The following is a 115,343-nucleotide window of genomic DNA, read 5'->3' as shown; positions in this document are numbered from 1 at the left end:
GACGCAGCCGCAGCAGCAACCGGTGGCCGTGGGCCTGAGGCACCTCGAAGATGATCCTGCCGTCCGCGTCTATCGCGCACCCGGCGCGTGTCGTCGTCACGGCCGCCCCTTTCGTACGATGCGCAGCGCGCCGCTCGCCGCGACCAGAGCCGTGTCCCGGGCGGCGAAGCCCCGGGCGGCCAGATGTGTGCTCCGGCGTTCCCGCACGACCGGCCGTCCCGCCCGCCGCGCCGAGACCGCCTCGGTGATGAGCCGCTCGGCCTGCTCGACCACTGGCCCGGGAGCGAACCGCCGCGCGTTCTCCAGGGCCGCCCGGCTCATACGGCGGCGCAGCTCGTCGTCCCCGACCAGCTCCAGCAGGGCCGCGGCCATGGCGTCCCGGTCCCCGACCGGCACCAGCCGCCCGTCGACCCCGTCCGCGATGATCTCGGCGGGGCCGTGCGGACAGTCGGTGCTCACCACGGGCAGCCCGCAGCGCATCGCCTCGACGATGGTCATGCCGAAGGGCTCGAAGTTGGAGGCGGCCGCCCCGATCGAGCCCTTGACCCACTCCGCCTCCATGGGAGCCGCGGCGCCCATCAGGAAGACGTTGTTCCACAGTCCGAGGTCGTTGACGAGCTGCCGAAGCCGGTCGTGTTCTTCCCCCTTGCCGTAGATGCGCAGCTGCCAGTCCGGATGCTCGGCGGCGACCGCGGCGAAGGCCTCGACCAGAAGGTCGTACCGCTTCACCGGGACCAGTCGACCGGCCGCGACGACCACCTTCGCGGAACTGTCAGCCGCAGGCAGTACGGGATCCGGCACGCTGTTCGGAAGGGCCTCGACCCGTACGCCGGGCAGCCGCATCCGTCGCCGGTAGGCCCCCGCGTCCGCCTCGGTGACCGTGGTGAGCACGCCGAGCCCCCGGTAGGCCCGCCGCAGGGCGGTGCGCAGCCGGGGCGAGTGGTTGTCCAGGGTGAGGTGCTCCTGCCCGATCCGGGCGACATGGGGTGGCGCCTGACCCGCGAGATGCACGTTGAGCCCAGGCCGGGTGCCGATCACCGCGTCCGCGTCGATGACGGCGAGGGCCTCGGATATGCGCTGGTCGGTCAGCTCGCTGTACTGCCCGTACCGGTACTCGGAGCGCGGGAACACCCGCGCCGGTCTCAGATGTAATGGGTGCTCCTTCTCCTCTCTGAGATCGACCAGCGGCCGCAGCGAAACCCTCGGATCCAGCACGAAGTTGGGCAGCTCGCGGTGCCGCAGCACGGAGACGATCTCCACCTCGTGCCGTTCGGCCAGAGCCTGGGCCAGATTGAAGGTGGTGGTGATGGTGCCTCCGATCCCGTAGGCGTTGTGGAGCAGGAAAGAGATCTTCATGCTGGGCTAGACCACCCGGCATTGCCTGCGGTTGACCTTCGTTACCCTTTCGTGGTGTCCTCGCCGTCAGGACGTCATGCCGTGTACTGGAATGCGGGATAAGTGAGGTAGCCGCTGTCCCCGCCCTGGAAGTACGTGGCCTCGTCGGCGGGGGCGATCGGCAGATCGGTGCGCAGCCGCTCGACCAGGTCCGGGTTGGCGATGAACGCGCGGCCGAAACTGATGAGTTCGGCGCCGAGACCGAGCCAGTGGTCGGCCTCGGAGCGGCCGGCCCGCTTGGCGCCCAACGGCAGCACCGGGTTCATGACGAGGGCACCGGGCCAGGCCCGCCGCAGGTCCAGGAGGGTCTCCTCGGGGGCGGTGGCCTCCAGATGAACGTAGGCCAGTCCGAGACCGGACAGCTCGGTCAGCAGCGCGGTGTACAGCTCGACGACCTCGGTCTCCTCAACTCCCCAGAACGTGCCGCCCGGTGAGAGTCGGATCCCGGTGCGCTCGGCACCCACGGCGTCGACGGTCGCGGCCGCCGCCTCGACGGCGAACCGGATCCTGTTGGTCACCGAACCGCCGTAGCGGTCCGTGCGCAGATTGGCGTTCGAGGACAGGAACTGCGAGATCAAGTACCCGTTTGCGCCATGCAGTTCCACCCCGTCGAACCCGGCGTCGACGGCGCGGCGCGCGGCCCCGGCGTACGACTCGGCGTGCTCGGGCACTTCCTCCGTGCCCAGCGCCCGCGGAACCGGCGCGGGCTGTGGTCCCGTGGGCGTGAACACCCCGCCGGTGGCGGGGACGGCCGAGGGGCCGACGGGCCGCAGGCCGGTGGTGTCCGGGTGCGAGACCCGGCCGCCGTGCATGATCTGCGCGAAGATCCGGCCCCCGTTGGTGTGCACGGCCTCGGTCACCGGGCGCCAGGCGGCCACCTGCTCGTCGGTGTACAGCCCCGGCGTCCCCGGATTGGACTGCCCGATCAGGCTCGGCTGCACCCCTTCGGTGACGATCAGGCCCGCCGTGGCGCGCTGGGCGTAGTAGCGCGCCATGGACGGCGTCGCCAGACCGCCCTCGGCGGCCCGCACCCGTGTCATCGGGGCCATGACCACCCGGTTGGGCAGCCGCAGTCCGCCGAGCCGGAAGCCGGTGAAAAGGGTCGTCACGTCATCTCTCCTTCGTGATCCGTCGCACCCGTTTGCCGGGCACGCGGGTACGCTAAAACCTGACGTCGACGTGAGGGTCAAGTCCGCGAGGGAGAAACGCGTGCGCATCGGGGAACTGGCGGCACGGGCCGGGGTCAGCGTCCGGGCCCTGCGCTACTACGAGGAGCAGGGCCTGCTCACCAGCACGCGCAGCGCGAGCGGGCAGCGGCACTACACACAGTACGCGGCCGAGCGTGTGACCTTCCTCCAGCGAATGTACGCGGCCGGTCTGTCCAGCCGTACGATCGCCGAACTCCTGCCGTGCGTCGACTCGCCCAGCGCGGAGACGTCCGACGCCGCGCTGGAGCGGATGGCCGAGGAACGCGACCGGCTCTCCGACCACATCGAGGAGTTGATCCGGACCCGGGACGCCCTCGACGGGCTGATGGCCACGAACCGGGCTCACCGCGAGACCCTGCGAACGGCGTGACAGGCTGAGATCACCTGGAACCGGCCGGACCGAGGAGCCCCACGTGACGTACGACATCGCCGCCATCCGCTCCCACTTCCCGGCCCTGGCCGCCGGTATCGCCCACTTCGACGGCCCGGGCGGCACCCAGACCCCCGAGCCCGTCATCCGAGCCATCGCCGACGCCCTGGCGCAGCCCCTGTCGAACCGGGGACAGGTGACCGTGGGGGAGCGCAACGCCGAGGCCCTCGTCACCGGGGCCCGCCGGGCGATGGCCGACCTGCTCGGGGCGAGTCCCTCGGGGATCGTCTTCGGCCGCAGCGCCACCCAACTCACCTACGACGTCGCTCGCACCCTCGCCAAGACCTGGTCACCCGGCGACGAGGTGGTCGTCACCCGCCTCGACCACGACGCCAACATCCGCCCCTGGGTCCAGTCCGGTGCCACCGTACGGTGGGCCGAATTCGACCCGGAGACAGGTGAGTTGACGGTCGACGCCATCCGGGCCGTACTGTCCGAGCGAACCCGGCTCGTCGCCGTCACCGCGGCCTCCAACCTGATCGGTACGCGCCCCGACATTCCCGCGATCGCCCGGGCGGCGCACGAGGTCGGCGCGCTCGTCCACGTCGACGGCGTCCACCACACGGCCCACGCCCTGGTCGATCTCGAAGCGCTCGGCGCGGACTTCTTCGTCTGCTCCCCGTACAAGTTCCTCGGCCCGCACCACGGAGTCCTCGCCGCCCGCCCGGAGTTGCTGGAGACCCTGCACCCGGACAAGCTCCTGCCCTCCACCGACGCCGTCCCGGAGCGCTTCGAACTGGGCACGCTGCCCTACGAGTTCCTCGCCGGAACGACGGCTGCGGTCGACTTCCTCGCCGAGCGGCTGGACATAAAGGCCACCGGGACCCGGCGAGAGCGGCTGACCGCCGGGTTCGCCGCGCTCGAAGCCCACGAACGGGTCCTGCGCGCCCAGATCGACGAGGGGCTCGCCGCCCTCGACGGTGTCACCGTCCACTCCAGGGCCGCCGACCGCACCCCGACCGTCCTGCTGACCTTCGAGAACCACAACACGGCCGACGCGTACGGCTTCCTCGCGGAGCGTGGTGTCCAGGCTCCGGTCGGCTCCTTCTACGCCATCGAGGCCTCCCGCCACCTCGGCCTCGGCGACACCGGCGGCCTGCGCGTCGGCCTCGCCCCCTACAACGACTCACCGGACGTCGACCGGCTCCTGACGGGACTGACCGACTTCCTGAAGAGGTGAAGGAGAGACGCTCATGACCACCTTCCCCACCGCACCAGACGTACGGACCACCCCGGAAGGCCTGCTGTGGGAGCCCAGCGAGCGCTGGGTGCGCGGCCGCAAGGGAGACGTCACCGTCGTCGACAGCCGGCATCCCGTCCTCGTCTGGGAACCGGACTTCCCCGTCCCGCTGTACGCCTTCCCGCGCGCCGACGTCCGCGAGGACCTGCTCCGGCCCGCGAAGAACCCGGCCACCGGCACCCACACCGGATCGCGGATCTTCTACGACCTCGAGGTCGACGGCGAGCTCGTCGAGAACGCCGCCTGGACCTTTCCGGCCGCCGACCTGGCCGGCCACATCGCCTTCGCGTGGTTCCGGCGCTGGGGCACCGGCCTCGACCACTGGTACGAGGAGGAGGAAGAGATCTTCGTCCACCCCCGTGACCCGCACAAACGGGTCGACGCCATGCCCAGCAGCCGCCATGTCCGGGTCGAGATCGACGGGACGGTCGTCGCCGACACCCACCGTCCCGTCCTGCTCTTCGAGACAGGTCTGCCCACGCGGTACTACATCCCGCGCGAGGACATCCGTCCCGACCTGCTCGAAGCCACCGACCATCACACCGACTGCCCCTACAAGGGCACCGCCGAGTACTGGTCGACGGGCGGCCACGCGAACATCGTCTGGAGCTACCCGGACCCGCTCCCCGCCGTGGCCGCCGTCAAGGGGTTCCTCGCGTTCTTCAACGAAGCCGTCGACATCACCGTGGACGGTGAGCGCCTGGAGCGGCCGGTGACCCCCTTCACCGGGACGGTGGAGTGACCAGAGTTGCCCGCAGGAGGTCGTACAACCGCTGTACCTGCGCAGATCACCCCCAAACCGTCAGCGACACGTGACCTGACTCTCATGGCCACCGACGGGCTTTGCCGAGACCATGGGGGCGTCACCGGCAGGCCGAAGGGAACGGGAATGCTCCGCAAGGTACTGGTCGCCAACCGTGGTGAGATCGCGATTCGCGCGTTTCGCGCGGGCTACGAGGTCGGCGCGAGGACGGTCGCCGTCTTCCCGCACGAGGACCGCAACTCACTGCACCGACTCAAAGCCGACGAGGCCTACGAGATCGGCGAACCGGGCCATCCCGTGAGGGCCTATCTCTCCGTCGACGAGATCATCCGTGCCGCCCGCCTGGCCGGTGCCGACGCCGTCTACCCCGGCTACGGCTTCCTCTCCGAGAACCCCGAGCTCGCGCGCGCGTGCGAGGAAGCGGGCATCACCTTCGTCGGCCCCAGCGCCGACATCCTCGAACTGACCGGCAACAAGGCCCGCGCGGTCGCCGCCGCCCGCGCCGCCGGTGTACCGGTCCTGGGTTCCTCGGCACCCTCCACCGACGTGGACGAGCTCGTCAGGGCGGCCGAGGACGTCGGCTTCCCGGTGTTCGTGAAAGCCGTCGCCGGCGGTGGCGGACGCGGCATGCGCCGGGTCGAGGACCCCGCCCAGCTGCGCGAGTCCATCGAGGCGGCCGCGCGTGAGGCGGCCTCGGCCTTCGGCGACTCGACCGTCTTCCTGGAGAAGGCCGTCGTCGAGCCCCGCCACATCGAGGTGCAGATCCTCGCCGACGGGCACGGCAACGTCATCCACCTCTACGAGCGCGACTGCTCGGTGCAGCGCCGCCACCAGAAGGTCATCGAGCTCGCCCCCGCACCCAACCTCGACCCCGGCCTGCGCGACCGGATCTGCGCCGACGCCGTCCGTTTCGCCCGCGAGATCGGCTACCGCAACGCGGGCACCGTGGAGTTCCTCCTCGACCGCGAGGGCAACCACGTCTTCATCGAGATGAACCCGCGCATCCAGGTCGAGCACACGGTCACCGAGGAGGTCACCGACGTCGACCTCGTCCAGGCCCAGCTGCGCATCGCCGCCGGCGCCACCCTCGCCGACCTCGGACTGTCCCAGGAGACGGTGCAGCTGCACGGCGCGGCCCTCCAGTGCCGTATCACCACCGAGGACCCCGCCAACGGCTTCCGCCCCGACACCGGCCGCATCAGCGCCTACCGCTCGCCCGGCGGCTCCGGCATCCGCCTCGACGGCGGCACCACCCACGCCGGTACCGAGATCAGCGCCCACTTCGACTCGATGCTGGTCAAGCTCTCCTGCCGGGGCCGGGACTTCACCACCGCGGTCAACCGGGCCCGGCGTGCCGTGGCCGAGTTCCGCATCCGGGGCGTGGCCACCAACATCCCGTTCCTGCAGGCCGTCCTCGACGACCCGGACTTCCAGGCGGGCAACGTCACCACGTCGTTCATCGAGCAGCGCCCGCACCTGCTGACCTCCCGGCACTCGGCCGACCGCGGCACCAAGCTGCTCACCTACCTGGCCGACCGGACGGTGAACAAGCCGCACGGCGAGCGGCCCGACGTGATCGATCCGGTCACCAAGCTGCCCCGCGTGGATGCCGGGGCGGAGCCGCCGGCGGGCTCCAAGCAGCGGCTCACCGAGCTGGGCCCCGAGGGCTTCGCCGGCTGGCTGCGCGAGTCGCCGACCATCGGCGTCACCGACACCACCTTCCGCGACGCCCACCAGTCGCTGCTCGCGACCCGCGTGCGCACCAAGGACATGCTCGCCGTCGCCCCGGCCGTCGCCCGCACCCTGCCCGAACTGCTGTCCCTGGAGTGCTGGGGCGGTGCCACCTACGACGTCGCCCTGCGCTTCCTCGCCGAGGACCCCTGGGAGCGGCTGGCCGCCCTGCGCGAGGCCGTCCCCAACATCTGCCTCCAGATGCTGCTGCGCGGCCGCAACACCGTCGGCTACACCCCGTACCCGACCGAGGTGACGGACGCCTTCGTGCAGGAGGCGGCAGCCACCGGCATCGACATCTTCCGCATCTTCGACGCGCTCAACGACGTCAGTCAGATGCGCCCCGCCATCGAGGCGGTACGGGCCACGGGCACGTCGATCGCCGAGGTCGCCCTCTGCTACACCTCGGACCTGTCCGACCCGAACGAACGCCTGTACACCCTCGACTACTACCTGCGCCTCGCCGAGCAGATCGTCGACGCGGGCGCCCACGTCCTGGCCGTCAAGGACATGGCGGGCCTGCTGCGCGCCCCCGCCGCGGCGAAGCTGGTGTCGGCCCTGCGCCGCGAGTTCGACCTCCCGGTGCACATCCACACCCACGACACCGCGGGCGGCCAGCTCGCCACCTACCTGGCCGCGATCCAGGCGGGCGCGGACGCCGTGGACGGTGCCGTGGCCTCCATGGCCGGTACGACCTCGCAGCCCTCCCTGTCGGCGATCGTCGCCGCGACCGACCACTCCGACCGGCCCACCGGCCTCGACCTCAGGGCCGTCGGCGACCTGGAGCCGTACTGGGAGAGCGTCCGCAAGATCTACGCGCCCTTCGAAGCGGGCCTCGCCTCCCCGACCGGGCGGGTCTACGACCACGAGATCCCCGGCGGCCAGCTCTCCAACCTGCGCACCCAGGCCGTCGCGCTCGGCCTCGGCGACCGGTTCGAGGACATCGAGGCGATGTACGCGGCCGCCGACAAGATCCTCGGCCACCTGGTGAAGGTCACCCCGTCCTCCAAGGTGGTCGGCGACCTCGCCCTGCACCTGGTCGGCGCCGGGGTCACCCCGAAGGAGTTCGAGGAGACCCCGGACCGCTTCGACATCCCCGACTCGGTGATCGGCTTCCTGCGCGGCGAGCTCGGCACCCCGCCCGGCGGCTGGCCCGAGCCCTTCCGCACCAAGGCGTTGCAGGGCCGCGCCGACGCCAAGCCCGTCGAGGAGCTGAACGCCGAGGACCGCACAGGCCTGGAGAAGGACCGCCGCTCGACCCTCAACCGGCTCCTGTTCCCCGCCCCGACCCGCGAGTACGAGACACACCGGCAGTCCTACGGCGACACCAGCCTCCTGGACAGCAAGGACTTCTTCTACGGCCTCAGGCCGGGCAAGGAGTACGCCGTCGACCTGGAACCCGGCGTCCGGCTCCTCATCGCGCTGGAGGCGATCGGCGAGGCCGACGAGCGGGGCATGCGCACGGTGATGTCCACGCTCAACGGCCAGCTGCGGCCCATCCAGATCCGCGACCGCGCGGCCTCCTCCGACATCCCGACCACCGAGAAGGCCGACCGCTCCGACCCCGGCCATGTCGCCGCCCCGTTCGCCGGTGTGGTCACGCTGGCGGTCGCCGAGGGCGACGAGGTCGACGCCGGGGCGACCGTGGCCACCATCGAGGCCATGAAGATGGAGGCCGCGATCACCGCGTCGAAGGCGGGTCGCGTGTCCCGGCTCGCCATCAACAAGATCCAGCAGGTGGAGGGTGGCGACCTGCTGGTCGAGATCGCCTGAGCCGGAACGGTGACGCCCGTTTCCGGACGGGTCATTGCCATTGCGGTCACGTCGGACCCGTTCGAGTCTGGACCCATGTGCCGGGCGGCCGGGAGGACGGGCGATGGAGACCGACAGCAGCGCTCCGGACGCCGAACGGCGGCGCCTGGCGGAGGCCGACGCGGGTGCGGTGCCCTGGCGACGCTGGGGCCCGTACCTGAGCGAACGTCAGTGGGGCACCGTCCGCGAGGACTACAGCGACGACGGCGACGCCTGGTCGTACTTCACCCACGACCAGGCCCGCTCCCGCGCCTACCGCTGGGGCGAGGACGGCATCGCCGGTGTCAGCGACGACAAACAGCGGCTGTGCTTCGCGCTCGCCCTGTGGAACGGCCGCGATCCCCTCCTCAAGGAGCGGATGTTCGGCCTGACCAACGCGGAGGGCAATCACGGCGAGGACGTGAAGGAGTACTACTTCCACCTCGACAACACGCCCACCCACTCGTACATGAAGTACCTCTACAAGTACCCGCAGGCCGAGTTCCCCTACGGTGACCTCGTCACCACGAACCAGGCCCGCGGGCGCGAGGACCTCGAGTACGAGCTCCTCGACACCGGTGTCTTCGACGAGGACCGCTACTTCGACGTGTTCGTCGAGTACGCCAAGGCGGGCCCGGAAGACCTCCTGATCGAGATCACCGCCCACAACCGGGGGCCCGGCGAAGCGGTACTGCATGTGCTCCCGACTCTGTGGTTCCGGCACACCTGGTCCTGGGCAGGCGGTGTGGCGGTCCCGAACCTGTCTCTCACGCAGAGCGCGATTCGGGCCGATCATGAGGAGCTCGGCACCCGCCGGCTCTACTTCGACGGCGCCGAGGCCCTCTTCACCGAGAACGAGACCAACAACGAGCGGATCTTCGGCATCCCGAACAGCACGCCGTACGTGAAGGACGGCATCGACCGTTACGTCGTCCACGGCGTGCGAGGAGCCGTCAACCCCGCGCGCACCGGCACCAAGGCCGCCGTCCACCACGAGCTGACGATCCCCGCCAACGGCAGCGCCCGGATCCGCCTGCGCCTGACCGACACCGAACTCGCGGATCCCTGGGGCGAGTTCGAGGCCACCATGGAGGCGCGCCGGACCGAGGCCGACACCTTCTACGCCGGTATCACACCGCCCGCCACCGGAGAGGAAGAAAAGCGCCTCGTCCGCCAGGCCCTCGCCGGAATGCTCTGGAGCAAGCAGTACTACTACCTCGACGTGGAGCGCTGGCTCGCCGAACACGGCGTCGACCCGCTCTCCGCCGACCCGCGCATCCGCAACAGCGCCTGGTACCACATGGTCAACGACGAGATCATGTCGATGCCGGACACCTGGGAGTACCCGTGGTTCGCGGCCTGGGACCTCGCCTTCCACACCCTGGCCCTCTCCATGGTCGACATCGGCTTCGCCAAGGGCCAGTTGGAGCTGCTGCTGCGCCGCCTCTATCTGCACCCCAACGGCCAGATCCCGGCCTACGAATGGAACTTCGGGGACGTCAACCCGCCCGTGCACGCCTGGGCCGTCCTCTTCGTCTACGAACTGGAGAAGCACCGCACGGGCCACGGTGACCGCGCCTTCCTGGAGAACGCCTTCCTGAAGCTGATGAAGAACTTCACCTGGTGGCTCAACCGCAAGGACGCCGACGGCAACAACGTCTTCCAGGGCGGCTTCCTCGGTCTCGACAATATCGGCGTCTTCGACCGCAGCGCACCCCTGCCCACCGGCGGTCAGCTCGACCAGGCCGACGGCACCGCCTGGATGGCGCTGTACTGCCAGAACCTCCTCGACATCGCCATCGAACTCGCCGTCGACAACCCGGTCTACGTCGAGCAGGCACAGATGCTCTTCGAGCACTTCGCCTGGATCGCCGTCGCCATGAACCGCATCGGCAAGGACAACGCCAGCCTGTGGGACGAGGAGGACGGCTTCTTCTACGACGTCCTCCGGCTGCCCGACGGCACCGCGACCCGGTTGAAGGTGAGGTCCCTGGTCGGCCTGATACCGCTTGCGGCGACGAGCGTCATCGGCGGCCGTGCGAACCGCGCCTTCCCCGAACTCGTCGAAGGAGCAAGGAACTTCGTCAGGCGGCATCCGGCCGTGGAGGCCTTCGTCTCGCAGCACGCGAAGGCGGGCCCCACCACCGACGGCCGCTACCTCTTCGCGCTGTTCGGCGAGGACCGGCTGCGCCGCATCCTGGCCAGGATGCTCGACGAGGACGAGTTCCTCGGCCCGCACGGCATCCGGTCCCTGTCCCGGTACCACGCGAAGCACCCGTACACCTTCGACGTGCACGGCCGGACGTTCGGTGTCGGCTATCTGCCGGCCGAGTCCGACTCGGGCATGTTCGGCGGGAACTCCAACTGGCGCGGCCCGGTGTGGTTCCCGATGAACATCCTGCTGATCCGAGCCCTGCTGAACCTGCACGGCTACCACGGCCCCGACTTCACCGTGGAGTGCCCGACCGGCTCCGGGCGGCAGCTCAACCTGTACGAGGTGGCCCGCGAGATCTCCGACCGGCTCACCGCGACCTTCCTGCCCGACACCGACGGCCGGCGCCCGGTGCACGGCGCCCAGACCGTGTTCGCCAAGGACCCGCACTGGAAGAACCTGATCCTCTTCTACGAGTACTTCCACGGCGACAACGGCGCCGGTCTCGGGGCCTCCCACCAGACCGGCTGGACGGGCCTGGTGGCGGCCACCGCGACCCTGTTCCACTCGATCAGCGAGGAGGACTGGCACCGGGGCGGGCGGGAGTCGCTCCGGCCGCCGGGCGACCGGGAGGAGCCCCTGTCATGACGGTGATCTACGAGATCAACACCCTCGTCTGGCTTACCGAGTTGAGCGGCCGCTACGGCCGTCTCGTCACCCTCGGCGACGTGCCCGGCGAGGTCTGGGACTCCGTCGCGCTGCCCGGGGTCGACACCGTCTGGCTGATGGGCGTATGGGAGCGCAGTCCGGCCGGACTGGAGATCGCCCTGCGTGACGAGGGGCTCAGGGCCTCCTTCCGCGAGGCACTGCCCGACGTCACCGACGCGGACATCGCCGGATCGCCGTACTGCGTACGCGACTACGTCGTCGACGCCTCCCTCGGAGGACCCGAAGGGCTGGCCGCCGCCCGCACCCAACTCGCCGCACGGGGACTGCGGTTGATCCTCGACTACGTCCCCAACCACGTGGCTCCCGACCACCCCTGGCTCACGTCGGGCCCCGACCGTCTCGTACGGGGCACCGCCGACGACCTGGCCCGCGCCCCGGCCGACTTCATCGAGGCCGGGGGAGAGGTCTACGCCCGCGGCCGTGACCCCTACTTCCCGCCCTGGCCGGACGTGGTCCAGCTGAACGCCTTCAGCGACGCGCTGCGCAAGGCGACGGTGGACACCCTCGTGTCCATCGGCGACCAGGCCGACGGCGTGCGGTGCGACATGGCCATGCTGCTGATGAACGACATCTTCGGGAAGACCTGGGGAGACCGCGCGGGCACGGCCCCCGCCGAGGACTTCTGGCCGTACGTCATCCCGCGCGTGCGGGCCCGCCACCCCGATCTCCTCTTCGTCGCCGAGGCCTATTGGGACCTCGAAGGGGCCCTCCAGCAGCAGGGCTTCGACCACTGCTACGACAAACGGCTCTACGACCGGCTGCTGCACGAGAGCGCCGACTCCGTCCGCGCCCATCTGGGCGCCGACCTCGCCCACCAGCGCGGTCTCGTCCGCTTCCTGGAGAACCACGACGAGCCCCGGGCCGCCGCCACGCTGCCCGGCGACCGGGGCCGGGCGGCGGCCGTGGCCGTGGCGACCCTGCCGGGCGCGACCCTCTGGCACGAGGGCCAGTTCGAGGGCCGCCGGGTGCGGCCGCCCGTGTTCCTGAGGCGCAGGCCGCAGGAGCCGGTGGACGAGCCCCTGCGGGCCTTCTACGGCCGACTGCTGCCCGCCGCTGCCGCCGTACGCAGGGGAGACTGGCGGCCGCTGACACCGACGGTCTGGCCGGACAACGACACGCACCGCGACCTGCTGGCCTGGACCTGGACGCACGCCGACGCCCGCCACCTGGTCGTCGTGAACGACTCCGAACGCCCGGCCCAGGCGAGGTTGCCGCTGCCGTGGGACGACCTGCGGGGCCGCGTGTGCCGTGCGACCGACCTGCTCACCGGGGCGTTGTACGACCGTGACGGAGGCGAACTGTCCGACTGCGGTCTGTTCGTGTCCCTGGAGGGCTGGGGGTGCCACGTCCTCGAGTGGTGACGGCCAGGACGGGGGCGTACCGTCGAACGGAGACCATGAGCAGCGACCCGCAGGCGAGTTCTGCACCACGGACAACCCCACCGGACTCCGGCGGCGGCGGAAACGTCATGGCTTTGCTCGTCATCGCGTCCTGCCAGCTCATGGTGGTGCTCGACATCACCATCGTGAACATCGCGCTCCCGGACATCCAGCGCTCCCTCGACTTCTCGACCACCAGCCTGGCCTGGGTGGTCAACGCGTACACCCTCACCTTCGGCGGGCTGCTGCTGCTCGGCGGCAGGACAGGCGACATCCTCGGCAGACGCCGCGTGTTCGTCTTCGGAGTACTGCTGTTCGTGCTCGCCTCGCTCCTCGGTGGGCTCGCCCAGAACGAGGCCCAACTCCTCGCCGCACGCGCCCTCCAGGGCGTCGGCGGCGCCATCGCGTCCCCGACCGCCCTCTCCCTGGTCAGTACGACCTTCCGCGAAGGACCCGAGCGCAACCGGGCGTTCGGCGTCTTCGCCGCGGTCTCGGCGGGCGGCGGCGCGATCGGGCTGCTGGCCGGCGGGGTGCTCGTCGAGTGGCTGAACTGGCGGTGGGTGCTGTTCGTCAACGTCCCGATCGGGCTGCTCATCGCGCTCGCCACGCCCCGCTGGATCCGTGAGTCGGAGCGGCATCCCGGCAACTTCGACATCGCCGGTGCGCTGACCGCCACCGCGGGCATGGTGCTGCTGGTGTACGGCTTCATCCGGGCTGCCCAGGAAGGCTGGCGGGACGCGCTCACGCTGGCCTCGTTCGCCGGGGCGGTCGTCCTCCTCGTGGTGTTCGTGCTGATCGAGAAGCGTTCCCGGCAGCCGATCACCCCACTGCACATGTTCGCCGACCGCAACCGCGCGGGCACCTACGGCATCATGCTGTGCCTCGCGGCCGCGATCTTCGGCATGTTCTTCTTCCTGACCCTCTTCACACAGAACGTCCTGGACTTCAGCCCGCTGGCGACCGGGTTCGCGTTCCTGCCGGTCAGTGCGGTCATCGCGATCGGCGCCGGTCTCGCCTCGCGGTTCCTGCCCGTCTACGGGCCCAAGCCCTTCATGGTCGGTGGCGCGATCCTCGCGGCGGCCGGGCTGGCCTGGCTGACCCTGACCGACATCCACTCCACCTACGCGGGCAGTGTCCTCGGGCCGATGCTCGTCTTCAGCCTCGGCATGGGCATGGAGTTCGTGTCGCTGACCCTGATGGCGCTCTCCAACGTGCCCACCGAGGAGACCGGCGCGGCCTCCGGGCTCCTCAACGCCACCCAGCAGGTGGGCGGTTCGCTCGGGCTGTCCATCCTGGTCACGATGTTCGGCACGGCCAGCACCAACGAGGCGGAGAAGCAGGTCCCGCGCTTCCTCGCCCAGGCCACCCCTGCCGAGCGCCGTCTGTTCCAACGCACCGGTGAACTCCCGGGCACCTGGGGCGACGAGGTCCTCACCGCCGGTGTCTCTGCCGCCTTCGTGATGGCCGCCATCTTCACGGTGGTCGCCGCGCTCATCGCCGTCGTGGTCATCCAGGTCCGCCCCTCCGACCTGGAACGCCTCAAGGGCGGTCCGCCGGTGCCCTAGGGACGAGCCCGAGCCGCTGGGCGTGCAGCACCGTACTGACGCGGTCGTGCGTGCCGAGCTTGCGGTAGATGTTCGCGATGTGCTTGTGGACCGTACGCTCGGATATCCCGAGTCTGCGGCCGATCGACACGGCGGTCAGGGCGTCGCCGAGCAGGAGCAGCACAGTCGTCTCCCGGGGCGTGAGCGCCACGTCGGCAGCCTCCTCGGAAGGGGCGTCGAGCCGTCGCAGGAGCTGCCGCTGCTGCTCGACGGCGGCCAGCAGGGGTTGCAACTGCTCGGCCAGGCGCAGTTCGTCGTCGGTGAAGTCCCGCCCGGAGCGGTACACCATGCACCCGGTGACCGGGGTGGTCGACTGCGGCAGCGGAATGCCCAGCACATGGTCGACGTCCAGGAGGCCGTCGAGGAGCTGCGCGGTCGCGCTTCCCGACCAGGAACGTCCGGCCACCCGACGGGCCGTGACCGGCGCCCGGTCGGGTCTGCCCGCGTAGTGCCGGGCCAACGGGAATCCCGAGCGCAGCAGCGCGGTCTCCTCGTCCCCGAGCGCGACGAACTCCGCGGTGGCATCGGGGGACAGACCGAGTGTGCCCTCGCTCTCGTTCCAGTTGTCCAGCTTGTAGATCAGGGCGTCCCCACCGCACAGGACCGGCAGTTCGGCCGCCAGCAGGGGCCACAGTCGCTCAGGGTCGCGTTCGTGGAGCGCGGCCACGGCGACCGCCAGCACCCGCTCATACGCAGTTGTACCCATACCGGCGTAGTACCTCGCTGACCCACACTTCATCCGAGCAACATCGACGTTCTCGGATGTACTCCAGCACATTGAAGCTCCGGCGGGCCGCAGTGGGGGGAGGGCGGCCCGTCGGATACGTCTGTCTCCCCGCGGGGACGGCAGCGCCGGCCGCGACGCGTGCGGGCCGCCGGCACGGGGGACCGGCGGCCCGCACGAAGCCCTCGGTCTACTGCTCCGGCGCCTCCAGACCCGGGCCCGGCGCAGGCTCCGGGTTGAACACCGGGTGGTAGCTCTCGGGCGGCGCGAGGTAGGTGGCGGGCAGGCCGCCCGTGTCGATCACGATCTGGTCCACCGCGATCGCCGGATCGACCATGAAGATCCTCAGCACATGCTCCCCGGCCTCGGCGACCGTCACGGTGGCGGTCAGCCGCTCGACGCCGTCCTCCACCTGGCGGGCCCAGGCGTCCCCCCGGTTCCCTGTGGCGACGGCCTGCCCGGACAGGACGGTCACCGGCTGGTCGTCGAGTCCGACGGCCACCCGCCGCTGCCCGCGCTCGTCCAGCGAGGGCAGCCTGAAGACGGTGACGGGGAAGGTGCCGGTGCTGCCGAACCGCACCCGGTATCGCAACTCCGGTGCACGTAAGGCGAAGTCACCGGTGATCGGAGCCGCCGTGGAAGGAACGGCCTCGACGGCTCCCGTACGACGTCCGAGGCCCCGCACGGTCCGCCAGCGGCAGCCGCCTCGGCCCACCCGCCGGTCGGCGTGCGCCGCGTCGATCGACACGTATCCGTGGGCCTCGACGAAGCCACGGGCCCGTCGGCGGCCGTTGACCACCCGCAGCGGCACGTCGAAGCGCTGCGCCGGGCCGGTGAAGGTGACGGTGGCCTCCTGCGCACCCTCGGGCGCACGCTCCCAGTCGATCTCCACCCACACCCGCCGCTGCTCGGTGAGCGAGCCACCGGCCGTGCTCAGCTTCACCCACGGGTGACTTGCCTCGGCCGCCCAGTCCAGGGGCAGGAACCCGGTGTTGAAGACGTCGACGAAGCGCCGGTCGCGGGTGTACGAGGAGAACGACAGCGGCCGGCCGGCCCCGGTCTCGTTCCCCTCGGCAGCCACCCCGAGCCCGCTGGTCTCCTGCCGGGTCACCCTGGTGACGGTCGGGCGCCCCGGCGCCTTCGGGATCTGCGACGGGTACGGATTGACGAACCCGTCCCATTTCCCGCCCGCCACCTCGGTGTTGTACCGGCTGGTGAGAGCGGCCTCCGCCGTGTGCGCGGCGAGCGCGAGGTCCGCGAAGCGGTTCGTGCCGGCCCCACGGCCCTGCCGGGCGGCGAGCGCGTTGCGGTCCGCCCAGTAGTACTTGAGATTCATCAAGTACGCGCCGTGCACCGGATATTCGACCAGTTCGTAGAAGGCGTCCCGATAGGCGTCGGGCAGGTCGGCGCCCACCGCCCGGACCCGCGCGAGGAGCCGGTCGTACGCCGCCATCCGGCGCCCGGCCTCGTCGCCGTGGTGGACGACGGAGACAAGGCCCGCGGCGATGAACTCGGGGCGCAGCTCCCCGGCGAGCCGGTAGTACTCGGTGCGGATCGCGGCGATCTCCCTGGCGTGGCGTCGCCCGAACTGCCTCCCGGCCCACTCCGCCAGGAATCCCTCGACCTCGTCGGCCTCCCAGCGGTCCACGTCCCAGGCCATGTCCATCGCGAAGGACAGGCCGGTCTCGATCGACTTGACGTCACCGACGTTGAAGATCCACATGCGGTCGGTGCCGTGCTCGTAGACCCGCCGCAACTCCTGCCAGACCTTGGCCACTTGGGTCGTGTCCAGCCACAGGTAGCTCTTCGGGCGGCCCCAGTAGGAGAGGTGGTAGTAGATACCGTTTCCGCCCGACCGCGCCCGCTCCGCCTCGTTCGGCAGCTGGCGCATGTTGCCGTGGTTGTCGTCCGGCCAGATCAGCGTGACGTCGTCGGGGACCTGGACACCCGCGTTGTACAGGTCCAGGACCTCCTTGTACGGGATGAAGATCTGCGGCTCGGCAGCGGAGCCGACCTCTTCGGCGAGGATCCGGCGCTGGTCGGCGATGATGTCGTTCATCACCACGACCTTCTCCGGGATCGTGGTGGCGTACTTCGTCTCCAGCGCGCTGTCGTGCAGGCCGCGCATGCCGAGCGTCCAGCTGCTCTCGTACGCGGCGTTCTGTCTCGCCCGCGCCCTCCAGTAGTCGGAGATGACAGCGGGATTGACCGTGTAGTCGTAGACCGGCGCACTTCCGTCGGCGTTCGGGTGTTCGGCGATCCACGGCTCCCACTCGTGGACTCCGTTGCGCAGCAGGGCCTCGGGATGGCTGGAGCCGACCACGATGCCGTAGCGGTCGGCGAGTTCGGGGTTCTCCCGGTACTTGTTGAAGAAGTCGGAGTACGGATGCATCGCAGGCCACAGGTAGTTGGCCTTCAGGCGCAGCAGCAGCTCGAAGACGCGCTTGTACGTCTCGGGGCCGATGTTCTTGTCGGTCTCCTGCGTGCGGTGGGACCAAGTGGTCAGGTTCTGCTCGTCGTTGATGAAGACGCCCCGGTAGCGGACCGACGGCTCCCGGCGCTCGAAGCGGCCCGCGGGGACCGTCACGGTGTCCCGGCGCTCGACGGGGACGTCCGCCCACCAGTACCAGGGGGAGACGCCGATGCGTTCGGAGGTGTCGTAGATCCCGTAAACCGTGCCGCGCCGGTCGCTGCCCGCGATCACCAGGGCGCGGTCCACGCCGGGCAGCGGACGCTCGATCACCTGCGTCACGGACGCCTCCCAGCGGCCCTTCACCCGGGAGACGTCCAGGCGGCCCTGCGAGACGAGGCGGTCTATGGCGGGGCTCGCGCCGAGGGTGCCCACCAGGACGAGCAGGGGGGCGCTCCGCGGCAGCGTGCGGAGCAGGTCGGGTCTCGCCCCGGAGACCCGTTCGACGTCCGACTGGAGGTCGCCCGCGGCGCGGACGACGGCGGGGTCGTCCGCCGCGTCCACGAAGATGCCGACGGCCGTGCCGCCCGCCGCCAGCGGGAAGGCGGGGCGGTCCGAGGGAGCGGCGTGAGCGCTGGTCGGGATCAGGCCGGGGAGGAAGGGGGCCGCGCCGACGGCGGCCATTCCCCGGAGGAAGGACTTGCGGGTCCATTGCTGGTGCGGCACGAGACGCTCCCCCTGGTTGGCATGGTCAGGCCAGAAAGCGCTTTCTCCGGAACCCTAGGCGAGGTGTTCGCGGGGCGTCCAGAGGTGTGCGTGAAGGGAGTGCCGTGATGTGCTCTCGTGACGTGTCAGACGGGCCGTATCGCGCCGCGGATGATCGACTCGCCGGTCGGGTAGATCGACTCCTCGCGGATGGACGCACCCGGGCCCGGTGCGTGGATCATCATGCCGTTGCCGGTGCACAGGCCCACGTGGCTGAAGTCGTCGTGGAAGAAGACGAGGTCGCCGGGTTGCATGGCGTACAGGGACACCGCCGTGCCGGTGCTCGCCTGGCCGAGGGCGGTGCGGGGGAGGGAGACGCCGGCGACCTTCCAGGCGGCCTGGGTGAGGCCGGAGTTGTCGTACGATCCCGGGCCCGCGGCGCCCCAGACACAGGGCTTGCCGATCTGGGAGCGGGCGAAGGCGAGCACCTGGATGACCTTCGAGTCGTAACCGGGGTCGACGGTGGGGAGATCGGCGCTCGGTGCCGCGGCCGGCTGGGGTGCCTGCCAGTCCGGCTCGGGGGCGCGGGGGGCCGGGATGGCCGGGACGTTGCTCTGGAGGGTGTCGGCCGGCGGGGGCGCGATCGCCGCGAGGGGGGCGGTGAGGGGTGTGGAGTACTCGGGGTATGCCGTGGTGGGTTGCGCGGAGTACTCGGCGAAGCCTGTGGCCGTTTGTGCGGTGTACTCGGCGAAGCCTGTAGTGGTCTGTCCGCTGTACTCGGGGAACCCGGTGCTGGCTTGTGCGGCGTATTCAGGTATCCCGGTGCTGAGTTGGCCGCTGTAGTCCGGGAATCCCGCGGTGGTGTGTGCGGTGTACTCGGGCAGGCCCGTGCCGAGTTGCCCGGTGTGGTCGGGGATCCCCGTGCTGACCTGCGGGTTGTACTCGGGGTATCCCGCGCTGACCTGCGGGGTGTACTCCGGGAAGCCGGTGGCGAACTGTCCGGTGTACTCGGGGACTCCGGCGGTGAGCTGCGGGGTGTGGTCGGGGATCGCGGTGGCGGGTTGCGGGGTGTACTCCGGGAAGCCGATGGTGGGCTGGGCGGGGTGCTCGGGGGCCCCGGTCGCAGGCTGGGCGGTGTAGTCGGGGACCCCCGTGACGAGTTGCGGAGTGTACTCAGGGACCCCGGTGACGAGTTGGGCGCTGCCCAAGGCGGGCATTTCGCCGGTGCCGGTCAGGTTCTGCGAGGCCGGTTCCGGTGCCCACGAAGGTGACTGGGCCGGCGCGGCGGTGAGCGCGGCCGGTGTCGTCTCCGGTGCGCTCGGCAGGGCGCGCATGGGCGCGGCGGTCAGTTCCGGCATGGAGCGTTCGGCCGGCTTCGGTTCGCGTGCCGAGGGAGCGTCCGACGGGCGCTGGCGACGTGTCTCGGCAGGGCGGGCGGCAACGCGGTCGGCGGGCAGGGTCGCCTCGAGTATCGGGCCCGTCTTCGCGCGGGCCATGCCGTACCACTGCTTGGCGATGTCGTCGAGGGCGGGGTCGCCGCCGGTACCGCGCCCGCCGCCGGTCGCCGGAGCGGTACGGCCGCGGGTGCTCGACGCCCTTCCGGCCGCGCGCGTGGCGTTGTAGGTACCGGAGTCGTCCTCGGCCCGGTCGTAGAGATTGGTGACCCGTCGGCTCACCTCGTCGGGGCTCGGCCCCTCGTCCGCGGCGGCGTTCCCGGTCTGCGAGAGGAGGGCCGCGGAGGCGATGGCGGCCGTCGCGAGTGCGGAGTTGCGCTTGGCCGGGAGGCTGAACCCTCCATTGCGCGAAGTTCGATCCGGCGCCATGAAAGACGTGCCCCTTCCGTCGTGCTGCTCGCCGTCAACTTAGCCAACTTGTGAGGCTCCCGTGAAGGTTGAAGTGTGAAAAGTGTGAGATGTAACTGTGACCTTCGTCGCGTGGAGCCGGTACTGTCGGTGCGGATCAGCGTTTTCCCTGGTGAGCGAGCCACGCCTCGTAGTGATCGAGGACTGTCTCCTCGACCGGGCGGTAGACGAGGCCCAGTTCGTTCACGCTGCGGCTGTTGTCCACCTCGAACCGGATGCCGAGGTGTTTGCGGATGTAGTCCTGGGTCAGTCCGAAGGCCGGGCCGAGTATGCGCACAGGCCAGTGAGGGAGCGCGGTGCGCGGGATGCGCAGGCCGCGGGGATGGCGGGTGCGGATGATGCGGGACATCTCGTGGAACGACGTCATCGTCGGCGCGGCCAGGATGTAGCGGCCCTTCGCGTCGGGCTTCTCCGCCGCGGCGATGTGCGCGTCGGCCACGTCACGGACGTCGACCGTGGTGAAGCTGAAGTCCGGGGCGCCGTAGAAGAAGTAGCCCTTGAAGAGTTCCTCCAGGAGGAAGAGGCTGCCGGACTCGGAGGCGGGCGCGAGCGAAGGGCCCAGGATCAGGCCGGGGTTGACGGACACCATGCGCCAGCGGTCCTGTGCGGCCTCCGCGTCCCAGGCCGCGCGCTCGGCGACGGTCTTGGCGTAGTGGTACGGGTTGTTCTCCACCGTGCTGCTGGTGTTGAAGTACTTCTCCGACAGGATCTGCCCGTCCATGTCCCGCACGTCGGAGTAGTCGCCGAAGATCGCGCCGACCGTGGAGGTGAAGACCAGCCGCTCGACCGTCGGGGTCCGCTCGATGCCGGCCAGGACATTGCGGGTGCCGGTCAGGGCCGGGTCGACCATGTCCTTCCGGCCGTCCTTGATCTTCTCCGGCATGAAGAACGGCGAGGCGACATGGAAGACGACGCGGCAGCCCGCCATCGCGACGTCGAAGGAGCCCTCATTGAGGAGGTCGGCCTCGAACAGCGTGAGCCGGCCCGGGAACTCCGCCTCCATCTGCCGCAGCGGCCGCACCTTCGCCGCGTTCGCGAGACTGCGCACGGTGGCGTGCACCTCGTGATCCCGCTCCAGCAGCCGCCGTACCAGATGGCTGCCGACGAAACCGCTGCCGCCGGTCACCAGGACGCTGCCCGACTCCGCACCCATGCGTCGCTCCTCCACCCGGGGAGTGACATTGAAGCACCGGCGGATCTTCAGCGGGAGGTGATCGGACTCGGAGCGTCGCCCCTGGGCTCGGCTCCCCCTCGGCCCCCAGGACCAGCGGCAAAGACAGGGCGCCCGGGTTCGCCGGGCGCCCTGTCTCATGGGGGTCCTGTCACCAACGGGGGAGCCTGAGTTCGTAGTCGGGCTGGAACCGCCGCATGTATCCGGTGTCGTCGCGGCTGCGTACCCCGGAGTCGAGGTAGAGGCGGTGCAGCCGGTCCAGGGCTTCGTGGTCGAGCTCCACACCGAGGCCGGGGCCGGTCGGCACCTTGACCTCGCCGTCGCGGAACTCCAGGACACCGGGGAGGACGACGTCGTCCGCCGAGTTCCACGGGTAGTGCGTGTCGCAGGAGTGGTCGAGGTTCGGGATCGCCGCCGCCACATGGGTCATGGCGGCCAGGCTGATGCCCAGGTGCGAGTTGGAGTGCATGGACAGGGCGAGCCCGAACGCCTCGCAGACCGCGGCCAGTTCACGGGTTCGGCGCAGACCGCCCCAGTAGTGGTGGTCCGTCAGCAGCACCTGGATCGCGTTCTGTTCGATCGCGGGCCTCAGGTGCTCCCAGGCGATCACGCACATGTTGGTGCCCAGCGGCATCGGCGCGTCCTTCGCCACCGCCGCCATGCCCTCGATGCCCTTGGTCGGGTCCTCCAGGTACTCCAGGACACCGTCGAGTTCACGGGCCACGTACCTGGACGTCTCCACCGTCCAGGCCGTGTTGGGGTCGAGCCGCAGCGGCTGCCCGGGGAAGGCCTCCGCGAGCGCCTTGATCGCGGCGATCTCCTCGTCGGGCGGGAAGACACCGCCTTTCAGCTTGAACGACCTGAACCCGTACCGCTCCTGCATCAGCCGGGCCTGCTCCACGATGCCGGCCGGGTCCAGGGCCGCGCCCCAGTCGTCGCCGACGGCGGCGCGGCCGTCGAGGGCCGGGTGCTCGGCCCACTTGTAGAAGAGATACGCGGCGAACGGCACCGAGTCCCGGACCGTTCCGCCGAGCAGGTCGCTGACCGGGCGGCCGAGCAGCTTGCCCTGGGCGTCGAGACAGGCCACCTCCACCGCCGAGGTGGTCCAGCCGCGCTCGTGGGAGCTGGGCACGGTCGGGAGCAGGGCGGCATCGATCGCGGCGCCGACGGCGGTCGTGTCGAACACGTCCATGCCTGCGACGACCTTCGCGGCGGCCTCAAGTCGCTCCAGGCGGGCCACCCCGCCGGGGGACTCGCCGAGGCCCACCGTGCCGTCCTCCAGGACGAGTTGGAGGATGATGCGCAGGGCGAGGGGTTCGTGGACGCCGTTGGAGTTGAGCAGCGGCGGGTCGCGGAAGGCGATCGGGGTGACGATCAGCTCCTTGATCCGAGTCGGGTCGCTCATGTGCCGACCACCTCCAGGCCGTGGTCGATGAGCTTGGACAGGCGCGCGATGTGCTCCGGGGCCGGATCGACCAGGGGCGCCCGTACCCCACCGACGTCCAGTCCACGCAGGGCCACGCCCGCCTTGACGAGCGCCACGGCATACCCCGGCACCTCGTCGCGGAGCTGGACGAGGGGGCCGTAGAACTCGTCGAGGAGGGTGTCGAGAAGCGGTCGGTCGCCCGCGGCGAGGGCCCGATGGAAGGCGAGGGCGATCTCGGGCGCGAAGGCGAACACGGCGGAGGAGTACAGCGGGACGCCGATGCCCTGATAGGCGGGCGCGGTCATCTCCGCCGTCGGGAGGCCGTTGAAGAACTGGAAGTCCTCCGTGCCCGGCACGGCACGTACCGCGCGCACGATGCGGTGCATCCGCTCGATGTCGCCGAGGCCGTCCTTGAGGCCGACGACCCTGGGCAGTGCGGCGATCTCGGCGGCCGTCGCCTCGGTGAGGCGGGCGGTGCCGCGCTGGTAGAAGATCACCGGGAGCTCGCTCGCGGCCGTGACCTCCTCGACGTAGCGCACCAGACCCTGCTGCGGGGCCGTCACGAGGTACGGCGGGAGCAGCAGGATGCCGTCGGCGCCGGCCCGCGCCACGCGGGCGGCCTGGTCGCGGGCGACCGGGGTGGGGCCGCCGGCCGCGGCCAGGACGGGCACCCGGCCCGCGGTCGTCTCGACCGCGACCCGGGTGGCCCGCTCGATCTCGTCGGGCGTCAGCGCGTGGAACTCACCGGTGCCGCAGGCGACGAACACGCCGCCCGCACCGGCCGCGACGCCGCTGTCGATGTGCTGGGCGAGCCGTTCCTCGTCCAGCGAGCCGTCCGCGGCGAACGGCGTCACCGGGAAGAACAGCACTCCTTGGAACTTCATGTCTCCCTCAAACGTGGGGGGTCGGGGTCAGCCCTTCGTGGCACCGGCGGCGATGCCGGTGACCAGGGAGCGCTGGAGGAGCAGATAGACGATCAGGCTGGGTATCAGGGCGATGACCGCACCGGCCAGGACCACCCCGGAGCCGACCTCGGGGTCGGTGCGCAGGATGGACAGGGCGACGGTGACCGTGTAGTCGGTGGGGTCCTTGGAGGCGATCAGGGGCAGCAGGTACTGGTCCCAGATCATGATGAAGCCGAGCACCCCGGCCACGCCCAGCGCGGGCTTGCACAGCGGCAGGATGATCTGCCACAGCATCCGCAGTTCGCCGACGCCGTCGAGGCGGGCCGCCTCCTCGATCTCGGCGGGGATGTCCCGCATGAACTCGGTCAGCATCATCACCGAGAATCCCCAGGCGCCCAGCGGCAGGATGACGCCCCAGACCGTGCCCTTCAGGTCCAGGTGGACCACCGGCACGTCACCGAGGACCAGGGACAGGGGGATCGCGATGACCTCCTCGGGCAGCATCAGCGTCATCATGAACAGCATCATGATCAGCGCCTGGCCACGGAACCGGTGCCGCGCCAGCGCGTACGCGGCCAGCGTGCACACCACGAGCTGGAGCAGCAGTCCGCCGCCCGCGATGACCAGGGAGTTGCCGAGGTAGTCCCAGATGCCGCGCTCGCCCGCCACCCTGAAGTTCAGCAGCGTGCTGTCGTGCGGCAGGAACGACAGCGAGGATCCGCTGGGGTTGGTGGTGAAGGCGCCCGAGAAGATCGTCAGGAACGGCGCCGCGAAGACGGCGAGGGCGATCAGACAGAGCAGGATGCGCAGGGCCCAGGCGAGACCGGGCCGGTCGTTCCAGCCGAGGGCGGTGTCGAAGCGGGCCGGGGTGGTCCGCTGCGCCTTGGTGGTCCGTCCGGCCGGGGTGTCAGGTGCCGCCGGCCGGACGGGGTCGATGACGGGGGCGCTCATCGCGCTTCTCCCCTCTTGCGGAGGTTGTTGACCAGGACGGTGAGCAGCAGCGTCACGCAGAGCAGGACGACCGAGGCCGCCGAGGCGCCGCCGATGTCGTTGCGGGTGAAGCCCAGGGTGTAGGCGCGGGTCATCCAGACGTCGGTGGACCCGGCGGGGCCGCCGCCGGTGAGGACGTAGACCTCGGTGAACACGCGCAGTCCGCGGATCGTGGCGAGCGTGAGCACGATCATGAGCGCCGGGCGGATCGCGGGAAGCGTGACGTAACGCAGCCGCTGCCACAGCGAGACACCGTCCATCGCCGCCGCCTCGTACAGCGAGCGGTCCACGCCCGCGAGACCGGCGAGGAAGATCACCATGTTGTACGGCGCCCAGATCCAGATGCCCATCACCATCGTCGAGTACAGCGCGATGTCCGGGTTGTCGAGGAACTGGACGGTCCCGAGTCCGAAGAAGTGCAGCCCGCTGTTGAGCAGGCCGTCGGAGGTCGGGTAGTACATCAGCCGCCACAGCTCGCCGACCACCGCGGTGGCCGTGACGGCGGGCAGGAAGACCGCGGTACGGAGGAACTTCAGCGAGCGGGCCTGGCCCTCGAGGAGCAGCGCGAGGGCGAACCCGAGCAGGATCGCCCCGACCGACTGGCCTATGCCGAGGATCAGGGTGTGCCCGATGGCGTCCTGGAAGCGGTGGTCGGTCAGGACCCGGCTGTAGTTCTCGAGGCCGATCCACTTGTCGCCGAGGAAGGGCCTGACGTCGAAGAAGCTGAGCCAGATGCCCTTGGCCATCGGCCAGAACTTGAAGACGAGGGCGAGCAGCAGCCCCGGAGCCAGGAAGAGCCAGGGGACGACGGCCTTCTTGTCGAGGGCCCTCCTGCCGGTGCTTTTGCGCGCCGCGGGGGCGGGAACGGTAGCGGTCATTTCAGCAGGTCCTGGTCCTTGAGGTCACCGGCGAGGGTGTCGTTCAGCTCCTTGAGCTGCGAGCGGACGTCACCGCCGCAGTACGTGAAGATCGAGTTCAGCGCGTCGGCGGTGTCCTGCTTGATCGGGGCGAAGTCCGGCGCGTTCGGGAACTGCTCGGAGGCGTGCTCGTAGGCCTTCTGTACGACACTCCAGCGGGCGTCGTTCCTGACCTCGGCCGCGTCCAGCGTGGAGTTCACGGGGATGCGGACGACGGGCTGGTGGCCGTCGACGCTGGTCATGGCGATCTTCTGGCCCTCGGCCGAGACCAGGAACGAGGCCAGCGCCAGCTCCTGTCGGTCCTTGCCGGTCTTGGCGCCGAGGTAGACGTTCTCGCCGTCGGCCAGTACATCGCCGCCGGCCGGGCCGGCGGGGGCCGGGACGACCTCGTACTTGTCCTTGCCGGGCGTGGCGTCGAAGGTGGTGATGTTGTACGGGCCGGTCATGTACATCCCGGCGTTGCCGTCCTGGAAGTTGGTGGCCGTCGCCGTGACGGCGGTGATCGCGCCGGGCTGGACGACACCCTGCTTGCCGCAGAAGAGGTTGTCCTTCATCCAGGTCACGGCGTTGATCGCGGCGGCCGAGTCCATGGCGGGGGTGTACGTGCCCTTGCCGTCCGGCGCGATGATCTGCGCACCGCCCTGCCACAGGAAGCTCGCGCCCCACCAGGTGGCGTAGCCGTTCTGGGCGCTGGCCGGCGCGACGATGCCGTAGGTGTCGGCCTTGCCGTCGCCGTCCGGGTCCTCGGTGGCGAAGGCCTTGGCGACGGAGAGCATCTCCTGCCAGGTCTTCGGCGCTTTCAGCCCGAGCTTCTTCAGCCAGTCGGTCCTGATCATCAGGGTCTGGGCCTGACGGGAGTACGGGATGCCGTAGTGCTTCCCGTCGATGCCGACGGTGGAGGACCAGGACTTGTCGGTGATCTGTTCGCCGCCCGCGATCGAGGCGGGGTCGATCGGCTTGAGCAGGCCCTGGCTCTGGTAACTGCCCATCAGGGCCGTGTCGTTGATCATGACGTCCGGCAGGTCCTTGGTGGACGCCCGGCTCTGGAGCTGCTGGTCGAAGTTGATGACCGGCTGGTAGTCGATCTTGATGCCGGTCTTCTTGGTGAAGGCGGCGAAGACCCGGTCGTAGGTGGCGGCCGAGTCCGGATTGCTCCGGGTCCAGACCTCCAGCGTGTTCGGATCGCTGCTGCCCGCGCTGTCGGAGCCGGAGCCACAGGCGGCCGTTCCGAACATCAATCCCGCGACGGTGGCCGCCGCGGCCAGGCGGCGTCGTCGTCGGCGATCGCCCATGGACACACTCCGTTCATATCCGTGAACTCGCTTCACGAATCTAAATGATCGGCCAAGCTACGGATTGTTTCTTCCGTATGTCAAGACATGGCTGAGACTCTTCACAGAGGCTGTGCACAAGCCCTTCGGGCACGCTGGTGCGAAAGCAGCGGTGTGAGTGATCAGGGAGACACAGGTGTACGACGACAGCGACGGCCCGGCTGCGGCGGCGGCGCGGCTCACCGGCCGTACGGCGAGGGATGAGCGCCCGCTGTCCGGCGCGCTGGCCGAGGTGGTCCTCGACGACGGCCGGACGGTGATGGTCAAGCGCGCCGACGGTCTTGAGGAGGCCCGGGCGGAGGCGGCGGGCCTGCGCTGGCTGGCCGGGGCCGACGCTGTCCGGGTACCGATCGTGTACGGCCAGGACGGCCACTGGCTGGTCACCGACCAGATCGCCCGGGGGCGGCCCAGCCGGGAGGCGGCGCTCCACCTGGGCCGGGCGCTGGCCGGGATGCACCTCGCCGGGGCACCCGCCTTCGGCTCGGCGCCGCCCGGTGGCCCACGGGACGCCTACATCGGGCGAGCCCCGATGCGGAACGTCGAAGGCGCCGACTGGCCCGAGTGGTACGCCGAGCACCGGGTGCTTCCGTATCTGCGGACCGCGGTGGACGACGGCACGATCAGGATCCCGGAGGCAGAGGTGATCGAGCGGCTCTGCGCGCGGCTGCCCGACCTCGCGGGCCCCGCCGAGTCGCCCGCCCGGCTGCACGGCGACCTGTGGAACGGCAACGTGCTGTGGGGCGCCGACGGCCACGCCTGGCTGATCGACCCGGCCGCACACGGCGGCCACCGCGAGACCGACCTCGCGATGCTCCACCTCTTCGGCTGCCCGCACCTGGACGAGGTGCTGCGCGGCTACGAACAGGTGGCACCGCTCGCCGACGGCTGGTCCGACCGCATCGCGCTCCACCAGCTGTTCCCCCTGCTGGTGCACGCCGTGCTGTTCGGACGGGGATTCGCGGAACAGGCCCTCAGCACGGCGAAGGCGGCCCTGGAACGGTGAGTACACCGGTCCGGGCCGCCTGAGCGTGTGACATCGCGGGCGAGGAAAGCGAAGGAGCTGATTTCACGCCCCGAGAGGCAGTCGCTGAGAAGGAAGCTCCCTCATGGCCTCGCCACGAGCGGTACGGCCGCGGTGACCCGCGGGTGCCGCCCGGTGCGATGTCGACGGCGAGGAAAGCGAAGGGGCTGGAGCTTTGGAGGCCCGGTTTGCAGCCGGTGAGAAGGAAGCCCCTTCATGGCCTCGCCAAGACAAACGGTAACAGTCACTCGGGGATCAAGTCGCGCAGATTTTCCGGGGTGATGACCACCGAGTCCGGGTGCAGCCCCTCGGGCCGCTCCAGGCCGATGTAGGTCACGGGCACGTCCGGCACCGACTCGGCGTCCCAAGGAGCCACGTCCGTACCGCCGTTCGCCATCAGCTCGGTCAGATACCCGACCGTGAGCTGCTCGCGCTCCACGACGGCGCGCAGCAGCGTCGCCACCGACACCCGGTTGCCCTCGACGCGGTTGTACGCCGGATGCCCCTTCAGGTACAGGTGCAGCCACTTGGCGTGCCAACTCCCGTCCTCCGCACGCCGGAACGCCAGCGGCAGCGCCACCCGGCCCGGCCCGCGCAGCTCCGACTTCATCCGCACGGTGCGCGCCTCGAAGGGCCGCCCCTGCTGCTCGCCCTCGCGCAGCATGAACCCGAAGAACGACTCCTCGGCCTCCTCGAACCCCTCCCCGGAGTAGATGTTGACCTGCGGGACGATGTACGTGCCCCGCACCGCACCGAGCCGCAGATTGATGAACTCCGAAGCGCCGTCAGGGGCGTTGGTGATGTCACCCGAGTGCTCGCCCTCCACCTCGCGGAGATTGGTGTACGACAGCCACGACACCGTGTCGTACTTCGCGTCCAGCAGCAGCGCCGACAGGTCGTAGTCGGTGACCCGCTGCGCCTGCTTCCAGTACACGAAGAACCGCAGCAGCTCCCCGTCGACCGGCGAGACGGAGCCGCGGGGCAGCACACCGAGTCCGGCCGAGGTGGCCCGGCCGCTGAGCGGAAGCGCCACGTCGAGGACGTCGGGGCCCACCAACAGCCGCTCCGGGGACGGGAGTCGGCGGCCGATCTCCGCGTCGAGCGCGGCGATCAGACGCTCCCGGTCCGTCTCCGGTACGGCCGTACGCGCGTCGTCGGCGACGTGCGCGCGGCCCAGACGGTTGATGAACACCCGCTTCCGGCCCGTCTTCGCGGCCCGGTTGTGCAGGTACTCACGCACCGACAGCACGACCCGCCCGGAGACCTCCGGGGCGGTCTGCTCGACGGCGGCCACCACCGCGTCCCGCTCCTCCTGCGTGCGCGCGGTGCGCAGCAGCCGGTCCAGCGCGCGGAAGAGCCTGCCGGGCGCGGACTTGAGCAGCTCCGCAGCCCCGGTGACGTCGTCCGCACCGAGCAGTGCCTCGATGCGCGCGTCGAAGGTGTACGCCTTCTGCTCGCCCCGGGCGACGGCGAACACCTCGGCGGCACGCGGCCACTGGGGGTACTCGTGCGGGTGCAGACGCTCGCCGAGCCGCTTGAAGGCCTCGCGGTGCGCGAGGACGTCGGCGAGCTTGGCCGGGGCCGCCGCGACGACCGAGTCGAGCCCCGCGAGCAGGGCACGGCGGGCCGGCCGCGACAGCGCGCGGAACCGGGTCGGCTCCTGGAGGGACACATCTCCGCCCGACAACGCGCAGGCGAGCCGCAGCACATCGGTGACGGTGTCCAGCAGCAGACCCGAACCCGCCTTCAGCCGGGCCTCGTTGACGACGGCACGGTTCTCCCGCACCGGGATCTCGTCCGGCTGGGGCCCGTCGGCGCAGTGCTCGGCGAGCACCTTGAGGTCGGCCAGGTGCTCGTCGCCGAGCGGCGTGGTGCTGCCGGCCAGCGCCAGGTACAGGGCGGTGACCTCGTCGTCCAGGGCGCCGCCCAGGTGCAGGACCGTCAGCCGGTCGCCCACCGCGGCCGTCAGCTCGTCGTGCGCGGCGAGCATCTCGTCGTACGTGTGCTGGTAGTTGCCGTACGACGGCAGCGTGAGCAGGTTGATCACGCCGTTGCGCAGCTGGGTGAGGACGCCGGAGCGGGCCTTGCCGTCCTCCAGGGCCTCGCGCACGCAGCGCATCCAGAACTCGAAGGTGTCCGGGACGTTGGCCGGGAAGTCCTTGAAGTAGACGTTGTGCCGCACATGGTCGCCGGCCATCTCACGGACGGCGGCGAGCGTGGGCACCGCGGTGTCGACGACTGCGGCCTCCGACAGCCCCGACAGTCGCCTCAGCGCGTCCGCCGACAGCTTGAAGCCGACGGACATCAGCGCGGCGTCGAACTGCCGCGCCGCGACGGCGCCTTCCCCGACGGGACCCGCGGGGGAGGGGAGACGGAGGGTGTGCCGGATGACCAGGCGTTCCAGACGGTGGACCATTCCGGAATGGTCGCAGAGGTGTTCGACCCGGCGCATCGGAGTTTTCGGTGCCCCGGTCTTCCGCGGGTCCGGGTCAGGACTCCTGGCCCTGCTTCTTCTCCTTGATGCGCGCCGCCTCCTTGCGGACCTCCGCCTGCGTGGCGCGCTCCTTCTCGAGCCACTCGGGACCGTCTTCCCGCAGCGCCTCGATCTGCTCGGTGGTGAGGGCTTCGGTGACCCCGCCGCGCGCCAGGCCCGCGATGGAGACGCCCAGCCTGGCCGCGACGACCGGGCGGGGGTGCGGGCCGTTCTGGCGCAGGTCCTGGAGCCACTGCGGCGGATTGGCCTGAAGTTCGTTCAGTTCGGCGCGCGAGACCACGCCCTCCTGGAACTCCGAGGGGGTGGCGGGGAGGTACACACCCAGCTTCTTCGCCGCGGTCGCGGGCTTCATCGTCTGGGTGCTCTGGTGCGACTTCATGGAGTCCAGACTATCGGCCGCGCACGAGGCCTCCGACCACAGTGGGTAACCTTGCCGCGTGACAGACTCGCCAGAACCCCCCTCCTTCCGGCTCGCGTACGTCCCCGGGGTGACGCCCGCCAAGTGGGTGCGGATCTGGCACGAGCGGCTGCCGGACATCCCCTTGGAGCTCCTCCAGGTGAGCGCCGCGGAGGCCTCCGACGTGTTGCGCGACGGCGGTGCGGACGCCGGTCTCGTGCGGCTGCCGGTCGACCGTACGGTGTTCAGCGCGATCCCCCTCTACAGCGAGACGTCGGTCGTCGTGGTCCCCAAGGACCACGTGGTGACCGCGGCGGAGGAGGTGACCCTGGAGGACCTGGCCGACGAGGTCGTCCTCCACCCCCTCGACGACGTCATCGGCTGGGACCGGCCGCCCGGCGAACCGGCCTTCGAACGCCCCGCCACCACGGCGGACGCGATCGAGCTCGTGGCGGCGAACATCGGCGTCCTCGTCGTCCCCCAGTCCCTGGCCCGCCTGCACCACCGCCGTGACCTCACCTACCGCCCGGTCACCGACGCCCCGCAGTCCGACATCGCCCTGTCCTGGCGGGAGGACGCCACGACGGACATGGTGGAGGACTTCATCGGCATCGTCCGGGGGCGGACGGTCAACAGCTCACGGGGTCGCACCCAGCCGGAGCCGGAGCGCAAGCAACGGCCGGAGAAGGGCGCCGGCCGCAAGCCCGCGTCGGGTGCCGGGAAGGGCGCGGCGCGGGGGTCCTCCGGCGCGGCCAAGGGTTTTCGCGGCGGGTCCGGCGGCTCGAAGGGCGCGGGCGCCCGACGCGGCAAGCCGAAGCGCAGGGGCTAGTCGCCCCGGCGGTCCGCCTGGACCCGAAGACGCGGCTCGCTGCTTCAGTCGCTGCCGAACAGCCCGTCGGCCCCGAACGTCACCCCCGCGAACCGTTCCCCCATCAGCCGGTGCGTCGCCGCGTCCGGGTGCAGGTCGTCCGGCAGCGGCAGCTCCGCCGAGTCGCTCTCCCCGTACAGCTCGCGCCCGTCGAGGTGGTGCAGGTTCGGGTCCTCGGCAGCCCTCTGCTTCACGATCCGGGCCAGCTCCTCGCGGATCACCTGGAGGGTCAGCTTCCCGCTCGCGCGTTCCGCCGGGTCGCCCAGGGTCCTGAACCGCAGCCGGCCCTCGCCGAGCTCGCTGAAGTCCGGGAAGCAGGGCCCCGGTGTGTCCTCGTGCATCGGGCACAGGATGGGCGAGACGACCAGCAGCGGCGTGTCCGGGTGGCCCTCGCGGATCGTGTCGAGGAAGCCGTGAACCGCGGGACCGAAGGCGCGCAGCCGCATCACGTCGTGGTTGACGATGTTGATACCGATCTTGACGCTGATCAGGTCGGCGGGCGTGTCCCGTACGGCCCGCGCGGTGAACGGGTCGAGCAGCGCGCTCCCGGCCAGGCCCAGGTTGATCAGCTCCACCCCGCCCAGCGTCGCGGCGACCGCGGGCCAGGTGTTCCTGGGGCTCGCCGCGTCGGAGCCGTGGCTGATGGAGCTGCCGTGGTGCAGCCACACCCGGCGATCAGCGGTCGGCGCGGTCTCGACGGGGGCGTCGGTGCGCAGGGCGATCAGCTCGGTGGTCTCGTTGTGCGGCAGCCAGATCTCGACGTCCTTGACCTCGCCGGACAGCCCGTCGAAACGGACGGTGCCGTGCGGCCCGGGCCGCACCTCGGACGTCCCCTCGGCCATGTCAAGGGTGATGACGTTGCCGCCGAGCACACTGCCCTGCCCGGCCGGCCGGCCGTCGACGACCAGGTCGTACACGCCGTCGGGCCGGGGCGGCGCACCCACGTAGGTCCGCTTGGTCGGCAGCGCGTCCAGCTCCACCGCGGTGGCCCGGGTGCGGAAGACCAGCCGTACCCCGGCGGGCTGGGACTCGGCCATCGCCAGCTGCCCGTCGGTGTTCTGGGCGCGCGCCCGGGCGGGCAGCCGGTGCGGCAGTACCCCGTGCTCGGTGTGCTCCACATCGAGGGCGCCGCGCAGCAGGTCGGCGGTGACGGGTGTGGTGATCCAGTCGTGCATGTCCTCAGCCTGTCGAAGGAGGGGTGGGCCAGTTGCGCAGCAGCGAGTCGAGGGCGTCCAGAATCCGCGTCCAGGACTCCTCGGAGTCGGGGGAGCTGTGGCTGAACCCTCCTGCCCCCTCCAGACTCGCGTAGCCGTGGAAGGTGCTGCCCAGCAGCCGTACGGCATGGGTCTGGTCGGGTTCGGGCAGGTCGTAGCCGCGCAGAATTGCCCGCATCATCTGCGCGAGCCGTACGCCGGCGCTGGCCGCCGCGGTCTCGGGGTCGAGCCTCAGCCGGGCGGCGGCGGCACGGCCGGGGTGTGCGCGGGCGTAGTCGCGGTAGACGTTCGCGAAGGCGGTGAGGGCGTCCTTGCCGGCCCGTCCGGCCACCGCGTCGGCGGAGAGGTCGGCGAGCTCCCCCAGGGCGAACAGGGCGATCCGGGTCTTGAGGTCCTGGGAGTTCTTCACGTGCGAGTACAGGCTGGCGACCTTGACGCCGAACCGCCGGGCGAGCTCCGAGACGGTCACCTGCTCGAAGCCCACCTCGTCGGCCAGCTCCGTGCCCGCCCGGACCAGTCGCTCCGTGGTCAGCCCTACTCGTGCCATAGCAGTCCTCTCGTTTGCCCGAAACAATTATGCATTTGCCTAAAGCTTTTAGGCAAACTAGCGTGAGGCTATGGAACCGCTGACCGAGCAAGAGATCCGTGCCGCCTTCGTGAACTGCACCAAGGGCGAGGCGAAGCGGCTGTCCGTACCGCGTGATCTGGCCGAGCGTCCGTGGGACGACCTGGACTACCTCGGCTGGCGCGATCCGCAGGCGCCCGACCGCGCCTACCTGGTGGCGGTGCTGGACGGCCGCCCGACAGCCCTCGCGCTGCGCGGCTCCGCCGCCGGTTCCTGGCAGACCCGGCGCAGCATGTGCTCGTTGTGCCTGACCACCCACTCCGGCGGGGTCTCCCTGATGGTCGCGCGGAGGGCGGGCAAGGCGGGGCAGCAGGGCAACTCGGTCGGCGCCTACATGTGCGACGACCTCGCCTGCTCGCTGTATGTGCGGGGCAAGAAGGACGCGGGCGCCGGTGCGCGGCTGCACGAGACGCTCACCCTGGACGAGAAGATCCGGCGGACGGTGACGAACCTCGCCGCCTTCGTCGCCAAGGTGACGGGCGCCGTGTAAGGCACCCGCGCCCTCGGGGAGTTCACTCGGGAGGTCAGGAGACGTACGTGGCCTGCTGTGCCGTGTTCACCACCGTCTGGCCGTTCGCCCGGGTGAGCGACCCGGCCGCCACCCAGGAGTCCACCGTCGACTGCACCCGGGCGACGAGCGCGCTCTTCGTGGCGAAGGGGGCCCCGGCCCAGATCTCGTCGAGCAGTGAAGTGCCGTCGGATTCAACGGGGTTGGCCACGCCTGAGTCCAGTCCGCCGAAGACGACCTCGGGTTCCGAGCGCCGGAAGTAGGCGTGGGTCGGGTCTTCGGTCCCCTCGTGGAAGGGGGCGAACTCGGTGCCGTTCAGCGTGAAGTGCAGGGGTTTGCCGCTCACCGGGGTCAACGTGGGCAGGAGATCGCCGGACAGGGCCGCGTTGGCGTACAGCCCGAACGGCAGATAGCTGGTGGCGGAGTTGCGGGCGACCAGGTTGACCGGGCCGTGGAACAGGGTCTGCAGGGCCGGATCGTCCAGGGCCTTCTCGACGCGCAGCCGGAACGGCACGGTGACGCGGACGATGTCCCCCGCCTTCCAGGTCCGCGACACCGTGAAGTACGACCCGGCCACCGGAGTCCCGCTCACCGCAGCGCCGTTGACGGTCACCTGGAAACCCGCGGTGGCCCACGACGGCACCCGCAGCTTCAGCCCGAAGGCCGCGCTGCCGCCACCGAAGGTGAGCGTGGTGCCCTGCTCGCTGGGGTAGCCCGTGGTCTGAGTGACCGTCACTCCCTTCTCTGCCCAGGTGAGCCGGGAAGGGCTGTACAGGTTGACGTACAGCGCGCTGCCGTCTGCGGCCTTGAAGTACACCGAGTCCTGGTACTTGGTGGCGCTCTCCATGCCCGTGCCCTCGCAGCAGGTGGTGCCCTCCTTGGGCGTGTAGTCCCGTACATGACCGGGCGTCAGCCCGATGAAGTAGGTGACCAGCGGCTTCTCCGCGTCGGCCTTGTCCTGCTTGGAGCCGAGCACCTGGTTGTAGAGGGCCCGCTCGTAGTAGTCCATGTACTTCGGGGACTGCTCGTGGAAGAACAGCGTCCGGCTCAGCTTCAGCATGTTGTACGCGCAGCACGTCTCCGCCGTCGCGCCGCCGATCGTGCCCGCGATCACCCCGGAGGCCTTCCAGAACTCCCCGGTGCTGGTGCCGCCGATGCCGTACATCCGGGCCGGGACGACCATGCCCCAGAAGTTTCTCGCCGAGGTGAGGTAGCGCTGCTCGCCCGTCGCGTCGTACAGCCTCAGCAGGCCCGTGAAGATGGGGATGTGCTGGTTGGCGTGCAGCCCGTTCAGGGTGTCGGTGTTCGCGGCGCACGCGTCGATCAGCCTGTCCAGGTCGAACAGGCGGGCCAGCGCGAGGTGTTCGGCCCTTCCGGTGAGCGAGTGGAGGTCGACGATCGCCTCGACGATGCCGCCGAACTCGCCACTCGAGAAGATGCCCCACATCCGCTGCAGGGTCGCCTCCGGGAGCACGGACAGCCGGGAGTACATCCAGTCGCCCATGCCCGACGCCAGGTCGAGGGCCCGGTCGTCGTCCGTGGCGGTGTACGCGTCCAGCAGGCCCCGCAGGATCTTGTGCGCGGTGTAGTAGGGCGCCCACACCTTGGTGTAGTCGCTGCCGGTCATCGACTCCAGCTGGATGAACTGCGTCTCCGGGTACGCCGCCAGGAACCCGGGATGGCTCGGCCCGCCCCACGTCCGGCGCAGGGTCGCGGTCAGGCCGCGGCCCGAGGCGTCGGCGAAGGTGCCGCCGGTGGTCTCGAAGAAGTCGTACGACGCCAGGGTGCCGCGTCCGGCGGAGGTGGCGGAGGCCCGGTTGTTCTGCAGCATGGTGATCTCGGCGGCGGTCAGTGCCCGGGACCAGACGTTGAACTCGTCGAAGGCGCCCGCGAAGACGGGGTCGCCGGAGTAGTGGGAGCGGCCGAGCCAGTGGTGGGCCAGGGCGCCGAGTGCGGCCGGGTTCAGGCTCATCGAGGTGTTCGTCGCGACGGCCGTGCCGTTGACGTACAGCGTGCCGGTCGTGCCGGAGATCGTGACGGCCAGGTGGCTCCACTGGTTCAGCGGCAGAGCCGCGGTGCCGTTGAGCCCCTGCTCGCCGCCGGCCCCGTTGGCGGTGATGGCGAAGCGGGGCACACCCGAGCCGTTGCGGGCGGCCAGGTACAGGTACTTGGTGGTGTCGTTGCCGAAGTCGAAGACGCGGGCCCAGTTGTCGGCGTGGGTGGGCTTGACCCACGCCGACAGGGTGATCGCGGAGGCTCCGCCGAGGACGGCCGCCGGCAGGTCGACGTACTGGTAGGAGCCGCGCACGTTCTCCTGGGCGGTCCCGAACCTCCCGGTCACGGCGAGCATCTTCGGGTCGGTGCGCAGGGCCGAGCGGACCGCGGTCAGCGCGCTCACCATGGTCGCGATCCTGTCGGCGAAGACCTGCTCGCCGGTGCCGGCGTACGCCTGAGACAGCATGGTCAGGAAGTGCCCGGTGTAGTGGCCGCGGAGATTGCCGTTGGCCTCGCCGTCCAGCCCCTCCCAGCCGCCGGGCGCGACCGCACCGCCCGTGGACAGGCCGGCGTTGGCGCGAAACACCTGGAGCAGCCGGTTCACGTCGTAGCCGCGGGCGTGGTCGAGCATGAGCTCCCGCTTGTCGGCGAAGAGGCCCGGGCCGAGGGCGACATCATCGAGAGCGAAGGGCTGGGCGGTCCACACGGACGGTGCCTCCGAAGCTGCGGCGACGGCCCGGCCGGTCGCCGCGTGGGTGATGGCGGGGGTCGCGGCCGCGAGGGCGGCGGCCTGCAGAAGGGATCGTCTGGAGAGGGGCGGTGCCATGGGTGCTCCTCCATGAGTCGCTCGCGTCAGAGTGATCGGTATTTCGAACGGTGTGCGAGTGATCGACCAGACGATAGGGAGGAGGCGGGCACGGGTCAACGGGTCCGGAGCGGCCAATTCACCACGAGAGCGTCCCGCCTCAGCCGCACCGGGCGCCCCCACGGCGACGCCGTACGTCAATACGCCCCGCCGTCAGTGGAGCAGGGGCGTTCCGGTGTTCCCGGTGGCAGAATCGGGCGCGTGGACTGGGGGATCCTCGAGCGGGAGCCCGAGCTGGCGCGACTGGCCTCGGCCGCGCGGGAGGCGGCGGACGGGGCCGGATCCGTGGTGCTCGTGTTCGGAGAGGCCGGTATCGGCAAGTCGAGCCTGGTCAAGGCCCTTCCCGACCATCTGCCGGACGGCACCCGGATCCTCGTCGGCGAGTGCGACGACCTCGCCACCCGCAGGCCCCTCGGCCCCTTCCGCGACCTGATCGGCAGCGTCGGCGGCGAACTCGCCGGTGCCGTGACGGAGGGCGGCGACCGCCATCGCGTCCACGAGGCGCTGCTCGAAGAACTACGCGGAGCGGTACTCGTCGTCGAGGACGTCCACTGGGCCGACGAGGCCTCCCTGGACGCCCTGCGCTTCCTGGTCCGGCGGATGGAACGCCTGCCCGCCCTGATCGTCCTGACCTACCGCGACGACGAGCTGAGCCGTGAGCACCCCCTACGGCATCTGCTCGGCCAGGTGTCCCGGGCGCCCCGCGTGCACCGGCTGCCCCTGGCCCGCCTGTCCCTGGACGCCGTACGCACCCTCAGCGCCGGCCGCGTCGACCCCGCCCAGGTGTACGCCGTCACGAACGGCAACCCCTTCTTCGTCGCCGAGATCGTTGCCGCCGGTGGCACCGGGAGGGTCCCTCCGACCGTCGTCGACGCCGTGCTCGCCCGGCTGCGAGGCCTGCCCGGCGCCACCGTGGACGCGTTGGAGCAGTTGGCCGTCGTTCCCTCGGCCGTGGAACGCCCGCTGGTCGACGCGCTGCTCACGGACCGGGCGTCCGACCTGGCGGCGCCGCAGGAAAACGGCCCGCTCGCGACCGGGGTGTCCGCCCCGGTGGACCAGCACGGCCCGCTCACCGACGGGGTGTCCGTCCTGGCCGCCGCCGAGCAGCGCGGTCTGCTCACCGTCACCCCGGAACGGGTGGCGTTCCGGCACGAGCTGATCCGCCGGGCCGTGGCCGACTCCCTGCCCGCCGCCCGCCGCATCGGCCTCAACCGGGCCGTTCTCGCGGCTCTCGTCGCCCGGCCGGGATCCGACGCCGCCCGGATCGTCCACCATGCGGCCCAGGCCGGCGACCAGGACGCCGTCGCCCGCTACGGCCCCGACGCCGCGAAGGACGCCGCCGCCACGGGCGCCCACCGCGAGGCCGCCGCCCAGCTCCGGCTCGTACTGCGCGAACGGCACCGCTACGCCCCCGCCGAACTCGCCGACCTGCTCGAACGCTACGCCGTCGAGAGCTACACCATCGCCGACTCGGCCGCCGCCGTCGCAGCCCAGCGCGAGGCCGTCGCCCTGCGCCGCGCCCTCGGCGACACCCTCGCCCTCGGCGCCGACCTGCGCTGGCTGTCCCGCATCCACTGGTGGGCCGGCAACGCCGACCAGGCCCAGGAGGCCGCCCGAGAGGCGGTGGCGGTGCTTGAACACGCGGGCGACGACCGCCTGTTGGCACTCGCCGTCAGCAACACCGCCCAGCTGCGCATGCTGTCCGAGCGCTACGCCGAGGCCGTCGAACACGGCGAGCGCGCCATCGTCCTGGCCCGCAAGGCGAACGACCCGGCGATCCTCGCGCACGCCCTCAACAACGTGGGCACCGCCCGCTGGCGCTCCGGAGACCCCGACGGGCGGGCCGAGTTGGAGGAGAGCCTCGACGTCGCGCTCGCCGCGGGCGAGGTCGAGCACGCCTGCCGTTCCTACGCCAACATCATCTGGACCCTGCTCGACAACCTCCAGTACGACGAGGCCGACACGTTCCTGCCCCCGGCGATGGAACTCGCCGACCGCGCCGAGCATTTGGGATTCCTCAACTACCTCCACGTCGAACTCGCCATGCGCAGGCTCGCCGCCGCCGACTGGGACGACGCCGAGAAGCACGCCGAGTACGGCATGCACGACTTCATCCCGGCCCGTTGTCCCGCCCTGACCGTCCTGGCCCGGATCCGCATCCGCCGCGGCTGCCCCGGCGCCGACGATCTCCTCAGCGAGGCCTGGGAGATCGCCGTAGGGACGAAGGAACTGCAGCGCACCGGACCGGTGGCGCTGGCACGGGCGGAGTCGGCCTGGCTGCGCGGGGACGCGAAAGGGGTGATCGAGGCGGCTGCGCCCGTCCATGCCCAGGTGAGCCGGCTGCCGGGAGCCCCCCACCGGCCCGAACTCGGCTACTGGCTCACCAAGGCGGGTCATCTCGTCCCACCGGACGACTCCGACCATCCGTACGCCTTGCAGGCGCGCGGGCAGTGGCGCCGGGCCGCCGCGCTCTGGCAGGCCGCGGGCTGTCCCTACGAACATGCCGCCGCGCTCGCCGAGAGCCCGGATGCCGCCACCAAGCTGGAGGCACTGGCCGCCTTCGACACACTGGGCGCCGAACCGGCGGCCCACCTGCTGCGCGTCGAGCTACGACAGCTCGGCGTGCGCCACGTCCCGCGCGGCCCCCTCGCCGCGACCCGCGAGAACCCCGCAGGCCTCACCGACCGGCAGCTCCAGGTCATACGGCTGCTCGCCGAAGGGCTCACCAACGCGGAGATCGCCGCCCGGCTCGTCGTGTCGGTCCGCACGATCGACAACCACGTGCGGGCGGTGCTCGACAAACTCGACGCACCGGGCCGCCGCCAGGCCGCCGTGCGCGCGGCGGAGCTCGGGTTGCTGCCCGGCGGCTCCGAAACCTAGGTATCCCGGAGCGCCGAGCTGGGTGACGGTCACGGATATCCGCTGCGGTGTGACGCGAGTAGAACGGACGAATCTACCCGATTCGGAAACGGGGGACTTCATGTCCAGCACGCCCGCCCAGGCCGCACGTCGTGAGCTGACCGGATTCACCGGGGAGCTGATCGGCCCCGAGGACGCCGGCTACCAGGAGGCCCGTACCGTCTACAACGCGATGATCGACAAACGCCCCGCCCTCGTCGCCCGCTGTGCCGACGCGGACGCGGTGTCCCGCACGATCGCCTTCGCCCGCGCCCAGGGCCTTCCCCTCGCCGTGCGGGGCGGCGGGCACCATGGCGCCGGACTCGGCACCGTCGACGGGGGAGTGGTCGCCGACCTGTCACCCATGAAGGACATCCAGGTCGACCCCGAAGCGCGCACCGTGCGGGTCGGCGGCGGCTGTGTCTGGGGCGAGGTGGACCGCGCCACCAACGCGCACGGCCTGGCCACGCCCAGTGGCATCGTCTCCACGACCGGTGTCGGCGGCATCGCCACCGGCGGCGGGCTCGGTCACCTCACCCGCAGCTGCGGGCTGACCATCGACAACCTGCTGGAGGCCGACATGGTCCTCGCCGACGGCCGCCGGGTACGGGCGAGCGCCGACGAGAACAGCGACCTGTTCTGGGCGATCCGGGGCGGCGGCGGCAACTTCGGCGTCGTCACCTCGTTCGTCTTCCGGCTGCACGAGATCAGCACGGTGATCGCCGGACCGACCTTCTGGGCCGTCGAGGACAGTGCCGAGGTGCTCTCCGCCTACCGGGAGTTCATCCTGAACGCGCCCCGCGAGCTGGGCGGGTTCTTCTTGCACGGCACCGTCCCGCCTGCCCCGCCGTTCCCCGAGGAGATCCAGCTCCGCAAGACCGCGGGCGTGGTGTGGTGCTACGCCGGCGCCGACCCCGAGGCGGCCGCCCGCGAGATGGCCCCGCTCCTCGACGCCCTGCCCCAACCGCTGCTGCACGCCCCCATGCCCATGCAACACCCCGACATCCAGTCCGCGTTCGACGGGCTCTACCCGCCCGGCCACCAGTGGTACTGGCGTGCAGACTTCGTCGAGACCGTCCCGGACGAGGCGGTCCAGCTGCACGCCAAGTTCGGCGCCGAGGTGCCGACCGTCCAGTCGACCATGCACCTCTACCCGATCGACGGCGCTGCCCACGACGTGGGCCAGGACGAGACCCCCTGGGCCTACCGCCACGCCAACTGGGCCTCCGTCTTCGCCGGCGTCGACCCCGATCCGGCCAACGCCGAGCTGGTCAAGCGGTGGACCGTCGACTACTTCGACGCCCTGCACCCGCACTCGGCGGGCGGCGCCTACGTCAACATGATGATGGACGAGGGGCAGGAACGCGTCCGCGCCAGCTACCGCGGCAACTACGACCGCCTGGCTCGCATCAAGGCCGACCGGGACCCGGACAACGTGTTCCGCCTGAACCAGAACATCCAGCCGGCACCGAAGCCCTCGCACGGGGCGCGGCCGTAGGACGGTCGCTCGGCGGAGCCGGGGACGGGCGCCGTGCCGTCAGCTCCGGTTCCGCACCAGCCAGTCATGAGCCGCCCGTGCCGTGAACTCCTCCTGACCTCCCCGCAGGAGGAGCCCGGCGCGGGTGAACTCGGGGGCGTGGGCCTGCGCCGCGACGTACGGGATCGCGATGCAGCGCATCCCGGCCGCGTGCGCGGCGGCGGCGCCCGGGGCGGCGTCCTCCAGGACCACACAGTCGGCAGGGTCGGCACCCAGCCGGCGGGCCGCCTCCAGGAAGACGTCCGGCGCGGGCTTGCCGTGGGCGACCTCGTCGGCCGAGACGGTCGTACGGAGATACACGTCGAGGCCCGTCACGGCCAGGATCGCGGCGATGGCCTCCGGAGAGGACCCCGAGGCGACCGCCATCGGCACGCCCTCACCGGCCAGCAGCTCCACGAACTTCCGCATCTCGGGGTACGCGCGCGTGGCGGTGCCGGCCAGCTCCAGGTAGCGCCGGTTCTTGTCCGCGAGGAGTTCCGGCACGGACGCCCGCAGCCCGTACAGCGACTTCCACCGCGTGACCGTCTCCTGCGTGCTGATCCCGACGTACCGCTCGTGGTCGGTCCAGGTGAAGTCCGGGACGCCGTGCTCGGCGAGCGTCTGCCGACCCGCTTCGTAGTAGTTCGGCTCGCTGTCCACGAGCGTTCCGTCGAGATCGAAGATGACCGATATGCCGCTGAGCCTGCTCATGGCCCCCAGGATGTCAAAGATCAACTCCGGGCAGCGCGCCCGACCGACTCCACCAGCGGCAGCAGCCGGTACGCGACCCGCTCCCGCAGTGCCACCTCGGTGCGCGTCCGCACCACTCCCGGCAGGCTGATCACCTTCTGGATCACGTCCTCCAGATGCGCGTTGTCCCGCGCCACGACCCGCGTCAGCAGATCCCCGCCGCCCGCGATCGAGAACGCCTCGACGATCTCCGGCACGGCGGCCAGCGCGTCCCCCACATCGTCGAGCCGCCCCTGGGTCACCTCGATGTGCACGAACGCCAGCACCGGATGACCGAGCGCGGCGGGCGACAGCGAGGGCCCCGTACCGGTGATCACGCCGTCCCGCTCCAGCCGGTCGAGCCGCGCCTGCAAGGTGCCCCGCGCGATGCCGAGAATCCGCGCGTACTCCCGCACGCTCGTCCGTGGCCGCTCCAGCAGCAGTCGCAGGATGCGGGTGTCGAGCTCGTCCACGGCCATGGCGTACGGCCTCCTCGTCGATGGTCCGTTGGCCCGCCGGTGGACGCCCCAGGACCGCTTTCACTGTGCCGATGGCTCAGCATATTCGACCTCACTTGAGCCGACAGCGGCGAGGATGCTGCAATGAGCCCGTCGATGGCGCTGCGGACCCCGCGGCGCCTTTTCCATGCCGGTGTCCAGCCGGTGTCCAAGAGCTTCAGGGGGCGGTACGTGCTGAAGAGGGTGTTCATGGCGGCGGACCCGGGCCGGGCCCGGCTGCGCTTCGCCGCGCGGGCGGTGCTCGGCATCAGCCTCGCGGTCCTGGTGTGCGGTCTCGCGGGACACTCGCTCGCCGGTGCCGTCACCGGCGGCCTCGCCGCGCTGCTCGCCCTGTTCACCGTCACGGACGCCACCGTCCGGGGGCAGGCACTCACCACCGCCCTGCTGCCCGCGGTCGGCCTGCCCGTCCTCGCCGTCGCGGCCGGGCTCCACCACCACCCCGTCGCCCGCGACCTCGTCCTGCTCGCCGTGGTCGGCGCGGGCGTGTACGCCCGGCGCTGGGGCCCGCGCGGGCACAGCCTCGGCGTCTTCGCGTTCATGACCTTCTTCGTGGCGCAGTTCCTGCACGCGACCCCCGACCAGCTGCCCGAGCTCTACGCCGCCGTCCTGCTGTCCCTGCTCACCGCCGCCGCGGTCCGCTTCGGCCTGTGGTGCTACGAGCGCCGGCTTCCCCCGGCCCCCGTGCCCGCCCCGCCCGCCGGGACCGGCCTGGCCCGTGCGACCACCCGCCAGGCCGTCCAGGCCATGGCCGGCGCGGGTTTCGCCCTCGTCGTCGGCCAGCTGATCTCCGGGCAGCGCTGGTACTGGGCCGTCGGCGCCACCTGGTGGATCTTCGTGAACACCACCTCGCGCGGCGAGACCCTGGTGCGCGGCTTCCGCCGGGTCCTCGGCACGGTGATCGGCATCGGTCTCGGCCTGCTCGTCGCCGTACCGCTGCACGGGGCGCCCACGCCCACGGCCGTCCTGCTCGCCGTCTGCGTCTTCGGCATCTTCTACACGGCCGCCGTCTCGTACACGTGGATGATGCTCTGGGTCACGCTGCTCGCCGAGCTCCTCTACGGCCTTCTCGGCGTCCTGAACCCCGGACTGCTGGCCCTGCGGTTCGCGGAGACCGGCGTGGGCGCGGTCGGGGCCGTCCTCGCGGTGCTGTTCGTCCTGCCGATCACCACGCACACCGTCACCGACGCCTGGATCCAGCGCGCCCTGCGCTGCGTCCGCACCTGCACCGCCGAGGCCGCCGCCCGCCTCGCGGGAGTGCCGGGCGCGGACCCGGCCGTCCGCGTGGCCGAACTGGAGCAACTGCTCGGCAGGGTCCGCCTCTCGGTGGCCCCGCTGGTCCACCCCCTCAACCCGATGCCGGCCCGCAAGCGCCGCGCCTGCCGTGTCCTCGCCCTCCTCGACGACTGCGCCCGGGAGATCCGGGGCCTGGTCACCGTCGCGGCCGACCCCGAGGCCTCGCACGACGCCCGCCTGACCGCCGCGTGCCGACGGGTGGAGGCCGCTGTGGAGGCCCTCACCGACGGCAGGGACTTCCCGGTGGCAGACCGCCCCCTCGCCGAGGAACCCGCACTGGCCCATCTGCACGGACTGGAGAGGGCGCTCGCGGAGCTGGCCGCGCCCTTGCGCACGCCGACCGGCTCGCCGCTGGTGGGCGCCTGAACCCACCCCGCCAGGTCCGCGACCGGCCCGTGAATTTTTACCGGCTCTGGTCTAGACCGGTGCTGATCGACTGCTACCGTCGCCCCGAACGGCACAGACCGAGAGGGGACGACTGTGGCAGACGGCGGCGGGCGGGGACGGGCCTACATCGGGTCGTTCACGGCGGCGGGAGGCCCCGGCATCGTGACGGCGGCGGTGGCCCCGGGCACGGGTGCGTTGAAGGTGCTGAGCGGCCTGAACGGCGTACGCGATCCGTCGTATCTGGCTCTGTCGGCCCACGGGGACGTGCTGTACGCGGTCAGCGAGACGGCCGAGGGCGCGGTGGCCGCGTACCGGGTGAGCGGCGACCGGCCCGAGCCGGCCGGCCCGCCGGTGCCGGTCGACGGGAACGGGCCCACGCACCTCGCCGTGCACGCCGGACACGTCCTGACCGCCAACTACGGCTCCGGCAGCGTCACCACCGTGCCCCTGCGCGCCGACGGCTCCCTCGCGGGTGCCCCCTCCGGCGTGCTGCGCCACACCGGTTCGGGCCCGCACACGCCCCGCCAGCAGGGCCCGCACGCCCACCAGGTGCAGCCCGACCCGAGCGGGCGGTGGATCGTCAGCGTCGACCTCGGCACGGACTCCGTGCGGGTGTGCACCCTGACGGACGGCGCGCTCGACATACACCGCGAGGTCGCCCTGCGCCCCGGCTCGGGCCCCCGCCACCTGGCCTTCCATCCCGACGGGACCCGTGCCTACGTCCTCAACGAGCTCACCCCGACCCTCGTCACCTGCCGCTGGGACGCCGAGGAGGGCTCCCTGAAGCCCCTGAGCGAGATCCCGGTGCTGGCGGGCGCCCCGGAGGGCGACGCCTACCCGTCGGGCGTCGTCACGTCCTCCGACGGCCGTTTCGTGTGGACCGCCACCCGGGGCGAGGACGTCCTGTCCACGTTCGCCGTCGAGGGCGACGACCTGCGGCTGGTCGGCACGGTCATCTGCGGCGGCCGCTGGCCCAGGGCCCTCACGGAGTCCGGCGGCTTCCTGTACGTGGCCAACGAGCGCTCCGGCGAGGTGACCTGGTTCGCCGTGGACCCGGCGACCGGACTGCCCAGGTACGAGGGCTCGGTCGAGGTCCCGGCCGCGTCCTGCGTGGTCTTCGACTGATCCGCCGCCTGCCACACCGAAGGGCCCGCTCCGACGGATGGAGCGGGCCCTTTCGGTGACACGGTCGCAGGGGGCGCGCTCAGCGCACCGGTGCGCCCTGCGCCTGCTGCGGGGCGATGCCCAGCGCGGTCGTGTACTTGGCGAGGACGAGCTTGCCGATCGCCGGGTAGGGACCGAGCGGCTCGGCGGCGGAGCAGCCGGCCTCCCTGGCCGCCTCCTCGATCACGGCGGGATCGATCTCCGGCCCTATCAGGTACGGCGCGAGCGCCAGCTGCTGTGAACCGGAGGACCGCAGCTGATCGGCGATGGACGCGATCGAGCCGTCCTGGTCGAGCGCCGCCGCCATCACCGGCACGGCGAGACGCGCGGCGAGCAGCATGCCGGTGATCCCGGCCGCCTGCACGGCCTCCTCGCCGCCCACCGCGCCCAGGATGATGCCGTCCGCGGCTGTCGTCACGGCGAACAGGCGAGCGCGGTCGGCACGGGCCAGCCCGGCCTCCGACAGACGTACATGCAGCGCCTCGGCGAGCAGCGGGTGCGGGCCCAGCACATCGGTGAGGTCGGCCGCGATCCGGCTGTCCATCACCGCCTGGCGGATCCGGCGCAGCAGCGCGCTGTCCGGACCGGCGAGCAGTGGCACCACGACGGCGACGGGGCCGTCGGGCTCCTTGACGTCCATCCCGGCGGCCTTAGCCTGCTCGTAACGGGCGGTGCGCTCCTCGGCGGCATGGGTCAGGACGGCCTGAAGCGTGGGGAACTCCGAGTCGTCCCCGTCGAGGTACCCGATCCGCGCGTCGAGGCCGGGGAGCTCGGAGCGGGCGATGCTCACGACCTCCTCGGCGAGGCTGCGCGTGGCGGCCGCGGGCGTGCCCGGAACCGCGAGGACGAGCGCGGGCGCGCCCTCGGGAGCCGCCAAAGGCTCGGGTCGGCGGTGCCGCCCGGGCTGGCGAGGTCGCGGCATTCGTACTGGCAGGCCGGACGCGGGCCCAGTGGGGGAGCTCATGGCGACGCATGTTACTGGCTTCCGGGGCTCCCCTGTTCGGGGAGGGTGCAGGTGAGCGGTATCCGTCCGGTTTTGTCTGATGAGTTACGTCCGCTTCAGCCCCTCTTTGGGGTCACGACGTACAACATCGACTCGTCCCTCGGAAGAGTGAGCGAGCCTCGCGCCAGTTCTGTGGCGATCTGTACGGATCCCTCCAGCGGCCCGCCCGCCGCCGTGACCCGCCGGGCGTGCGGCAGTCGCCGCCTCAACTCCTCCTCCAGCGGTACGACGAGGGCGGCACCCATCCTGAACAAGCCACCGGTGAGGCTGACATGTGCCTCGCCCTCTCCGGGACAGACCGCGGCCGCCGAGTCCGCCATGTGCCGGGCCGCCTCGCGCAGGATCCTCTCGGCGACCGGGTCGCTCCCGGCGCAGGCCGCCACTTGGGGCGCGAAGGAGGCGAGCACGGCGGGCCGGTCCGTACGCGGGTACAACCTGCCGGGCAGTTCCCGCACCGGTCCGAACGACTCCTCGGCCAGGGCCAGCAGCGCCGCCGAGCCCCCGGATCGCCCGTCGTGGGCCCGCAGCGCGGCCTCCAGCCCGGCCCGCCCGATCCACGCGCCGCCCCCGCAGTCGCCCAGCAGATGACCCCAGCCGTCCGCCCGGCGCCAGGACTCGAGGTCGGTGCCGATCGCGATGAGACCGGTACCGGCCGCGACGACCGCACCCGGGCGCGGACCGAGAGCGCCGGTGTAGGCCGTCACCGCGTCCGCGACGAGCGCGACGGTCCGGACCCCGAACTCCCTTTCCAGCGCGCCGGGAAGTTCGGCCCGCAGCGCATCCCCCAGGGTCGCGAGACCGGCCGCCCCGACGACGGCGGTGTCCAGTCCGGTCACCCCCGCCTCGGGCAGCAACGCCCTGACCATGGGCGTCAGTTGCTCCATCAGGTGCCCCGGGTCGATCCCGCGCGCACCCGTCCGCACGGGCTCCCGGGACTCCCGCGGGGCCGTGTGCCCCCGGCCGGGCGCGCCGACGACGACCCGCAGGCCGGAGCCGCCGGAGTCGACGGCGAGGAACCCTTTCCCCGTACCGGTCCCGTGAAGTGACAAGCTCCCCGCCTTCCCGGTGACCGATGCGTGGTCTGCTCGACCGGCTCCAAGATCTCGACGAGGAGGAAGAATAGCGCCGGGAGCGGCGCCCGTGTGCGAGGGCTTCTGTGTGTGCCGGGCCCCGGTGCCTGCCAGTAGAGTGACACGCCGTGGCACCACGACCCTTGCACGAACTCGTTGAAGCAGGCTGGGCGAAGGCTCTCGAGCCCGCGGCCGAACGCATCGCCGCCATGGGGGACTTCCTCCGGGCCGAGATAGCGGCGGGCCGGACCTACCTGCCGGCCGGGGCGAATGTCCTGCGGGCCTTCCAGCAGCCCTTCGACGACGTCCGCGTTCTGATCGTCGGTCAGGACCCCTACCCGACGCCGGGGATGGCGATCGGGTTGAGTTTCGCGGTCTCGCCCGAGGTGCGTTCCCTGCCGGGCAGCCTGGAGAACATCTTCCGGGAGATGCACTCCGACCTGGGGCTGCCCCGGCCGTCCAACGGCGATCTGACCCCGTGGGCCGAGCAGGGAGTGCTGCTGCTCAACAGGGCGTTGACGACGGCCCCGCGCAAGCCGGGCGCGCACCGCGGCCAGGGCTGGGAGGAGGTCACCGAGCAGGCCATCCGGGCGCTTGCCGCTCGGGGGAAGCCGCTGGTCTCGGTCCTGTGGGGGCGTGACGCGCGCAATCTGCGGCCGCTCCTGGGGGATCTTCCGGCCATTGAGTCCGCTCATCCCTCGCCGATGTCGGCGGACCGCGGATTCTTCGGCTCGCGTCCGTTCAGCCGGGCCAACGATCTGCTGCTGCGGCAGGGTGCCCAGCCGGTGGACTGGCGACTGCCGTAGGCCCCCTCCACCGCGCGGTGGAGGGGGCGTCGCGGTCACCGCGATTCAGGTCACCGTGAATCCGTCGAACGTGGCGATGCCCCGTCCGTCGGTCCAGCCGTTGGCCGCGGTCATGAAGACCCCGATGTCCTGTGCGGCGGCCGCGCCTGACGGCGTGGCCGTGCCCACCGTCGTCCAGTTGACGCCGTCCGTGCTCGCCTCACCGGTGTATGAGGCGCCGGACCGGGTCAGCCGCAGCCGCACCGGCGCGGTGAAGGAGCCCGACAGTTCGATCGAGTCGAAACGGCCGTCTCCGTCCGCGTCCCAACTCAGCGCGCAGCCGTTGGACGGTGTGATCGCCAGGTTCACATAGCCCGCGGACCCCTGGGTGCCCAGGTCGTTGCGGACGATGAGGCCCGCTCGTGCCCAGCCCCCGGACGCGTCCTGGGACGTGACCGTGACCTGGGCCACCGTTCCGTCCTTGTACCCGCCCGCCCGGTACGCCGCCCCGAACTCGTTGGTGCCGCCCCACAGGTCGGCCCCCGCGCCCTCGATGGCGATCTCGTCGCCGGCCTGGCCGAACACCGCGTCGTTGTAGGAGACCGTGCGGTACGGGTCACCGACCCCGGCCGCGGCCATCAGCCGTACCGGCGCCACCACCTTTCCGCCACCCGCGTACACCGCCGCCGCGACGACCGTGCCGACCAGTTCCGTGGGCGCACCCGCCAACGAGACCTCGAAGCGGGCGACCAACGTTTCGCCGGATGCCACCGACGCCTTGCTCACCGGATCGAGCGGCTTCACCGCCATGCCCTCGGGGGCGGTGACGGAAAGGGTCACGCCGCGTGCCGCCGTGAAGCCGTTCCTGTTGGTGAAGGTGACCGTCACCGTCGCGGGCGTGCCCTCGGCCACCGCTCCCCGGTCGACACCCGCCGTGAGGGCCGCCTGGTAGGGAGTGCCGGCGAGCAGGTCGCGCACGCTGCGGGCCAGGGCGTAGGGGGAGCCGTGGGGATCGGTCGGGTACGTCTCGTGGGCGTGCGCCCAGCGGTCCTCCAGGGCGAACCAGTCGATCGTCGCCGGGTCCTTTCCCGTGGCGAGCGCGTTGAAATACGTCTGCCAGCGGGTGCGGTACAGGCCGCCGACCAGTCCGGACCACTCCCGGTTCGCGTAGTCGTGCAGGCCCTCCTCGCTGCTTTCGCGTCCGCCCCAGGTGGTGATGAGGGAGCGGACGTCGTACTCGAGGCGGTCCTTCTCGGCCCGGTCGGCGCCCCAGGAGCGCGCGTCGGCGAGCCACCGCCCGAGCAGATGCGGGCCGGAGGTCGCCAGCAGGTCGTCGAGGAGGTCCATCCAGCTCAGCCAGGTCTTGGTCAGCTTGCCGAACAGGGCCTTGTCCCCGGCATCGTGGGCGGCCTTGATCTGCGGCAGCAGGACCCGGCTGCGGTTGGACAGGACCTGCCGGGCCACGTCGACGACGTCGTACCGGTAGGCCGAGCTGTCCCTCAACTCCGCTCGTACCGCGAGGAGTTCGGTGAGCGCGGCGTCGAACGCCGTGGTGTCGTAGCGGTCCTTCTCCGGCCCCCAGGCGGCGGCCTTGTTCGCCGTCAGGCTCGGACGGGCGCCGAACAGGCCGTCGGGTGCCTCGCTCCAGGAGTCCGCGCGGGACATGTTGTACGCGGTGTCGCGGATCGTCTGCCAGGCCGCCGCCGCATGCCGGTCGGGGCCGCCGTAGCGGGAGAGCGCGTACGCGGCGAACCAGTCGTCCAGGTCCACGGTGCCGGGCGTCCAGGCCAGGTCGGTGAGGAGGGCGAGCGCGGGCGCGTTGTTGTCCGCCCCCTCGGGCATCGCCGCGATACCGGCGAGCGCACTGCCCTTCTTGTCACGCCACTTGGGGTACTGATCCACCCAGTCCGGGGCGTTGGCGCCGATCGGGGTGTGGCCGCCGAAGTTCCAGATGCTGCCGAAGGCGTACGGGGTGCCGCCCCAGTCGCTCTCCCGGTCCGTGACGGTGGTGTAGCGGTCCGACAGGCCGTCCACGATCAGCATCCGGCTCTTGTCGACGCCGTCGAGCAGTTCCTTGGCCGGGTTGTTCTGCCAGCCGAGGATCGCCCAGACGGCCCCCGGGTGGGCTTTCTGCAGGGCCACCTCGACGGCCTTGGCAGCCTCGCCCACCGGCACGTCACCGGCGTTGCCGCCCTCGTGCAGCAGGTCCATCTTGTACATCGTGCTCCCGCCGAACCGCTCCTTCTGGGCACGGTAGAAAGCGGCGGCCACGTCCTCGAAGGCCGTGGTGCGCGGGTCGAGCCAGTCGGGGCGTTTGAAGGCGCCCCAGGTGCCCTGCGCCACCACCGCCGCGTCGCCGCCGTGCCTGGCGGGGAAGTCGTCCGGGACGCTGCCGTAGTAGCCCGGCAGGACCGGCGTCATGCCCAGGTCACGTACCCGGTCGATGATCTTCTCGGCGAGCACGGCACGCTTCTCGATGAGCTGCCGGGAGACGGGCCCGCCGAAGCCCGACATGTTCTGCAGCAGCCACCAGGGCTGGCGGGCGGGGGCCGGGATCCAGGCGCGCATCTCGGCGTCGCTGTAGCCGAACTGACGGAACGTGTCGTAGTAGACGGCGTCGCCGCCCATGTAGACGAGGACCCGGTTGACCCCATGTACGGCCAGCACGTCCAGCTCGTACTGCCAGGCGTCCCAGTCGCGGTAGGCGCCGGTGTAGCCCTCGTTGGTGTCGTTGAAGGCGAAGCGGTGCGGCACGTTGGCCGTTCCCGTGATCTCCGCGGCGGGCGCGGGGAGGGTGCGCGGCAGGTTCAACTGCTCGCCGGTCCAGGAGACGGAGGCGTGCGCGGTCCGCCGCAGGTAGGTGTGGAGGCCCGCTAGCAGTACGGCGGGGCTGGTGCCCTCCACCGTGATCTGCCCTGCCCGGCCGGTGACCCGGAAGCGGTCGGTGCCGTCGGCGACGGCCCGCAGCGTGAGCTGCCGGTAGTGGTCGGGAAGCAGCCGCTTCACAGCGGCCGCGGCGGGCGCGGTGTCGAAGAGGGCTCCGCCCGCCGCGTACGCGCCCTGCGGGAAGGGCAGCAACGCGGCACCGCCCAGCACCACCGCGCCCGTGAGGATCCGTCTGCGGGTGACGCCTGGGAGGTCGATGTCGCCTCGGTTGTCGTGCATGAACGTCCTTCCGGCCGAGCTCAGTTGATCGTCGTGATCGTCATGGCGAAGATGTGCAGGGCGGCGGCGCCCGCCTGGATGCCGTCGCTGACCTTGGGCAGGACCACGGAACGCAGTTCCTTCCCAGCTGTCAGATCGACCCCGAAGGTGAACAGGCTGACGGGGTTGTCGTCACGGCCGGAGCTGATGTGGCGGTAGGGCAACACCACCGCGGCGGAGGAGTTCGCGCCGTACCAGTCGGGGACGTCGACCGAGAACGCCTGCTCGGTGCCGTCGGCGTAGACGACCTTGCCGTCACCCTTGCCGTCGCCCCAGGTGCTGGTGCCGAGGAAGGACAACCGGGAACCGGAGCCGGACAGCAGCACCGTCTGGCCGGAGGAGACGACGTTGTCCTGGCTGCCAGGCCGGGTGTCCGGCCAGGTGAAGGGCACCCCTCCGTAGGTGACCGTGGCACCCGGGGTCAGTCCCACCGACGCCAGCGCATCGGCGGACAGGCTGGAGTTCGAGCCGTCGATGTTCGCGGCGGTGAGGTCGTCGGCGGAGGAGATCCCTGCGTTGTCGAACGCCTTGGACAGCGAGCGGTACGGCAGCAGGACGGGGGTGGTGGCACGGGTGCAGTCGGAGCCGTGGCGGTGCACGTCGAAGAGGGCGTGCGCGGTGAACACGACCCGGCCCTCCGCGTCGTCGGCAAGCCGGGTCCGCCAGGTGCGGGTCACCGACCGTCCGGGGGCGAGGTCGCCCAGGCCGTCCTGTTCGGCGGAGTCGTCCACGGCGAGATAGAGCACGGTGCCGCGCAGCGCGATCGTGGTGGAGTTGGTGAGGGTGGCCGTCAGGGTCACGGTCTTGCCGGCCTCGGGTGCGGCCGGGGTCACGATGAGCGAGACGGGCGGCGAGAGGAAGTCCTCCTCGGGACGGTAGGCGATCACGACGCCTCCACGGTGAAGTGGTCGAACACGGCCTGGACCGTCGTGCCGGGGTAGTTGAGGTTCACGGCGCTCGCCACCACGCCCGCGTCCAGGGCGCCGCTCGCGGAGGGCACGGTCGCGCTCGCGATCTCGTTCCAGGAGAGGCCGTTGTTGATACTGGTGTACGCGGTGTAGGCGGTGCCGGAGCGGACCAGGCGCAGCAGGGCGGGGTGGGTGGAAACGCCGCCGCCTGCCCAGGTGTCGAGGTGGCCGTTGCCGTCGCTGTCGGTCATGAACTCCACGCCGTACGACTTCGACATGGTGAGCACGGCGTAGCCGCCCTTCTCCGGGGCGGTGAGGTCGTTGGCGACGGCGATCCCGTACTTGGCGGTGGGGTTGTCGCTGCCGGTGAGGCTGACCGTCTCGACCTGCACCACGCTCGACTCGGCGGCGGATCCGGGAAGGAGGATGCCCCCCTTCTCGTCGGTGCCGCCGGAGAAGTCGCGGCCGCCCGCCCAGATCACCAATTGGCTGCCGTACTGGCCGAACTTGACGTCGTCGGTGGTGGCGAACGTCCGGTACGGGTCCCGGACCTCATTGGGCTCGTAGGGCACCGTGAACGTCTTCACGGACCGCGCGCAGTCGCTGCTGTTGTCGTCGACGTCGAAGACCAGGTGCGCGGTGAACGACACGTCCCCGGCCACGTCGGCCGGCATCGCCGTCTCCCAGCGCCGGGTTGTCTTCGCGCCGCGCCCCAGGTCGCCGAGCGGGATGGTCTTCGCCGCCGTGGTGGCGCCGGGGTTGATCAGATGGAGCACGGCGTTGCGGAGCGGGAAGGGGCAGTCGTTGGTGAGGACCGCGGTGGCGGTGACCGTGTCACCACCGGCCGGCTCGGCCGGCTGCGTGGTGACGGTGAGGGTGGGGCCCAGGGTGTCGAACTGGGTACCGTTGCTGATTCCCATGCCGCTCACCGGGCCCAGTCGACGGTGAAGACATTGGCGATGTCGCTGGGCACGGAGGACGGGACGGTGATGTTGATCTTTCCGTCACGGCGGGTCCACCGCAGACTCCCGCTCGTGCCGAGCAGCCGGACCCGGGACATGGCGCTGATGGGGATGTCGCCGGGTACCGAGAGGGTGCCGCTGGGCTTGCCCAGCACGATGATGTTGAACTTGCCGGGTGAGACGGTGTAGCGGATGCCGAGCGGCGTGCCCTCCTCTTCCGCCCGCACCCAGGGCGTCGACCCGTAGATCGCGGGGCCGTTGACGTTCAGCCAGGCGCCGATGTCCTTCAGCCGCTCCTGCATGATCTCGGGGATCGTGCCGTCCGGCTTGGGGCCGATGTTGAGCAGCAGGTTGCCGTTCTTGCTGACCACGTCGGCGAGCAACTGGATCAGGAACTCGGAGGTCTTGTAGTCCTCGTCCGGCTCGTGCTTGTTGTAGCCCCAGGAGTAGCCGATGGTCATGCAGCACTCCCACTTCTGGGGGTCCATCGTGGGGTTGGTGCGCTGCTCGTACGTCGCGAAGTCGAAGTGGGTGTCGAACCGGTCGTTGATCACGACACCCTTGGGGTACTTACGGTTCTTGGCTTGGTTGTAGTAGTGGGCCATGGGTTCTTCGCTGCGCCACGGCGGGTTGCCGGTGGGCCGGAACCACTGTCCGTCGGCCCAGAGCAGCTCCGGGTCGTAGCGGTCGATGATCTCGTACAGCTGCTTGAGCTCGTAGTCGCCGACGTAGTCCTGGACCGGCTTGTAGCCGGTCATCGGGATCTCCTGGTCGGTGTAGAAGTTGCGCATCGGCCGGCCGATCGCCGGGTTGAAGAACTCGCCGAGCGAGTAGTACAGCCCGGGCCGCACGGTGCCACGTTTGCGGGCCGCGGTCATCAACTCGCCGACCAGGTCACGCTTCGGGCCGTACGCCACGGAGTGACGGTCCGTCACCTGACTTGGGTAGAGGGCGAATCCGTCGTGGTGCTTGCTGGTCAGCGCGAAGTACTCGGCGCCCGCCTGCTCGAACAGCTTCACCCAGGCGTCGGGGTCGTACTTCTCGGCCTTGAACTGGGGGATGAGGTCGTCGTAGCTGACGTTCTCGCCGTAGGTGTCGCGGTGGTACTTCCACTCGGCGGTGTCCTTGGTGCTCTGGTACCACAGGTACCACTCGGAGGCGCTTCTCGGTGTCGCGCCGCCGATCACCGAGTAGATGCCCCAGTGGACGAAGATGCCGAACTTGGCGTCCTTGTACCAGCGCGGCACCGGGTGGGTGTCGAGGGATGCCTTGGTGGCCTGGTAGTCGGGAATGCCCGGGGCCCCGGACGTGGCCCCTTGCGCGAGCGCCTGGGCGGTGCCGGGCGGGGCGAGCAGCACCGCGCCGCCGAGGGCGGCCGCGGTGGTCATGAAGTGTCTGCGGTCGACTGCCATGAATGTGCCTCTCAGGCGTGCGTGGAGAAGGAGTCGAAGAGTGCTGTCGTGATCTGGCCGGGGTAGTTGAGGTTGACCGCGCTCGCGACCAGACCGGCGTCGCCAGTACCGCTCGCGGAGGGAACGGTCGCGGTGGCGACCTGCTGCCAGGCGGTGCCGTCGGAGCTGGCGTACGCGGTGTAGGCGGTGCCGTCGCGGACGAGCTTCAGCCAGGCGGGGTGGTACGAACTGCCGCCCCCTGCCCAGGTGTCGAGCTTTCCGTCGCCGTCGCTGTCGGTCAGGAACTCCAGGCCGTACTGCGCGGACATGGTGAGCAGCGCGTAGCCGCCGGCCTCGGGCTTGGTGAGGTCATTGGCCACGGCGATGCCCGCCTTGGCGGACGGGCCGCTGCCGGTCTGACCGACGACCCGGGCGGTCACCGTGCCGGACGGCGGCGCCGCGTCGGCGAGGTAGACCGCCGCCTTCTCGTCCTTCCAGCCGGACAGGTCCTGGCCGCCCGCCCAGATGGCGAACTGGTCGCCGTTCTGCGCGTATTGGGCCTCTTCGGTGGTGGTGGCGGTCGTCTGATACGGCGCCCGGACCTCGGACGGAGCGGGGGTCACCGTCGCGTCCACGCTGTCGGAGTCGCGCCGGGTACGGCCGTCCTGGACGAAGGAGGTGCGTACGCCGATCTCGTGAGTGCCCCAGGTGGTGTCGGCCGCGGGGGTCACCGTCCAGGTGACGGTGGCGCTCTCGCCCGGAGCGAGGGAGCGGGTCCGCGTGCTGTCGGCCGGTTCGGCGGACCAGCCGTCGGGGAGATCGAGGCGGGTGCTGACCTGAGTCACCGCCCTGGGACCGGTGTTGGTGACGGTCGACGTGATCTCTGTGCCGTCGCCACCGGCTTGCAGGGTCGGCCGGTACGGCGTGAGCCGGACGCGAGCCGAGGGGCAGTCCCGGGCCACCCGCAGTCCGGCGAGGTCGACCGCGTCGGCAAAGGCCTTCATCCCGACGTCGTTGGGGTGCAGATGGTCACCGGAGTCGAAGGCGGCGCCGTAGCGGGTGGGGTCGTCCGGGTCCCGTACGGCCTTGTCGAAGTCGGCGTAGCCGTCGAAGACGCCGCCGTCGCGTACGAACGTGTTGACCTTCTGCCGGTCGGCCTCCTTGGCCTCGGTCCACCAGTCGCCCCAGCCGCGATACGGCACGACCGTCGCGCCGATCACGCGCAGCCCGCGTTCGTGGGCGCGGCGCACGATCTCCTTCATGCCGTCGATCACCTGATCACCGGTGGCGCCGCCCCAGCTGAGGTCGTTGACACCCTCGAACAGGATCACCGTCCGGGCGCCCGGCTGCGACAGCACATCGCGCTCCAGCCGGTCCAGCGCCGACGGGTTGCCGTCGACACCGGCCGTGATCCGGTTGCCGCTGATGCCCTCGTTCAGCACCCCGGCGGTGGTCGAGCAGGCCGACAGCCGGCCCGCCAGGTAGTCGGGCCAGCGCCGGTTGGCGTTCGAAGTCGAGGCCGCGCCGTCGGTGATGGAGTCGCCGAGCGCGACCACGGAGCCGGCCGCGTTTCCGCCCTGTACGTCGACGCCGGTGAGGAACGGGAAGGTGGAGTCGGTCTTGGTGAAGGCGTCCCCGTCGGCGTCCGAGGCGTGGTCGCCGCCTCCGTCGGGCGTCCAGTAGACGGTCTGGAGGCCCATCCAGTGCTGGCTGATGTGGGTGAGCCGGCCGGGGAAGTACAGACTGACGACCAGGTCGCTGCGGGCGGGCACGGTGAGCTGGACCTGATCGCTGGCCGCCTGCTCGCCGGCCGCGATCGTCACCCCGCTCTTCCCGCCGAACCGCAGCTTCTGCGGCTTCGCGACGGCCGAACCGCCATCACGAAGTCCGACCGTCGCGTGTCCGATCGTCACCGGCTCGGTGGTGAAGTCGTTGGTCAGGCGGATGCGCACGCTCGACCCACCCGCACTCACCCGTACCGGGATCCGGACCGTCACCTCGGAGGTGCCCGGGTCGTACGCGGCGTGCTGGGCGGTCGCCCACGTCCCCGTCCAACCCGGCTGTACGGTCTCGGCAGCGGCCGGCGCCACCGGAAGCAGGGCTGCCACGGTGGCAGTCAACGCCGTGGCCAGGACCGCGAATCTTCGGTGCCCCCGCAGGTGTTCAAGCCGTCTGGACACGGTCCCTCCTCAGGAACAGCCGCGGCCGAGGCCGAGCGACGTCAGGTCGATGGAGTCGGCGAATGCCTTCATGCCGGCGTCATTGGGATGCAGATGGTCACCGGAGTCGTAGGCCGCGCCCAGCCGCTGCGGATCCGCCGGATCCCGGACCGCCCGGTCGAAGTCGGCGTAGTCGTCGAAGACCTTGCCGGAGCCCCGGACGAACGCGTTGACCTGCTGTCGCCGCGCCTCCGTCTCCTCGCTCCAGCCGCCCCAGGTGAAGTCCTTGTACGGGGTGATCGTGGCGCCCACGACCCGCATCCCGCGCTGGTGCGCCCGGTCGGCGATCTCCGTCATCCCGGCGATGATCCGCTCGGCACTCGCCCCGCCGAGATCGTTGATCCCCTCGAAGAGGATCAGGGTCCTGGCGCCCGGCTGGGAGAGCACGTCCCGTTCGAGCCGGTCGAGCGCCGAGGGGTTGGTCTCGGTCCCGGCGGTGATCCGGTTGCTGGTGATGCCCGCGTTGAGCACTCCGGCGCCGGGCAGGCAGGCGTTGAGGCGGGCCGACAGCAGATCGGGCCAGCGCTGGTTCGTGTCGGCCGTCGAGTAGGACCCGTCGGTGATCGAGTCGCCGAGCGCCACCACCGCCCCGGTCCTCGGCGCGGTCACGTCGACGCCGCTGAGGAACGGCCAGCTTGTGGTGGTCCAGGTGTAGGCGTCGCCGGAGGTGTCGGCGGCGTGGTCGCCCGCCCCGTAGTCGGTCCAGTACACGGTCTGTTGCGCCCACCAGTGATCGGTGATGTGTGTGACCTGGCCGGGCAGATGGAGACTGACGACCAGGTCGGTCAGGGCCGGCACGGCGAGTCCGACCGGATCGCTCACAGCCTGGCCGCCCGCCGGGATGGTGACCCCGCGCTTCCCGCCGAACCGCAGGTCGTACGGGCGCGCCACGGCGGAGCCGCCGTCGCGCAGGCCCACCGTTGCGTGCCCGATCGTCACCGGGTCGGTGGCGTAGGCGTTGGTCAGCCGGATGCGCACGGACGAGCCGCCGACGCTGGTGTGCACCGGCATCCGTACCGTCACCTCGGACATCCCCGAGACCGTGTAGTGCTCACTGGCCGCCGTCGCCCAGGTCCCCGTCCAGCCGCGCCCGTCGCCTTGCTGACCGGCCTCGGCGGGTGCCACCGTCCCGGCCACGACGGCCGAGACCGCCAGGAGCAACGCCGCGAGCCTGCCGCGTATCCCATGCATCTGACGCCCCTTACTGTTCCGCTTGCTGTTCCGCGCCGGTGCGCGCAAGCGCCTGGTACGCCTTGGTGGCGCCCTCGGCCCTGAGGTTCACGAACGCTGGGGTGACGCCGAGCGGCGCCGCGTATCCCCTGAGCGTCACGGGGCCGCGGACGACCTTGCCGTTGGTGACGTCACGCCACGTTCCGGTGGGCAGGAAGACGTCCCGGGTGGTGCCTTCGTCGAGCTTCGGTGCGGCCAGCACGGCCGGGCCGAGCATCCACTCGTCGGCGACCGTGTAACTCGCCTCGTCCTTCGGGAAGTCGAAGAACAGCGGCCGCATGATCGGATCGCCGGTCTTCAGGGTGCTCTGCACCTGGTCCCAGATGTAGGGGGCGAGCTTCTCGTGTGTCTTGATCGCCTGCCGGTAGAGGTCGACCGTCTCGCGGTCGTAACCGACCCACTCGCCGGTCGTCGCGTCCCGTACGCCGGTGGGGGAGGTGGAGGCGTACATCAGGGGCATCAGGGAGGCCGCCTGTGCCCAGCGGGCCAGTACCTGCTTGGTGGGTGGCGGGTAGCTGAGCGAGCCGCCGATCATGTCGGTCTCCACGAACGGGTAACCGATCGTGGAGACCGCCAGGTTGGCCGAGACCGCGGCGCGCAGCCCCGCGAAGGTGGTCGGCTTGTCGGCCGTGCGGGTGGCGAAGCCCTTGGCCTGCGCGGCGTTCCACGCGACCCGCAACCCCGCCCCCTGCTGGTCGAACTGGTCGGCCAGCTCGGTGCCGTACTTCACGTAGTCGGCGCGGGTGGCCCCCGGGTAGGGGGCGCACCGGTCGTCGAAGAAGGCGGTGTCGAACTTGAAGCCCGCCACCCCCAACTCGCTTGTCTGGGCCCTGAGATCGTCGGTGTACCACTGCCGGGCGGCCGGGTTTGCCAGGTCGATCAGCCCGGTCTGGCGGCCGTTCCACCAGGTGAACAGGCACGGCTTGGACGGGTCGGACGGGTCCTTCAGCAGATAGCCGTTGTCGACGGCTTCGGAGAAGTTGGCGGCGGTCTCGGGCATGTACAGGCCCGTCCACATGCCGAGGTCGAAGCCGAGGCGGCCGAGTTTCCTGGACAGCGCGGGCAGATCGGGGAAGCGTTCGCCGAAGTCCGCGGCGATCACGCTCTCCTCGATCTGCACCGCGTGCCCGCCGAGCCCGGCGCCGGCCAGCGCACGGGCCCAGGCGAGGACGTTCTCCTGGGTCTGCTCACCGTAGAGCTGCGCCCAGGAGTTCCAGAGCGGGGTGGCGTACTGCTCGTAGGGGGTGTCGGAGCGTTCGGGCTTGCCGACCAGCGCGATGTGGTCCCGGTACACCTCGGCGGGGGTGTCCTCCACGAACACCGTGGAGGCGGCGGGTCGGTCTCCGGTGACGGTGAACTCGCCGAGCCCGTTGCCGCCGGAGTTGATCCGCACGTCCATCGGGTCGCTGGTGTCCGCCCACAGTCCGGTGGCGCTGGAGGTGTACCAGAAGGGGGAGACCACCTGGTACGACGCCGGGCTGAACCCGGTGTCCACCACCTGCCCGGAGTCCAGCGGCCACGGCTGGACCGTCTGGTCGCTGTTCTCGCCGTGCCCGTACCAGTGCCCGGCGCTGCTCAGGTCGTACGCCGTGCTGAGCGCGTCGGCCCGGGCGCCCGACAGGGTCCAGTTCACGTCGTACCGGTCGGAGCGCAGGGTGATCCGCAGATCTACGGTGACGCCCGGCAGGTCGGTGGCGGCGGTGACGCGCAAGGTGTTGCCGTCACGGGTGCTGCCGGTGACCTCCCGGACGATGTGCCAGTCGGCGCCGATCCGGAACCGGAACGCCGCGGGCGCGGTGGCCAGAACGGTCCGGCCCGCCCGTACGGTGGTGACGGTCAACCGCTCCGTGGCGACGCGCAGTTCGTAGGCGGGTGTCGTGACGGTGACCGGCCCGGAGCCGGCGGCAGCCGGCGCCGTACCGAGCAGCGGGGCGGCCAGGGTCAGCGCCGCCGCGCCGCAGCGGACGGTTCGTTTCACCGTAGGCGACATCAAGCACCGCCGCCGCATGTCAGCTTGGCGTCGGCCCAGTCGGCGTGGTCGAGGGCGTTGCCGTCCCCTGCGTCCGAGACGACGAGTTCGAGCCGCCGCGCGCCTGCCACGTCGACGTCGATGTTCTTCGTCGCGGTGTCCCGGTCGACGGTGCCGCTCTCGTAGACGGGCGTTCCGTCGGCGAGGACGGTGTAGGTGACGGTGGCCGGGCCGTCGGACCGGCCGTAGGTCTCCTGGTCGAGGCCGAGCGAGGCGTGGAAGGTGGTGCAGGTGCCGCCGAGCCACACCTGGACGCTGCTGGCGGCGTGGGTGCCGAGGCCCTGCTGGTAGACGGTGTCGTGAAGCGTGAGCGGCAGGCCGTCGCCCTCGGCGTTCTCACCGACGGACTGGTCGCGTTCGACCGGGCCCCAGCCGTTGCTGCTGGAGGCGAACGGCAGATCGCTGACGTAGTGTTCGCCGGCCGTGAGTGGCGGTGGCTGCGCCGCCATCACCTGTTCCCCGGTCACCGAACCGGGCTTGCCGCCCCGGGTGAAGTCGGCGGTGGCGCGGAGAATCGCGACGGTGGCGGTCTTCTGGTCGGCGGGTACGGTGACGGTCCACTGGGCCTTCGCCGAGGCACCCGGTTCGAGAGTGCCGAGTTCCACCGGGTCGCCCGGGGTCGCGGTCCAGCCCTCCGGCAGCTTCGGGCTCAGGGTGAGACCGTTGAGCGTCTTGCCGTTGCCCGGTACGGAGGCCGTCGCCGTGACCTGGTAGCTGTTGCCCGGCTCGACGGTGTCGGGGGCGTCGACGGTCACCCGCGCCGGGGTGGCCGGGTCGGCGTAGGTGGCGGCGTCGTAGGCCGGGGCGGCCACATCGGCGACCCGCAGCGAGGACGTGACATTCCCGAGCGTGGTGAGGCCGACCTTTCCGAGGCCGCCGCTCTTCGCGTCCTCGCTCCACGAGGCGATGGCGATGGTGTTCTTGCCGTCGCCACGCAGGATGCCGTTGGGGATGGGGAAGGTGTGCTGGGGGCCGGTGTCGTTGACGTAGTTGCCCATCAGCCAGCCGTTGACATAGATGAGGGCGCGGTAGTTGCGGTCGGGGTTGTCGGTGATCGTGACGCCGACGGAGACGTCCTGGCCCTTGGGCAGCTGGGGGTTGAAGGTGGTGCGGTACCAGGCGATACCGGGAGCGGTGTCACTCGTCGGCAGCGTGGCCGCGTCCCACGACCCGTCAGGGAATCCGGGCAGGGTCCAGCCCGAACGCTCCCCGTACAGACCGCCGTTGTTCATGTGCCCGCGCACCGGGTCGAGGGGCTTCTCGCCGCCCCGTGCACCTTGGATACGCCAGGTGATTTGCGCGTCGGACCCGGCCAAATACGCCGTGGTCAGGCCGCGCGGCTGCTTGTGGTCGTCGCTGTTCCAGGTGAAGTCCTCGTTGTGGCCCATGGTGCCGACCAGGACGGAGACCACGTTCTCCTTGCCCTTGTGCAGCAGGCCGTCGGCGATGGGGAAGGTCTTGCGGCCGGTCTGACTCGTCCCGGCGAACTTCCCGTTGATCCACACCGAGTACGCGCCCACCGCCGCCGAGCCGGTGTCCGGGTTGGTGGCGTAGGCGGTCAGGGACAGGGACTTCTCGGTGCCGGTGGCCTTGAAGCGGCCCCGGTACCAGACGTAGCCGTAGTGGTAGCCGTACTCGTCCTGGTAGAGCACCGGCAGAGTCCCGGGCTTGGTCGGGTTGTCGGTCGTCAGCTTGTCGGCGTAGGTCCAGGACGAGTCGTCGAAGCCGGGGGCGGCCTCAGGTGTTTCGGCGGACGTCTTCCAGCCGGTCAGCTCGGGGAGCTTGACGTCCTTGGGGCCGGGCACGGTGCCCAGCAGGCTGCCGGAGGAGGTCGGTTTCACGCTCAGGGGTGCGCCGTTCCAGGTGACGTTCCGTACGCCGGACGGGGCGAACACCTCCAGCGGGCCCGTCTTCTTCGCGTCGCCGGTGAGGGCGAGCGTCGTACCCAGGCCGGTGACGGACGCCGTGCGGACCAGTTCGGTGCCGCGTTCCAGGACCGGACCGGCTGCCGTGTCCTGCCGCCAGAAGCCGGCGGCCTGGTCGTCGGTGCCGATGAGCAGCAGCAGGTCGGGGCGGCCGGCGCTCTGGACGAGGACTCGGGTGAGTCCGGAGTGGGTGTAGTCCAGCTTCAGATCGCCGCGCTCGGCGTCCCAGGTCGCGTCCGCCTTGCCGTCCAGCACGGTGACCTTGGGCTTGGCGGAGTAACGGAGCATCGTCTGTCCGGGATCGCCCTCACCGCCGTACAGCACGGCTTGTGTACGGCCACCGGTCTTCGCGCTGGTCAGCAGCTCGCTGGTGGAGTAGACGAGCCGCTGGCCGCCACCGAGGTCGTGGCCGGCGACGAGGATCTTGCCGGTCTTGCCGTTGAGCCGTGCGGTGACCGGATAGGTGCCGTCCGGGGTCTTCCAGTCGAAGGTGGTGGTGGCGTCGGCGTCGGCCATCGGGTCGCTGTGCCGGAGGTAGAGGAACTGGGTCTTGGTGTCCGGGTTGGCACGCGCCTCGATGTGCACGGCGTCGTTGGACGAGGCGGGGGCGTCGGCCGGATCGGTGGCCGTGAGCGGGGCGGTGGTGGTGTAGAAGAGGCCCTGCCGCTTCATCTCGTCGTAGTCGGCGCCGGTCTGGCGCGGCTCGCTGATCGGTGCGCCGTAGTCGTACGAGGTGTAGACCTGGCGCGGGTCGGCGAGCCAGCCCCAGTTGGTGCCGCCGTAGGTCATGTACAGGTTCTCGATCGTCGTGCCCTGCATGACCTCGTGCTTGTTGACGATCTTCTGGTAGGCGGGGCCCATCTTCTCGGGGCACTTCTCGTAGCCGGTGTCGCCCCAGGTCTGGAACCAGCCGGTGCCCGCCTCGAAGATCGACAGCGGGGCGTCGTCCTGCTGCCGCTCGAGGGCGGGCAGCCACCACTCGCCCTTGCAGAAGGAGTTGTACTGGTCCAGCTCGCCGACGAAGTCCAGGCCCTCGCCACCCGCGTACTGCGGCATCGGCTCGTTGCCGACGAGGGGCACGGTGATGCCGTCGGCCCGTACCTGCTTGGAGAGATCGACGATGTAGTCGCGGCCTTCGGGGTCGTACAACTCGTTCTCGACCTGGTAGAGCAGCACCGGTCCGGTGCCGTTCGTGACCTGGTGGCGGGCGAGGATCTTGTCGATCTGCTTGAGCCACTCGCGGGCGGCGTCGAGGTACTCGGGGTCGCTGGAGCGGGCCTGTCCCTTCTGCGTCATCAGCCAGCCGGGGAACCCTCCGCCGTCCGTCTCGGCGTTGATGTACGGGCCGGGCCGGGCGATGACATAGAGCCCGGCCTCCTCGGCCATGTCGAGGAGCTTGTCGACGTCACGGATCCCGGTGAAGTCGTAACGGCCCTTCGCGGGGGAGTGGTAGCCCCAGTCGAAGTAGATCGAGACGGCGTTCATGCCGCTCGCCTTGATCTTCTGGAGCACGTCACGCCACAGGTCGGGGCTGGGGAGCCGCCAGTAGTGGAACTCCCCGGACCAGACGAAGAGCCGCTTGCCGTCGACCTTGACGGAGTACTTGTCGTAACTGACGGTGTGGGGCGTGGGCTTGGCTGCCGCGGCCTCAGCCGGGACCGTGGCGTGTGCGGGCACCGCGGCGGCGAGGACCGCGAGCAGTACGGAAGCCAGCGCCGCGGACAGCAGGGCTCTCAGCCGTCCGACTCGGGCGAGGTTCACGAGGAGCCTCCCGCGCAGGTCAGCTTGGCGTCGGCCCAGTCGGAATGGTCCGAGGAGACATCGCCGGCACCGTCGACCAACAGGTCCAGCCAACGGGCGTCGGTCACATCCACGTCGATGTCGGTGCCTCCGTCGGAGCCCCGCACGACCGGGGTTGTGATGAGAGAGCGGCCGTCGGCGATCACCTGGAAGGTGACGCTGCCGCCGTCGCCGACCTCGTCGTCCACCCCGGCGGTCGCGGTGAAGCGGGTGCAGCCACCGCCTAGATAGACCCGGACCTGGCTGTTCGCGTGCACGCCGAGGCCCTTGGCGTACGTGGTGCCGCCGATGCTCAGGGGACGACCGTCACCCGCCGCGTCCTCCCCGTTGGAGGAGTCCTTCTCCACCGGACCCCAGCCGTTGACCGCCTTGACCAGGGTCAGGTCGCTCACATAGGCGTCGGCGGACAGCGCGGGCGGCGGCACCTGTACGGCGCGCACACCGGTGACGGTCCCCGGACGGCCGGGTTGGGTGAGCTTGGCGGTCGCGGACAGGACCGCGTAGTGGACCGGGTCACCCAGCGGGGTGACCGCGTAGTCCGCGGTCACGGTGCCGCCGGGCCGGACCTGGTCGAAACGGGTCGGGTCGTCGGTGGTCGCGGTCCAGCCGTCCGGGACCTTCAGCGCCAGCGCGACGTTCGAGGCCGTCGGCGCGTCCTTCGGCACGCTGAGGGTGACGGGGACCTTGGTCGCGGTGCCGGTGGCCAGGAACGGGTCGGCGTCGATGGTGACCCGGGCGCCCGCGGTCGGCATCGCGTAGGTCTTGGCGTCGTACGAGGGCGCCGAAACCGTACCGACCTTGATCCCGCCCGCCGAAGCGCCGAGGTCGACGAGCTTGGCCGAGCCGGGGCCCGCGCCGGCCTTGGTGGACCACACGGCCAGGGCGATGGTGTTGTCGCCCTGCTCACGCAGGAGGCCCTTGGGGATGACGAACCGGGTCTGGGGTCCGGTGTCCGGCAGATAGCGGCCGATCAGCCAGCCGTTGACGAAGATCTCGGCGCGATAGCCGGTGCTGCCGCCCGTGGGTTCGGCGAGGTCCAGCGCGAGCGCGTTGTCCTGGCCCTGCGGCAGGTCGAGCCGGGCGGAGGTGCGGTACCACCGCACGCCGGGCTCGGTCTTGGCTGCCTGCCCGGAGAGAGTGGTGCTCTTCCAGCTGCCGTCGGGGAAGCCCGGCAGCGACCAGCCGGCCCGCTCCCCGTAGAGCCCGCCGTTGTTGTACGGGCCCCGGGCGGTGTCGACCGGGTCCTCGCCGCCGCGGTTGCCCTGGATCTTCCAGGTGAGGGTGGAGGCCCCGCCGATCACCTCGGCACTGAGCAGCCCGCGCGGCTCCTTGGAGTAGTCGTGGCCCCATTCCTCGTTGTGGCCCGCGTTCTCCACGAGGACGGAGAGGACGTTGTCCCCGCCGTCCGAGGCGGCCTTCAGCGTGCCCGCCGGGATGTCGAAGCTGTGCGCGCCGTCACCGGAGCCGCCGAGGTAGCGGCCGTTGAGCCAGACCGCGTACTGGCCCGTGTTGCCGGTCTTGGCGTCGAGTGCGAGCGCGGTCGCGGCACCGGTGGTCTTGAACCGGCCGCGGTACCAGACGTTGCCGTGGTGAAAGCCGTACTCGTCCATCGCGAGGACCGGCAGCGACCCGGCCAGCGCCGCGTTGTTGGCGGTGAGGTGGTCGGCGGTGGTCCAGGTGGCGTCGTAGAAGCCGGGAGCGGACTCCGGCGCCTCCTCCTTGTACTTCCACGTCGTCAGCTTGGGCAGTCCGACCGGGAGCGGCGCCTGGGTGACGGCGACATCGCGGCCGTTCCAGGTCACCTTCTTGGCGTCCGCGATGACCTCGATCTTCGCGGCCTTGGTGGAGTCGCCGGTCAGTTTCAGGGTGCCGTCCGCCTGCTCGGCCGTACGGACGAGGGACGGACCGCGTACGAGGACCGGGCCCGCGGCGGTGTCCTGCCGCCACCAGTGAGCGGTCTCCGCGGTGTCGGCGATCAGCAGTTCCATGCCGTTCACCAGCACCCGGGCCAGGCCCTTGTGCGTGTAGTTCAGGCGGAGGTCACCACGTTCGGCGTCCCAGGTGGTGGTGACATCGCCGTCGAGGACCTTGACCTCGGGGCGCTCGGCGTACCGGAGCACGGTCTCGCCGGCCTCGCCCGCACGCCCGTACAGCAGCGCCACCTCCCGGTCGCCGATCTTGGCGTGCGTCATGATCTCCGAGGTGGAGTAGACGAGCCGCTGGTTCTCGCCCAAGTCGTAACCGGCGACGAGGAGTTTGGCGTCCCGGCCGTCGACCGTGATCGCTCCCTGCTGCGGTACACGCGGGTAGTCGCCGTCGGCGCCCTTCAGCGACAGGGTGGTCTCGTCCTTGTCCTTCACACGGGTGTCGGCGTGCCGAACGGTGAAGAACTGCGTGCCGTCGTCGGGGTTGACGCGCCGGTCGATGCGCAGGGCGTCGTCGGTCGGGGTCGGGGCCTCGGCCTTGTCGGTGCGCGCCAGCGGGGTCACCGAGTTGACCATGTAGCCCAGGCGCTTGAACTCCTGGTACTTGTCCGTCAGTTGGCGGGACTCGTTGATCGGCGCCCCGTAGTCGTACGACGTGTAGACCGCGTTGGGGTCGGCGAGCCAGCCCCAGTTGGTGCCGCCGTACGTCATGTAGAAGGACTGGCCGCTCACGCCGGCGGCGATGTTCATCTTGCTGAACACCCGGGTGAAGTCGGTGCCGGTGAGCTTCGCGCAGTCCTGGTATCCGGTGCCGCCCCAGGGGTCGAAGGCACCGCCCTGTGCCTCCGGGATGATCAGCGGGGACTCGGGCTTCCACTCGTTGACGTACGAATAGTCGGGCAGGTTCTTCCAGGTGTCGGGGTCCTTGCAGTCGAAGCCCTGCGGGTAGGCGTCGAAGCCGTAGATGTCCGGTGCACCCTTGCCGCTCACCCAGTTCTGGTTGGCGCCACCGTCGTTGACGAAGGTGGGCACATCGATGCCGTCCTCCTTCGCCCAGTCGATGAGGGTCTGCATGTAGTCGGCGTCGTGGCGACCGCCCTGGTACTCGTTCTCGATCTGGTACAGGATCACCGACCCGGTGCCACGGGTGAGTTGGTGGCGGGCGATGATCGGGTTGATCCGGCTCATCCACTCCCGGGCCGCCTTCATGTACTCCGGCTCGGAGGTACGGTTCACGCCGGCCTGCGTGGACCGCCAGGCGGGCATGCCGCCGCCGGAGACCTCCGCGTTGATGTACGGGCCCGGTCGGGCGATCACATACAGGCCCGCGCGCTCGGCCTCGTCGAGCAGCCGCTCCACGTCACGGGTGCCGGTGAAGTCGTAGGAGCCCGGCTTGGAGGAGTGGTAACCCCAGTCGAAATAGAGCGAGACCGCGTTGAATCCGCCCGCCTTGATCTTCTGCAGGACGTCGCGCCACGCGTCGGGGCTGGGCAGCCGGAAGTAGTGGAACTCGGCGCCCCAGATGTACAGGGGCTTTCCGTCGACCAGTACGGAGTGCTGGTCGTAGGTGACGGTGTGCCGCGCCGGGGTCTGTTGCTCCGCCTGGGCCGGTGTCACGACACCCGCGCCGGACAGGGACATGGCAGTCAGCGCTCCGGCAAGCAGCAGAGATCTCCACCTGCCCCTCATGACGTCAGCCCCTTCACGACTGCCGCCCGGGCGGTCTCGATGTCGTTGACGTCCTTCGTCCGGCCGTCGAGGTTCCGGGTGGCGGTGGTGAGGGCCTCGGTCAGGGCGTCGCTGTCGGTGCCGCCGTCCTTCTTCCGCAGCTGGGCGATGAGTTCGTAGTCCTCGATGCCCTCCTTCAGCTGCTCCCAGCGGATGCTGGACATCGGGCCGTCCTTGCCCGGGTAGACCAGGTACTCGTCGCCCTGCGTGAAGATGTGCACCGGCTGCTTGAAGGGATCACTGGTCCAGCTGTTGTACGACCAGCGCAGGAAGCCGTCCAGATCCCGCTGGGCGGAGATCCAGGGCAGCATCCGCGACTCGACGGCGGGCGAGTAGGACAGCGTGTTCGGGTGGGCCGGCGAGCCGTACACGTAGAAGGTCGTGATCTTGCCGGCCTTGCGCCGCTCCTCCACCTTCTCCTTCGTCATCGCGTCGATGCCGCCCCAGTCGACCGACAGGTTGGACGCGACGCCTTCGGTGTTGATCGAACCGGCCACGGAGATGCGGTTGTCGAAGGCCGGCGCCACCTCGTGGACGAAGTTCTTGACGACGGTCATGGTGTCGATGGGCCGCTCGTCGAAGGACAGCCAGGTGTGGTCCAGCCAGCCCTTCGCCTTCACGTGCTTCTCGAAGGCGGGGAGGAAGGCTCCCCACGCCTGACGCCAGCGGTCGCCGCCCAGGTCGACGTTCTCGTAGACCGTCTTGCCGGTGGTGGTGTCGGTGTAGGTGAGGTGCTCCTGGTCCTGGAAGGCCAGCATGGAGAAGGCGCCGATGTCGGGCCCGAGTCCGGCACGTCTGGCGGTCTCGACGTACTTGTCCCAGCGGGTGAAGTCGAAGGAGAACGTCTTTCCGTTCCAGGCCCAGCCCACCATGCTGGTGTACGGCGTGGCGGTCTGCGACTCCCGGGTGCCGAGCGACCACTGGTGGTGCCAAGGGTTGTCGACGATGGTGGTGTTGATGACCTTCTGGCCGCGCGAGGCCAGGTCGCGGTCGTACTTGTCGATCAGCTTCCAGTGCTCGTCGGACCAGAGCTTGACGCCGTGGTTCTTGGCGATCGTCTCCGGCTGCGCCCACACGTCGAGGAAGAAGCTGTAGTCCTTCGGGTCGGGCACGCTCGCGTCCGCGACCTCGATGGTCAGCGGGTACGTGCTCTGGGTACGGCCGTCGGCGTTGACCTTCACCGTGCCGGTGTAGGTGCCGGGCTTGGCTCCCTTGGGGATGTGGAAGGTGAACCACAGTGGCTGCGCCGCGTACGCGGGTACGTCCACCGAGGACCCCTCCTCCAGCGGGTCGCCGACCACGTCCGGGTTACGGTCGCCGGACACCTCCTTGCCGGAACTGACCTGGTCGATGGTGGCGGACCAGTCGACCTCGCTCTTGGAACGCTGCACGGGCACGTACTTCACGAACCGGACCTGGGTGTCGGCGCCGGACAGCTTCGCGCCGCCGGGCCCGGTGAGGTCGCCGACCACGGCGTTGACGTCGTCCAGCTTCTTGCCGGAGGCGATCGCCAACTGCGCCGAGACCTGCTCGTTGCGCACGGCGGAGAGCTTCAGCTCCTTGGTGTCCTTGCCCTGGATGGGGGTCATCGGGTAGCGCGGGACCCGTTCTTCCGCGGAGCCGGCGAAGGAGCCGGTGGGGACCCAGGTGATGGTGTCCCTGGTGCCCATGGCGTCGGCGACCTTGACGGTCAGCCAGGTGGTGGTGGCCTTCGAGTTGAGGTCGGTGCTGGTGGTCGCCGTACCGGTGACGGCGATCGCGGTGGTGCTGGCGGCCACGACGACGCCGGCGACGAAGCCGGCGACGAGTGAGGACGTACGTGCCATGGGGCTGGGTTCCCTCTCTCACGGAGGTGCAGGGAGTGGTCCCCGGCGGACTCCCACGGGGGGGCGGGAGTCCTGCACGGGAAGCGGGGATGGTTCCCGGCAGGCCCAAGGGGGGAGGGGGGCCTGCCGGGCAACCGGGGGTGCCGGTGATACCGACGTGTCAGGAGGTGACGGTGAATCCGCTGAACACGGCTTCGATGTTCTGGCCGGGGTAGTTGACGTTGGCCGCGCTGGCGACCATCCCGGCGTCTTCGGTGCCGGCGGCCGACGGCACCTCGGCGGTGCCGACCTGCGACCAGGTCTGGCCGTCCTTGCTGGCGTACGCGGTGTAGGTGGTGCCGTCCCGGGTCAGCTTGAGATACGCCGGGTGGTAGGTGGCGCCGCCGCCCGCCCAGGTGTCGAGCTTTCCGTCGCCGTCGCTGTCGGTCATGAACTCCAGTCCGTAGCTCTGGGTCATGGCCAGTACCGCGTAGCCGCCCTTCTCGGGTGCGGTCAGGTCGTTGGCGAGGGCGATGCCCGCCTTGCCGACCGGTGAGGTGCTGTTCTGTGAGACCAGCTGGGCCTGCACGGTGGACTTCTCGCCGGCCACTTCGTCGCGGTAGATGACGCCCTTCTCGTCCTTCCAGCCGGACAGGTCCTGGCCGCCCGCCCAGATGGCGAACTGGTCACCGGCCTGGGCGTACTGGGGGTCCTCGGAGGTGGTGTCGGTCGTCAGGTACGGCGCTTGCACACTGCCCGGGGCTGCCTTCACCTGCGCCTGCACGGTGTCCGACACCTTCGTCGAGCCGTTGTAGGTGGCGGTGCCGGTGAGGTCGTGGCTGCCCCAGCGGGCGTCCGCGGCGGGGGTCACCGTCCACGTGGTGGTGAGTGCGGCGCCGTTCTTGAGGGAGCTCGCCGTGGTCGGGCCGGTCGCCTTGGCGCTCCAGCCGCCGGGCAGGTCGAGGGCCGCCTTGACGCTCGTGAGGGTCCCGGTGCTCCAGTTGGTCACGTCCGTGGTCACCTGGAACGGCTTGCCGGCGTCGGTGGCCGGGGCGTCCGGGGTGATCAGGACGGCGGCGGCCGGAGCGTCGTCGCGCTTGAGCGCCCTGATGGCCTTGTCGGCGCCCTTGGCCTTGAGGTTGACGAAGGCCGGGGTGACGCCGAGCGGCGCCGCATACCCCTTGAGGGTCTGGGGACCGCGGATCACCGTGCCCTGGTTGACGTCGTACCAGGTGCCCGGCGGCAGATGCACGGAGCGGGTGGCTCCGGTGCTCAGCTTCGGCGCCGCCAGCACGGCAGGGCCGAGCATCCACTCGTCGGCGACCGTGTAACTCGCCTCGTCCTTCGGGAAGTCGAAGAACAGCGGCCGCATGATCGGATCGCCGGTCTTCAGGGTGCTCTGCACCTGATCCCAGATGTAGGGAGCGAGCTTCTCGTGCGTCTTGATCGCCTGCCGGTAGAGGTCGACCGTCTCCTGGTCGTAGTCGACCTTCTGCCCGGTGGTGGTGTCGTTGGTGTCCACCGGCGAGGTCGAGACGTACATCAGCGGCATCAGCGAGGCGGATTGCGCCCACCGCACCAGTACGTCCTTCGTCGGTGCGGGCTGGCCGCCGGAGCCGCCGATCATGTCGGACTCGACGAACGGGTAGCCGATGGTGGAGATGGCCAGGTTCTGGGAGGCGGAGGCGCGCAGGGAGTCCCAGCCGGTGCCCTTGTCGACCTGGCGGGTGACGAAGCCGGCCTCGTGAGCCGTCTTGTTCCAGTGCACCCGGATCCCGGCGCCCTGGAGGTCGAACTCGTCGGCGAGTTGCGTGCCGAGCTTCTGGTAGTCCGTGACCTGCGAGCCCTCGCGAGGCGCGCACCTCTCGTCGAAGAAGCGCGTGTCGAACTTCAGCCCGTCGATGTCGTAGGTGTCCATGAGGGACTTGAGGTTGCCCTCGTACCAGGCCTTGGCCTCGGGGTTGGCGAGGTCGATGATCCCCGCCTCGCCGTTCCACCAGGTCACGTCGCACGGCTTGGTCTTGTCCTTGGCGTCCATGAGCAGATAGCCGTGGTCGACCGCGTACTGGTAGTTGGCGGAGTCCAGGTTGATCCACAGGGTGACCCAGACGCCGAAGTCGAACCCCATGTCGTGGATCTTCTTGGAGAGGCCCTTGGGATCGGGGAAGGTCTTGGGATCCCAGGTCAGATTGCCGTAGTTCGACTCCCACTTGTCGTCGAGCTGGATGGTGTGCCCGTCCAGGCCGTTGTCGTGGAGGTCGGTGGCATAGTCGAGCAGTTTCTCCTGGTCGACCTTGGTGTAGAACTGCGCCCAGGAGTTCCACAGCGGCTTGGCGTACTGCTCGTACGTGGCGTCGGACTTGGTGGGCTTGCCGACGATGCCGATGTAGTCGCGGTAGACCCCCAGCGGGGTCGACTCGACGAACACGGTGGCCTTGTAGGTGTCGGGCGACTCGACGACGAAGGTGCCGAGGCCGTCCTTGCCCTTGTTGAGCGCCACGTCCATGACGTTCCCGGTGTCGACGCGCAGACCGGTCGACTTGGAGGTGTACCAGAACGGGTCGATCATGTGGTACGACGCCGGGCCGAAGGTCGGGTGGTCGACCTCGCCGGCGTCCAGCGGCCAGGGCTGGTCGGTGCCGGGGCCGCCCTGCGGGGTCTCCGCCTCGCCGTGGCCGTACCAGTGGCCGGCCGACGCCAGGTCGTAGGTGAGACCCAGCTGCTTCGGTGCGCCGCCTCGGACGTCCCAGTCGAGCTGGTAGCGGTCGGCGCCGGGGGTGATCCGGGCCTCCACCGTGGCGCCGTCGAGCGTGCTGTCGGCGGTGACGGTCAGGACGCCGTTCTTCCACGTCCAGTCGGTGACGCCGGTCGCGTGCTGCCAGGTGCCGTCGGCCGTGGCGAAGCGCAGGGCGCCGGTGTCGCCGGAGGCGGTGGCGAGCACGGTCTTCCCGGCGCGGCGCGTGGTCAGGGCGAGTTCGTCGGTGGCCACGTCGAGGGTGTAGCCGGGGGTGTTGGCGGAGGCCGGCACGGAGACCGTGACGGCGTTCGCGGTGCGGGTCACCTTCGGACCGGCGGTGGCGGCGGCCGTGGCCGCGGCGGTGGAGCCGGTGAGGGGCGCCATCAGCATGGCGGCGGTCAGTGCGGCAGCGAGCAACAGGCCGCCGGGACTGCTCAATCGGGCGTGCACTCGTGTCCTCCTGTCGGACAGGACGGTGGCTCAGGAGCGGCGGTGCGTGGTGCCGGTGGCGTGCGGAGCGCACGGTCACGAAGAAGCGCGGTGCCCGCCAGGGCTGCGGTCTGCTTGATTCTGCGTGCAGATGCAAGATTCGAAGCGATTTCGCACATGCTCTTGCGGGAATCGCCACCTGTCAACATGCGGGGCACACGGCGTCCCGAGTGCCCCGAGGGCTGCCGTGGAGCGGCTGTTGTTCCTGGTGGCGGTCGGTCCCGGGACCCGCCGACCGGCCTCGGCGCGCCCGGAAACCGTTCGTAACGGACATGTAAATTCTGTGGCCCCCGAGATCCTCCCGGGGGGAGGCCCGGTCAGGCCAGGATCACGGAACGGGTCAGATGGCGCGGATTGTCCGGGTCCAGCCCGCGTGCCGAGGCGAGGGCGGAGGCCAGCCGGTGCACCACGACGAGATCTGCCAGCGGGTCCCGGCCGAGCGCCACCAACTGCCCGCCGGTGTCCGCGATTTCGTCGGCGAGACCGGACGGCAGGGCCGCCGGGTCGCCGAACCACCACGCCACGCGGCCGGGTGCGGTGACGCTGATCGGGCCGTGCCGGTACTCCATCACCGGGTAGGCCTCGGTCCAGGCGCCCGCCGCCTCACGCATCTTCAGCGCCGCCTCCTGGGCGATCCCGTAGGCCCAGCCCTGCCCCAGGAAGGTGAACTGCTCGGCCTCCAGCACCCCGGCCGGCAGCGGTTCGTCCAGCGCAGAGCGCCCCTGCTGCGGCAGATGCTCCAGGTCCTCGCCCAAGTGGGCCCGTAGAAGCACCAGTTCGGTGCTGGCGAACCGGGTCTGGACGACCGAGGTCTCGTCGGCGAAGTCGAGCACGACGACGGCGTCCGCCGGCCCCGTCACCGGTGACTGCGGCACCGCGGTCACCGCGGTCGTGCGGGTGTGCCCGCGCAGTCGGCCGAGCAGCTCCAGCACTTCGGTCGTGGTGCCGGACCGGGTCAGCGCGACCACCCGGTCGTAGGCCCGCCCGCCCGGCATCTCGGAGGCGGGGAAGGCGTCGGTCTCGCCATGGCCGCCCGACTCCCGCAGTGCCGCGTACGCCTGGGCGATGAACCAGGACGTCCCGCAGCCGACGACGGCCACCCGCTCGCCGGGCCGGGGCAGCGAGGCGGAGACGGGACCGTCGGGCCGCCGGGCCAGTGCCACGGCCTGCCTCCAGCAGTCGGGCTGGGTGGCGATCTCGATGTCGGTCTGACTCATCGGGGACTCCCCTCTCGGGCGCACGGCGTGACCGATACGTGATGCGACGGCCCTTGACACTGTGCGCGTTTCATTGAGCATCATGTCGTTCGATGATTGATAGCACCAGCAATCGAGCATAAACAAGCAAGCGGGCGCGCAATCAGGCGAGCACGCGCTTGACCAAGCACGCCATGCGTGCGGAGAGGTACTCCGTGAAACGGCACCTCGCGGGCCTCGCCGGGGGTACGGCCCTGGCACTGGCCCTCACCGGCTGCGGCAAGGGCAGCTCCTCGGACAGCGGCGGATCCGACGGCAAGACGATCAGGTTCGTCGCGGCGAAGTACGACGACGACACCCAGGCCTACTGGACCGCGCTGATCAAGGACTTCGAAAAAGCCAACCCGGGCTACCGGGTGAACCTCGAAGTCGTCGACTGGGAGCAGATGGACTCCAAGGTCAAGACGTACGTCCAGACCAAGCAGGAACCGGACATCCTCAACTACAACAAGTTCTCCGACTTCGCCCGCGACGGCCTGGTTTACAAGGCACAGGACGTCGTCTCGCCCAAGGTGCAGGCCGACTTCCTCCCGCTGTTCCGGCAGAAGGCGCAGTACAAGGGGGCCCAGTACGGCCTGCCCTTCATCTCCAGCGCGCGCTTGTTCTTCTACAACAAGGACATCTTCGCCAAGGCGGGCATAGCCCGGCCGCCCACCACCTGGGCCGAGGTCGAGGCCGACGCCAAGAAGATCAAGCAGGCCGGTTACATCGGCCTCGGGCTGCCCCTGGGCCCCGAGGAGGCGCAGGCCGAGTTCCAGATCTGGGCGATGAACAACGGCGGTGGCTGGACCGACTCCTCGGGCAAGTGGACGGTCGACCAGCAGGCCAACGTCGACACGCTCAGCTATCTGCGGAAACTGACGAAGGAAAAGGTCACCCAGCCCAACCCGGAGGCCACCAACCGCAAGGACGTCTTCAACCAGTTCGCCCAGGGCAAGATCGGCATGCTCAACGGGGCGGTCTTCATGCGGAAGGGCTTCATCGACCCCGTCAACGCCAAACTGAACTACGGCGTCGCGGCCCTGCCCAGCAAGGACGGCAGCACCCACAAGACGCTCGGCGTGCAGGACTACCTCGTCGCGTTCAAGAAGAGCGACGGGTCGAACAAGGCGGCGGTGAAGAAGTTCCTCGACTTCTTCTACCAGAAGGAGAACGCCGCCAAGTTCGTCTCCACCGAGGGGTTCCTGTCGGTCACCGAGTCGGCCGGTCAGGTGCTCAGCTCCGACAGCCAGAACGCCGCCTATTACAAGCCGTTCGTCGACGCCCTCTCCAGCGCCGAGTTCGCCCCCACCGACGATCCTGCGTGGGCCGCGGTCGACGGTGCGGTGAAACAGCGCATCGGGACGGGGGTCGCGGGCGGTGACCCGGCGAAGGTCCTGGGCGAGATCCAGAAGACCGCGCAGAAGGGCGACTGACTTCGGTGGCCGTACACGATGTCACCGCAAGCGCCACCGGGGCCGAACACCCGGCCCCGGAGGCGCCGGCGCCGCCTGTGCCGCGCCGCCGTCGCAGGTCATGGCGCGCGCTCGAGCCCCTGTTGTGGCTCGGGCCCGCGACCCTCCTCATCCTGACCATGGTCGTCTGGCCCATCATCGAGATGATCCGTACGTCCCTGACGAAGGTGAGCTCCACCGGACTCTCCGAGGGATTCGCCGGCCTCCGCAACTACACCGACCTGTTCGCCGAGGGTGACCTGCCCGGAGTGCTGCTGCGCACCGTCGTGTGGGTCATCGGGGTCGTCACCGTCACGATCCTGGTCTCCCTCGCCCTGTCCCAACTACTGAACGCGAGCTTCCCGGGGCGCCGGCTGGTGCGGTGGGCGATGATCGTGCCCTGGGCCTCGTCCGTGCTGATGACGGCGCTCATCTGGCGCTGGATGCTCAACAACTTCTACGGCGTGATCAACCGGCTGCTCATGGACATCGGGGTGCTCGACGCCCCCGTCAACTGGCTGGCCCATCCGGGGCAGGCCCTGGCGGCGATGATGGGCGTGGCGGTGTTCGTCTCGCTGCCGTTCACCTCGTTCGTCCTGCTGGCCGGTCTGCAGAGCATCCCCGGCGAGGTGTACGAGGCGGCGCGGGTGGACGGCGCAGGACCGGTCCGCGCCTACCTGGCCATCACCCTGCCGCTGCTGCGGCCCTCGCTGGTGGTCGCCGCGATCATCAACGTCATCAACGTGTTCAACTCGTTCCCCATCATCTGGGCCATGACGCGCGGCGGCCCCGGCTTCAGCACCGACACGACCACCACCTACCTGTACAAACTCGCCTTCGACAACCAGTCGGTGGGGGAGTCGGCCGCCATGGCCGTCGTCAACTTCGGGCTGGTCCTCGCCGTGGTGCTGGTCTATCTGCGCGTCGTCCGCCGACAGGAGGACACCGCGTGAGCAGAACCGCCGTCAGTCCCCGCACCTCCGCGCCGCGCAGGAGGCGGCCACGACCGATGAAACTGCGCACCGTCCTGCTCACCGCGGCCGGCTGGCTGGTGGCGCTCGCGTTTCTCGCGCCCTACGCGGAAATGCTGCTGACGGCGCTCAAGCCGACGCCCGAACTGATGGAGTCCCCGCCGTCCTATCTGCCCTCGCACTGGCAGTGGTCGAACTTCACGCAGATCTGGTCGCTCACCGACCCGCGCGTCGGGGAGGCGCTGCTGTTCTCGCTGTACGTCGCCGGGGCGTCGACGCTGCTCGCCCTGGCCGTCGGGCTGCCCGCCGCGTACTACACCGCCCGGCACCGCTTCCGCGGGCGCGGCGCTTTCCTGATCCTCGTGCTCATCACCCAGATGTTCGCGCCGACCGCGCTGCTGGTCGGCATCTACCGGGAGATGGTCAGCCTCAACCTGACCGACACCGCCGAGGGCCTCATCCTGGTGAACGCGGCGTTCAACCTGCCGTTCTGCGTGTGGATCCTCAACGCGTACTTCGCGAGCATCCCCAAGGAGCTCGAGGAGGCGGCCTGGCTCGACGGCACCGGACGGTTCGGCGCCCTCACCCGTGTCATCCTGCCGCTCGCGATGCCCGGTGTGGTGACCGCGCTCGTCTACACCTTCATCGGCGCGTGGAACGAGTACGTGGTGGCGCTCACGATCACCTCGTCCGGCAACCGGATGACGCTGACCAGGGCGATCCCCGGCTTCGTCACCTCGTACCACGAGCAGTGGCAGTACCTGTTCGCCACCTCGATCGTCGCGATCGTGCCCGTGGTGGTGCTGTTCGTCTTCGTGGAGCGCTACCTCGTCGCCGGCCTGACGGCGGGCGGCGTGCGCGGATGACGCCGGAATCCGCGTCGGAGCCGGGGCCGTCGCGAGGGCCGATACCGGAGCGGCGCGCGGTGTCAGGCGCGGATGACCTCCACACCGGCCGCCTCGAACGACTCGGTCAGTTCGTCCGAGGCGGCCTTGTCGGTCACCAGGACGTCGATGTCCGCCACCGGGCAGATGCGGGCGAAGGCCCGCCGGTTCAGCTTGGAGGAGTCGGCGACCGCGACGACCTGCTGCGCGCGGCGGGCCAGCGCCCGGTTGATGCTGGCCTCGCCCTCGTGGTGGGCGGTCGCCCCGTGGGCCACGTCGATGGCGTCCACTCCGATGAAGACCTGGTCCAGTGCGATCTCCGCGAGCAGTTCGGTGGCCAGCGGTCCGATCAGCTCATAGGACGCGGGCCGGGCCACCCCGCCGGTCACCACGAGCTTGACGTGGCGTCGTACGACCAGCTCGTTGGCGATGTTCAGGGCGTTGGTCACCACGGTGACCGCCGTCTCCGCGCCGCCGGAACTCAGGTCGGCGCGGGTGGCCAGGGCTCGTGCCACCTCGGTGGTCGTGGTGCCGCCGTTCAGCCCCACCACGGCGCCGGCCTTCACCAGCCCGGCGGCCGCGTCCGCGATCCGCTCCTTCTCCGGAGCCTTGCGCGCGGCCTTGTAGCGCAGGGGCAGGTCATAGGCGATGGCGTTGATCACGGCTCCGCCATGCGTGCGGGTGACCATCTGCTGGCGGGCCAGCTCGTCGAGGTCGCGCCTGATGGTCGCGGCGGAGACCCGCAACTCCTCGGCAGCCGGCTCGACTTCGATCCGCCCGTCGCGCGTCAGCATCTCCAGCAGCGCGCTCCACCGGGCCTGCGGTGCCGCCATGTCTCACAACTCCCTGTCGGTGATGTGCGCCGCGAAGTGCGCACCTCAATGAAACCACAGCGCATGATTGGGTGCTTTATGGTCGCCAAACGAGCAAAACCCTGCACTCCCCGCAAATCCATGCCGCTGCCGCTGCCGCTGCCGTTGTCGCGGTCCTCGCATGCCGCGACTGGAGGCCGTCCGTGCCGCTGACTCCCACCGCCGACGTAGTGAGCTCCGCGTACCGCGACGGACGGGCCGTCGGCGCGTTCAACGTGATCACCCTGGAACACGCCGAGGCCGTGGTCACCGGGGCGGAAGCCGCGGGCCGCCCGGTCATCTGCCAGATCAGCGAGAACGCCGTGCGGTTCCACGGCAGCCGGCTCGCCCCGATAGCCCGCGCCACCGCAGCGCTCGCCGAGACGGCCACCGTCCCCGTGGCGCTGCACCTCGACCACGTCACCGACGAAGAGCTGCTGCGCCGCGCCGCGGACTGCGGCTTCGGATCCGTCATGTTCGACGCGTCCGCGCTGCCGCACGCCCAGAACGTCGCCGCCACGCGCGCGGCGGCGCAGTGGGCGCACACCCAGGGCCTGTGGCTGGAGGCGGAACTCGGCGAGATCGGCGGCAAGGACGGAGTGCACGCACCCTCGGCACGTACGGACCCCGACCAGGCGCGCGACTTCGTGTCCGCCACCGGGGTCGACGCACTGGCCGTCGCGGTCGGCAGCTCCCATGCGATGACCACACGCACCGCCCGGCTGGACCACGGTCTCATCGCCCGCCTCGCCAAGGCGGTCCCCGTGCCGCTGGTACTGCACGGCTCGACGGGTGTGCCCGACGAGGAGCTCCGGCAGGCGGTGGCGGCCGGCATGGTCAAGGTCAACATCGGTACGGCGCTGAATGCCGCCTTCACGGGCGCGGTCCGCGACACACTCGCCGCGGCGCCCGCGGCCGTCGATCCCCGGCCCGCCCTCACCGCGGCGCGCCGGGCTATGGCCGATGCCGTGACCTCGGCGCTGCGGACCCTGTCGGGCGGTGGGTACGGGACGGGTTGACGGGTTCCGGTGCAGGGGCGCGAGATGATCGCCGACGTTCAGCGTTCCAGACGTTCAGGCCTCCTGACCGACGATCAGTACCCGTACCTCGTCGCAGGGTTGGATCACGCGACCACCGCCGCCCGCACACACAGCACGTCCGGCAGATGCGCGGCCAGCTGCCGCCAGCTGTCGCCGTCGTCGGCCGAGGCGAACACCTCGCCGTTGCGGTTGCCGAAGTAGACGCCGGCCGGGTCCGCGTCGTCCGTGCACATCGCGTCCCGAAGCACCGTGCCGTAGTGGTCCTCCTGCGGCAGACCCGCCGTGAGCGGCTCCCAGCTCTTGCCCGCGTCCGCCGTGCGGAAGACCCGGCATCGGTGACCGGCCGGGACGCGGTCCGCGTCGGCGTTGATCGGGAAGACGTACGCCGTCTCACCGCGGTGCGGATGGGCGGCCACCGCGAAGCCGAAGGTGGACGGCAGCCCCTCGCCGATGTCCGTCCAGTGCGCCCCCGCGTCGTCGCTTCTGTACACACCCCAGTGGTTCTGGAGGTACAGCCGGTCCGGATCGGCCGCGTCCCGGGCCACCTTGTGCACACACTGGCCGAACTCCGGGTTCGGGTCGGGCAGGAACACCGCGGAGACACCGGAGTTGGACGGCTCCCAGCTCGAGCCGCCGTCCTTGGTGCGGAACACCCCGGCGGTGGAGACGGCCACCGTCACCGCGCGCGGGTCCCGCTTGTCGGTCAGGACGGTGTGCAGTCCCTCACCGCCACCGCCCGGCACCCACTTCGAACGGGTCGGATGCTCCCACAGCGGACGGACGAGCTCGAAGCTCTCCCCGCGGTCCTCGGAGCGGTACAGCGCGGCCGGTTCCGTGCCCGCGTACACCACGTCCGGCTCGGCGGCCGCCGGGTGCAGCTGCCAGACCCGCTCCAGGGAGGCCTCGGTGTCCTTCGGGAACTTCACCGCGGGCTGGGCCGGCTCCGTCCAGGTGCGGCCCAGGTCGTCGGAGTGGAACACGGAGGGGCCCCAGTGCGCGCTGTCACCGCCGGCCAGCAGCCGCGGACGCTCGCCCCGGGTGTCGATGGCCACCGAGTACACGGCCTGCGCGTTGAAATACGGGCTCTCGTCGAACTCCCAGGTGCCGCCGCGCCCACGCCCGATGAACAGACCTTTGCGCGTCCCCACGGCAAGCAACTTCTCAGTCATACCGATCACCTCCGCGACGTCTTTGTCCCAGACACCGGCCAGTCTGCACCCCGCCACTGACAGTCACCTCTGGAAAGGCCTTCACCGCAGGTCAGGGCGGGGATGGTAACCGGCTGCGGCGATTGACGGGCGGCTTTCGGCAAGATGCCCGCAGCGGCGGGCGGCCCGGTGCGACCGTCGTGACGGAGAACTCGCCGTGAGCCGTGAGCATCGAGGACGGCTCCCCCGTATGGGAGGTCGGTCCGGCATGTTCGTGCGCCCGTCGCTCATGAGGAGGATGCCTTCGATGGCGTTCCGTGGTCCCAAGGTCTGGCTGTGGCGCTGGCGGCGCAATCCACTCAGACGTCGCGCCGACACCGTCGAGGCGTGGGTCGTGCTCGGTGCCTGGCTGCTCACCGTGCTGGCCGGGGTGTTGGCCGGTGTGGGGGTGAGCCGGTCCGTCGAGCACCAGCTGGCGCTGGAGCGCGTCGAGTGGCGGCCCGTCGTGGCCCGTCTCGTCGACCAGGCGCCCGGTACGGCCGACCCGGGCACGTCGAGTGGTGAACGGGTGTGGGGCAAGGTGGCCTGGACCGGGGCCGACGGCTCGGCCCACGAGGGCCAGGTCCGCGTCGATCCCGGCAGCACCCGGGGCACCCCGGTCACCGTCTGGACCGACGCCAGGGGCCGTCTGATGACCCAGCCCGCCACCGAGGGCCAGGCCCGGATCCGGGCCGCGATGATCGGCGTCCTGGTCGGCTTCAGCACCGCGGCCGTCCCCTTCGTGGGCGGTCGGGTCCTCCGCGGCCGTATGGAACGCCGCCGCCTCGACCAGTGGGACACGGACTGGGCGCACTTCGGACCGCTGTGGGGCGGAAGGAGGGCCGACGGGAGGTAACACCGGCAGGCGGGGCCGCGTGGAGTGAACCAACACGTCACGGCTGCCGTACCCACCGGACGGTGATGCCGGAAGCCGTCGCCGGGCCGCCAGTTCCGTACGACGGAGGTCGTGGAGGGGGCTCCGGCAGGAACCAGGGCGGTCAGGCAGGCGGTGATGGTCCGGCGCGTGTGCGGTTCTCCGTCCAGCCCGCCCGCAGGACCGACGCGGCAACTCCCCTTCCCCGGAGATCCTCGGGGGCGGAGCGCGCGGCGAAAGCGCTGGGTCCGTTCAGGGAGACGCGTCGGCCGTACTGCCCGTATTGATCCGACACCGGGGGAGGGATCAGTTCCGGCCAGGCAGTGCTCGGTCGAGGATCGCCTCCACGTCCGCCGCGTCGGGCAGGGTGCCGAAGGCGTGCCCCCAGTCGCCACCGAGTCGTGTCGCGCAGAAGGCGTCGGCGACCGCGGACGGGGCGTGCCGGACGAGGAGGGAGGCCTGGAGGGTGAGGGCCATGTGTTCCACCAGCCGGCGGGCGCCCGCCTCGGAGGTCGTGGCCAACAGGTCCTTGAGCCGGGCGACGGCCGCGTCCAGGCGGACGTCCGATCCCTGGGCCAGGGCGAGTTCGCCGAACAGCGCCTGGGCGGTGTCCGGCGCACGGCGCAATGCCCGCAGGACGTCGAGGGCGTTGACGTTCCCGGAGCCCTCCCAGATCGACAGCAGGGGTGCCTCCCGGTAGTGCCGGGGCATGCCCGAGTCCTCCACGTAGCCGTTGCCACCGAGGCATTCCAGGGCCTCCGCGGTGAAGGCCGGGCCCCGCTTGGTGACCCAGTACTTGCCGACGGCGGTGGCGATACGGCGGAACGCCTGCTCGTCGGCGTCCCCGCGCACCGCCCGGTCGGCGGCGCCCGCGAGCCGTAGCGTGAGGGCGGTGGCGGCCTCGGACTCCAGCGCCAGATCGGCCAGGACATTGCGCATCAGCGGCTGGTCCACCAACCGGGCGCCGAACGCGCTGCGATGCCGGGCATGGTGTCCCGCCTCGACGAGCGTCCTGCGCATCAGGGTCGCCGACATCATCACGCAGTCCAGCCGCGTGCAGTTGACCATCTCGATGATCGTCTTGACGCCCTGTCCCTCGGGACCGACCAACCAGGCGACCGTCCCGTCGAACTCGGGCTCGGAGGAGGCGTTCGACCGGTTGCCGAGCTTGTCCTTGAGGCGCTGGATGCGGAAGGTGTTGCGGCTGCCGTCCGGCAGGATGCGCGGGACGAGGAAGCACGACAGCCCGCCGGGCGCCTGCGCCAGCACCAGGAACACGTCGCACATCGGCGCCGACGTGAACCACTTGTGCCCGCGCAGCGTGTACACGCCCGACTCCGCGGTGGGCGTCGCGACCGTGGTGTTCGTGCGGACGTCGGAGCCGCCCTGCTTCTCGGTCATCCCCATGCCGGCGAGCAGACCGCGCTTCTCGGCCGGCACCCTGAGCTCGGGCTCGTACTCGCGGCCGGTCAGCAGCGGCTCGTAGACCTTCGCCAGCTCCGGCCCCTTGCGCAGCGCCGGGATCGCCGCGTACGTCATCGAGGTGGGGCAGCCGTGGCCCGCGTCCGTGTGTCCCCACACCAACCCGCCTGCCGTGCGAGCGACATGGGCGCCTGGCCGGTCTTCGGACCACGGGGTGCCGGCCAGCCCCTCGGCGACGGCCGTCCTCATCAGGTGATGCCAGCTCGGGTGGAAGTCGACCTCGTCGACGCGGTTGCCGTACCGGTCGTGCGTGCGCAGTACCGGCTCGTGCCGGTTGGCCTGATCCGCCCACTCCTGGGCCTCGGCGCTCCCGGCCCGCAGACCGAGCCGCCGGATGCCCTCCTCGGCCCAGCCGGCGCCCTCGCGGCGCAGCCCTTCCAGCAGGACGGGGTCGTCGGAGGCGTCGTACGGAGTCAGCGGAGGCGGCTGGTTGGTGACGGCGTGGGTGGCGGCCTGTTCAGGCGCGGGTAGGTAGACCATGGACCCATGTTGCACTCCAGCTGCGGTCGTAGCAATAGTGCAACATCAGGGGAGTCGTACAGTACGTGACCATGCGGAGGAACGTGGCGGAGCAGCCTGACGAGGTCGACCTGCGGCCGTTGTCCGCGCGGTCCGTCGTACTGAGCCTGCTGCTCGGCGCGCATCCGCCGGAGATGCCCGTGAAGGACCTGGTCCGCGCGGTGGAGCCGTTCGGCGTCGGCGGCTCCACGCTGCGTGCCGCGCTCAGCCGGATGGTGAGCGCCGGTGACCTGCGACGCGCCGATACCGTCTACGGTCTCAGTGACCGGCTGCTCGCCCGGCAGCGCCGTCAGGACGACTCCGTGCACCCTCGCACGCGCGCGTGGAACGGCGACTGGGAGATGGTCGTGATCACGGCGACGGGCCGTGGACCGGCCGAACGTGCCGAGCTGCGCGCGCGGCTGACCGCCCTCCGGCTCGCCGAACTCCGTGAGGGCGTCTGGCTGCGCCCCGCCAACCTGCTCCGATCGCTTCCGGACGACCTAGATGCGGTCGCCCAGCGCTACACGGCCCGCCCCGGTCGCCCAGGACCGGAGCTGGCCGCCGAGCTGTGGTCCCTCGGCGGCTGGGCGGCCCGGTCCCGGGCGCTGCTCGCCCATGTCACACGCGCGGACCGGCCCGCGGACCGGCTCACCGGCTTCGCGGCCGTCGTACGGCATCTGCTGACCGACCCGGTGCTGCCGCCCGAGCTCCTGCCGCCCGACTGGCCGGGCGCGGAACTGCGCTCCGCATACGCGGCCTATCAGGGGGAGCTGGCGGACACCGTGCCCCAGAGCCGGCTCCGCACATGACACGGCGGCCGTGCGAAGCGCCGTGCGGGGACGCTTCGTACGGCCGCCTTCACCTATCGAGCGGCTACTTGTAGGTGATGTCGGACGTCGCGTACTTGCAGTAAGTACTGTCCGGTCCGGAGCCGTTCGTGGTCGGCTCCTTGCCCGTGTTGTTCCCGATGTACTTCTGGCACGGGACGATCTTCTTGCTGGAGTCGCCGACGATCGTGATCTTCTTCAGGGTCGCGCTGTCGCCGTAGTTGGTGTTGATGCCGACGAGCTTGTTGCCCGAGTAGGTCGCCTCGATGGTGTTGAGGTTGATCGTCCGCTTGTACTGCGTCGAGCAGTTGCCGCAGGACCGCACGAAGGTGCCGAAGTTCTGCACCGCGAAGTTGGAGACGTTGAGCGTCCCGGCGCCGTTGAACTGGAACACCTTGTCGCTCGCCGACTTCGCGCCACCGCCGGAGACGGTGTACACGTTCGACGACGAGGAGCCGCGGAAGGTCGCCGCGTCCTCGCCGACGTCCTCCCACCACACGTTCTGCAGCGTGCAGCTGCCCGCGCAGTGGATGCCGTCGGCGGCGGGAGAGCCGATGATGACGTTCTTCAGGACGGTGCCCGCGGCCAGGTTCAGGATCGGCCCCTGGTCCTCGTCCTGGCTGTCGCTGCCCAGGTCGCCCGTGCCGTACAGGCGCTTCATCCCGTAGTCCTTGGTGCCGGACAGCTGGATGGTCGAGGAGACCGCCTGGCTGCCGTTCGCGGTCGGCCAGGTGGCGGCGCTGGCCGTCGGTGCGTTGAGTGTCATGATCATGCCAACCGAGAGGCCGAGTGCGGCCATGGCGCCGGTCAGTGCGCGGGTACGCGCGCGTGGACGTAACGAAGAAGTCATGTCCCGATTCCTTCTTCCATGTCGGGGGGTGGACGGGTTGGGGGTGGTCAGATCTTTCCGGTGCCCGCGCCGCCGGTCACCGAGGCGACGACGGAGGAGGCGGGCTCGGCGGTGTAGCTGTACGGAGCGGTGGTGAACGTGCCGACCCGGGAGACCTCGGTGGCGGCTCCACCGAGGTCGTTGCCGCGCAGGTTGGCGTAGCCGTCCACGTCACTGCTCCGGTTCGTGGTGACAGCGACTCCGGTGCTCCGGAAGACGTTGTTCTCCACGAGCATCTGGGCGCCCATGCGCGAGTGCACCGCGGTCTCGGCGCCGACGACGTAGTTGTCGTAGAAGTGCCCGGTGCCGAAGCGCAGACTGGGGATGCGCGAGTTGACGTTGTTGAACCAGTTGTGGTGGTACGTCACCTTCAGATGGCCGGTGTCCTCGCTCGCGTTGTTGTCGCTGTGGCCGACGAGCGAGCCCTTGAAGTGGTCCTTGAAGGTGTTCCAGGACACCGTGACGTTGTCGGAGCCGTGGTTGATGTCCAGCAGACCGTCGTAGTAGTCCTTGTCGTGATCACGGTCCGCCGAGAAGGAGTTGTGGTCGATCCACACCTTCGTCGAGGCCTGCACCTCGATGCCGTCGGCGGGCGCGAGGGGCTTGCTGATGTTCAGGTTGCGGACGACGACGTTCGTGACCTTCTTCAGCCGCAGCCCGCCGCCGGTGAACCCGGAGGACGAGCCGACGCCCAGCACCGTGGTGTTGGAGCCGACGTCGACCGTACCGCTCAGCGAGATCAGGCCGTTGACCTTGACGACCTTCGCCGTGCTGCCGGTGACGGCCGTCTTGAAGGCGCTCAGCGTGGAGACGGTGACCGCGGAGGCGCTGCCGCCGCCGGTCGTTCCGGCGCCGAAACCGATGGGGGAGGTCTCGGCGGCCCCGGCCGGCTGCGGAACGGCCAGGGCGACCGCCGTCGCGAGCGCGGCCGCACCGGCGGCCAGAGCGGATCTTTGCGCGTGTGTACGTGGGGGGCGAGTACGCATGCGGGGTGCGTCCCTTCGTGGTGCCTGCATGGTGCCTGGTCGGTCATGTACGTAAACATCGTTCGCCATGTTGAACGACGTACGCAGTGCGGAGCGGCAATGTATGGCCCTGTGGGTGCGAGCCGGTCACATCGCTGAACGGAACGTAGAGGGTAAGCGCTTTCTGGTCAACGCTTTGCGCAGAAGACATTCGGCCGTCCCAGGTGGGGGAGGGGTGGCAGGGGTGAGCGAATTCTTTCGACGTGTGGGAGCGCTTCCATGGCAGCCATGTGCATGCCACGATGCTCGCCGGACGCTTCCCTTCCGAGAGATTCCCGAGGACTTCCGAGAGGGGTGAGTCGGTGGTGACTCCACCTATGCGTACGTTCATCAGCTGCCTGGTGCTCAACTTGCTCACCCAGGGACTCGCTGTCCTCGCCCCCCGGGCCGGCGGTGGCGGGCGGGTGTGCCGGCCCGTTGCCGGACTCTTTCGGAGGGTCCTCCACCGGCCCACTGATCGGCCCCAAACCGGACGCCGGCCATCCGTTCGTCTACGTGCAGCACGGGCAGCCGACGCGCCCCTGACCTTCCTGGGCGTGGTCCTCTCGACCAAGGACCCAGCCCATCCGGGCAGTTGGAGCGCGCCGCGCTCCCTCTTCGACAGTCGGCCCCCGGTCCTCACGAAGCACAAGGGCTCGGGTTGCCGGCTGGACTTCTGTCGGTGGGGCTTGGCGAGCACGATCTGGCCGACACCGAGGCGAACGCGTTCATTGTTGGAGCGGAAGCTGCTCCCGACTGCCCTGGCACCTGACCTGTTGACCTGGACGAACTCCTCCTGCTGATACCGCTGACCGAAAGGGGCAAGGACATGTCCATCACCCCCAGGAGACCGCTGAGGTCGGTGCTGCCGGCCTTGCTGTTGTTAGTCGCGGCGGTGCTCTTCGCCGCCCCCACCGCATCGGCCCGCACGGAGGCCGCCCCCACGGCGACCCTCACCGAGATCACCGACTTCGGTACGAATCCCAGCAATCTCCAGATGTATCTGTACGTGCCGGACAACGTCACCGCGCACCCCGCGGTCGTCGTGGCCGTGCACTACTGCACCGGCTCCGGACCGGCCATGTACAACGGCACCGAGTGGGCCCAACTGGCCGACACCTACGGCTTCGTGGTGATCTACCCCTCGGTCACCCGGTCGAGCAAGTGCTTCGACGTGTCCTCGCCGCAGGCACTGAAAAGGGGCGGCGGCAGCGACCCGGTCGGCATCAAGTCGATGATCGACTGGACGGTGAGCACCTACTCCGCCGACACCAGCAGGATCTACGCAACCGGTATCTCCTCCGGCGCGATGATGACGAACGTCCTGCTCGGCGACTACCCGGACGTGTTCGCGGCGGGCGCGGCCTTCTCGGGCGTCCCCTTCGGCTGCTTCGCGACGACCGACGGCTCGGAGTGGAACAGTGCCTGCTCGGGCGGCACGATCACCCACACCCCGCAGGAGTGGGGCGACCTGGTCCGCGCCGCCTACCCCGGCTACACCGGCACCCGGCCGCGCATGCAGGTGTGGCACGGCACCGAGGACGACGTGCTGCGCTACCCCAACTTCGGGGAGGAGATCAAGCAGTGGACGAACGTCCTCGGCGTCAGCCAGACGCCGGCCGCCACCGACTCGCCGGTCTCCGGCTGGACCCGCACCCGCTACGGCGCCACCGGTGACCGTGCCCCCGTCGAGGCGATCAGCCTCCAGGGCGTGGGCCACAACCTCTACGCCTGGGGCATGGCCTCCCGCGCCCTCACCTTCTTCGGCCTCGACGGCTCGGGCCCCGCCCCCCAACCCCAGCCCGGCGCCTGCAAGGTGACAGCCACGACCAACGCCTGGAACACCGGCCTGACGGCGTCTTTGACGATCACCAACACCGGCACCACCGCGATCAACAGCTGGCAGCTGGCCTTCACCCTCCCCACCGGCCAGACCATCACCAACGGCTGGGGCGCCACGTACACGCCGTCCTCCGGCACGGTGACGGCGACGAACGCGACGTACAACGGGACGATCGCGCCCAACGCGAGCGTCAGCATCGGGTACCAGGCGAATCACGGCGGGAACAGTGCGGCGCCGGGTGCGTTCACACTCAACGGGGCGACCTGTACGGCGAGTTGAGCACCGTCCATCGTGGTCCTCAGGTGGGACGCGGGCACAGTGTGCCGGCGTCCCACCGGGAGCCGCGGCAGACTCTGCTCGTCAGACCGACCGGTGGTACTGCTCCGGCACACGCACTTCCCCGCCCAGCTCTCGCGCGGCATGCCGCGCCCAGGACGGGTTCCGGAGCAGTTCGCGGCCCAACAGCACCGCGTCCGCCTCGCCGTTGGAGAGGATCTTCTCGGCCTGTCCGGTCTCCGTGATGAGGCCGACCGTGGCGACCGGGAGGGTGGTCTCGGCCTTGACGCGGGCGGCGAAGGGAACCTGGTAGCCGGGGCCCACCGGGATGCGGACGCCCGACGCGTTGCCGCCGGTGGAGACATCCAGGAGGTCGATGCCGTGGGCCTGGAGGTCGCGGGCGAAGCGGACGGTGTCGTCCGGGGTCCAGCCGCCCTCCTCCAGCCAGTCGGTCGCCGAGATGCGGAAGAAGAGGGGCTTGTCGTCGGGCCAGACCTCGCGCACCGCGTCGACGACCTCCAGCGCGAAGCGGGTGCGGTTCTCGTAGGAGCCGCCGTACTCGTCGGTGCGGTGATTGCTGTGCGGGGAGAGGAAGTTGCCGATCAGATAGCCGTGCGCGCCGTGGATCTCGGCGACTTCGAAACCCGCGGCGAGGGCACGACGGGCCGCGTCCGCGAACTGGCCCACCACCTCGGTGATGTGATCAGCCGTCAGCTCGGTCGGTACCGGGTGCTTCGTGTCGTACGCCAGTGCGCTGGGGCCCAGCGGCTGCCATCCCAGCGCGTCCGGGGCGAGCGGCGCGCCACCCTTCCAGGGCTGGTCGGTGGAGGCCTTGCGGCCGGCGTGGGCGAGCTGGATTCCCGGGACCGTGCCCTGGGAGACCAGGAAGCGGGTGATGCGGCGGAACGCCTCGACCTGGGTGTCGTTCCAGATGCCGAGGTCGTAGGGGGAGATACGGCCCTCGGGGCTGACGCCGGTGGCCTCGACGATGATCAGGCCCGTGCCGCCGGCCGCGCGCGCCGCGTAGTGCGCGAAGTGCCAGTCGTTGGGGGCGCCGGTCTCGGGACCATCAGGAGCGGCCGAGTACTGGCACATCGGCGGCATCCACACCCGGTTCGGGATCGTCAGGTCACGGAGGGTGTAGGGCTCGAAGAGTGCGCTCACGGCGGGCTCCATCCGTCAAGACCGGTGGTGGTGGGCTCGTACGATAGGCATCGTAGTACGTCGAATGTCAAACTACGAAAGGTCTCGTACAATGGGCTTCCCGAGGACCGGTCCCCGAGTCCGGAGAGCCCTCGGGAAACCCGGAGAAGTGGAGCCGCCGTGACCTCCCCCGCCGTCAGCAGTCGTGCTCTCCCGCACCCCGAGCGCGGCGAGATCCGGCTGGAGGGCATCCTGCACGCCCTCTCCGACCCGATGCGTCTGCAGATCGTGCGAGAGCTCGCCGCGGTCGGCGACGAGCTCTCCTGTTCGCACTTCGATCTGCCCGTGACCAAGTCGACGACCACCCACCACTTCCGGGTGCTGCGCGAGAGCGGAGTGATCCGGCAGGTCTACCGGGGCACCGCCAAGATGAACGGCCTGCGCCGGGACGACCTAGACGACCTCTTCCCGGGACTTCTCGATGCCCTCCTCGGCGCCGCCGGCCGCCAGGCCGTCCGGCTCGGGAGCGGCTGAACCCGCCTTACCGGGCAGGTGGTTGAAGAGCAGATTCAGCACGATCGCCGTCAGACAGCCCGCGCTGATGCCGCTGTTCATCACCGTCTGGAACCAGTCGGGGAACTTCTCGTAGATCGTCGGCACGCCCACCGGCAGCACGCCCATGGCCACCGAGACGGCCACCACGGTCAGGTTGTTGTTGCCCTTGAAGTCCACCCGGGTGAGAGTCCGCAGACCGCTCGCCGCGACCGTCCCGAACATCACCAGGCCGGCCCCGCCCAGTACCGGAGCCGGTACGGCCGCGACCACAGCGCCCAGCTTGGGCAGCAGGCCCAGCACGACCAGGATGCCGCCGGCCGTGGCGACGACCCAGCGGCTGCGTACCCGGGTCATGCCGACGAGACCGACGTTCTGGGCGTACGCCGTGTAAGGGAAGGTGTTGAAGACGCCGCCGAGCACGGTCGACAGGCCGTCGGCGCGCAGGCCGTCCGAGAGGGAGCGCGGCTCGATCCTGCGGTCCGTCATCTCGCCCACCGCGATCAGGTCACCGGTCGTCTCGGTCATCGTCACCAGTGCCACGACCAGCATCGACACGATCGCCGAGAACTCGAAGGTCGGCGCCCCGAAGTGGAAGGGCGTGCTGATCCCGACCCAGTCCGCGTCACCGACCCCCTCGAAGTCCGTGAACCCGAAGGGGACGGCCACCGCAAAACCGACCCCGATGCCGATCAGTACCGCGATCCGGCTCAGGAACGCCGGCGCGAACCGCTGCACACCCAGCACCACCACCAGGACGAACACGGCGAGCGCGATGTTCTTCGGGGCGCCGAAGTCGGCCGATCCGACGCCGCCCGCGACCCAGTTGCCGGCGACCGGCAGCAGCGAGATGCCGATGATCAGGATCACCGTGCCCGTGACCAGCGGCGGGAAGAAGCGGAGCAACTTGCCGAAGACGGGTGCGAGCAGCATGATCGCGAGGCCCGCGACGATCACCGAGCCGTAGATCGCCGGGAGTCCGCCGCCCGTCGTGCCGATCAGGACCATCGGTGACACGGCGGCGAACGTGCAGCCCTGCATGATCGGGAGCCGTACGCCGAAACGCCAGAAGCCGATGCACTGGATGAGCGTGGCGATACCGCACACCAGGAGGTCGGCGGTGATCAGATACGCCAGATCCGCGGGCGACAGCTTCATCGCACCGCCGACGATCAGGGGGACGGCCACGGCGCCCGCGTACATCGCGAGGACGTGCTGGAGGCCGAAGGCGGCGAGCTGCCGTACCGGGGGTACTTCGTCTACGGGGTGCACAGGGGTGGTTTGAGCCATGTCCGAGACCGTAGGCGTGTTGAACAGTTTGTTGATTGCGGGGGTGTTGCCGGTTCGTTGCCCGGTGCGGGCCAGGGGGTGCACGCGCCCCTAAGAGACATTGCCGTGCACCGCGTTCATCAGGGACTGCCAGTCCGGGAGTTTCACCACGCCCCGGCCCAGGGACGCACCGAGCTCCACTTCCGCTCGCTCGATCGCGCACCAACCCGCCCACTCCACCGGTTCGGCGCCCGCTGCCCGCAGCGCGTCGAGTGGGTCCTCGGGCAGATCTTTGTGTACGAGCGTGGGGGCGTCCTCGAGCAACGAGGTCACCGTCTCCTTGGCGTCCGGGCGGTTGGTGCCGATCACGCCGGTCGGGCCGCGCTTGATCCAGCCGGCCACGTACTCTCCCGGGACGGCGGAACAGCCCTGCACGACACGCCCGTCGACGTTGGGCACTGTGCCGCTCTCCGCGTCGAACGGCAGTCCCTCCACCGGCATGCCCCGGTAGCCCACCGAGCGCAGCACCAACTGGGCCTCGATCTCCTCGAATTCACCGGTGCCGCGCACGCCGCCGCGCCCGTCCGGCACCGTCCTTTCGAAGCGGACCGCGCCCACGCGGCCGCCGTCGGCGAGGAGTTCGACGGGACGCAGGAAGAAGCGCAACGAGATCCTGCGGGAGGCCGGTCGTGACTCCGCGGCCGCCCAGCCGCGCAACACCTCCACGTTCCGGCGCTGCGGCGCCGCCAGAGCAGAGGGGTCGAGGTACGCCGGGTCCAGCGCCAACTCCGCCGCGTCCACGGCCACTTCGGCGTCCGGCAGTGAACCCAGCTCGCGCAGCTCCTTGGTGGTGAAGCGGGCCTGGGAAGGGCCCCGCCGACCCACCATGTGGACCTCCGTCACCCGGCTGGCGGCCAGCGCGGTGAGCGCCGGATGCGGCATGTCGGTCGGGCTGAGCTCCGTCAGCCCACGGGCCAGCATCCGCGTCACGTCGACCGCCACGTTCCCCACGCCGATGACCACGGCCGACCGGGCGCCGATCACGAAACCGTCGGCCGTGGAGTCGGGATGTGCGCTGTACCAGGACACGAACTCCGTCGCCGACCAGCTGCCCGGCAGATCCTCGCCCGGGATGCCCAGATGCCGGTCGGTCGCGGCGCCCACGCAGTACACGACGGCGTGGTACAGCTCGCGCAGCCGCGCGGTCGGCACCCCGCCCGGGCCGATCTCGACGCCGCCCAGGAACCGCACCCGCTCGTGCTCCAGGACCGTCCGCAGGTTGTTCTGCAGCGATTTGATCTTCTCGTGGTCCGGAGCCACGCCATAGCGCACCAGGCCGTACGGGCACGGCAGCCGGTCCAGGACGTCGACGAGCACGTCGGGATCCTGCTGGACGAGGCTCTGGGCGGTGTAGCACCCGCTGGGCCCGGAGCCGACGACGGCGACACGCATGCTTCCAGGATTGCACCGCCACCGCTCCGCTGACAGGGTCAGCGTCGGCGAAGGCCAGCCGGACATGGAACCACGCCATCGTGCCCCCGCCCTCCCGCACTTCCCACCCGGGCCACACGGACAGCTGCCGTCCGCCGGACGACGATCAGATTGAAGAAAGGATGCTTCCAGCACGCACGCAACGTAACCACATGATCACGGGGTGGACACGCTCGCGGTGGTGGCCTAAGGCGGCGTGTCCCTGGAGGACGTGCGGGCGCAGGCGGCGCTGTCGCTCGAGGACCTGGGAGCCCTCGCCGACCGGATCGAGGGCCCGCTCTTCGAGGCCTGTGGAGTGGCGCCTTCCGGTGCCGCGGAGCAGCTGGTCAGCCGAGCCCGCCCCGCCTGGCCGCGCGGCATGGAAGAGCGCTGGTTGATCGCCCAGGAGTACCGAGCCGCCCAGGAGGACGGCGTCGACCCGGTCCTCGCGGTGATGTGCGCGACCGGGCACAGCCGCCGCACATCGCTCCGGCTCATCTCCCAGGCACGCGACGCGGGCTTTCTGGCGCCACGTCACGCAAGGCTCTGAACAAGCAAGTTCACCGCAGCGCCCCGTTCAGAGCATGTTCCGCATCCGGTTGATCTCGCTCGTCTGCTGGGCGACCACGTCGTCGGCCATCTCCTCGATCCGGATGTTGTTGCCCTGCCCCTTCACGTCCGTCGCCATGGTGATCGCGCCCTCGTGGTGAGTGATCATCAGCGTGAGGAAGAGCTCGTCGAACGCCTTCCCCTTCGCCGCGCGCAGCTTCCTCAGCTGGGCATCGGTCGCCATGCCGGGCATCGTGGCGTGCGTGTGGTCGTCGCTCTTCTCGGGCTGGTCGTACTCCTTCAGCCAGGCCCTCATCGCGGCGATCTCCGGCCCCTGGGCGGCCGAGATCCGCTCGGCGAGTGCCTCGAGCCTCGCCGATCCGGCGCGGTCGGGGGCCAGTTCGGTCAGTTCCAGTGCCTGGGCGTGATGCTCGATCATCATCCGCGCGTACGAGACGTCCGCCGAGTTGGGAGTGTCGTCGTCGGCCCGCTGCTCCTCGGCGTCCTGGGCGGACAGCGTGCGGTTCGCCTCGCCCGGCTTGCCCGGCGCGAGCACCGAAGGCCCGGACCCCGACGCCGACTTGGGATCCGCGTCGGAGTCGCAGCCCCCGAGGGCCAGGGCTGCCACGGCGACCAGGGCCGCCGTCAGCAGGGGTGCACGGCGGAAAAGCACAGTGGCCGCCCATGGTCCCTTCATTACAGGTTCGTTGCCCTCTGTTGATCTGTGCATGGTGAAGACGATACTGCGGTGACGCGTGAACCGTTCCACATGAACGGCACAGGGAGGAAAACAGTGATCCTGTTGAAAGAGTCCCGAACCCGGCGCAGACGCCTGGGAGTTGCGGCGGCCGCCGCGGGTCTCCTGGCCGCTCTGCTGACCGCAGGGCCGGCCGTCGCGACCCCCGACCCCGGGGACCGTCCGACCGCGGGCAAGGGGGTGTCCGAGAGCACCGAGGCCGAGGTGAAGGCGGCGATCGCCGACGGCGAGATACCCGGTCAGGACGAGATCGTCCACTCCGACAACATCGAACACCTCGTCAACGTCCCCAAGGACGCACTGCCCGGAACCAATTCGGACCTGGCCTTCCAGGGCAGGTACGCCTTCTCCGGCAACTACGACGGCTTCCGCATCTTCGACATCAGCAACCCGAAGGCGCCCAAGACCGTCGCCCAGGTGCTGTGCCCCGGATCGCAGAACGACATCTCCGTCTCCGGGAACCTGCTGTTCCTGTCCACCGACTCCTCGCGCAGCGACAGCAGCTGCAGCAGCACCACCCAGCCCGCGACCGAGAAGTCGTCGTGGGAGGGCATGAAGGTCTTCGACATCAGCGACAAGACGAACCCGAAGTACGTGGCCGCAGTGGAGACCGCCTGCGGCTCGCACACCCACACGCTGGTGCCCGAGCGCAGGAACGTCTACCTCTACGTCTCCTCGTACTCGCCGAACGCGACCTACCCCGACTGCCAGCCACCGCACGACGGCATCTCCGTCATCAAGGTGCCCCGCAACGCGCCCGAGAAGGCGGCGGTCGTGGACTTCCCGGTGCTCTTCCCCGGCGAGGGCCCCGACGGCGGCGGCAACCCGGGTGCGCCCACCAACCCGGGTGTCTCCAAGACCACCGGCTGCCACGACATCACGGTGCTCCCGGACAAGGACCTGGCGGCGGGTGCCTGCATGGGTGACGGCATCCTGTTCTCCATCAAGGACCCGGAGAACCCGAAGGTCATCGACCGGGTGCAGGACAACGTGAACTTCGCGTTCTGGCACTCGGCCACCTTCAACCAGAAGGCGAACAAGGTCGTCTTCACCGACGAGTTGGGCGGCGGCGGTGCGGCCACCTGCAACGCGGCGATCGGACCGAACCGCGGTGCCGACGGCATCTACGACATCGTCGGCAAGGGCGACAAGCGCAAGCTCGTCTTCAAGAGCTACTACAAGATCCCCCGCCATCAGGCGGACACCGAGAACTGCGTGGCCCACAACGGCTCGCTGATCCCGGTCAAGGGCAAGGACATCATGGTCCAGGCCTGGTACCAGGGTGGTGTCTCCGTCTGGGAGTTCACCGACTCGGCCCGCCCCAGGGAGATCGCCTACTTCGAGCGCGGTCCGCTGAGCACCGAGCAGCTGGTCGGCGGCGGCGCGTGGTCGGCGTACTACTACAACGGCTACATCTACTCGAACGACATCGCCAAGGGCTTCGATGTCCTGAAGCTCAGCGACCGGCGCACGGATCCCGCCAAGAAGGTGCGGCTCGGCGAGCTCAACGTACAGACGCAGCCGGACTACTTCGACTGATCCCCGGACTCCGGGCCCGTCTCGAAGAAACGCGACAGATCCCTGTCGTACGTCCCGTCGGGCGCCTCGGTGCCCGGCGGGACGCCCTGCTCCCAGTCGAGCCGGTAGCGCGTGAACAGCTCGGCGCGCAGCGTCGTCATCGACATCGGGACGTTCGGTACGACCATCGCGTAGACCGCGCCCATGAGTTGCGAGCGCAGCATCGGGTAGTCGGTCTCGACCGTCTGCGAACCGTGCCGTTCCATCGTGTCCTGCAGCAGCTCGGCGAGCCGCTGCTGCTCCGGGCACTGCACGAAGCCGTCGGTGTCCAGCAGGCCCGCCATGTGCTGGCGCATCAGTACGGTCCGGTCCCGGGCCAGGCCCAGGACCGCGTCGATGGCCCGGGCCATCCGCTCCCGGCCGTCCTCGGTGCGCGGCTCGCGCTCCAGCGCCTCCTCCAGCGTGCGGTGCATGAGCCGGTGCACGGCGGACTGCACGAGTTGGCGCTTGCCGGGGAAGTAGTACGACACCAGACCGCGTGCCGAACCGGCCCGGTCCGCGATGTCGCCGAGGGTCGTGGCCTCGTAACCGCGCTCGGAGACCAGCTCGACCGCCGCCTGCAGGAGCCGCTCCCGGGAACGACGGCGCAACTCTTCGTTGACCGAGGCGCTGCGCGGGGACATGCTGTAACTCCTGCGTTGACTGGCTCTCAGCCAACTATACTCAAATGCGTCCGGACCGGCCCGCGAAAGGCCTGGTCGGGGCTGCCGCCTGCTCTGGGCGACGCGGGGGATCGTCCAGGGTGGGCGGGTAAACGCCCCAATGGTGTCCTCAGGCGACCACTCCGGCGGGGTGACCACCCGGTTTTCGGACACTTTTCTGGAGTCGATTCCGGGTGTGGACCCCGCGTGCCGATCCGGGCCTCAGCCCACCAGGTCGAGGATCGGTCGCAGCCCGTCGGGCCGCTGCGCCGCCGGCAGATGATCCACGAAGTGCACCCCGCAGCCCAGGGCCGCCGCACCGCCGTCCGCCCGCCGGTCGTCGCCGACCATCAGGACGTCCCGGGGCTCGACACCGAGCGCCGTGCAGGCGGTCTTGAACAGCCGGGGATCCGGCTTCTGGACGCCGTGTTCGTACGACAGCACATACACGTCGACGTACGGATCGAGCCCGTGCGCGCGGAAGACGGGTCGCAGGTCCCAGCCGATGTTGCTGACCACACCCACCCCGACCTCGCGCTCCCGCAGTGCGCGCAGGACCTCGGCGGCGTCGGGATACGGCTGCCAGGCGGCGGGGGACATGTGCCGGTCGTACAACGCGTCGTGCAGGGCGGGATCCGGCAGCGGGACCAGTCGCGAGAGCCCGGTGTACGCGGCCCGGTGCAGCTCGGCACTCTCGTCCCGGATTCCCCACACGGCGGCGACCTCGTCCGGCATCGGCGCCCGGGGCGCCATCCCGCCGGGCAACGCTCCCACCCTCTCCAGCTCCAGCGCGGCCAGCGCCAACTCCGCCTCGGCGAGGGCAAGTCCCGCCTCGTCGAGAGCGGCCCTCAACCAGGACTCGGTGGACTCGATCCGGAAGAGCGTTCCCGAGAAGTCGAACAGGACGGCAGTCATACGATGATCTTAGGGGCCTGCGTTCCACTCGACGGGGAGCTCGCCCCCGCAGAACACGCAGACGAAATCCGCCTCGCGCACGATCGACCGCTCCCCGCACTCCTCGCAGCGCCGGAACACCACCTCGTGCGTGAACCGGCCGGGGTGCTCGACGCCGGCCCGGTCGACCGCGCGCCCGACCGCCTGCCACGAGTCGAGGTCCGGGCAGTAGCCGGTGGAGTGGTTGGTGACCTCGTGGACCGCCCAGCGGCCGGCGGCCCGGGCGAATCCCATCTCGCCGGCGGCCGTCACATCCGCGCCGCCCGCGCAGGCCACGTGCTCACTCCTGCGGGGAGCGAGCCGCAGCAGGCCGTCGAGGGCGACGACGAACGTGAAGGGCTCCGAGGTCTCGGCCGGCCCGCGCCCGGACAGCCAGGCGTCGAGGTCGGCGGCGGAACGGATGATCCGCCCCTCGCTGTCCGGCCGTACCGTCGAGCGCAGCTCGGGCGGGCCCACATAGCCGTAGACCCGGCTCGGGCTGTCGTTCACGGCCGGTACCGCTGGTGGACCGTCACCGCCAGTGTCACCAGCATCGCGCCCAGGAGCCAGCCGCCGAACACGTCGGAGGGCCAGTGGACGCCGAGCCAGATACGGGTCAGGCCGACGCCGACCACGGAGATCGCGGAGAGGGTCAGGGCCGTGAACCACAGGGCGCGGCCGGCGCCGTAGTGGTGGAGGAGCCACAGGAGGAGGCCGCAGACGACCGTGGCCGTCAGGGCGTGTCCCGACGGGTAGGCCGCGAAGTGCGCGGTGTCGACCGGGTCGGGCCAGACAGGGCGCGGGCGGTCGACCGCGGCCTTCAGGATCTGCTGGAGCAGTGTTCCCAGCGCACATGTGGCTGCCAGCCAAACGGCGGTCCACCGGGCGTTGCGCCGCCACACCAGCCACAGCACCGCGAGCGCAGCCAGGATGCGCATCGCCCAGGGGTCCCAGACCCAGTCCGTGAGGATGCGGAAGGCGTGGGTCACCCCCGGCTCGTCGACCGCCCAGCGGTGGGTGGTGTCGGCGATGTCGCCGTCCACGGTGAGCAACGGATGCCACTCGACCGCGACCAGGACGAGCAGCAGCACCGAGCACAGGGCGAGGACACCGGTCGCGCGGGCGGCGGTCCGGTGCTCCGGGGGGCGGGGCGGGGAGTCGACGGACGGCGTGTGCATACTGCGATCCTCGCCGACCGGTGCGGCTTGAGGCCAATTCCGGGGCGGTGCGGAGGCAGAACACGTCCCGGTTCTCGTCGAGTTCGAGCCGTATGTGGCGTACGTCGCCCCCTCGTCCCGCCCGGCCGCCTCAGAGGGTCAGCAGCATGGCCACCATCGCGATGCCCATCGACAGCCGACACGCGCGCGCGAGTTCGGGACGATCGCCCCAGCCGACGGTTGCGCCACCGGCGGTCGCCGGTATCAGGCGGACGCCGGACCTCAGGACGTAGCCCGCGAAGTAGAGGAGCAGTACGCCCGTCACCACGGGGACTCCCGCGCCGCCGTGGTGCCCGGGAGAGGCCGCCATCACCACCGCCATGTAGACCATGGCCCCGGCTCCCACCAGGTGGTGCAGATGATGGGTGCTCGTGCGCGCCGCCCACAGCGCGCGCAGCGCGGCCCCGCCGAACACGGCCGCGCAGAGCGGCCAGGCCCACGACGGTGGCGTGAACACGGCGGCGGGTACGGCCATCGCGGCCATCCCGAAGCCCATCAGCGCCTCGCCACCCGCGGCCCGGCGCTGTTCCTCGACGCTGCTGCGCATCCGCAGCAGGCAGTACGCCCCGGTCGCCGCGCAGAGCGCCACCAGCAGCCAGCCGGGCGAAGCCGGTCCGTGCACGCCCACCTCCCCGCTCGACGTCGGTCAAGAAATGCCCGGGCCACGCGGCGCGCAATCGAGCGCAAGGGTGTACGCGGGGAGCGTGCGACGGAGCACAGCAGGTCAGAGGAATCGCACCCCTATCGTTTACGAGTAAAACACCTGCTAAAGTATTGACTCATGAGCAGTGCGACCCCCTTTGCCGGCACCCCGCGCGTCCGCCGTCTCCCCCTGGCCGGTGTGCTGCGCCTCGGCAGGCCCTCCGACATCTGGTTCAAGCCCGCCCTGAGTGTGGTCGTCGCCGTCGCCCCGCCGAACCTGATCCTCCTGGCCCTCGGCCGACTCGACCTGGCGATGTACACCATGGCCGGGTCCCTGTGTGCGCTGTACGCCCACCACCGGCCCTACGCCGCCCGGGCCCGCGCTCTGGCCGGGGTGGTGCTCGGCATGGTCGCCGGCCTCGCTGTCGGCCTGGTCGCCGCCTCGCTCACCGGCAGCGCGGTGGTGCTGGTAGCCGTCGGCGCACTGGTGGCCGCCGTACAGAAAGCGCTCTGTGACGCGACCCGGATCGGCCCGCCGGGTCATGTGGTCCTCACCTTCATCAGCTCCGCCTCCCTGTTCGCCCCGCAGACCCTCGCCCAGGTGCCCGGCCACCTCGCCCTGGCCCTGGCGGCGGGCGCCTGGGCCTGGCTGGTCGGCATGGCACCCGGCCTGTTCCGGCCGCACGGCCCGGAACGACGGGCCACCGCCCATGCGCTGAACGCGGCTGCCGCGTACGCGGAGAACCGCCGCCCCCACGCAAGCGGAACCGCCCATGCCGCCGTGCAGGCCGCCTGGCAGACCCTCCTCTCGGCCGGCGCCCGCTCCGAGACCCGGCGGGCCCTCGAACGTCTCGTCGTCCGCGCCGAGGTCGCCCTCGCCGCTCCCGCCGACGCGGACCCGCACCGCCTGCGCGCCTGGGCCCGCGAACTGCGGGGCACGGGGCCGGTCCCGCGGACGGCGTACGACAGCGAACTCCTCGGCGTGGAGGCCGAACTCGCCGCCCGGGCCCGCCGGTGGTGGCGTGCCCTCGGGCCGCTCGCCCCGATCGCGATGCGCACCGCGCTGGGCTGCGCCCTCGCCGGTTACGCCTCCCTCGCGCTCGGCATCGGCCGCCCCTACTGGGCGCTGGTCACCGCCGCCTCGCTCTACCAGGCCAACGTCACCCTCACCTGGAGCCGGGGCGTCCAGCGCGTCGTCGGCAACCTCGTCGGGGTGCTGGTGTTCGCCGCCGTGGTCCCGCTCGCCCACCTCGGCCCGGCCGCCCTCGTCCTGTGCTGCCTCGCCTTCAACTTCGGCGCCGAGGCGCTCATGGGCCGCAACTACTGGCTCGGGAGCATCTGCGTCACGCCGATGGCGCTGCTCATCACCGAGTTCGCCGGGTACCAGGAGCCGGGCCGGCTGATCACCGAGCGGGTCGTGGACACCCTCGTCGGGGCGCTGGTCGGATTCGTCGCCGCCATGGCCGTCACCAACCGGCGCGCGGGCGATCGCGTCGAGCAGGCGCTGGCCGCGGTGGAACGCGCCCGCGCCCGTGCCGCCCGCCTTCTCGCGGAGCCGCACCCCGTTCCCGGCAGCCTGGACGCCGCGCACCGCGTCCTCGCCGCCGCCCTGGTCGACCTGCGGGCCGGCGTCGAGGCCGCCTCCGGCGAATGGTGGCAACGCGCCCTGCCCCAGGAGAGGGTCGTACGCGCCGAACAGGCCGGACACCGTACGCTCGCCGCGACGATCCGGCACCACAGAGCGGAGGGCGCACGCCCATGACGGCACCGAACGGACGACCGGAGGAACCGGCGAGGCACGACACCGTCGCCGCCGTCGTCCGGCAGTGGCAGACCGTCCACCCCGGCCTCGACACCGGCCCCATGGAGATCATCGGCCGCGTCAACCGCTGCGCGGCCCTGCTCCAGCAGGCCGAGGACGCTCCCCTGCGCCGGGCCGGACTCAGCCGTCCCGAGTTCGACCTGCTCGGCGCCCTGCGCCGCACCGGCCACGAGCTGACCCCCGGCGACCTGGCCCGCGAGACCTTCTCCTCCGGCGCCGCCGTCACCAAGCGGCTCAAGCAGCTGACCGAGCGGGGCCTGGTGGAGCGCCGGGGCGACACCCGCGACCGCCGCGTCGCCCACGTCCGGCTCACCGAGGCCGGCCGCGACCTGGTCGACGGGATCCTGCCGGAGCAACTGGCGTACGAGACGGCCGTGCTGTCCGTCCTGACCCCCGAGGCGCGGAGCGAACTCGCCGGCCGGCTGGGGGAGCTGCTCGGCCTGCTGGAGGGCAGCCTGGGAGTGCTGCGCGCCTGACGGCTCCGACCTGCGGTTTCGGAAGTTTCGAAGCCCGCTGCCTGTTGACGCGGTCCATCCGCGCTTTCTACGTTCGTCCAGGTCGGTGCGGATCATCGACTGTCGTACGGAATGTCGAACGAAGGATGGATGCCGTGGCAGCCGAAGGCCCCGCCCCCGAGAAGCTCACCATCGATCTCGGGACCGAGACCGGACCCTTCCACGGGGGAGCGAGCGGCACGCTCTACGGGCTCTACGGCGACGGCGTGCCCAGCCGTGGCGTGGTCGAGGGCATGTACCCGCGCACGGTGACCACCAAGGCCCAGGACGGCACCCAGCATCCCGGCGGCGACGCCCTGGAGATCCTGCCCGCCTTCGTCGCGGCGGGCGGCAAGGACGTCTACGTCTATCTGCCCGACTTCTACCGAGGCTTTCCGTACGAGTGGCCGGGCGCCACGGGCGAGGAGCGGCTCGCCGGACATCTGGACGTGATCCGCCGTCAGGTCGAACACGTCCTGACCCTGGGGGAGTTGAAGGAACACGTCGTGTACGTGCCGTTCAACGAACCCGAGGGCAACATGTTCGGCGAGGGGGAGTGGAGCTACGACCAGGTCTCCTGGCGGACCGAGCCGGACCACTACTTCGCCGCCTGGGAAGCCGCGTACCGCCTCATCAAGGACCTCGACCCGCACGCGCGCGTGGCCGGACCCAACACCTGCATTCTGTACCCCGAGGTCAGGGACTTCCTGGAGTTCGCGACGTCGCACGACGTGCTGCCCGACATCGTCACCTGGCACGAGCTGTCCTCGCCCGCCGAGGTCCGCACCAACATCGCCAAGTACCGTGATCTGGAACGGGAGTTGGGCATCGGCCCGCTGCCCGTCAACATCAACGAGTACGCGCACAACTACCACGTCTCCGTCCCCGGACAGATGATCCAGTGGATCGCCGCGATCGAGGAGTCGAAGGTCGACGCCGACATCGCCTACTGGAACATCGCCGGCAACCTCAACGACTCGGCGGTCGAGGCGAACAAGGCCAACGGCCAGTGGTGGCTCTACAACGCCTACGGGCAGCTGACCGGCAACACCGTCCGGGTGCTCGCCCCGCACCCCAACGTGCAGTACACCCTCCAGGGCGTCGCCACCCTCGACCGGGACAAGCGACAGGCGCGGGCGCTGTTCGGGGGAGCGGACGGCTCGGCGGACATCGTCTTCGAGGGCGTGGACGCGGAGGTGTTCGGTGCCGTGGTCCACGCCCGTCTCATGGAGATTCCCTGGACGGGGCAAGTGGGCGCCGCAGAACAGCCGTTGCGGCTGCGGGACGAGGAACTGCCGCTCACGGACGGGAAAGTGACGCTCGGTCTCACCGATCTCGACGCGATGTCCGCCTACCAGGTGATCCTGTCGCCGGGCGGCAACGGGGCCGTGGCCCTGCCGCCCGCGGTGAGCTGGAGGCGGACGTACGAGGCCGAGGACGCCACCTACACGGGAGACGGCTACTCGAAGAACGGACCCGAGGGGTCCCCGTCCGCCGTCGACCGGTTCGCGACCTCCGGTGGCTACCACGTGGGCGGTCTGCGCACCGGCTCCGACGGCGTGCTCGCCTTCGACGTCGACGTGCCGCAGGACGGGACGTACGACCTCGCGGTGTTCGCGGGCTCGCACAACCTCGCCGACCTGGTGCGCGAGCAGGGCCCCACCAACGTCTTCCTGCGCGTCGACGGCGAGCATCCTCGTGAACTGCGGCTGCCGCTCGGCTACAAGCGGGCGGTGTGGGGACACACCGACACCCGGGTGGAGCTGACCGGGGGCCGGCACCGGATCACCCTCGCCGCCCAGGACCCCGACCTCGGAGTCACCAAGGGTGACGCGGTCGTCGACAAGCTGGACCTCCTGCTCCGGAGCGAGGACGAAACCGCCCTGTACGACGCCGAGTTCGCGGACCTCGGTGGCGGCGCCCGGGTCAGTCACGCCCACCGCGGCGCCTCGGGGCCCGGAGTCGCCGTGCTCCCACGAGGCGGCACCGTCACCTTCTGGACGTACGCGGCCGGCGACGGCGAGGCCTCCGTGACCGTCGACCTGCTCGGGCCCGGAGAGGGCGTGTGGAGCGTCAACGGCGAGGAGCTCGGGCGCGTCGAGCGCGGCGCCGTACCGCTCTTCCTGGCCGGGGGCGTCAACAAGGTGACGGTCACCGGGACTTCGGACCGGCTGATCGTCGACCGGCTGCGGATCGCCCCTTCACGTGGCCTCCTGCCCAGCACCGCGTACGCCGCCGAGGAAGGCGTCCTGACCGGCACGGCGAGGGTGACCGGATACCCGTACGCCGTCGGTGGCAAGGCAGTTGACGGCATCGGCGCCGGGTCCGCGAACGCGCTCACCCTGACGGTCACGGCGGGCCGCCCCGGACGCCACGCGCTGACGATCCGCTACTCCAACGGCGAGCAGCCTCCCTCCACCCACTACAACCCGGACCCGGTCTGCCGCCACGCCGACATCTGCGTCAACGGCGGCCCCGCGCACCGCGTCCTGTTCCCCACCACCTTCCACTTCAACAACTTCTGGAATCTCTCCGTGCCCGTCACCCTGCGCCCGGGCCTCAACACGATCACGTTCACGTCCGACGAAATCCCCGACTTCGCCGGCGACACCAGGAACGCATTCGGCCAACGCTCCGCCCACGCCCCCGTCATCGACCAGGTCACGGTGACACCGCTCGCCCCCACGGGGGCTGAACTGCGTACCCGCTGACGAGGGAACCGCCTCACGCCCGCCCGGCCGTAGCCGCCAGCTTGCGCAACTGGCGCCAGTTCAGGCGGGGTTGCGCCTCCGGTACACCCGGTCGCTTCCTCGGGACGTGGACGCGGAGCGCCCCGGGGACGATACGACAGTGGACCGGGGTGGGCAGGAGCAGGGCCTCGCCGTCGACGCCGACCTCGATCTCCGGCCGGTCGGCGTCGACGATCACCTCCCGCGCGGACAGGACCGCGAGACCCTCCGGATCGGGGTCGAGCAGCAGCGCCGCGGCCTCGGCCGCACTGTCCACCTTGACGCCGAGGATGCCGAGCAGCCCCGAGTCGAGCCGCTCGCGGCGGCCGAGGCCCACCGGGTCGCCGGTGCGGTAGGCGTTGTTGCTCACCAGCACGGCTTGCGGGCCGTCGAGCGTCGTGGCGTCGATCCGCGCGGTCAGACGGGGGCCGCGCTGCCGGGTGAGCAGGTCGGGAAGGAGCTCCAGAGTGGTGCCGATCTTGTCGTCGCGGTAGGCGGGACTCTGGACGACCGCCGCGTACGCGCCGAACGAGGCGTTGTTGACGAAGGGATGGTCCGCGGCGAAGCCGAGATCCACCCGGAGTTCCACGCCGTCGGTGAGCGCGTCGAGACAGGCCGCGGGGTCGGCGCGGTCGAGGCCGAGGTCCATCGCGAAGTGGTTGCGCGTACCGGCGCAGACGACGAGGAACGGCAGGTCGTGCTCCGCGGCGACGGCGGCGACCAGTGCCTGGGTGCCGTCACCGCCCGCGACGCCCAGCAGGTCCGCGCCCTCCGCCACGGCCGCCCGCGCCAGCGCGGTCACGTCCTGGTGCTCCTCCGGGTCGAGCAGCACGACCCGCGCGCCCAGCCGTTCGGCCTTCTCCCGCAGCCCGAACCGCTCCACCTTCCCGCCTCCGGAGCGGGGGTTCATGAGCAGGAAGGGCCGCCGCACGGACCGCGCCCGGTGCTCCTTCATACGCCTGGGCCGTTTGCCGGTGCTGCGCAGCGCGTACCGCCCGCTCCACACGGCCACCGCCCACAGCACCGGCGACAGCACGAGCACCCATCCCAGGGTGACCACGAAGAGAACGACGACGACGGTGGGGGTGACGGCCGCGAGCACCGCCGCCAGCCAGCGTGCCGGGCCGCGCCGGGTCAGCGTCCACCACACCGCCGCAGCGGTGACGGCCCCGCCCGTGAGCCCGGCCGCCAGCAGCAGTACGCCGTCGAGACCGCCGTACCCGAGTGGGAGCAGCACCGCGAGGGCGGCCGCCGCCAGGGCGGTCCTGGCCGCCCATCGCTGCCCGTGCCAGGCCGGGGCGTTCAGGTCCACGCTCATGTGCTCCTCCACTGCTCGACGCCCTCGGGGCCACGGCGGTCGGCGGAGCATATCCAAGTCGGCGAAACGGCCGGCACCACGTGTGATGCCGGTCGGCAGACGCCGTGTTCAGATTCCGGGCCGGTACCGGATCGGATGGTCCGACGGCACCTCCACCAGCACGATCGGTGTGCCGTCCGGGTCCGCCACCCACATCTCGACCAGCCCCCATGGCTCCTTTACCGGGGGCCGTACGATCTCGACGCCCTTGGCCACCAGTTCCTCGTGCGCCGCGGTCACGTCCGCGACCTGGAGCCACAGCCGGACGCCCGCGGCCGGTGGAGCCTCGGACCGTCCCGACAGCTCCAGGAATCCACCGCCGAGGAAGTAGACGGTGCCCCGCTCCGGGCCCGTGCCGAACTCGCGGTACACGGCGAGGCCCAGTTGATCGCCGTAGAAGACTCGGGAACGTTCCGGATGCGTGGGGCGCAGCAGGACGCGGCCGCTCAGTACGTGCACCATGCGGGCGAGCCTAACCGGGGCGTTAGTCTCGACCCTGCCCCAGTCGTGCCCCTGAAGTGGAGACGCGCCCCATGGAGACCACCGCCGGCCTCACCTTCCGTGACGCCACCGACGCCGATGTGGACGCGCTCGTCGCGCTGGTCGAGTCGGCGTACCGCGGAGACGACAGCCGGGCCGGGTGGACCACCGAGGCGGACATCCTGGAGGGGCAGCGGACGGATCCGGAGGGTGTGCTCGCGGTCATCAAGTCGCCCGACAGCCGGCTGCTCACGGTGGAGCGGGACGGCCAGGTCGTTGCCTGCTGCCAGCTCGAACACCGGGGCACGCACGCGTACTTCGGGATGTTCGCGGTCAGTCCCGCACTCCAGGGCGGCGGCCTCGGCAAGGTGATCATCGCGGAGGCGGAGCGGATCGCCCGGGAGACCTGGGGCGTGACCGAGATGCACATGACCGTGATCTCGGTGCGGAACGACCTCGTCGCCTGGTACGAGCGGCGCGGCTACCGCCGTACGGGACAGATGACACCGTTCCCGTACGGCGACGAGCGCTTCGGCGTTCCGCAGCGCGACGATCTGCAGTTCGAGCTGCTGGTCAAGCCGCTGGTGTGACGTTCCTGTCCCGGTTCACGCGGTGAAGCGCCCGGTGCGTTTGATCTCCGGGTAGTCGGTCGTCGCGCCGTCCAGTTCCAGGGCCCGCACCAGCTTCAGATGGTCCTGGGTGTTCACCACCCAGCCGATGATCTTCAGATCCGCCTTGCGGGCCGCCTCGACGACCTCCAGGGTCAGCCGGCGGATGTTCAGGCAGACCGTTCCCGCACCGGCCTCGACGGCGCGCTCCACGATGTCGGGGCCGAACCGGCTGCCGATCAGCGCGGTCCGTACACCGGGCACGAGGCGGCCGATCTCGGCGATCGCCTCGTCGTGGAACGAGGACACCTCGACCCGGGAGACCAGATTCCGCCGGATCATGACCTCGGCCAGCGCCCGGGCCGCCGCGATGTCCTTGATCTCGGCCTGGAGCGGCGACCGCACGGCGTCCAGGACCTCCTCGAACACCGGGACGCGTTCCCCGCGGCCCGCGTCCAGGGCGCGCAGTTCGGTGAGGGTCTTCTCGGCGATCGGGCCGGTTCCGTCGGTCGTGCGGTCCACGTCGGTGTCGTGCATGACGACGAGGGCGCCGTCCTTGCTCAGATGCAGATCGAGTTCGATCAGGTCGAGGCCGGCCTGCTGGGCGGCGACGAAGGAACGGAGGGTGTTCTCGGGTTCGGTACCCATGACTCCGCGATGACCGATGGTAAGGAAGTTCAAGGTTCAACTCGCTTCCGTCGACGGCGGCTCGGTGCAAAGCCGCAGCCTAACGGCTACGCCGTGTGATGAACCCGTACGTACACGAGGGATCGCGGTGAACTGCGAGGGAGTGATCTCGCTTACCCGGAATCCCCGTGTTTATGGCCCTCGACAGGAAAAAGTTCGGTGACCATTGGTGTGGGCAGGATAACTTCCCGAGTCTGCTCTTGCTGGACGGAAGCTCGTATGTATACGGTCTTCATACGCGAGTTTCTCCCGTGGAGGATGGGACATGACGGAAATTCTTGTGCAGGCGGCTTCGGGGGACCAGGTTCCTCCCGTGACCAGGGTGGTGGAGCACCCGGCATGGCCCGTGCTCAAGGATGCCGTGGAGCGGATCCGGCCATGGCAGTCCAAGGACGGGTCGATCGACTTCGAGGCCGAGAGCGCGCCCGCGCGCGCGGACGCCGAGGCCGCCGTACGGCGTGTCGTCGACGCGGTGCAGGAGCTGTCGCCGTCGCTGCCGCACGACGCCGACTACCACGCCGCCCTCGTCAAGGACCTCCGGCGCTGGTCCGAGGGCGGCTTCGAGGTGCCCGACTTCCTCGACTCCCTGCTGGCCTTCCAGCCCGCCGCGAACCGCGCGGACGGCCTCCAGCACCTGGTCGTCTTCCCGATGTACACGCAGAACGGCAACCCGGACCGCAATCTGGAGGCGGTCGTGCTGCGCATGGTCTGGCCCGAGTGGCTGGCCGAACTGGAGCGCACCCGCTACGACAACCCGCTGTTCTGCGGCATCAAGTTCGAGGACTTCACGTCCGGCTACGACACGAACTCCGCCGTCCTCTTCCCGGAGACGATCGCCGTGCGCGAGGCGCCGGAACGCTTCTCCTGGGGCGGTATCTTCTGCGACCGCGAGGCCGCCCGCTTCCGCCGCGTCACCGACGCGGCCGTCGACATCCTGGGCCTGGAGCTGCCCGAGGACATCGCCGCGATGGTCCACGACCAGACGCGCTGCGAGGAGGCCTTCGTACTGTGGGACATGGTCCACGACCGCACCCACAGCCACGGCGACCTGCCCTTCGACCCGTTCATGATCAAGCAGCGCCAGCCGTTCTGGATGTACGGCCTCGAAGAGCTGCGCTGCGACCTCACCGCCTTCAAGGAGGCCGTGAAGCTGGAGGCGGACGGCGTTCCGCAGGCCCGTGACGTGCAGTACGCGGTCCTCTTCGACCGGATGTTCCGCTTCCCGGTCACCGGCGAGCGAGTGCGCAACTACGACGGGCTCGGCGGCCAGCTCCTCTTCGCCTACCTGCACAAGCACGACGTCGTCCGCTGGACCGACAACAAGCTGTTCATCGACTGGCAGCGCGCCCCCGAGGTCACCAACCAGCTGTGCGCCGACATCGAGCAGCTCTACCGCGACGGCATCGACCGCCCGAAGCTCGTCCACTGGTTCGCCGGCTACGAGCTGGTCTCCACCTACCTCGCCCCGCACCCGGGCTCCAAGTGGGCCAAGGGTCCGGACGCCCTCGACCTGTCGCTGCCGCCCCGGAAACTCGTCGACGACGTGCTTCCGGACGAGTTTCCGCTGAGCATGTTCTATGAGGCCCTCTCCAAGAAGCTTCGCCATGTGATCGCCTCGACCCGAGGTATCACGGCGGAGAACGCCGAGCGGGTCGCCGCGTGAGCGATCGCGGCACCGGGAACACTGCACAGGCCGCCGAGGCGGCTGCTCAGGAGGCGAAGAACATGGCGGGGAACGGAGCTCTCAGCGGTGCGGTGATCGCTGTTGCAGGCGCGGGTGGACCCGCGGGCCGCGCGGCACTGCTGCGGCTGGCCGAGGCGGGCGCGACCGTCGTCGGCGCGGACAACGACCCGGAGCGGCTCGCGGAGGCCGTGGACGCGGCACGCTACGCGTCGGGCGGCGCCAGCGTCACCGGCGAGCCGGTCGACCTGCTGGACCTGGGATCCACCCGCGACTGGGCCGAGCACATCGAGAAGGACTTCGGCCGCGTCGACGGTCTGGTCCACCTCGTCGGCGGCTGGCGCGGCAGCGAGACCTTCATCAAGTCGAGCCTGGACGACTGGGACTTTTTGGAACTGCTGCTCATCCGCACCGTCCAGCACACCTCGCTCGCCTTCTACGAGGGCCTGCAGCGCAGCGACCGCGGCCGCTACGTCCTGATCAGCGCCGCCGGTGCGACGAAGCCGAGCGCGGGCAACGCCTCGTACGCCGCCGCCAAGGCCGCCGCCGAGGCCTGGACGCTCGCTCTCGCGGACGCCTTCCGCAAGGCCGGTGGCGCCGGTGGGCCGACGTCCGCGGCTACGATCCTGGTGGTGAAGGCACTGGTGCACGAGGCCATGCGCGCCGACCGGCCCAACGCGAAGTTTGCGGGTTTCACGCACGTCCAGGACCTGGCCGAGGCCATCGCCGGTGTCTGGGACAAGCCCGCCGCCGAAGTGAACGGAAACCGTCTGTGGCTGACCGAGAAGCCGTGAACCCTCCGAAGACCGACGCTCGTCGTCATCATGACCCGCAGGTCCGCGGCTTCGCCAGCGACAACTACGCCGGGGCCCACCCGGAGGTGCTCGCCGCCCTGGCACTGGCCAACGGCGGGCACCAGGTCGCGTACGGCGAGGACGACTACACCGAGAACCTCCAGGGCGTCGTCCGCAGCCACTTCGGCGCCACGGCCGAGGCGTTCCCGGTCTTCAACGGCACCGGCGCCAACGTCGTCGCGCTCCAGGCGGTCACCGACCGCTGGGGCGCGGTGATCTGCGCCGAGAGCGCGCACATCAACGTCGACGAGGGCGGTGCCCCCGAGCGCATGGGCGGCCTCAAGCTGCTCAGCGTGCCCACCCCCGACGGCAAGCTCACGCCCGAACTGATCGACAAGCAGGCCTGGGGCTGGGAGGACGAGCACCGCGCTATGCCGCAGGTCGTCTCGATCACCCAGTCCACGGAGCTCGGCACCCTCTACACGCCCGACGAGATCCGCGCGATCTGCGACCACGCCCACGCGCACGGCATGAAGGTTCACCTGGACGGCTCCCGCATAGCCAACGCGGCCGCTTCCCTCGACGTCCCGATGCGGACGTTCACCAACGCGGTCGGCGTCGACATCCTCTCCCTGGGCGGGACGAAGAACGGCGCCCTGTTCGGCGAGGCGGTCGTGGTGATCAACCAGGACGCGGTCTCCCACATGAAGCACCTGCGCAAGCTGTCGATGCAGCTCGCCTCCAAGATGCGTTTCGTGTCAGTGCAGTTGGAGGCCCTGCTCGCCAAGGACCTGTGGCTGCGCAACGCCCGCCACTCCAACGAGATGGCCCAGCGCCTGGCGGAGGGTGTCCGCGCCGTCCACGGTGTCGAGATCCTCTACCCGGTCCAGGCCAACGGCGTCTTCGCCAAGCTCCCGCACGACGTGAGCGAGCGCCTCCAGAAGCGCTTCCGCTTCTACTTCTGGGACGAGGCCGCCGGCGTCGTCCGCTGGATGTGCGCCTTCGACACGACCGAGGACGACGTGGACGCCTTCGTGGCGGCGCTGAAGGAAGAGATGGCGCGCTGAGGCGCGTACCGAACCGGAGGCGGTCTGTGCTTGCATGCCGGTGTGGACAAGACACAGCGCCGGGTCCGGCCGAGGACCGATGACGACGTCGAGGCATGCGTGCGGGTGCTGGCGGAGGTGCACCGCCGCGACGGCTATCCGGTGAACTGGCCTGCCCGGCCCGGTGAGTGGCTGTCGCAGGAGGCCGCACTGGGCAGCTGGGTCGCCGAGCTGCACGGCCGTGTCGCCGGCCACGTCAGCCTTTCCCGCAGCGCCGAGGGCGACTTGGCCCCTGTCCTGTGGAGCGAGCGGAACGGCACGAGCGGGGAACAGGCCGCGGTGGTCGGCCGGTTGTTCGTCGCCCCGCGAGCGAGAGGGCACGGGATCGGTGCCCTGCTGATGGGCAGAGCGGTGGCGGAGGCCCAGCACCACGGCCTGCATCCGGTGCTCGACGTCGTCGCGTCCGACACCGCCGCGGCGGCCTTGTACGAACGGCTGGGCTGGACGAGGCTGGCCACGGTCGAACAGCGCTGGAGCCCGTCCCAGGTGGTCGCCGTACATTGCTACGCTGCATAAATATACTGACCTTCGTAAATTGATTGACCCAGGGTGATCGTTTTCCTATGCTCTGCGGGCATGGAGCTGATCCAGAACACCCCCGACCTTTCCGCATACCTGGCCGCCGACGACGTCATCGACCACCACCACCCGGTCGTCAGAGGAGTGGCCGCACGTCTCGCCAAGGAAGCGGTCGACTCGTATGCCTATGCGCGACTGGCCTTCGAATTCGTCCGTGACACCATCCCGCACTCCCAGGACTCCGGCGATCCCCGCGTCACCTGGCGGGCGTCCGACGTCCTGGAGCAGGGCACCGGCATCTGCTACGCCAAGGCCCACGCGCTGGCCGCCCTGCTGCGCGCCGAGGACATCCCGACCGCACTCTGCTATCAGAAGTTCGACGTGGTGCACGGCCTGGTCGCCGTGCGGTTCAACGGCGCCTGGCACCGCCAGGACCCCCGGGGCAACAAGCCCGGAGTGGACGCCCAGTTCTCCCTCGACGGCGAGCGGTTGGCCTTCACGCCCGAACCGGAGTCCAACGAGATGGACTACCCGGTCCTGTACGCTGAACCACACTCGGCCGTTCTGAGCGCTCTCAAGGCCGCCCCCGACCGGCTGTACCTCTGGAAGACACTCCCCACCGCACTCTGAGGCACCCGATGACCCTCTCCCTGACCGTGTCCGACGAAGTGCGCGCCCTCGCACCCGGCTTCAGGCACCTCGCCATCGAGGCCCACGGCCTCGTCAACGGGCCCAGCACCGACGCCAGTTCGGCACTCCTCGACGACGCGGCCCGCCGTCTCGCCGTACGTCTGGACGGGCGCGCCCCGCACGAGGACCCGCACATGGCGGCCTGGCGGGAGGTCTACACGGCGTTCGGCTCGAAGCCGTCACGCACCCGCAACTCGGCGGAGGCGCTGGCGAAGAGGGCTCTGTCGGACGCGGGTCTGCCCCGCATCAACCTCCTGGTCGACCTCTACAACGCGATCAGCGTCGCGCACCTCGTCCCCGTCGGTGGCGAGGACCTCGACCGCATCCGGGGCGGGATGCGGCTCGTACGGGCCACCGGCGACGAGGACTTCGTGACGGTGGCCGGAGGAGAGGAGGCCGTGGAGCATCCCGACGCCGGCGAGGTGATCTGGCGGGACGAGGAAGGTGTGACCTGCCGCCGCTGGAACTGGCGCCAGGGCCCCCGCACGAGGCTCACGGAGGAGACGGTCTCGGCCGTCTTCCTGCTGGAGGGCATGGCCCCGATGCCGCTCGCCGACATGGAGACGGCGGCCGCCGAACTGGCCGAACTGCTGGAGAAGTTCAGTCCGGGGGCGCAGATCACCACGGCGTCGCGGTAGCCCTCGACCCGGACAACCCGCTACCGGGCGTCGGCCTCGCGCACCTGCTCGGGCGTGGGCGCCGTACCCCCGAGATGCGCCGGCATCCACCAGGTGTCGTCCGGCCCCTTGGGGCGCACGGGATAGGCCCGCTGAGCCGCTTCCAGCAACTCGTTGACCCGCTCCCGCACCTGCCGCGTGATGGCCCCGGCGTACTTGTCCCGAGAAGCCTCGATCGCCTCGCCCACCCTCATGGTGATCGGGATGTGGCTGCGCTTGAAGTTGCGGGGGTGCCCCTTGGTCCACAGCCGCTGCGTACCCCAGACGGCCATCGGGATCAGGGGGACACCCGCCTCCTGCGCCATCCGCGCCGCACCCGACTTGAAGCTCTTCAGCGTGAAGGACTGCGAGATGGTCGCCTCCGGGAAGACCCCGACGATCTCGCCCGACCGCAGCGACTCCAGGGCGTGGGCGTAGGCCGTCTCGCCCTGCGTGCGGTCGACCGGGATGTGCTTCATCCCGCGCATCAGCGGACCGGAGACCTTGTGGCGGAAAACGGACTCCTTCGCCATGAAACGCACGAGGCGCTTCTGCGGGAGCGCGGCCAGGCCGTTGAAGACGAAGTCCAGGTAGCTGATGTGATTGCTCACCAGCACGGCGCCGCCCGAGCGCGGGATGTTCTCCGAACCCCGGCAGTCGATCTTGAGGTCCCAGGCCTTGAACAGCGCCTGAGCGAATCCGACGACGGGGCGGTAGACAAGCTCTGCCATGGGCGGGGTGAGCCCTTCCTGCTCTGCCTGGGATGGTCCCGGCATTAAGTTACGCAGCCGTAGGTTTACGGCATCTCGCAGATCGTGCCCCAAGAACGGGCGGGGAGCCAGTCTTGGTGCCCGCCCGGCGAGAGATTCTCGTCACTTCCGCCCTGTGATCCACCTTGGGCTTTTAAGCCTCCTTTACTCCGCGCGTACCGTCACCCGCCGCACGAGCAGGTACATCTCGCATCCCAGGCAGTACCCGAACGTGGCGTTGAGAAAGGCCGCCGCCAGTGCCGCTCCGGTCGCCGCGAGCCCGAGCCACTCCGGTCCGATCCCGTAGCCCACGAGTCCCAGACCCGCGAAGGCGAGTCCCACCGCCTGCGCGAACCGCGGCGGTTCCGGCGCCTCGAACTCGGTCGGAGGCCCGATCCGTGGGCGTACGGCCTTGCGGAACAGCCAGCCGTACGGCGAGCGACCCACTCCACCCGCCGCGCCCAGAGCGAACGCCAGTGTCTGCCAGGCCAGCAGCCACCCGCTGCCCGTGATCAGAACGGCCGCCAGCACGACGGTCGTCACGGCCGCGCCGAAGCGCGGCCCCCTTGCATCGATGTCCATGAATCAAGCATTCCGCAACGGGGAGACTTGGGGGAGGCGGGAATCTTTGCAGTCTCGTGAATGCTGTGCAGGTGATGACCGGACTTGTGGTGTGCGTGGCGGTGCTCGCGGCGGCGAGCGCCTATGGGGTGCTGCAGCGGCGGCGGAGCGGGAGGGTACGGGTGCGCGGGCGCGACGACGGCAAGAGGCTCGGCGCGGCCGAGTTGGGCGAGGAACTCGGCGAACGCGCCACGCTCGTCCAGTTCTCCAGCGCCTTCTGCGCGCCCTGCCGGGCGACCCGGCGGGTGTTGGGCGAGGTCGCCGGCATGGTCCCGGGCGTGGCCCATGTCGAGATCGACGCCGAGAAGAATCTCGACCTGGTCCGCGAACTCGACATCCTCAAGACGCCGACCGTACTGGTCCTCGACGCCGACGGCCGGGTCGTACGGCGGGCCACTGGACAGCCGCGCAAGGCGGACGTCATCGCGGCGGTCGGGGAGGCGGTTTGACACCGGGTGCGCCCACGGTGAGGCATCTCCCATATGTCGGAACGTACTTGACTGTGCACCGCACCTATCGTCAGCCTGACCGTATGCCTACGGAACTCCTTCTGTTCGGGCGGGTCCACGTCGACCTCGCCCGTACCGCGAGCGCGCGCTGTCCGGCTTGTTGAGCAGCCACGGTCCAGCTCGACACTCCTCGCAGAAGGAAATCCCCATGACGGCCACGCCCGACCTCGGCGCCCCTCGACTCGCCTCTCCCGACCTCCTGCGGTCCGTCTTCCGGCGGCACGCGGCAGGGGTCGCCGTGATCACCGCGAACGGAGAGGCCGGTCCGGTCGGCTTCACCGCCACGTCCCTCGCCTCGGTCTCCGCCGAACCGCCGATGCTCTCCTTCGGGATCGGCACGGGCGCCTCCAGCTGGCCCGCGATATCCCGGGCGGAGCACGTCGGCGTCCACATACTCGGCGAGCACCAGGAGGAACTGGCCGCCACCTTCGCCCGCAGCGGTGCCGACCGCTTCGGCGCGCCCACCGCCTGGCGGGAGGGGCCCGAGGAGGTGCCCGTCCTCGACGACGTCCTCGCCTGGCTGGTGTGCCGGGTCGTCGCGCGCGTGGCCGCCGGGGACCACCGCGTCGTGCTGGCCGAGGTGCGGCTCGGCGACCCCGCCGGCGCCGGCCGACCGCTGCTCTACCACCAGGGCCGGTTCAGCGGCCTGCGCGACTGATCGGCTCATCGGCCCCTTCCGCTGTGGTGCGCGGCCGTCGAGTTCCGATTACGCTGCGTTGCGAAGGTCACAGTTCAAAGCGCTTGCTTAGCGGGCAGGAACTGGATGTACTGGTGAGTAATATTGCGGTCGGAGCGCAGCCCGCCCCGACCGGGATCGGCCGCTTGGGGCGCCTATGCTGCCTGCAAGAGGCAGCCGAAAAATGACGATGCAGTAGGAGAGCCGGCGTGAGCTTGAGGATCGTTGTCACTGTGAAGTACGTGCCCGACGCCACCGGCGACCGGCACTTCGCCGATGACCTGACCGTCGACCGTGACGACGTGGACGGTCTGCTCTCCGAGCTGGACGAGTACGCGGTCGAGCAGGCGCTGCAGATCTCTGAGAACTCCGACGACGACGTCGAGGTCACGGTCCTGACCGTGGGCCCCGAGGACGCCAAGGACGCGCTGCGCAAGGCGCTGTCGATGGGCGCCGACAAGGCCGTCCACGTCGAGGACGACGACCTGCACGGCACGGACGCCCTCGGTACCTCGCTGGTGCTGGCCAAGG

General features: G+C 70.4%; 88 protein-coding genes and 3 pseudogenes (1 of these 91 running past the window's edge). 38 read left to right on the top strand and 53 right to left on the bottom strand.

Annotated features, from left to right (window positions below; genetic code table 11):
* From RNB18_RS29295 to RNB18_RS29285, 3 genes are all read right to left on the bottom strand, one after another.
* A protein-coding gene (locus RNB18_RS29295; protein WP_311717121.1) for a hypothetical protein crosses the window boundary here: on the bottom strand, positions 1–100 show its beginning. The gene continues 674 nt to the left of window position 1, outside the view; 100 of the gene's 774 nt are visible here — the first part of the coding sequence; it begins with the start codon at positions 98–100; its stop codon lies off the left edge, out of view.
* Positions 97–1,356 (bottom strand): glycosyltransferase family 4 protein, encoded by a 1,260-nt coding sequence (locus RNB18_RS29290; RefSeq protein ID WP_311717120.1) that lies wholly within the window; start codon positions 1,354–1,356, stop codon positions 97–99. Before RNB18_RS29290 ends, RNB18_RS29295 begins: the two co-directional genes overlap by 4 nt.
* 74 nt (positions 1,357–1,430) lie before the next feature.
* Positions 1,431–2,504, bottom strand: coding sequence for an alkene reductase (locus tag RNB18_RS29285; RefSeq protein ID WP_311717119.1), 1,074 nt, complete (start codon positions 2,502–2,504; stop codon positions 1,431–1,433).
* A 100-nt stretch (positions 2,505–2,604) separates the two neighbouring features.
* Here RNB18_RS29285 and RNB18_RS29280 point away from each other — a divergent pair, with 100 nt between their 5' ends.
* From RNB18_RS29280 to RNB18_RS29250, 7 genes are all read left to right on the top strand, one after another.
* Positions 2,605–2,973: a MerR family transcriptional regulator gene (locus RNB18_RS29280; RefSeq protein WP_311717118.1), complete on the top strand. Its 369-nt coding sequence runs from the start codon at positions 2,605–2,607 to the stop codon at positions 2,971–2,973.
* A gap of 43 nt (positions 2,974–3,016) precedes the next feature.
* Positions 3,017–4,213, top strand: a complete 1,197-nt coding sequence (locus RNB18_RS29275; protein WP_311717117.1) for a cysteine desulfurase-like protein — start codon at positions 3,017–3,019, stop codon at positions 4,211–4,213.
* Between the two features lie 13 nt (positions 4,214–4,226).
* The gene (locus tag RNB18_RS29270; protein ID WP_311717116.1) at positions 4,227–5,015 is read left to right on the top strand and encodes a DUF427 domain-containing protein; all 789 of its coding nucleotides are present in this window, start codon (positions 4,227–4,229) and stop codon (positions 5,013–5,015) included.
* 147 nt (positions 5,016–5,162) lie between these two features.
* Positions 5,163–8,540, top strand: coding sequence for a pyruvate carboxylase (locus RNB18_RS29265; protein ID WP_311717115.1), 3,378 nt, complete (start codon positions 5,163–5,165; stop codon positions 8,538–8,540).
* A 103-nt stretch (positions 8,541–8,643) separates the two neighbouring features.
* Positions 8,644–11,358, top strand: coding sequence for an MGH1-like glycoside hydrolase domain-containing protein (locus tag RNB18_RS29260; protein ID WP_311717114.1), 2,715 nt, complete (start codon positions 8,644–8,646; stop codon positions 11,356–11,358).
* Positions 11,355–12,800 carry an alpha-amylase family protein gene (locus tag RNB18_RS29255; protein WP_311717113.1) on the top strand — a complete coding sequence of 482 codons (1,446 nt, stop codon included), beginning with the start codon at positions 11,355–11,357 and terminating at the stop codon, positions 12,798–12,800. Before RNB18_RS29260 ends, RNB18_RS29255 begins: the two co-directional genes overlap by 4 nt.
* Before the next feature lie 107 nt (positions 12,801–12,907).
* A complete protein-coding gene (locus RNB18_RS29250; protein WP_311717112.1) occupies positions 12,908–14,383 on the top strand; it encodes an MFS transporter in 1,476 nt (491 codons plus the stop codon).
* Here RNB18_RS29250 and RNB18_RS29245 read toward each other — a convergent pair.
* From RNB18_RS29245 to RNB18_RS29205, 9 genes and pseudogenes are all read right to left on the bottom strand, one after another.
* Entirely contained in the window at positions 14,358–15,128 is a 771-nt protein-coding gene (locus RNB18_RS29245; RefSeq protein WP_311717111.1) for a response regulator transcription factor, read from the bottom strand. The two genes, RNB18_RS29250 and RNB18_RS29245, sit on opposite strands and share 26 nt — an antisense overlap.
* Positions 15,129–15,336: 208 nt before the next feature.
* Positions 15,337–18,240 carry a glycosyl hydrolase 115 family protein gene (locus RNB18_RS29240; RefSeq protein WP_311717293.1) on the bottom strand — a complete coding sequence of 968 codons (2,904 nt, stop codon included), beginning with the start codon at positions 18,238–18,240 and terminating at the stop codon, positions 15,337–15,339.
* 167 nt (positions 18,241–18,407) lie between these two features.
* Positions 18,408–18,764 (bottom strand): annotated as a pseudogene (locus tag RNB18_RS29235) (C40 family peptidase); the annotation flags it as partial.
* Positions 18,765–20,220: 1,456 nt separating this feature from the next.
* Entirely contained in the window at positions 20,221–21,276 is a 1,056-nt protein-coding gene (locus RNB18_RS29230; RefSeq protein WP_311717110.1) for an NAD-dependent epimerase/dehydratase family protein, read from the bottom strand.
* A gap of 169 nt (positions 21,277–21,445) precedes the next feature.
* The gene (locus RNB18_RS29225; protein WP_311717109.1) at positions 21,446–22,699 is read right to left on the bottom strand and encodes a glucarate dehydratase family protein; all 1,254 of its coding nucleotides are present in this window, start codon (positions 22,697–22,699) and stop codon (positions 21,446–21,448) included.
* On the bottom strand, positions 22,696–23,604 hold the full coding sequence (locus RNB18_RS29220) for a 5-dehydro-4-deoxyglucarate dehydratase (protein ID WP_311717108.1): 909 nt from the start codon (positions 23,602–23,604) through the stop codon (positions 22,696–22,698). Before RNB18_RS29220 ends, RNB18_RS29225 begins: the two co-directional genes overlap by 4 nt.
* Before the next feature lie 27 nt (positions 23,605–23,631).
* The gene (locus RNB18_RS29215; protein WP_057609793.1) at positions 23,632–24,576 is read right to left on the bottom strand and encodes a carbohydrate ABC transporter permease; all 945 of its coding nucleotides are present in this window, start codon (positions 24,574–24,576) and stop codon (positions 23,632–23,634) included.
* Complete coding sequence (locus RNB18_RS29210) at positions 24,573–25,493, bottom strand: carbohydrate ABC transporter permease (RefSeq protein WP_311717107.1); 921 nt, start codon at positions 25,491–25,493, stop codon at positions 24,573–24,575. The genes RNB18_RS29215 and RNB18_RS29210 overlap by 4 nt, the downstream gene beginning before the upstream one ends.
* On the bottom strand, positions 25,490–26,824 hold the full coding sequence (locus RNB18_RS29205) for an ABC transporter substrate-binding protein (RefSeq protein ID WP_311717106.1): 1,335 nt from the start codon (positions 26,822–26,824) through the stop codon (positions 25,490–25,492). Before RNB18_RS29205 ends, RNB18_RS29210 begins: the two co-directional genes overlap by 4 nt.
* 175 nt (positions 26,825–26,999) lie before the next feature.
* On the opposite strand from RNB18_RS29205, the gene RNB18_RS29200 reads away from it, so the two are divergent.
* On the top strand, positions 27,000–27,866 hold the full coding sequence (locus tag RNB18_RS29200; protein WP_311717105.1) for a fructosamine kinase family protein: 867 nt from the start codon (positions 27,000–27,002) through the stop codon (positions 27,864–27,866).
* Positions 27,867–28,128: 262 nt separating this feature from the next.
* Here the strand turns inward: RNB18_RS29200 and RNB18_RS29195 are convergent, their stop codons facing one another.
* Together RNB18_RS29195 and RNB18_RS29190 are read right to left on the bottom strand one after the other, a co-directional pair.
* Positions 28,129–30,300 carry a TerD family protein gene (locus RNB18_RS29195; protein WP_311717104.1) on the bottom strand — a complete coding sequence of 724 codons (2,172 nt, stop codon included), beginning with the start codon at positions 30,298–30,300 and terminating at the stop codon, positions 28,129–28,131.
* A 73-nt stretch (positions 30,301–30,373) separates the two neighbouring features.
* Positions 30,374–30,757: a DUF5997 family protein gene (locus RNB18_RS29190; RefSeq protein WP_266377160.1), complete on the bottom strand. Its 384-nt coding sequence runs from the start codon at positions 30,755–30,757 to the stop codon at positions 30,374–30,376.
* Positions 30,758–30,815: 58 nt separating this feature from the next.
* Between RNB18_RS29190 and RNB18_RS29185 the strand changes: the two genes are divergently transcribed.
* Positions 30,816–31,604, top strand: coding sequence for a LysR substrate-binding domain-containing protein (locus RNB18_RS29185; RefSeq protein ID WP_311717103.1), 789 nt, complete (start codon positions 30,816–30,818; stop codon positions 31,602–31,604).
* A 44-nt stretch (positions 31,605–31,648) separates the two neighbouring features.
* Here RNB18_RS29185 and RNB18_RS29180 read toward each other — a convergent pair whose 3' ends face one another.
* Together RNB18_RS29180 and RNB18_RS29175 are read right to left on the bottom strand one after the other, a co-directional pair.
* Positions 31,649–32,818, bottom strand: coding sequence for a GDSL-type esterase/lipase family protein (locus RNB18_RS29180; protein ID WP_311717102.1), 1,170 nt, complete (start codon positions 32,816–32,818; stop codon positions 31,649–31,651).
* A 4-nt stretch (positions 32,819–32,822) separates the two neighbouring features.
* Positions 32,823–33,404, bottom strand: a complete 582-nt coding sequence (locus RNB18_RS29175; protein ID WP_311717101.1) for a TetR/AcrR family transcriptional regulator — start codon at positions 33,402–33,404, stop codon at positions 32,823–32,825.
* 70 nt (positions 33,405–33,474) lie between these two features.
* On the opposite strand from RNB18_RS29175, the gene RNB18_RS29170 reads away from it, so the two are divergent.
* Positions 33,475–33,972 carry an FBP domain-containing protein gene (locus RNB18_RS29170; protein ID WP_311717100.1) on the top strand — a complete coding sequence of 166 codons (498 nt, stop codon included), beginning with the start codon at positions 33,475–33,477 and terminating at the stop codon, positions 33,970–33,972.
* Between the two features lie 34 nt (positions 33,973–34,006).
* Here RNB18_RS29170 and RNB18_RS29165 read toward each other — a convergent pair whose 3' ends face one another.
* Positions 34,007–36,811, bottom strand: a complete 2,805-nt coding sequence (locus RNB18_RS29165) for a beta-L-arabinofuranosidase domain-containing protein (RefSeq protein WP_311717099.1) — start codon at positions 36,809–36,811, stop codon at positions 34,007–34,009.
* 240 nt (positions 36,812–37,051) lie between these two features.
* On the opposite strand from RNB18_RS29165, the gene RNB18_RS29160 reads away from it, so the two are divergent.
* Positions 37,052–39,730, top strand: a complete 2,679-nt coding sequence (locus RNB18_RS29160) for an ATP-binding protein (protein WP_311717098.1) — start codon at positions 37,052–37,054, stop codon at positions 39,728–39,730.
* 100 nt (positions 39,731–39,830) lie between these two features.
* Entirely contained in the window at positions 39,831–41,246 is a 1,416-nt protein-coding gene (locus RNB18_RS29155; RefSeq protein ID WP_311717097.1) for an FAD-binding oxidoreductase, read from the top strand.
* A gap of 39 nt (positions 41,247–41,285) precedes the next feature.
* Here RNB18_RS29155 and RNB18_RS29150 read toward each other — a convergent pair whose 3' ends face one another.
* A complete protein-coding gene (locus RNB18_RS29150; protein ID WP_311717096.1) occupies positions 41,286–41,975 on the bottom strand; it encodes an HAD family hydrolase in 690 nt (229 codons plus the stop codon).
* A gap of 20 nt (positions 41,976–41,995) precedes the next feature.
* Positions 41,996–42,472 (bottom strand): Lrp/AsnC family transcriptional regulator, encoded by a 477-nt coding sequence (locus RNB18_RS29145; protein WP_311717095.1) that lies wholly within the window; start codon positions 42,470–42,472, stop codon positions 41,996–41,998.
* Positions 42,473–42,682: 210 nt separating this feature from the next.
* Between RNB18_RS29145 and RNB18_RS29140 the strand changes: the two genes are divergently transcribed.
* A complete protein-coding gene (locus RNB18_RS29140) occupies positions 42,683–44,170 on the top strand; it encodes an FUSC family protein (RefSeq protein ID WP_311717292.1) in 1,488 nt (495 codons plus the stop codon).
* 114 nt (positions 44,171–44,284) lie between these two features.
* A complete protein-coding gene (locus tag RNB18_RS29135) occupies positions 44,285–45,316 on the top strand; it encodes a lactonase family protein (protein WP_311717094.1) in 1,032 nt (343 codons plus the stop codon).
* A gap of 79 nt (positions 45,317–45,395) precedes the next feature.
* On the opposite strand, the gene RNB18_RS29130 is transcribed toward RNB18_RS29135, so the two are convergent.
* Together RNB18_RS29130 and RNB18_RS29125 are read right to left on the bottom strand one after the other, a co-directional pair.
* Complete coding sequence (locus tag RNB18_RS29130; RefSeq protein ID WP_280855942.1) at positions 45,396–46,319, bottom strand: sirohydrochlorin chelatase; 924 nt, start codon at positions 46,317–46,319, stop codon at positions 45,396–45,398.
* Positions 46,320–46,414: 95 nt separating this feature from the next.
* Positions 46,415–47,407, bottom strand: a complete 993-nt coding sequence (locus RNB18_RS29125) for an N-acetylglucosamine kinase (protein ID WP_311717093.1) — start codon at positions 47,405–47,407, stop codon at positions 46,415–46,417.
* Positions 47,408–47,556: 149 nt separating this feature from the next.
* On the opposite strand from RNB18_RS29125, the gene RNB18_RS29120 reads away from it, so the two are divergent.
* Entirely contained in the window at positions 47,557–48,234 is a 678-nt protein-coding gene (locus RNB18_RS29120; protein WP_057609776.1) for a uracil-DNA glycosylase, read from the top strand.
* 45 nt (positions 48,235–48,279) lie between these two features.
* Here the strand turns inward: RNB18_RS29120 and RNB18_RS29115 are convergent, their stop codons facing one another.
* The 12 genes from RNB18_RS29115 to RNB18_RS29060 form a co-directional block, all read right to left on the bottom strand.
* Entirely contained in the window at positions 48,280–51,378 is a 3,099-nt protein-coding gene (locus RNB18_RS29115) for an alpha-N-acetylglucosaminidase (protein WP_311717092.1), read from the bottom strand.
* 20 nt (positions 51,379–51,398) lie between these two features.
* Positions 51,399–52,304: a beta-glucosidase gene (locus tag RNB18_RS29110; RefSeq protein ID WP_311717091.1), complete on the bottom strand. Its 906-nt coding sequence runs from the start codon at positions 52,302–52,304 to the stop codon at positions 51,399–51,401.
* Positions 52,301–53,245 carry a hypothetical protein gene (locus RNB18_RS29105; protein ID WP_311717090.1) on the bottom strand — a complete coding sequence of 315 codons (945 nt, stop codon included), beginning with the start codon at positions 53,243–53,245 and terminating at the stop codon, positions 52,301–52,303. The genes RNB18_RS29110 and RNB18_RS29105 overlap by 4 nt, the downstream gene beginning before the upstream one ends.
* 5 nt (positions 53,246–53,250) lie before the next feature.
* Positions 53,251–54,699 carry an alpha-L-fucosidase gene (locus tag RNB18_RS29100; protein ID WP_311717089.1) on the bottom strand — a complete coding sequence of 483 codons (1,449 nt, stop codon included), beginning with the start codon at positions 54,697–54,699 and terminating at the stop codon, positions 53,251–53,253.
* A gap of 11 nt (positions 54,700–54,710) precedes the next feature.
* The gene (locus tag RNB18_RS29095) at positions 54,711–56,858 is read right to left on the bottom strand and encodes a GDSL-type esterase/lipase family protein (protein WP_311717088.1); all 2,148 of its coding nucleotides are present in this window, start codon (positions 56,856–56,858) and stop codon (positions 54,711–54,713) included.
* Between the two features lie 9 nt (positions 56,859–56,867).
* Positions 56,868–58,088 (bottom strand): SGNH/GDSL hydrolase family protein, encoded by a 1,221-nt coding sequence (locus tag RNB18_RS29090; RefSeq protein WP_311717087.1) that lies wholly within the window; start codon positions 58,086–58,088, stop codon positions 56,868–56,870.
* A gap of 10 nt (positions 58,089–58,098) precedes the next feature.
* The gene (locus RNB18_RS29085) at positions 58,099–60,105 is read right to left on the bottom strand and encodes a TIM-barrel domain-containing protein (protein ID WP_311717086.1); all 2,007 of its coding nucleotides are present in this window, start codon (positions 60,103–60,105) and stop codon (positions 58,099–58,101) included.
* Between the two features lie 11 nt (positions 60,106–60,116).
* Positions 60,117–63,842, bottom strand: coding sequence for a beta-galactosidase (locus tag RNB18_RS29080; RefSeq protein WP_311717085.1), 3,726 nt, complete (start codon positions 63,840–63,842; stop codon positions 60,117–60,119).
* Positions 63,839–67,447: a beta-galactosidase gene (locus tag RNB18_RS29075; protein ID WP_311717084.1), complete on the bottom strand. Its 3,609-nt coding sequence runs from the start codon at positions 67,445–67,447 to the stop codon at positions 63,839–63,841. Before RNB18_RS29075 ends, RNB18_RS29080 begins: the two co-directional genes overlap by 4 nt.
* 44 nt (positions 67,448–67,491) lie before the next feature.
* A complete protein-coding gene (locus tag RNB18_RS29070; protein WP_311717083.1) occupies positions 67,492–69,360 on the bottom strand; it encodes a DUF4091 domain-containing protein in 1,869 nt (622 codons plus the stop codon).
* 160 nt (positions 69,361–69,520) lie between these two features.
* The gene (locus RNB18_RS29065) at positions 69,521–72,466 is read right to left on the bottom strand and encodes a TIM-barrel domain-containing protein (protein ID WP_311717291.1); all 2,946 of its coding nucleotides are present in this window, start codon (positions 72,464–72,466) and stop codon (positions 69,521–69,523) included.
* A 416-nt stretch (positions 72,467–72,882) separates the two neighbouring features.
* Entirely contained in the window at positions 72,883–73,782 is a 900-nt protein-coding gene (locus tag RNB18_RS29060) for an SIS domain-containing protein (RefSeq protein WP_311717082.1), read from the bottom strand.
* Positions 73,783–73,955: 173 nt separating this feature from the next.
* Here RNB18_RS29060 and RNB18_RS29055 point away from each other — a divergent pair, with 173 nt between their 5' ends.
* Genes RNB18_RS29055 through RNB18_RS29045 form a run of 3 tightly spaced genes read left to right on the top strand, consistent with a single transcriptional unit; the run spans position 73,956 to position 77,091 of the window.
* The gene (locus RNB18_RS29055; RefSeq protein ID WP_311717081.1) at positions 73,956–75,236 is read left to right on the top strand and encodes an extracellular solute-binding protein; all 1,281 of its coding nucleotides are present in this window, start codon (positions 73,956–73,958) and stop codon (positions 75,234–75,236) included.
* Positions 75,237–75,241: 5 nt separating this feature from the next.
* Entirely contained in the window at positions 75,242–76,207 is a 966-nt protein-coding gene (locus RNB18_RS29050) for a carbohydrate ABC transporter permease (RefSeq protein WP_311717080.1), read from the top strand.
* A 56-nt stretch (positions 76,208–76,263) separates the two neighbouring features.
* Positions 76,264–77,091, top strand: coding sequence for a carbohydrate ABC transporter permease (locus RNB18_RS29045; RefSeq protein WP_311717079.1), 828 nt, complete (start codon positions 76,264–76,266; stop codon positions 77,089–77,091).
* Positions 77,092–77,153: 62 nt separating this feature from the next.
* Here the strand turns inward: RNB18_RS29045 and RNB18_RS29040 are convergent, their stop codons facing one another.
* Positions 77,154–77,942: a DeoR/GlpR family DNA-binding transcription regulator gene (locus tag RNB18_RS29040; RefSeq protein WP_311717078.1), complete on the bottom strand. Its 789-nt coding sequence runs from the start codon at positions 77,940–77,942 to the stop codon at positions 77,154–77,156.
* Between the two features lie 182 nt (positions 77,943–78,124).
* Here RNB18_RS29040 and RNB18_RS29035 point away from each other — a divergent pair, with 182 nt between their 5' ends.
* Entirely contained in the window at positions 78,125–78,979 is an 855-nt protein-coding gene (locus tag RNB18_RS29035; protein WP_311717077.1) for a class II fructose-bisphosphate aldolase, read from the top strand.
* Between the two features lie 104 nt (positions 78,980–79,083).
* On the opposite strand, the gene RNB18_RS29030 is transcribed toward RNB18_RS29035, so the two are convergent.
* A complete protein-coding gene (locus RNB18_RS29030) occupies positions 79,084–80,226 on the bottom strand; it encodes a WD40/YVTN/BNR-like repeat-containing protein (protein WP_311717076.1) in 1,143 nt (380 codons plus the stop codon).
* A gap of 229 nt (positions 80,227–80,455) precedes the next feature.
* Here RNB18_RS29030 and RNB18_RS29025 point away from each other — a divergent pair, with 229 nt between their 5' ends.
* Entirely contained in the window at positions 80,456–81,043 is a 588-nt protein-coding gene (locus tag RNB18_RS29025; RefSeq protein ID WP_311717075.1) for an Rv1733c family protein, read from the top strand.
* A gap of 324 nt (positions 81,044–81,367) precedes the next feature.
* Here RNB18_RS29025 and RNB18_RS29020 read toward each other — a convergent pair whose 3' ends face one another.
* The gene (locus RNB18_RS29020; protein WP_311717074.1) at positions 81,368–83,023 is read right to left on the bottom strand and encodes a DNA alkylation response protein; all 1,656 of its coding nucleotides are present in this window, start codon (positions 83,021–83,023) and stop codon (positions 81,368–81,370) included.
* A 71-nt stretch (positions 83,024–83,094) separates the two neighbouring features.
* Here RNB18_RS29020 and RNB18_RS29015 point away from each other — a divergent pair, with 71 nt between their 5' ends.
* The gene (locus RNB18_RS29015) at positions 83,095–83,853 is read left to right on the top strand and encodes a PaaX family transcriptional regulator C-terminal domain-containing protein (RefSeq protein ID WP_311717073.1); all 759 of its coding nucleotides are present in this window, start codon (positions 83,095–83,097) and stop codon (positions 83,851–83,853) included.
* 64 nt (positions 83,854–83,917) lie between these two features.
* Here RNB18_RS29015 and RNB18_RS29010 read toward each other — a convergent pair whose 3' ends face one another.
* Positions 83,918–84,721, bottom strand: a complete 804-nt coding sequence (locus RNB18_RS29010) for a pectate lyase (RefSeq protein WP_311717072.1) — start codon at positions 84,719–84,721, stop codon at positions 83,918–83,920.
* 47 nt (positions 84,722–84,768) lie between these two features.
* Positions 84,769–85,746 (bottom strand): pectate lyase family protein, encoded by a 978-nt coding sequence (locus RNB18_RS29005; protein WP_311717071.1) that lies wholly within the window; start codon positions 85,744–85,746, stop codon positions 84,769–84,771.
* Positions 85,747–86,593: 847 nt separating this feature from the next.
* On the opposite strand from RNB18_RS29005, the gene RNB18_RS29000 reads away from it, so the two are divergent.
* On the top strand, positions 86,594–87,886 hold the full coding sequence (locus RNB18_RS29000; RefSeq protein ID WP_311717070.1) for an extracellular catalytic domain type 1 short-chain-length polyhydroxyalkanoate depolymerase: 1,293 nt from the start codon (positions 86,594–86,596) through the stop codon (positions 87,884–87,886).
* An 81-nt stretch (positions 87,887–87,967) separates the two neighbouring features.
* Here RNB18_RS29000 and RNB18_RS28995 read toward each other — a convergent pair whose 3' ends face one another.
* The gene (locus RNB18_RS28995) at positions 87,968–89,047 is read right to left on the bottom strand and encodes an NADH:flavin oxidoreductase/NADH oxidase (RefSeq protein WP_311717069.1); all 1,080 of its coding nucleotides are present in this window, start codon (positions 89,045–89,047) and stop codon (positions 87,968–87,970) included.
* A 159-nt stretch (positions 89,048–89,206) separates the two neighbouring features.
* Here RNB18_RS28995 and RNB18_RS28990 point away from each other — a divergent pair, with 159 nt between their 5' ends.
* Positions 89,207–89,560 (top strand): ArsR/SmtB family transcription factor, encoded by a 354-nt coding sequence (locus RNB18_RS28990; protein ID WP_311717068.1) that lies wholly within the window; start codon positions 89,207–89,209, stop codon positions 89,558–89,560.
* Here the strand turns inward: RNB18_RS28990 and RNB18_RS28985 are convergent.
* From RNB18_RS28985 to RNB18_RS28975, 3 genes and pseudogenes are all read right to left on the bottom strand, one after another.
* Positions 89,480–90,868, bottom strand: a complete 1,389-nt coding sequence (locus tag RNB18_RS28985) for a nucleobase:cation symporter-2 family protein (RefSeq protein WP_311717067.1) — start codon at positions 90,866–90,868, stop codon at positions 89,480–89,482. The genes RNB18_RS28990 and RNB18_RS28985 overlap by 81 nt on opposite strands.
* Positions 90,869–90,958: 90 nt before the next feature.
* Positions 90,959–92,299 (bottom strand): FAD-dependent oxidoreductase, encoded by a 1,341-nt coding sequence (locus RNB18_RS28980; protein WP_311717066.1) that lies wholly within the window; start codon positions 92,297–92,299, stop codon positions 90,959–90,961.
* 25 nt (positions 92,300–92,324) lie between these two features.
* Positions 92,325–92,417: pseudogene (locus RNB18_RS28975) on the bottom strand (DUF6214 family protein); the annotation flags it as partial.
* A gap of 84 nt (positions 92,418–92,501) precedes the next feature.
* Here RNB18_RS28975 and RNB18_RS28970 point away from each other — a divergent pair.
* Positions 92,502–92,867 (top strand): annotated as a pseudogene (locus tag RNB18_RS28970) (DUF6214 family protein); the annotation flags it as partial.
* Between the two features lie 27 nt (positions 92,868–92,894).
* Here the strand turns inward: RNB18_RS28970 and RNB18_RS28965 are convergent.
* Positions 92,895–93,563, bottom strand: a complete 669-nt coding sequence (locus RNB18_RS28965) for a DUF305 domain-containing protein (RefSeq protein ID WP_311717065.1) — start codon at positions 93,561–93,563, stop codon at positions 92,895–92,897.
* A gap of 96 nt (positions 93,564–93,659) precedes the next feature.
* Here RNB18_RS28965 and RNB18_RS28960 point away from each other — a divergent pair, with 96 nt between their 5' ends.
* Positions 93,660–95,162 (top strand): LVIVD repeat-containing protein, encoded by a 1,503-nt coding sequence (locus RNB18_RS28960; RefSeq protein WP_311717064.1) that lies wholly within the window; start codon positions 93,660–93,662, stop codon positions 95,160–95,162.
* Here the strand turns inward: RNB18_RS28960 and RNB18_RS28955 are convergent.
* From RNB18_RS28955 to RNB18_RS28935, 5 genes are all read right to left on the bottom strand, one after another.
* Positions 95,150–95,824, bottom strand: coding sequence for a TetR/AcrR family transcriptional regulator (locus tag RNB18_RS28955; protein ID WP_311717063.1), 675 nt, complete (start codon positions 95,822–95,824; stop codon positions 95,150–95,152). The two genes, RNB18_RS28960 and RNB18_RS28955, sit on opposite strands and share 13 nt — an antisense overlap.
* Before the next feature lie 240 nt (positions 95,825–96,064).
* Positions 96,065–96,757, bottom strand: a complete 693-nt coding sequence (locus tag RNB18_RS28950) for an HAD family hydrolase (protein ID WP_311717062.1) — start codon at positions 96,755–96,757, stop codon at positions 96,065–96,067.
* A 9-nt stretch (positions 96,758–96,766) separates the two neighbouring features.
* On the bottom strand, positions 96,767–97,285 hold the full coding sequence (locus RNB18_RS28945) for a hypothetical protein (protein WP_311717061.1): 519 nt from the start codon (positions 97,283–97,285) through the stop codon (positions 96,767–96,769).
* Positions 97,282–97,953, bottom strand: coding sequence for a phosphatase PAP2 family protein (locus tag RNB18_RS28940; RefSeq protein WP_311717060.1), 672 nt, complete (start codon positions 97,951–97,953; stop codon positions 97,282–97,284). The genes RNB18_RS28945 and RNB18_RS28940 overlap by 4 nt, the downstream gene beginning before the upstream one ends.
* A 130-nt stretch (positions 97,954–98,083) precedes the next feature.
* A complete protein-coding gene (locus RNB18_RS28935; RefSeq protein ID WP_311717059.1) occupies positions 98,084–98,614 on the bottom strand; it encodes a DUF5134 domain-containing protein in 531 nt (176 codons plus the stop codon).
* A gap of 159 nt (positions 98,615–98,773) precedes the next feature.
* Here RNB18_RS28935 and RNB18_RS28930 point away from each other — a divergent pair, with 159 nt between their 5' ends.
* From RNB18_RS28930 to RNB18_RS28920, 3 genes are all read left to right on the top strand, one after another.
* Positions 98,774–100,396: an FUSC family protein gene (locus RNB18_RS28930; protein WP_311717058.1), complete on the top strand. Its 1,623-nt coding sequence runs from the start codon at positions 98,774–98,776 to the stop codon at positions 100,394–100,396.
* A complete protein-coding gene (locus tag RNB18_RS28925) occupies positions 100,393–100,932 on the top strand; it encodes a MarR family winged helix-turn-helix transcriptional regulator (RefSeq protein ID WP_311717057.1) in 540 nt (179 codons plus the stop codon). The genes RNB18_RS28930 and RNB18_RS28925 overlap by 4 nt, the downstream gene beginning before the upstream one ends.
* Positions 100,933–101,057: 125 nt before the next feature.
* Complete coding sequence (locus RNB18_RS28920; protein WP_311717056.1) at positions 101,058–103,661, top strand: cellulosome protein; 2,604 nt, start codon at positions 101,058–101,060, stop codon at positions 103,659–103,661.
* A 13-nt stretch (positions 103,662–103,674) separates the two neighbouring features.
* Here RNB18_RS28920 and RNB18_RS28915 read toward each other — a convergent pair whose 3' ends face one another.
* On the bottom strand, positions 103,675–104,997 hold the full coding sequence (locus RNB18_RS28915; protein ID WP_311717055.1) for a diacylglycerol/lipid kinase family protein: 1,323 nt from the start codon (positions 104,995–104,997) through the stop codon (positions 103,675–103,677).
* A gap of 108 nt (positions 104,998–105,105) precedes the next feature.
* Positions 105,106–105,498 (bottom strand): VOC family protein, encoded by a 393-nt coding sequence (locus RNB18_RS28910; protein WP_311717054.1) that lies wholly within the window; start codon positions 105,496–105,498, stop codon positions 105,106–105,108.
* A 71-nt stretch (positions 105,499–105,569) separates the two neighbouring features.
* On the opposite strand from RNB18_RS28910, the gene RNB18_RS28905 reads away from it, so the two are divergent.
* Positions 105,570–106,106, top strand: a complete 537-nt coding sequence (locus tag RNB18_RS28905; protein ID WP_311717053.1) for a GNAT family N-acetyltransferase — start codon at positions 105,570–105,572, stop codon at positions 106,104–106,106.
* 15 nt (positions 106,107–106,121) lie between these two features.
* Here RNB18_RS28905 and RNB18_RS28900 read toward each other — a convergent pair whose 3' ends face one another.
* The gene (locus RNB18_RS28900; RefSeq protein WP_311717052.1) at positions 106,122–106,805 is read right to left on the bottom strand and encodes a glycerophosphodiester phosphodiesterase; all 684 of its coding nucleotides are present in this window, start codon (positions 106,803–106,805) and stop codon (positions 106,122–106,124) included.
* Positions 106,806–107,076: 271 nt separating this feature from the next.
* Between RNB18_RS28900 and RNB18_RS28895 the strand changes: the two genes are divergently transcribed.
* The 6 genes from RNB18_RS28895 (at position 107,077) to RNB18_RS28870 (ending at position 112,239) form a co-directional block, all read left to right on the top strand.
* Positions 107,077–108,474 (top strand): DUF6421 family protein, encoded by a 1,398-nt coding sequence (locus RNB18_RS28895; RefSeq protein WP_311717051.1) that lies wholly within the window; start codon positions 107,077–107,079, stop codon positions 108,472–108,474.
* 62 nt (positions 108,475–108,536) lie between these two features.
* The gene (locus RNB18_RS28890; RefSeq protein ID WP_311717290.1) at positions 108,537–109,286 is read left to right on the top strand and encodes an SDR family oxidoreductase; all 750 of its coding nucleotides are present in this window, start codon (positions 108,537–108,539) and stop codon (positions 109,284–109,286) included.
* The gene (locus tag RNB18_RS28885) at positions 109,283–110,353 is read left to right on the top strand and encodes a threonine aldolase family protein (protein ID WP_059207364.1); all 1,071 of its coding nucleotides are present in this window, start codon (positions 109,283–109,285) and stop codon (positions 110,351–110,353) included. Before RNB18_RS28890 ends, RNB18_RS28885 begins: the two co-directional genes overlap by 4 nt.
* 42 nt (positions 110,354–110,395) lie before the next feature.
* On the top strand, positions 110,396–110,908 hold the full coding sequence (locus RNB18_RS28880; protein WP_311717050.1) for a GNAT family N-acetyltransferase: 513 nt from the start codon (positions 110,396–110,398) through the stop codon (positions 110,906–110,908).
* A 60-nt stretch (positions 110,909–110,968) separates the two neighbouring features.
* Entirely contained in the window at positions 110,969–111,541 is a 573-nt protein-coding gene (locus tag RNB18_RS28875) for a transglutaminase domain-containing protein (protein WP_311717049.1), read from the top strand.
* Between the two features lie 8 nt (positions 111,542–111,549).
* A complete protein-coding gene (locus RNB18_RS28870; RefSeq protein ID WP_311717048.1) occupies positions 111,550–112,239 on the top strand; it encodes a B3/B4 domain-containing protein in 690 nt (229 codons plus the stop codon).
* A gap of 20 nt (positions 112,240–112,259) precedes the next feature.
* Here the strand turns inward: RNB18_RS28870 and RNB18_RS28865 are convergent, their stop codons facing one another.
* Together RNB18_RS28865 and RNB18_RS28860 are read right to left on the bottom strand one after the other, a co-directional pair.
* Positions 112,260–112,988 carry a lysophospholipid acyltransferase family protein gene (locus RNB18_RS28865; RefSeq protein ID WP_057609733.1) on the bottom strand — a complete coding sequence of 243 codons (729 nt, stop codon included), beginning with the start codon at positions 112,986–112,988 and terminating at the stop codon, positions 112,260–112,262.
* A 183-nt stretch (positions 112,989–113,171) separates the two neighbouring features.
* Positions 113,172–113,588 carry a DUF4395 domain-containing protein gene (locus tag RNB18_RS28860; protein ID WP_311717047.1) on the bottom strand — a complete coding sequence of 139 codons (417 nt, stop codon included), beginning with the start codon at positions 113,586–113,588 and terminating at the stop codon, positions 113,172–113,174.
* A gap of 74 nt (positions 113,589–113,662) precedes the next feature.
* On the opposite strand from RNB18_RS28860, the gene RNB18_RS28855 reads away from it, so the two are divergent.
* From RNB18_RS28855 to RNB18_RS28845, 3 genes are all read left to right on the top strand, one after another.
* Positions 113,663–114,076 carry a TlpA family protein disulfide reductase gene (locus tag RNB18_RS28855; RefSeq protein WP_062051245.1) on the top strand — a complete coding sequence of 138 codons (414 nt, stop codon included), beginning with the start codon at positions 113,663–113,665 and terminating at the stop codon, positions 114,074–114,076.
* Between the two features lie 208 nt (positions 114,077–114,284).
* The gene (locus RNB18_RS28850) at positions 114,285–114,794 is read left to right on the top strand and encodes a flavin reductase family protein (RefSeq protein ID WP_311717046.1); all 510 of its coding nucleotides are present in this window, start codon (positions 114,285–114,287) and stop codon (positions 114,792–114,794) included.
* 227 nt (positions 114,795–115,021) lie between these two features.
* On the top strand, positions 115,022–115,343 hold a 322-nt coding region (locus tag RNB18_RS28845), incomplete at its 3' end, for an electron transfer flavoprotein subunit beta/FixA family protein (RefSeq protein WP_394817689.1).

This window comes from Streptomyces doebereineriae (assembly GCF_031845645.1).
Lineage (GTDB): Bacteria > Actinomycetota > Actinomycetes > Streptomycetales > Streptomycetaceae > Streptomyces > Streptomyces canus.
This window is presented reverse-complemented; position numbering and strand designations above follow the sequence as displayed.

What these genes read in the sequence shown, in the direction of transcription:
- RNB18_RS29045 (WP_311717079.1), top strand. Translation starts at nt 76,264, where the DNA reads ATGAAACTGCGCACCGTCCTGCTCACCGCGGCCGGCTGGCTGGTGGCG.
- RNB18_RS28855 (WP_062051245.1), top strand. Translation starts at nt 113,663, where the DNA reads ATGACCGGACTTGTGGTGTGCGTGGCGGTGCTCGCGGCGGCGAGCGCC.
- RNB18_RS29070 (WP_311717083.1), bottom strand. Translation starts at nt 69,360, where the DNA reads ATGGCACGTACGTCCTCACTCGTCGCCGGCTTCGTCGCCGGCGTCGTC.
- RNB18_RS29250 (WP_311717112.1), top strand. Translation starts at nt 12,908, where the DNA reads ATGGCTTTGCTCGTCATCGCGTCCTGCCAGCTCATGGTGGTGCTCGAC.
- RNB18_RS28850 (WP_311717046.1), top strand. Translation starts at nt 114,285, where the DNA reads ATGACGGCCACGCCCGACCTCGGCGCCCCTCGACTCGCCTCTCCCGAC.
- RNB18_RS29155 (WP_311717097.1), top strand. Translation starts at nt 39,831, where the DNA reads ATGTCCAGCACGCCCGCCCAGGCCGCACGTCGTGAGCTGACCGGATTC.
- RNB18_RS29075 (WP_311717084.1), bottom strand. Translation starts at nt 67,447, where the DNA reads ATGTCCCTGTCCGGCGCGGGTGTCGTGACACCGGCCCAGGCGGAGCAA.
- RNB18_RS28865 (WP_057609733.1), bottom strand. Translation starts at nt 112,988, where the DNA reads ATGGCAGAGCTTGTCTACCGCCCCGTCGTCGGATTCGCTCAGGCGCTG.
- RNB18_RS29240 (WP_311717293.1), bottom strand. Translation starts at nt 18,240, where the DNA reads ATGGCCGCCGTCGGCGCGGCCCCCTTCCTCCCCGGCCTGATCCCGACC.
- RNB18_RS28915 (WP_311717055.1), bottom strand. Translation starts at nt 104,997, where the DNA reads ATGAGCGTGGACCTGAACGCCCCGGCCTGGCACGGGCAGCGATGGGCG.
- RNB18_RS29105 (WP_311717090.1), bottom strand. Translation starts at nt 53,245, where the DNA reads ATGGGAATCAGCAACGGTACCCAGTTCGACACCCTGGGCCCCACCCTC.
- RNB18_RS29025 (WP_311717075.1), top strand. Translation starts at nt 80,456, where the DNA reads ATGGCGTTCCGTGGTCCCAAGGTCTGGCTGTGGCGCTGGCGGCGCAAT.
- RNB18_RS29065 (WP_311717291.1), bottom strand. Translation starts at nt 72,466, where the DNA reads ATGCTGATGGCGCCCCTCACCGGCTCCACCGCCGCGGCCACGGCCGCC.
- RNB18_RS28940 (WP_311717060.1), bottom strand. Translation starts at nt 97,953, where the DNA reads ATGCACACGCCGTCCGTCGACTCCCCGCCCCGCCCCCCGGAGCACCGG.
- RNB18_RS29165 (WP_311717099.1), bottom strand. Translation starts at nt 36,811, where the DNA reads ATGGCACCGCCCCTCTCCAGACGATCCCTTCTGCAGGCCGCCGCCCTC.
- RNB18_RS29270 (WP_311717116.1), top strand. Translation starts at nt 4,227, where the DNA reads ATGACCACCTTCCCCACCGCACCAGACGTACGGACCACCCCGGAAGGC.
- RNB18_RS29225 (WP_311717109.1), bottom strand. Translation starts at nt 22,699, where the DNA reads ATGAGCGACCCGACTCGGATCAAGGAGCTGATCGTCACCCCGATCGCC.
- RNB18_RS28965 (WP_311717065.1), bottom strand. Translation starts at nt 93,563, where the DNA reads ATGAAGGGACCATGGGCGGCCACTGTGCTTTTCCGCCGTGCACCCCTG.
- RNB18_RS29115 (WP_311717092.1), bottom strand. Translation starts at nt 51,378, where the DNA reads ATGCACGACAACCGAGGCGACATCGACCTCCCAGGCGTCACCCGCAGA.
- RNB18_RS29195 (WP_311717104.1), bottom strand. Translation starts at nt 30,300, where the DNA reads ATGGTCCACCGTCTGGAACGCCTGGTCATCCGGCACACCCTCCGTCTC.
- RNB18_RS29145 (WP_311717095.1), bottom strand. Translation starts at nt 42,472, where the DNA reads ATGGCCGTGGACGAGCTCGACACCCGCATCCTGCGACTGCTGCTGGAG.
- RNB18_RS29175 (WP_311717101.1), bottom strand. Translation starts at nt 33,404, where the DNA reads ATGGCACGAGTAGGGCTGACCACGGAGCGACTGGTCCGGGCGGGCACG.
- RNB18_RS29130 (WP_280855942.1), bottom strand. Translation starts at nt 46,319, where the DNA reads ATGAGCTCCCCCACTGGGCCCGCGTCCGGCCTGCCAGTACGAATGCCG.
- RNB18_RS29255 (WP_311717113.1), top strand. Translation starts at nt 11,355, where the DNA reads ATGACGGTGATCTACGAGATCAACACCCTCGTCTGGCTTACCGAGTTG.
- RNB18_RS28930 (WP_311717058.1), top strand. Translation starts at nt 98,774, where the DNA reads ATGAGCAGTGCGACCCCCTTTGCCGGCACCCCGCGCGTCCGCCGTCTC.
- RNB18_RS29055 (WP_311717081.1), top strand. Translation starts at nt 73,956, where the DNA reads ATGCGTGCGGAGAGGTACTCCGTGAAACGGCACCTCGCGGGCCTCGCC.
- RNB18_RS28875 (WP_311717049.1), top strand. Translation starts at nt 110,969, where the DNA reads ATGGAGCTGATCCAGAACACCCCCGACCTTTCCGCATACCTGGCCGCC.
- RNB18_RS29220 (WP_311717108.1), bottom strand. Translation starts at nt 23,604, where the DNA reads ATGAAGTTCCAAGGAGTGCTGTTCTTCCCGGTGACGCCGTTCGCCGCG.
- RNB18_RS28905 (WP_311717053.1), top strand. Translation starts at nt 105,570, where the DNA reads ATGGAGACCACCGCCGGCCTCACCTTCCGTGACGCCACCGACGCCGAT.
- RNB18_RS29210 (WP_311717107.1), bottom strand. Translation starts at nt 25,493, where the DNA reads ATGACCGCTACCGTTCCCGCCCCCGCGGCGCGCAAAAGCACCGGCAGG.
- RNB18_RS28890 (WP_311717290.1), top strand. Translation starts at nt 108,537, where the DNA reads ATGGCGGGGAACGGAGCTCTCAGCGGTGCGGTGATCGCTGTTGCAGGC.
- RNB18_RS29010 (WP_311717072.1), bottom strand. Translation starts at nt 84,721, where the DNA reads ATGACTTCTTCGTTACGTCCACGCGCGCGTACCCGCGCACTGACCGGC.
- RNB18_RS28920 (WP_311717056.1), top strand. Translation starts at nt 101,058, where the DNA reads ATGGATGCCGTGGCAGCCGAAGGCCCCGCCCCCGAGAAGCTCACCATC.
- RNB18_RS29290 (WP_311717120.1), bottom strand. Translation starts at nt 1,356, where the DNA reads ATGAAGATCTCTTTCCTGCTCCACAACGCCTACGGGATCGGAGGCACC.
- RNB18_RS29040 (WP_311717078.1), bottom strand. Translation starts at nt 77,942, where the DNA reads ATGGCGGCACCGCAGGCCCGGTGGAGCGCGCTGCTGGAGATGCTGACG.
- RNB18_RS29260 (WP_311717114.1), top strand. Translation starts at nt 8,644, where the DNA reads ATGGAGACCGACAGCAGCGCTCCGGACGCCGAACGGCGGCGCCTGGCG.
- RNB18_RS29015 (WP_311717073.1), top strand. Translation starts at nt 83,095, where the DNA reads ATGCGGAGGAACGTGGCGGAGCAGCCTGACGAGGTCGACCTGCGGCCG.
- RNB18_RS29060 (WP_311717082.1), bottom strand. Translation starts at nt 73,782, where the DNA reads ATGAGTCAGACCGACATCGAGATCGCCACCCAGCCCGACTGCTGGAGG.
- RNB18_RS29090 (WP_311717087.1), bottom strand. Translation starts at nt 58,088, where the DNA reads ATGCATGGGATACGCGGCAGGCTCGCGGCGTTGCTCCTGGCGGTCTCG.
- RNB18_RS28870 (WP_311717048.1), top strand. Translation starts at nt 111,550, where the DNA reads ATGACCCTCTCCCTGACCGTGTCCGACGAAGTGCGCGCCCTCGCACCC.
- RNB18_RS28980 (WP_311717066.1), bottom strand. Translation starts at nt 92,299, where the DNA reads ATGCGTGTCGCCGTCGTCGGCTCCGGGCCCAGCGGGTGCTACACCGCC.
- RNB18_RS29265 (WP_311717115.1), top strand. Translation starts at nt 5,163, where the DNA reads ATGCTCCGCAAGGTACTGGTCGCCAACCGTGGTGAGATCGCGATTCGC.
- RNB18_RS29100 (WP_311717089.1), bottom strand. Translation starts at nt 54,699, where the DNA reads ATGGCAGTCGACCGCAGACACTTCATGACCACCGCGGCCGCCCTCGGC.
- RNB18_RS29000 (WP_311717070.1), top strand. Translation starts at nt 86,594, where the DNA reads ATGTCCATCACCCCCAGGAGACCGCTGAGGTCGGTGCTGCCGGCCTTG.
- RNB18_RS29020 (WP_311717074.1), bottom strand. Translation starts at nt 83,023, where the DNA reads ATGGTCTACCTACCCGCGCCTGAACAGGCCGCCACCCACGCCGTCACC.
- RNB18_RS28950 (WP_311717062.1), bottom strand. Translation starts at nt 96,757, where the DNA reads ATGACTGCCGTCCTGTTCGACTTCTCGGGAACGCTCTTCCGGATCGAG.
- RNB18_RS28910 (WP_311717054.1), bottom strand. Translation starts at nt 105,498, where the DNA reads ATGGTGCACGTACTGAGCGGCCGCGTCCTGCTGCGCCCCACGCATCCG.
- RNB18_RS28955 (WP_311717063.1), bottom strand. Translation starts at nt 95,824, where the DNA reads ATGTCCCCGCGCAGCGCCTCGGTCAACGAAGAGTTGCGCCGTCGTTCC.
- RNB18_RS28860 (WP_311717047.1), bottom strand. Translation starts at nt 113,588, where the DNA reads ATGGACATCGATGCAAGGGGGCCGCGCTTCGGCGCGGCCGTGACGACC.
- RNB18_RS29215 (WP_057609793.1), bottom strand. Translation starts at nt 24,576, where the DNA reads ATGAGCGCCCCCGTCATCGACCCCGTCCGGCCGGCGGCACCTGACACC.
- RNB18_RS29245 (WP_311717111.1), bottom strand. Translation starts at nt 15,128, where the DNA reads ATGGGTACAACTGCGTATGAGCGGGTGCTGGCGGTCGCCGTGGCCGCG.
- RNB18_RS28985 (WP_311717067.1), bottom strand. Translation starts at nt 90,868, where the DNA reads ATGGCTCAAACCACCCCTGTGCACCCCGTAGACGAAGTACCCCCGGTA.
- RNB18_RS28925 (WP_311717057.1), top strand. Translation starts at nt 100,393, where the DNA reads ATGACGGCACCGAACGGACGACCGGAGGAACCGGCGAGGCACGACACC.
- RNB18_RS29190 (WP_266377160.1), bottom strand. Translation starts at nt 30,757, where the DNA reads ATGAAGTCGCACCAGAGCACCCAGACGATGAAGCCCGCGACCGCGGCG.
- RNB18_RS29180 (WP_311717102.1), bottom strand. Translation starts at nt 32,818, where the DNA reads ATGCACGACTGGATCACCACACCCGTCACCGCCGACCTGCTGCGCGGC.
- RNB18_RS29205 (WP_311717106.1), bottom strand. Translation starts at nt 26,824, where the DNA reads ATGGGCGATCGCCGACGACGACGCCGCCTGGCCGCGGCGGCCACCGTC.
- RNB18_RS29230 (WP_311717110.1), bottom strand. Translation starts at nt 21,276, where the DNA reads ATGGGTGCGGAGTCGGGCAGCGTCCTGGTGACCGGCGGCAGCGGTTTC.
- RNB18_RS28895 (WP_311717051.1), top strand. Translation starts at nt 107,077, where the DNA reads ATGACGGAAATTCTTGTGCAGGCGGCTTCGGGGGACCAGGTTCCTCCC.
- RNB18_RS29170 (WP_311717100.1), top strand. Translation starts at nt 33,475, where the DNA reads ATGGAACCGCTGACCGAGCAAGAGATCCGTGCCGCCTTCGTGAACTGC.
- RNB18_RS29005 (WP_311717071.1), bottom strand. Translation starts at nt 85,746, where the DNA reads ATGCGTACTCGCCCCCCACGTACACACGCGCAAAGATCCGCTCTGGCC.
- RNB18_RS29150 (WP_311717096.1), bottom strand. Translation starts at nt 41,975, where the DNA reads ATGAGCAGGCTCAGCGGCATATCGGTCATCTTCGATCTCGACGGAACG.